This is a genomic window from Leifsonia sp. Soil_N53 (assembly GCF_057655165.1).
This window is the reverse complement of sequence record NZ_JBDGMM010000048.1, coordinates 1-99875: the sequence shown is the minus strand read 5'-3', so window position 1 is coordinate 99875 and position 99875 is coordinate 1. Positions and strand designations below refer to the sequence as shown.

95 protein-coding genes and 2 riboswitches are annotated in these 99875 nt (G+C 70.6%); of the genes, 66 read left to right on the top strand and 29 right to left on the bottom strand.

Going from position 1 to position 99875, the window contains the following annotated elements:
* A partial coding sequence (locus AC3A3H_RS06850; RefSeq protein ID WP_487613799.1) for a helix-turn-helix domain-containing protein occupies window positions 1-540 on the top strand: 540 nt, incomplete at its 5' end.
* Between the two features lie 44 nt (window positions 541-584).
* Here AC3A3H_RS06850 and AC3A3H_RS06845 read toward each other — a convergent pair.
* The 3 genes from AC3A3H_RS06845 to AC3A3H_RS06835 form a co-directional block, all read right to left on the bottom strand.
* Window positions 585-926: a cupin domain-containing protein gene (locus tag AC3A3H_RS06845; protein ID WP_487613798.1), complete on the bottom strand. Its 342-nt coding sequence runs from the start codon at window positions 924-926 to the stop codon at window positions 585-587.
* Complete coding sequence (locus AC3A3H_RS06840) at window positions 923-2329, bottom strand: NAD(P)/FAD-dependent oxidoreductase (protein WP_487613797.1); 1407 nt, start codon at window positions 2327-2329, stop codon at window positions 923-925. The genes AC3A3H_RS06845 and AC3A3H_RS06840 overlap by 4 nt, the downstream gene beginning before the upstream one ends.
* 117 nt (window positions 2330-2446) lie before the next feature.
* Window positions 2447-2899, bottom strand: coding sequence for a hypothetical protein (locus tag AC3A3H_RS06835; RefSeq protein ID WP_487613796.1), 453 nt, complete (start codon window positions 2897-2899; stop codon window positions 2447-2449).
* 134 nt (window positions 2900-3033) lie between these two features.
* On the opposite strand from AC3A3H_RS06835, the gene AC3A3H_RS06830 reads away from it, so the two are divergent.
* The 5 genes from AC3A3H_RS06830 (at window position 3034) to AC3A3H_RS06810 (ending at window position 9350) form a co-directional block, all read left to right on the top strand.
* Window positions 3034-4047, top strand: a complete 1014-nt coding sequence (locus tag AC3A3H_RS06830; protein WP_487613795.1) for a LacI family DNA-binding transcriptional regulator — start codon at window positions 3034-3036, stop codon at window positions 4045-4047.
* 152 nt (window positions 4048-4199) lie between these two features.
* Complete coding sequence (locus AC3A3H_RS06825) at window positions 4200-5504, top strand: ABC transporter substrate-binding protein (RefSeq protein WP_487613794.1); 1305 nt, start codon at window positions 4200-4202, stop codon at window positions 5502-5504.
* Between the two features lie 75 nt (window positions 5505-5579).
* Window positions 5580-6551 carry a carbohydrate ABC transporter permease gene (locus tag AC3A3H_RS06820; RefSeq protein WP_487613793.1) on the top strand — a complete coding sequence of 324 codons (972 nt, stop codon included), beginning with the start codon at window positions 5580-5582 and terminating at the stop codon, window positions 6549-6551.
* Window positions 6544-7383, top strand: a complete 840-nt coding sequence (locus AC3A3H_RS06815; protein ID WP_487613792.1) for a carbohydrate ABC transporter permease — start codon at window positions 6544-6546, stop codon at window positions 7381-7383. Before AC3A3H_RS06820 ends, AC3A3H_RS06815 begins: the two co-directional genes overlap by 8 nt.
* A 41-nt stretch (window positions 7384-7424) precedes the next feature.
* Window positions 7425-9350, top strand: coding sequence for a glycoside hydrolase 5 family protein (locus AC3A3H_RS06810; protein ID WP_487613791.1), 1926 nt, complete (start codon window positions 7425-7427; stop codon window positions 9348-9350).
* Between the two features lie 91 nt (window positions 9351-9441).
* On the opposite strand, the gene AC3A3H_RS06805 is transcribed toward AC3A3H_RS06810, so the two are convergent.
* Complete coding sequence (locus AC3A3H_RS06805) at window positions 9442-10908, bottom strand: helix-turn-helix domain-containing protein (protein WP_487613790.1); 1467 nt, start codon at window positions 10906-10908, stop codon at window positions 9442-9444.
* 132 nt (window positions 10909-11040) lie between these two features.
* Here AC3A3H_RS06805 and aceA point away from each other — a divergent pair, with 132 nt between their 5' ends.
* Window positions 11041-12348, top strand: coding sequence for an isocitrate lyase (gene aceA / locus AC3A3H_RS06800; protein WP_487613789.1), 1308 nt, complete (start codon window positions 11041-11043; stop codon window positions 12346-12348).
* Between the two features lie 115 nt (window positions 12349-12463).
* A complete protein-coding gene (aceB, locus tag AC3A3H_RS06795; RefSeq protein ID WP_487613788.1) occupies window positions 12464-14125 on the top strand; it encodes a malate synthase A in 1662 nt (553 codons plus the stop codon).
* Window positions 14126-14161: 36 nt separating this feature from the next.
* Here aceB and AC3A3H_RS06790 read toward each other — a convergent pair whose 3' ends face one another.
* Window positions 14162-14515, bottom strand: coding sequence for a DUF488 domain-containing protein (locus tag AC3A3H_RS06790; RefSeq protein ID WP_487613787.1), 354 nt, complete (start codon window positions 14513-14515; stop codon window positions 14162-14164).
* Window positions 14516-14715: 200 nt separating this feature from the next.
* Between AC3A3H_RS06790 and AC3A3H_RS06785 the strand changes: the two genes are divergently transcribed.
* Together AC3A3H_RS06785 and AC3A3H_RS06780 are read left to right on the top strand one after the other, a co-directional pair.
* Window positions 14716-15174 (top strand): hypothetical protein, encoded by a 459-nt coding sequence (locus AC3A3H_RS06785; RefSeq protein WP_487613786.1) that lies wholly within the window; start codon window positions 14716-14718, stop codon window positions 15172-15174.
* Window positions 15175-15224: 50 nt separating this feature from the next.
* Entirely contained in the window at window positions 15225-15698 is a 474-nt protein-coding gene (locus AC3A3H_RS06780; protein WP_487613785.1) for a hypothetical protein, read from the top strand.
* On the opposite strand, the gene AC3A3H_RS06775 is transcribed toward AC3A3H_RS06780, so the two are convergent.
* The 9 genes from AC3A3H_RS06775 to AC3A3H_RS06735 form a co-directional block, all read right to left on the bottom strand.
* Window positions 15695-16039, bottom strand: coding sequence for a cupin domain-containing protein (locus tag AC3A3H_RS06775; RefSeq protein WP_487613784.1), 345 nt, complete (start codon window positions 16037-16039; stop codon window positions 15695-15697). The two genes, AC3A3H_RS06780 and AC3A3H_RS06775, sit on opposite strands and share 4 nt — an antisense overlap.
* Complete coding sequence (locus tag AC3A3H_RS06770; RefSeq protein ID WP_487613783.1) at window positions 16036-16605, bottom strand: peroxidase-related enzyme; 570 nt, start codon at window positions 16603-16605, stop codon at window positions 16036-16038. Before AC3A3H_RS06770 ends, AC3A3H_RS06775 begins: the two co-directional genes overlap by 4 nt.
* Before the next feature lie 66 nt (window positions 16606-16671).
* Window positions 16672-17034 carry an iron chaperone gene (locus AC3A3H_RS06765; protein WP_487613782.1) on the bottom strand — a complete coding sequence of 121 codons (363 nt, stop codon included), beginning with the start codon at window positions 17032-17034 and terminating at the stop codon, window positions 16672-16674.
* 28 nt (window positions 17035-17062) lie between these two features.
* Window positions 17063-18541 carry an MDR family MFS transporter gene (locus AC3A3H_RS06760; protein WP_487613804.1) on the bottom strand — a complete coding sequence of 493 codons (1479 nt, stop codon included), beginning with the start codon at window positions 18539-18541 and terminating at the stop codon, window positions 17063-17065.
* 121 nt (window positions 18542-18662) lie between these two features.
* On the bottom strand, window positions 18663-19811 hold the full coding sequence (locus AC3A3H_RS06755) for a cysteine desulfurase family protein (RefSeq protein WP_487613781.1): 1149 nt from the start codon (window positions 19809-19811) through the stop codon (window positions 18663-18665).
* Complete coding sequence (nadC, locus tag AC3A3H_RS06750; protein WP_487613780.1) at window positions 19808-20668, bottom strand: carboxylating nicotinate-nucleotide diphosphorylase; 861 nt, start codon at window positions 20666-20668, stop codon at window positions 19808-19810. The genes AC3A3H_RS06755 and nadC overlap by 4 nt, the downstream gene beginning before the upstream one ends.
* Window positions 20662-22218: an L-aspartate oxidase gene (nadB, locus tag AC3A3H_RS06745; protein WP_487613779.1), complete on the bottom strand. Its 1557-nt coding sequence runs from the start codon at window positions 22216-22218 to the stop codon at window positions 20662-20664. The genes nadC and nadB overlap by 7 nt, the downstream gene beginning before the upstream one ends.
* A gap of 1 nt (window position 22219) precedes the next feature.
* Entirely contained in the window at window positions 22220-23515 is a 1296-nt protein-coding gene (gene nadA / locus AC3A3H_RS06740; RefSeq protein WP_487613778.1) for a quinolinate synthase NadA, read from the bottom strand.
* On the bottom strand, window positions 23512-24273 hold the full coding sequence (locus AC3A3H_RS06735; protein ID WP_487613777.1) for an NUDIX hydrolase: 762 nt from the start codon (window positions 24271-24273) through the stop codon (window positions 23512-23514). The genes nadA and AC3A3H_RS06735 overlap by 4 nt, the downstream gene beginning before the upstream one ends.
* A gap of 159 nt (window positions 24274-24432) precedes the next feature.
* Window positions 24433-24527: riboswitch (glycine riboswitch) on the top strand.
* A gap of 1 nt (window position 24528) precedes the next feature.
* A riboswitch (glycine riboswitch) is annotated at window positions 24529-24633 on the top strand.
* Between the two features lie 69 nt (window positions 24634-24702).
* Between AC3A3H_RS06735 and gcvT the strand changes: the two genes are divergently transcribed.
* The 8 genes from gcvT (at window position 24703) to AC3A3H_RS06695 (ending at window position 31996) form a co-directional block, all read left to right on the top strand.
* Entirely contained in the window at window positions 24703-25878 is a 1176-nt protein-coding gene (gene gcvT / locus AC3A3H_RS06730; protein ID WP_487613776.1) for a glycine cleavage system aminomethyltransferase GcvT, read from the top strand.
* 2 nt (window positions 25879-25880) lie between these two features.
* A complete protein-coding gene (gcvH, locus tag AC3A3H_RS06725) occupies window positions 25881-26255 on the top strand; it encodes a glycine cleavage system protein GcvH (RefSeq protein ID WP_487613775.1) in 375 nt (124 codons plus the stop codon).
* A gap of 14 nt (window positions 26256-26269) precedes the next feature.
* Window positions 26270-29194 (top strand): aminomethyl-transferring glycine dehydrogenase, encoded by a 2925-nt coding sequence (gene gcvP / locus AC3A3H_RS06720; RefSeq protein WP_487613774.1) that lies wholly within the window; start codon window positions 26270-26272, stop codon window positions 29192-29194.
* Between the two features lie 148 nt (window positions 29195-29342).
* Window positions 29343-29717 (top strand): hypothetical protein, encoded by a 375-nt coding sequence (locus AC3A3H_RS06715; protein WP_487613773.1) that lies wholly within the window; start codon window positions 29343-29345, stop codon window positions 29715-29717.
* Window positions 29718-29800: 83 nt separating this feature from the next.
* Window positions 29801-30091 carry a hypothetical protein gene (locus AC3A3H_RS06710; protein WP_487613772.1) on the top strand — a complete coding sequence of 97 codons (291 nt, stop codon included), beginning with the start codon at window positions 29801-29803 and terminating at the stop codon, window positions 30089-30091.
* Window positions 30088-31332, top strand: a complete 1245-nt coding sequence (locus AC3A3H_RS06705) for an alpha/beta hydrolase family protein (protein WP_487613771.1) — start codon at window positions 30088-30090, stop codon at window positions 31330-31332. Before AC3A3H_RS06710 ends, AC3A3H_RS06705 begins: the two co-directional genes overlap by 4 nt.
* A complete protein-coding gene (locus tag AC3A3H_RS06700) occupies window positions 31329-31667 on the top strand; it encodes a hypothetical protein (protein ID WP_487613770.1) in 339 nt (112 codons plus the stop codon). The genes AC3A3H_RS06705 and AC3A3H_RS06700 overlap by 4 nt, the downstream gene beginning before the upstream one ends.
* Window positions 31664-31996: a hypothetical protein gene (locus AC3A3H_RS06695; RefSeq protein WP_487613769.1), complete on the top strand. Its 333-nt coding sequence runs from the start codon at window positions 31664-31666 to the stop codon at window positions 31994-31996. The genes AC3A3H_RS06700 and AC3A3H_RS06695 overlap by 4 nt, the downstream gene beginning before the upstream one ends.
* Here AC3A3H_RS06695 and AC3A3H_RS06690 read toward each other — a convergent pair.
* The gene (locus AC3A3H_RS06690; RefSeq protein WP_487613768.1) at window positions 31993-32820 is read right to left on the bottom strand and encodes a CPBP family intramembrane glutamic endopeptidase; all 828 of its coding nucleotides are present in this window, start codon (window positions 32818-32820) and stop codon (window positions 31993-31995) included. The two genes, AC3A3H_RS06695 and AC3A3H_RS06690, sit on opposite strands and share 4 nt — an antisense overlap.
* 280 nt (window positions 32821-33100) lie before the next feature.
* On the opposite strand from AC3A3H_RS06690, the gene AC3A3H_RS06685 reads away from it, so the two are divergent.
* The 3 genes from AC3A3H_RS06685 to AC3A3H_RS06675 all read left to right on the top strand — a co-directional run bounded on the left by AC3A3H_RS06685 (window position 33101) and on the right by AC3A3H_RS06675 (window position 37625).
* Window positions 33101-34894 (top strand): ABC transporter family substrate-binding protein, encoded by a 1794-nt coding sequence (locus AC3A3H_RS06685; protein WP_487613767.1) that lies wholly within the window; start codon window positions 33101-33103, stop codon window positions 34892-34894.
* Between the two features lie 185 nt (window positions 34895-35079).
* The gene (locus tag AC3A3H_RS06680; RefSeq protein WP_487613766.1) at window positions 35080-36612 is read left to right on the top strand and encodes an ABC transporter permease; all 1533 of its coding nucleotides are present in this window, start codon (window positions 35080-35082) and stop codon (window positions 36610-36612) included.
* Entirely contained in the window at window positions 36612-37625 is a 1014-nt protein-coding gene (locus AC3A3H_RS06675) for an ABC transporter permease (RefSeq protein WP_487613765.1), read from the top strand. The genes AC3A3H_RS06680 and AC3A3H_RS06675 overlap by 1 nt, the downstream gene beginning before the upstream one ends.
* A 32-nt stretch (window positions 37626-37657) precedes the next feature.
* Here AC3A3H_RS06675 and AC3A3H_RS06670 read toward each other — a convergent pair whose 3' ends face one another.
* Window positions 37658-38284, bottom strand: coding sequence for a PH domain-containing protein (locus AC3A3H_RS06670; RefSeq protein WP_487613764.1), 627 nt, complete (start codon window positions 38282-38284; stop codon window positions 37658-37660).
* Window positions 38285-38352: 68 nt separating this feature from the next.
* Here AC3A3H_RS06670 and AC3A3H_RS06665 point away from each other — a divergent pair, with 68 nt between their 5' ends.
* The 7 genes from AC3A3H_RS06665 to AC3A3H_RS06635 all read left to right on the top strand — a co-directional run bounded on the left by AC3A3H_RS06665 (window position 38353) and on the right by AC3A3H_RS06635 (window position 47950).
* Window positions 38353-40209, top strand: a complete 1857-nt coding sequence (locus tag AC3A3H_RS06665; protein ID WP_487613763.1) for a dipeptide ABC transporter ATP-binding protein — start codon at window positions 38353-38355, stop codon at window positions 40207-40209.
* Between the two features lie 148 nt (window positions 40210-40357).
* Window positions 40358-41974 carry a peptide ABC transporter substrate-binding protein gene (locus tag AC3A3H_RS06660; protein WP_487613762.1) on the top strand — a complete coding sequence of 539 codons (1617 nt, stop codon included), beginning with the start codon at window positions 40358-40360 and terminating at the stop codon, window positions 41972-41974.
* Between the two features lie 5 nt (window positions 41975-41979).
* Window positions 41980-42909, top strand: a complete 930-nt coding sequence (locus tag AC3A3H_RS06655; protein ID WP_487613761.1) for an ABC transporter permease — start codon at window positions 41980-41982, stop codon at window positions 42907-42909.
* Window positions 42899-43798 carry an ABC transporter permease gene (locus AC3A3H_RS06650; RefSeq protein ID WP_487613760.1) on the top strand — a complete coding sequence of 300 codons (900 nt, stop codon included), beginning with the start codon at window positions 42899-42901 and terminating at the stop codon, window positions 43796-43798. The genes AC3A3H_RS06655 and AC3A3H_RS06650 overlap by 11 nt, the downstream gene beginning before the upstream one ends.
* Window positions 43795-45456 carry a dipeptide ABC transporter ATP-binding protein gene (locus AC3A3H_RS06645; protein ID WP_487613759.1) on the top strand — a complete coding sequence of 554 codons (1662 nt, stop codon included), beginning with the start codon at window positions 43795-43797 and terminating at the stop codon, window positions 45454-45456. Before AC3A3H_RS06650 ends, AC3A3H_RS06645 begins: the two co-directional genes overlap by 4 nt.
* Window positions 45457-45530: 74 nt before the next feature.
* Window positions 45531-47447, top strand: coding sequence for a translational GTPase TypA (gene typA, locus AC3A3H_RS06640; protein WP_487613758.1), 1917 nt, complete (start codon window positions 45531-45533; stop codon window positions 47445-47447).
* A 32-nt stretch (window positions 47448-47479) separates the two neighbouring features.
* Window positions 47480-47950 carry a hypothetical protein gene (locus AC3A3H_RS06635; RefSeq protein ID WP_487613757.1) on the top strand — a complete coding sequence of 157 codons (471 nt, stop codon included), beginning with the start codon at window positions 47480-47482 and terminating at the stop codon, window positions 47948-47950.
* Window positions 47951-47963: 13 nt separating this feature from the next.
* On the opposite strand, the gene efeB is transcribed toward AC3A3H_RS06635, so the two are convergent.
* From efeB to efeU, 3 genes are all read right to left on the bottom strand, one after another.
* Window positions 47964-49211 (bottom strand): iron uptake transporter deferrochelatase/peroxidase subunit, encoded by a 1248-nt coding sequence (gene efeB / locus AC3A3H_RS06630; protein WP_487613803.1) that lies wholly within the window; start codon window positions 49209-49211, stop codon window positions 47964-47966.
* A 118-nt stretch (window positions 49212-49329) separates the two neighbouring features.
* Window positions 49330-50511 (bottom strand): iron uptake system protein EfeO, encoded by a 1182-nt coding sequence (efeO, locus tag AC3A3H_RS06625; protein ID WP_487613756.1) that lies wholly within the window; start codon window positions 50509-50511, stop codon window positions 49330-49332.
* 52 nt (window positions 50512-50563) lie between these two features.
* Window positions 50564-51430, bottom strand: coding sequence for an iron uptake transporter permease EfeU (gene efeU / locus AC3A3H_RS06620; RefSeq protein ID WP_487613755.1), 867 nt, complete (start codon window positions 51428-51430; stop codon window positions 50564-50566).
* A gap of 99 nt (window positions 51431-51529) precedes the next feature.
* Here efeU and AC3A3H_RS06615 point away from each other — a divergent pair, with 99 nt between their 5' ends.
* The 4 genes from AC3A3H_RS06615 to AC3A3H_RS06600 all read left to right on the top strand — a co-directional run bounded on the left by AC3A3H_RS06615 (window position 51530) and on the right by AC3A3H_RS06600 (window position 54942).
* On the top strand, window positions 51530-51913 hold the full coding sequence (locus tag AC3A3H_RS06615; RefSeq protein ID WP_487613754.1) for a hypothetical protein: 384 nt from the start codon (window positions 51530-51532) through the stop codon (window positions 51911-51913).
* 46 nt (window positions 51914-51959) lie between these two features.
* Window positions 51960-52280: a ferredoxin gene (fdxA, locus tag AC3A3H_RS06610; protein ID WP_011186402.1), complete on the top strand. Its 321-nt coding sequence runs from the start codon at window positions 51960-51962 to the stop codon at window positions 52278-52280.
* 1 nt (window position 52281) lies between these two features.
* A complete protein-coding gene (gene dapC / locus AC3A3H_RS06605) occupies window positions 52282-53415 on the top strand; it encodes a succinyldiaminopimelate transaminase (protein ID WP_487613753.1) in 1134 nt (377 codons plus the stop codon).
* 264 nt (window positions 53416-53679) lie between these two features.
* Window positions 53680-54942 carry a citrate synthase gene (locus AC3A3H_RS06600; RefSeq protein WP_487613802.1) on the top strand — a complete coding sequence of 421 codons (1263 nt, stop codon included), beginning with the start codon at window positions 53680-53682 and terminating at the stop codon, window positions 54940-54942.
* A gap of 22 nt (window positions 54943-54964) precedes the next feature.
* On the opposite strand, the gene AC3A3H_RS06595 is transcribed toward AC3A3H_RS06600, so the two are convergent.
* Window positions 54965-57580, bottom strand: coding sequence for a penicillin acylase family protein (locus AC3A3H_RS06595; RefSeq protein WP_487613752.1), 2616 nt, complete (start codon window positions 57578-57580; stop codon window positions 54965-54967).
* 104 nt (window positions 57581-57684) lie between these two features.
* Window positions 57685-58311 (bottom strand): SACE_7040 family transcriptional regulator, encoded by a 627-nt coding sequence (locus AC3A3H_RS06590; RefSeq protein ID WP_487613751.1) that lies wholly within the window; start codon window positions 58309-58311, stop codon window positions 57685-57687.
* 124 nt (window positions 58312-58435) lie between these two features.
* Here AC3A3H_RS06590 and AC3A3H_RS06585 point away from each other — a divergent pair, with 124 nt between their 5' ends.
* The 8 genes from AC3A3H_RS06585 to AC3A3H_RS06550 all read left to right on the top strand — a co-directional run bounded on the left by AC3A3H_RS06585 (window position 58436) and on the right by AC3A3H_RS06550 (window position 67591).
* Window positions 58436-60037, top strand: coding sequence for a carboxyl transferase domain-containing protein (locus AC3A3H_RS06585; RefSeq protein WP_487613801.1), 1602 nt, complete (start codon window positions 58436-58438; stop codon window positions 60035-60037).
* A gap of 5 nt (window positions 60038-60042) precedes the next feature.
* Complete coding sequence (locus AC3A3H_RS06580) at window positions 60043-62202, top strand: acetyl/propionyl/methylcrotonyl-CoA carboxylase subunit alpha (protein WP_487613750.1); 2160 nt, start codon at window positions 60043-60045, stop codon at window positions 62200-62202.
* Window positions 62199-63404, top strand: coding sequence for an acyl-CoA dehydrogenase family protein (locus AC3A3H_RS06575; RefSeq protein WP_487613749.1), 1206 nt, complete (start codon window positions 62199-62201; stop codon window positions 63402-63404). The genes AC3A3H_RS06580 and AC3A3H_RS06575 overlap by 4 nt, the downstream gene beginning before the upstream one ends.
* A 90-nt stretch (window positions 63405-63494) precedes the next feature.
* Window positions 63495-64280: a CoA transferase subunit A gene (locus AC3A3H_RS06570; protein ID WP_487613748.1), complete on the top strand. Its 786-nt coding sequence runs from the start codon at window positions 63495-63497 to the stop codon at window positions 64278-64280.
* The gene (locus AC3A3H_RS06565) at window positions 64277-64936 is read left to right on the top strand and encodes a CoA transferase subunit B (protein WP_487613747.1); all 660 of its coding nucleotides are present in this window, start codon (window positions 64277-64279) and stop codon (window positions 64934-64936) included. The genes AC3A3H_RS06570 and AC3A3H_RS06565 overlap by 4 nt, the downstream gene beginning before the upstream one ends.
* Entirely contained in the window at window positions 64933-65421 is a 489-nt protein-coding gene (locus AC3A3H_RS06560; RefSeq protein WP_487613746.1) for a MaoC family dehydratase, read from the top strand. Before AC3A3H_RS06565 ends, AC3A3H_RS06560 begins: the two co-directional genes overlap by 4 nt.
* Window positions 65418-66236 (top strand): HpcH/HpaI aldolase/citrate lyase family protein, encoded by an 819-nt coding sequence (locus AC3A3H_RS06555; RefSeq protein WP_487613745.1) that lies wholly within the window; start codon window positions 65418-65420, stop codon window positions 66234-66236. Before AC3A3H_RS06560 ends, AC3A3H_RS06555 begins: the two co-directional genes overlap by 4 nt.
* Window positions 66237-66406: 170 nt before the next feature.
* Window positions 66407-67591: an aldo/keto reductase gene (locus AC3A3H_RS06550; RefSeq protein ID WP_487613744.1), complete on the top strand. Its 1185-nt coding sequence runs from the start codon at window positions 66407-66409 to the stop codon at window positions 67589-67591.
* Between the two features lie 205 nt (window positions 67592-67796).
* Here the strand turns inward: AC3A3H_RS06550 and AC3A3H_RS06545 are convergent, their stop codons facing one another.
* Window positions 67797-68381, bottom strand: coding sequence for a TetR/AcrR family transcriptional regulator (locus AC3A3H_RS06545; RefSeq protein WP_487613743.1), 585 nt, complete (start codon window positions 68379-68381; stop codon window positions 67797-67799).
* A 182-nt stretch (window positions 68382-68563) separates the two neighbouring features.
* Between AC3A3H_RS06545 and AC3A3H_RS06540 the strand changes: the two genes are divergently transcribed.
* On the top strand, window positions 68564-69913 hold the full coding sequence (locus AC3A3H_RS06540) for a M16 family metallopeptidase (protein ID WP_487613742.1): 1350 nt from the start codon (window positions 68564-68566) through the stop codon (window positions 69911-69913).
* A 37-nt stretch (window positions 69914-69950) separates the two neighbouring features.
* Window positions 69951-70553: a histidine phosphatase family protein gene (locus tag AC3A3H_RS06535; protein WP_487613741.1), complete on the top strand. Its 603-nt coding sequence runs from the start codon at window positions 69951-69953 to the stop codon at window positions 70551-70553.
* Here AC3A3H_RS06535 and AC3A3H_RS06530 read toward each other — a convergent pair.
* Window positions 70550-71041 carry a GNAT family N-acetyltransferase gene (locus tag AC3A3H_RS06530; RefSeq protein ID WP_487613740.1) on the bottom strand — a complete coding sequence of 164 codons (492 nt, stop codon included), beginning with the start codon at window positions 71039-71041 and terminating at the stop codon, window positions 70550-70552. The two genes, AC3A3H_RS06535 and AC3A3H_RS06530, sit on opposite strands and share 4 nt — an antisense overlap.
* A 43-nt stretch (window positions 71042-71084) precedes the next feature.
* Between AC3A3H_RS06530 and dapB the strand changes: the two genes are divergently transcribed.
* Window positions 71085-71864, top strand: coding sequence for a 4-hydroxy-tetrahydrodipicolinate reductase (dapB, locus tag AC3A3H_RS06525; RefSeq protein ID WP_487613739.1), 780 nt, complete (start codon window positions 71085-71087; stop codon window positions 71862-71864).
* An 8-nt stretch (window positions 71865-71872) separates the two neighbouring features.
* Window positions 71873-72337 (top strand): hypothetical protein, encoded by a 465-nt coding sequence (locus AC3A3H_RS06520; RefSeq protein ID WP_487613738.1) that lies wholly within the window; start codon window positions 71873-71875, stop codon window positions 72335-72337.
* On the opposite strand, the gene AC3A3H_RS06515 is transcribed toward AC3A3H_RS06520, so the two are convergent.
* From AC3A3H_RS06515 to AC3A3H_RS06500, 4 genes are all read right to left on the bottom strand, one after another.
* Window positions 72334-73218, bottom strand: a complete 885-nt coding sequence (locus tag AC3A3H_RS06515) for a TIGR01777 family oxidoreductase (protein WP_487613737.1) — start codon at window positions 73216-73218, stop codon at window positions 72334-72336. The two genes, AC3A3H_RS06520 and AC3A3H_RS06515, sit on opposite strands and share 4 nt — an antisense overlap.
* Window positions 73219-73222: 4 nt before the next feature.
* Window positions 73223-73648, bottom strand: coding sequence for an OsmC family peroxiredoxin (locus AC3A3H_RS06510; RefSeq protein WP_487613736.1), 426 nt, complete (start codon window positions 73646-73648; stop codon window positions 73223-73225).
* Window positions 73649-73753: 105 nt separating this feature from the next.
* The gene (locus AC3A3H_RS06505) at window positions 73754-74242 is read right to left on the bottom strand and encodes a DUF4395 domain-containing protein (RefSeq protein WP_487613735.1); all 489 of its coding nucleotides are present in this window, start codon (window positions 74240-74242) and stop codon (window positions 73754-73756) included.
* Window positions 74243-74244: 2 nt separating this feature from the next.
* Window positions 74245-74667, bottom strand: coding sequence for a thioredoxin family protein (locus tag AC3A3H_RS06500; RefSeq protein ID WP_487613734.1), 423 nt, complete (start codon window positions 74665-74667; stop codon window positions 74245-74247).
* Window positions 74668-74817: 150 nt separating this feature from the next.
* Between AC3A3H_RS06500 and dapA the strand changes: the two genes are divergently transcribed.
* From dapA to dapF, 13 genes are all read left to right on the top strand, one after another.
* Window positions 74818-75795 carry a 4-hydroxy-tetrahydrodipicolinate synthase gene (gene dapA / locus AC3A3H_RS06495; protein ID WP_487613733.1) on the top strand — a complete coding sequence of 326 codons (978 nt, stop codon included), beginning with the start codon at window positions 74818-74820 and terminating at the stop codon, window positions 75793-75795.
* A 73-nt stretch (window positions 75796-75868) separates the two neighbouring features.
* A complete protein-coding gene (locus tag AC3A3H_RS06490; protein ID WP_487613732.1) occupies window positions 75869-77545 on the top strand; it encodes a ribonuclease J in 1677 nt (558 codons plus the stop codon).
* A gap of 62 nt (window positions 77546-77607) precedes the next feature.
* Entirely contained in the window at window positions 77608-78099 is a 492-nt protein-coding gene (locus AC3A3H_RS06485) for an N-acetyltransferase family protein (RefSeq protein ID WP_487613731.1), read from the top strand.
* A gap of 96 nt (window positions 78100-78195) precedes the next feature.
* Window positions 78196-81006, top strand: coding sequence for an FtsK/SpoIIIE family DNA translocase (locus tag AC3A3H_RS06480; RefSeq protein ID WP_487613730.1), 2811 nt, complete (start codon window positions 78196-78198; stop codon window positions 81004-81006).
* Between the two features lie 4 nt (window positions 81007-81010).
* The gene (pgsA, locus tag AC3A3H_RS06475) at window positions 81011-81634 is read left to right on the top strand and encodes a CDP-diacylglycerol--glycerol-3-phosphate 3-phosphatidyltransferase (protein ID WP_487613729.1); all 624 of its coding nucleotides are present in this window, start codon (window positions 81011-81013) and stop codon (window positions 81632-81634) included.
* Entirely contained in the window at window positions 81621-82139 is a 519-nt protein-coding gene (locus AC3A3H_RS06470; RefSeq protein WP_487613728.1) for a CinA family protein, read from the top strand. The genes pgsA and AC3A3H_RS06470 overlap by 14 nt, the downstream gene beginning before the upstream one ends.
* Before the next feature lie 185 nt (window positions 82140-82324).
* Window positions 82325-82636 (top strand): helix-turn-helix domain-containing protein, encoded by a 312-nt coding sequence (locus AC3A3H_RS06465; RefSeq protein ID WP_345834619.1) that lies wholly within the window; start codon window positions 82325-82327, stop codon window positions 82634-82636.
* 64 nt (window positions 82637-82700) lie between these two features.
* Window positions 82701-82925, top strand: a complete 225-nt coding sequence (locus AC3A3H_RS06460; protein ID WP_487613727.1) for a DUF3046 domain-containing protein — start codon at window positions 82701-82703, stop codon at window positions 82923-82925.
* 188 nt (window positions 82926-83113) lie between these two features.
* Complete coding sequence (gene recA / locus AC3A3H_RS06455) at window positions 83114-84193, top strand: recombinase RecA (RefSeq protein ID WP_487613726.1); 1080 nt, start codon at window positions 83114-83116, stop codon at window positions 84191-84193.
* A 218-nt stretch (window positions 84194-84411) separates the two neighbouring features.
* Window positions 84412-85140 (top strand): regulatory protein RecX, encoded by a 729-nt coding sequence (locus AC3A3H_RS06450; protein ID WP_487613725.1) that lies wholly within the window; start codon window positions 84412-84414, stop codon window positions 85138-85140.
* A gap of 64 nt (window positions 85141-85204) precedes the next feature.
* Complete coding sequence (gene miaB / locus AC3A3H_RS06445; RefSeq protein WP_487613724.1) at window positions 85205-86866, top strand: tRNA (N6-isopentenyl adenosine(37)-C2)-methylthiotransferase MiaB; 1662 nt, start codon at window positions 85205-85207, stop codon at window positions 86864-86866.
* Window positions 86863-87834, top strand: a complete 972-nt coding sequence (gene miaA / locus AC3A3H_RS06440; protein WP_487613800.1) for a tRNA (adenosine(37)-N6)-dimethylallyltransferase MiaA — start codon at window positions 86863-86865, stop codon at window positions 87832-87834. Before miaB ends, miaA begins: the two co-directional genes overlap by 4 nt.
* 9 nt (window positions 87835-87843) lie before the next feature.
* On the top strand, window positions 87844-88722 hold the full coding sequence (gene dapF, locus AC3A3H_RS06435) for a diaminopimelate epimerase (RefSeq protein ID WP_487613723.1): 879 nt from the start codon (window positions 87844-87846) through the stop codon (window positions 88720-88722).
* An 85-nt stretch (window positions 88723-88807) separates the two neighbouring features.
* Here the strand turns inward: dapF and AC3A3H_RS06430 are convergent, their stop codons facing one another.
* Window positions 88808-89425 carry a class I SAM-dependent methyltransferase gene (locus tag AC3A3H_RS06430; RefSeq protein WP_487613722.1) on the bottom strand — a complete coding sequence of 206 codons (618 nt, stop codon included), beginning with the start codon at window positions 89423-89425 and terminating at the stop codon, window positions 88808-88810.
* Between the two features lie 89 nt (window positions 89426-89514).
* Here AC3A3H_RS06430 and hflX point away from each other — a divergent pair, with 89 nt between their 5' ends.
* From hflX to AC3A3H_RS06410, 4 genes are all read left to right on the top strand, one after another.
* Entirely contained in the window at window positions 89515-91050 is a 1536-nt protein-coding gene (gene hflX / locus AC3A3H_RS06425; protein ID WP_487613721.1) for a GTPase HflX, read from the top strand.
* A 227-nt stretch (window positions 91051-91277) separates the two neighbouring features.
* Window positions 91278-92309, top strand: coding sequence for a methylenetetrahydrofolate reductase (locus AC3A3H_RS06420; RefSeq protein ID WP_487613720.1), 1032 nt, complete (start codon window positions 91278-91280; stop codon window positions 92307-92309).
* The gene (metE, locus tag AC3A3H_RS06415; RefSeq protein WP_487613719.1) at window positions 92306-94660 is read left to right on the top strand and encodes a 5-methyltetrahydropteroyltriglutamate--homocysteine S-methyltransferase; all 2355 of its coding nucleotides are present in this window, start codon (window positions 92306-92308) and stop codon (window positions 94658-94660) included. Before AC3A3H_RS06420 ends, metE begins: the two co-directional genes overlap by 4 nt.
* A gap of 88 nt (window positions 94661-94748) precedes the next feature.
* Window positions 94749-95099, top strand: a complete 351-nt coding sequence (locus AC3A3H_RS06410; protein ID WP_487613718.1) for a metallopeptidase family protein — start codon at window positions 94749-94751, stop codon at window positions 95097-95099.
* A 6-nt stretch (window positions 95100-95105) separates the two neighbouring features.
* On the opposite strand, the gene lexA is transcribed toward AC3A3H_RS06410, so the two are convergent.
* Window positions 95106-95774, bottom strand: a complete 669-nt coding sequence (gene lexA, locus AC3A3H_RS06405; RefSeq protein ID WP_487613717.1) for a transcriptional repressor LexA — start codon at window positions 95772-95774, stop codon at window positions 95106-95108.
* A gap of 233 nt (window positions 95775-96007) precedes the next feature.
* Here lexA and AC3A3H_RS06400 point away from each other — a divergent pair, with 233 nt between their 5' ends.
* From AC3A3H_RS06400 to priA, 5 genes are all read left to right on the top strand, one after another.
* Window positions 96008-96406: a LysM peptidoglycan-binding domain-containing protein gene (locus tag AC3A3H_RS06400; RefSeq protein ID WP_487613716.1), complete on the top strand. Its 399-nt coding sequence runs from the start codon at window positions 96008-96010 to the stop codon at window positions 96404-96406.
* A 234-nt stretch (window positions 96407-96640) separates the two neighbouring features.
* The gene (locus tag AC3A3H_RS06395) at window positions 96641-97765 is read left to right on the top strand and encodes a histidinol-phosphate transaminase (protein WP_487613715.1); all 1125 of its coding nucleotides are present in this window, start codon (window positions 96641-96643) and stop codon (window positions 97763-97765) included.
* Window positions 97762-98364 carry an imidazoleglycerol-phosphate dehydratase HisB gene (hisB, locus tag AC3A3H_RS06390; protein WP_487613714.1) on the top strand — a complete coding sequence of 201 codons (603 nt, stop codon included), beginning with the start codon at window positions 97762-97764 and terminating at the stop codon, window positions 98362-98364. Before AC3A3H_RS06395 ends, hisB begins: the two co-directional genes overlap by 4 nt.
* Window positions 98361-98993, top strand: coding sequence for an imidazole glycerol phosphate synthase subunit HisH (hisH, locus tag AC3A3H_RS06385; RefSeq protein ID WP_487613713.1), 633 nt, complete (start codon window positions 98361-98363; stop codon window positions 98991-98993). Before hisB ends, hisH begins: the two co-directional genes overlap by 4 nt.
* Window positions 98994-99052: 59 nt before the next feature.
* Window positions 99053-99799: a bifunctional 1-(5-phosphoribosyl)-5-((5-phosphoribosylamino)methylideneamino)imidazole-4-carboxamide isomerase/phosphoribosylanthranilate isomerase PriA gene (priA, locus tag AC3A3H_RS06380; RefSeq protein ID WP_487613712.1), complete on the top strand. Its 747-nt coding sequence runs from the start codon at window positions 99053-99055 to the stop codon at window positions 99797-99799.
* Window positions 99800-99875: the final 76 nt, after the last annotated feature.

Sequence of the window (99875 nt, the reverse complement as noted above, 5' to 3'; positions counted from 1 at the left end):
CCGCATCCCGGGGCGCCCGGCCTCCTCGTGGTCGCCGTGTCGTCCCGGGCGGGACGGCCCGGCGCGGACGCCGTGGCGGATGCGCTCGCCGGCGGTGACGCCGCGGTCGTCGGCGTGGGTTCGGACGCGCACGGCATCCCCGGGCTGCTGTCGTCGGTCGAGGAGGCGGTGGAGCTCACCGGCCGCGGCGGAGGCGGGCGCGGCAGGCACGCGGTGGTGCAGCGTGCGGAGAGCCGGCCGCTGCTGCGCCTGGTGACGGCGTTCGGCGACGACCCCCGGCTGCAGGAGTACGCCGAACGCATGCTCCGGCCCCTGATCGAGCACGACCTCGCCAACGACGGCGACCTGATCGAGGTGCTGCGCGCCTACCTCAGCCATCCGGGCAACCGCACACGCGCGGCGGCGGCGAGCCACCTGTCCCGCTCGGTGTTCTACCAGCGGATCGCGCTCATCGAGGACCTGCTCGGCCTCGACCTGGACGACGGCGAGACGATCGGCGCGCTGCACGCCGCGGTGCTCGCGCGCCGCATCCGCGGCTGACTTTGCGAGGTTGACGCTCCGCGGCTGACGCTGCCGGCAGCTGGTCAGCCGGGCGGCGTCAGGTACACCTTCCGCAGCGTCTCGGTCACCGTCCACACCGTGCGGTCGCCGGAGGTCAGCCGTACGACGTCGCCGGCTGTGAGCTCCAGGCTCCGGCCGGTGTCGGGGAAGTCGACCCGCCCCCGCCCGGCGATGACGACGAACACCTCGTCGGCCTCCACATCGGTGGTCGTGCCCGGGGCCATCTCCCAGACGCCGAGCTCCAGACCGGCGAACGTCCCCAGCTCCGCGAGGGCGGTCAGCGGATCCTCCGGCGACGGCTCCAGCGGCAGCCCGAGGGCCGGGATGCGCGTGGTGCGTTCCAGCCCGTCGCCGCTCGCGCTCACGAGTCGAACCCCAGGCCGACGGCGTCGAGCGTGCGCAGGAACAGGTTGCGCCGCCCCTCGCGGTGATCCGCCCGGTCGAGGGACCAGCGGGTCAGGTTGATGCCGAGGGCGGCCGCCGGCTCGGGCGGGAACGGCAGCGGCCGGGTACGCACCATCTCCAGGCTGGTGCGCTCGGTCTCCCGGCCCTCCAGCAGGTCCAGCATCACCCTGGCGCCGAAGTGCGTCGCGGCGACACCCAACCCCGTGTACCCGGTGGCGTACGCGACCGTGCCGCCCCTGGCCGTGCCGAAGAACGCGCAGAACCGGCTGCAGGTGTCGATCGCGCCGGCCCAGCGGTGGCTGAAGGTGAGCCCCTCCAGCTGCGGGAAGGTCGTGAAGAAGTGCGAGGCCAGCCTCCGGAACGTCGCGGGCCGGTCCTCGTACCGCTCCCGGACGCGTCCGCCGTAGTGGTACACGGCGTCGTAGCCGCCGAACAGGATGCGGTTGTCGCGGGTGAGCCGGTAGTAGTGGAACTGGTTGGCCGAGTCGCCGAGGCCCTGACGGCCGGACCAGCCGATCGACGCGAGTTGCGCGGCGCTCAGGGGCTCCGTCATCAGCACGTAGTCGTAGACCGGCACCGTCGCGAGGCGATTGCGCTTGAGCAGGCTCGGGAACACGTTCGTCGCGAGTGCCGTGCGCTTCGACCGCACGACGCCCTCCGGCGTGTAGAGCGTCGTGCCCTCGCCGATGCCCTCCACCGGGGAGTGCTCGAACAGCTCGACACCGGCCGCCTCGCAGGCCCGGGCGAGCGCGCGCGCCAGCTTGGCGGGGTGGACGAGCGCCGAGTCGCGGGTGCGGAGCAGCCCGGCGAGGTAGGTGGGGGAGTGCACCTCGGCCTGGACCGCCTCCCGGTCGAGGAAGCGCGCCTCCTCGCCGTCGGCGGCCTCCCGCAGCCACTCGACCTGGTGCGCCTCGGTGGCGAGGTCGATCGCGCCGTTGCGCTCGAACTCGGCGTCGAGGCCGAGCTCGGCGATGGTGGCCTCGATCTCGTCGAGGTTCGCCATCCCGAGCCGCTGGAGCTCGTCGAACTCGTGGCCGAAGCGGGTGCGGCCGTTCTCGTCGCCGTGCGTGAGGCTCGCCTCGCAGAACCCGCCGTTGCGCCCGGAGGCCGCCCAGCCGATCCGCCGGCCCTCCAGCAGGACGACGCGCGCCGACGGGTCAGCGCGCTTGGCGAGCAGCGCGGTCCAGAGCCCGGTGTAGCCGCCGCCGACCACCGCCAGGTCGCACTCGATGTCGCCGCGGAACCGCGGGAACCGGTCGCCGGGGGCGTCCTCGATCCAGAACACGCTCTGCCGGGCCGGCGCGAGCGCGTGGCTCACCACGGCGGCGTCGGGTGCCTGTCGTTCGAACACGGTGGCCGTCACGGGATGCCCTTCCTGGTGCGGTCTGGTGGGTCCGCTCTGCGCCCATTCTGCCGCGCGGGGCTCCGGAGGTTCGTCGCGAATCCGCGCAGACTCCGGGCAGACCGTCCGGCGGTGCGCTCACATCTCAGGCCTGAGACGCAGCGTGTGCCTGTCGACCGTGACGGTCAGTGGTTGCGAGGTGGAGACGGATGCCGGAACGCGGATTTCGTACGTGCGGACGGCCAGGTCGGCTGTGCACGCGCCGAGAAAACCGCTGCGTGCGCGCGTTGTGATGGCGAGACGGTCCCGCGTGACCACCTCGACAGCATCCGGCTCGCTTGGGCAGGAGGAGCTTCCCCAGAGTGAGACGGCGATCATCCGCGATCGGTCGGCCCACTGCACTTTCGGCCCCAAGTCCGGCTCGGGCAGCTCGGATGCGCCCGGCGTTGGCGCGGCTGACGGTGGACCGGTGCCTTCGGGAAATCCGTCGTATGCACGCACCACCACGGATGGCTGGGCGCATCCGACGAGGAACGACAACGTCGCAGCCGCGCCGAAGAGAGCGACCAGTCTCGTGCTCGGTGTTCGCATGGCCCGCACTCTAGCTGCTCGTTCGGACGCGGCTCTGAAGAGTCGGAGGCGCCCCCGTGGGCTGAACCGCTTCAGTCCGGGGTACTCTTTCCCCGATCGGCCGCGCGGAGCGGTCGCACGAGAGGAGCGCCAACGTGGTGTCAGCGACCCGGGTGACGATCGGCGGGCTCGCCGATCGGCTGGGGCTGTCCAAGGCGTCGGTGTCGTACGCGCTCAACGGTCAGCCCGGCGTCAGCGACGAGACGCGGCGCCGCGTGCTCGACCTCGCGGCGGAGCTCGGCTGGCATCCCAGCTCGAGTGCGCGGGCGCTCTCCCGGGCGCGGTCGGACGCCATCGGCATCGTGCTGCGCCGCGATCCCGGCCTGCTCGGCACCGAGCCGTACTACATGAGCCTGCTGGCCGGTGTGGAGGCCGAGCTCGCCGAGGGCGGGCAGTCGCTGCTGCTGCGGATGGTCCCCGGCGCGGACGGGCACGACCTCGCCGCCTACCGTCGCTGGAGCGCCGAGCGGCGGGTCGACGGCGTCATGCTCTTCGACATCACGGTCGGCGATCCGCGCCCCGCGCTCCTCGACCAGCTCGGGCTGGCGTTCGTGCTGCACGGCAACGACGAGTCCGTCGCCCCCGGCCGGGTGCTGCTGTACGACGCGTCCGGCGACGCCCGCATGCTCGTCGAGCACCTGCACGCGCTCGGCCACCGGCGCATCCTGCACCTCCAGGGTCCGGCCGAGTTCGAGCACGAGCGCGACCGGGCCGACGCGGTCGCGCGGTTCGCCGCCGCGCTCGGCATGCGGGCGGACTCCGAACCGACCGACTACTCGATGGAGGCCGGCGAGCGCATCGCCGCGGCGCACGCGGGCGACCGGTCGCTGTCCGCGCTGATCACCTCGAACGACCTCCTCGCGCTCGGCGCCCAGTCCGCTCTGAGCCGCGCGGGCCGCGACGATGTGGCGCTGGTGAGCTGGGACGACTCGCTGATCTGCCGCCTCGGCGCGCGGCCGCTGACCGCGCTGGCGCGCTTCCCCGAGGAGCAGGGCAGGCGCGCCACCCGGATGCTGCTGGACGAGCTCGCCGGCGTCGAGACGCCGACGCACGCCGCGCGCGCCTCGGAACTGGTGGTGCGATCCACCAGCGTGCGCGCCTCCGCCTGAGCCGCCCGGAAACGTATCCGATATACCCCCCAATTCAGGGGTGTCAACGCTTGGAATCACTGAACCGGTTCAGTTATAGTCGCCGTGGCGCGAGGCCCGCTCCCCGGGGACGGGAGCGGCGGGGCGCCCATCAAGAGACGAAGGAGTCACTAATGAGGAAACGCGTTATCGCCGCCGCGGCGCTGGCGGCCACGATCTCGCTCGTGGCCGCGGGCTGCAGCAGCTCGGGCTCGGGGTCGTCGGCCAGCGGTTCGACCATCACGTACTGGGCGAGCAACCAGGGCACCAGCCTCGACAACGACAAGCAGGTCCTGACGCCGGTGCTCGACGACTTCACCAAGAAGACCGGGGTGAAGGTCAAGCTCGAGGTCATCGGCTGGAACGACCTGCAGACGCGCATCCAGACGGCCGTCACGTCCGGGCAGGGCCCCGACGTGCTGAACATCGGCAACACCTGGGCCGCCTCGCTGCAGGCGACCGGGGCGTTCCTCCCGTTCGGCGACAGCGAGATGAAGGCGATCGGAGGCAGCGACAAGTTCGTGAAGACCGCCCTCGACACCGGCGGCGCGGCGGGCAAGACGGTCACGAGCGTCCCGCTCTACGGTCTCGCCTACGGCCTGTACTACAACAAGAAGATGTTCTCCGACGCGGGGGTGCAGCCGCCGACCAACTGGGAGGACCTGGTCGCCGCCGCCAAGAAGCTGACCAACGGCACGCAGTACGGCTTCTCGCTCGCGGCGGGCAGTTACACCGAGAACGCGCACTTCGCCTTCATCAACTCGGCGCAGAACGGCGGCGCCTGGTTCGACAGCAAGGGCAACCCGACGTTCACCAGCAAGGCGAACATCGACGGCGTCAAGCGCTACCTCGACCTGATGCAGACCGACAAGGTGGTCAACACCTCCAACGCGCAGTACGACAACGGCGTGCAGGCGGTGAACGACTTCGCCACCGGCAAGGTCGCGATGATCCTCAGCCAGAACAACGCCGACTCGTCGATCAACGCCAACGGGATGAAGGCCGACCAGTACGGCGTCGTGCCGTTCCCGTCGCCGGACGGCGGCAAGCCGGTCGCCAGCCACGTCGCCGGCATCAACCTCTCGATCTTCAAGAACACCAAGAACAAGGACGCCGCCCTCGAGTTCGTCAAGTACATGACGAGCGAGTCGGTGCAGTCCACGCTCGGCAAGCCGTACGCCACGCTGCCGGTGCTGAACGGCGCCAAGCCGAACTTCACCGACAACGCCGACGAGGCCGCCACGTTCCAGAAGATCTACAACGAGATGTCCAAGCCGCTGCCGCTGGTTCCGGCGGAGGACCAGTTCGAGAACACCGTCGGCAAGGCCATGAACGACATGTTCGCCAAGATCGCCACCGGAGGCACGGTCTCCGACTCCGACATCAAGTCGGCGCTGAGCACGGCTCAGGACCAGGTGAAGCAGTCGATCGGCGGCTAGGTCCCCTGGCCCCATCGCGACGGCCGGGCGGGACTCGCCTCCCGCCCGGCCGCCGCACCCCACCGAAGGAGTTCCATGTCGACGACGACATCCGTCCGGACCAGCCCCGCCGAGGCGCCGGCCCCCGCGAAGACCCGACGCAAACGGCCCAAGGGCTGGTGGCTTCCGCTGGTGCTGCTGGCGCCGGCCATCGTCTTCGAGCTGCTCATCCACGTCATCCCGATGCTCACCGGCATCTGGATCAGCTTCCTGCAGCTCACCAAGTTCTTCATCGCCAACTGGAGCGAGGCGCCGTTCGTCGGCCTCAAGAACTACCAGGTCGCGCTGGACTTCAACACGTCCATCGGCGCCGGCCTGCTGGCCTCGTTCCTCATCACCTGCGGGTTCACCATCCTGGTGGTCGGGCTGTCCTGGGCCCTCGGGATGGCCGCCGCCGTCGCGCTGCAAGGGAGGTTCCGCGGGCGCGGGTTCTTCCGCACCCTGTTCCTGGTGCCGTACGCGCTGCCGCTCTACGCGGGCATCATCACATGGAAGTTCATGCTCCAGAAGGACACCGGAGCGGTCAACCACTTCCTGTTCGACAACCTCGGCCTCCCCGGGCAGAAGCCGTTCTGGCTGATCGGCGACAACGCGTTCTGGTCGATCGTGATCGTCGCGATCTGGCGGCTCTGGCCGTTCGCGTTCCTGATGCTGATGGCGGGCCTGCAGTCGATCCCGGACGAGGTCTACGAGGCGTCCGCCGTCGACGGCGCCAAGCCGTTCCGGCAGTGGAGGTCGATCACCCTGCCGATGCTGCGGCCGGTCAACGCGGTGCTGCTGCTCGTGATGTTCCTGTGGACCTTCAACGATTTCAACACCCCGTTCGTGCTGTTCGGCAACGCGCAACCCGCGGCGGGCGACCTGATCTCGTTCCACATCTACAACGCCTCGTTCCTGACCTGGAACTTCGGCTCCGGCGCCGCGATGAGCGTGCTGCTGCTGATCTTCCTGCTCATCGTGTCCGGCATCTACCTGATCGTGCTCAACCGGAGGAACCGCCATGCGTGAGACCGTCTCGTCCAAAGTCTTCCGCTGGGTCGTCGTCGTCTTCCTGACGCTGTTCACGGCGGTGCCGCTCTACGTGATGATCACCTCGTCAGTGAAGCCCCTGGCTGACGTCCAGGGCGCCTTCACCTGGTGGCCGACGAACATCACCTTCCAGCCGTTCATCGACATGTGGTCGACGGTGCCGCTGGCGTCGTACTTCGTCAACAGCGTGATCGTGGCCAGCGCGGCGACCATCCTCAGCCTGATCATCGCCGTGTTCGCCGCCTACGCGGTGTCGCGCTACCGGTTCAAGGGCCGCGGCGTGTTCACCACGACCGTCTTGTCCACGCAGATGTTCCCCGGCGTGCTGTTCCTGCTGCCGCTGTTCCTCATCTTCGTGAACATCAACCAGGCGGTCGGCATCCAGCTCGTCGGCACCCGCTGGGGGCTGGTGATCACCTACCTGACCTTCGCGCTGCCGTTCGCGATCTGGATGCTGGCCGGCTACTTCGACGGCATCCCGCGCGACCTCGACGAGGCCGCGATGGTCGACGGCTCCGGCCCGATGGGCGCGCTGTGGCACGTCGTGCTGCCCGCGGCCAAGCCCGGGCTCATCGCGGTGGCGATCTACTCGTTCATGACCAGCTGGGGCGAGGTGCTGTTCGCGTCCGTGATGACGACCGACGAGAATCGGACGCTCGCGGTCGGCCTGCAGCTGTACTCGACGCAGACGAACGTGTACTGGAACCAGATCATGGCAGCCTCGCTGGTCGTGTCGATCCCGATCGTGGTCGCGTTCCTCATCCTGCAGCGGAGCTTCGTCGCCGGGCTCACCGCTGGCGCCGTCAAGTAGCCCCCGCGGCAGCTCCCCACAAGCACGACCCGAAAGGAATCATGGACCGCCCTTCCCCCGTCCTCGCCGTCGACGGATCCCCCGTGGTCTGGCTCGGGGCGAACTTCTGGTCGCGCACCGGCGGCCCGCTCATGTGGAAGCGCCACGACCCCGCGGTCATCCGCGAGGAGCTGCGCGTGCTCGCCGACCACGGCCTGAACATGACGCGGTCGTTCTTCTACTGGCCCGACTTCCACCCGACGCCGGACACGCTCGACGAGCAGTGCCTGGCCAACTTCGCCGACTTCCTGGACGCGCACACGGAGACCGGGATGATGACCGTGCCGACCTTCCTCGTCGGGCACATGTCGGGCGAGAACTGGGACCCGGTCTGGCGGGAGGGACGCGACCTCTACCGCGACGTCTGGTTCGTCGGGCGGCAGGCCTGGTACGTGCGGGAGCTCACCGCGCGGTTCGCCGCGCACCCCGCCGTCGCGGGCTGGCTGCTGACCAACGAGGTGCCGATCTACGGCGGGGAGGCGCCGCGGCCGGTCGTGGACGCGTGGGCGTCCCTGCTCGTGAACGCGGTGCGCGCGGGCGGCGGGACGCAGCCGGTGGCGGTCGGCGACGGGGCGTGGGGCATCGAGACGACCGGCCACGACAACGGGTTCTCGGTGCGCGACCTCGCGCGGTTCACCGACTTCGTCGGCCCGCATGTCTATCGAATGGAGACCGATCAGACCCGCCAGCATCTCAAGGCGGCGTACATCGCCGAACTGTCCGGCGTGGGCCTCCCGGTGATCATGGAGGAGTTCGGGCTGACCAGCGACTTCGTCTCCGACGAGGGTGCGGCCGCCTACTACCGGCAGCTGCTGTACACGACCCTGCTCGCCGGCGCGACCGGTTGGATCGCCTGGAACAACACCGACTACGACGACCTCGCCGGCCAGCGGCCGTACTCGCACCACCCGTTCGAGATGCACTTCGGCATCACCGACCGGACCGGCGCACCGAAGCCGCCGTTGCGCGAGCTCGCCCGGTTCGCCGCCGACCTCGCGGCGATCGACCTCGCGAACGTGCGGCGAACCCCGGTGGATGCCGCGATCGTCGTGCCGTCGCACCTGGAGGCGGACTACCCGTTCACCAACGAGGCCGAGCGCGCCCACATCGTCAGGACCGGCGAGCAGGCGTACCTGGCGGCGCACGAGGCGCACATCCCGGTCGCGGTGGTCCGGGAGCGGGAGGACGGCGGCCTCCCGGTCGGCTACGGCCTCTACCTGCTGCCGTCCGTCAAGCAGCTCTGCGCGACCTCCTGGCTGCAGCTGGAGGAGCTGGCCCGGGACGGCGCGACCGTGTACGCCTCCTACTCGCACGGCGACAGCGGCGTGCAGCGCGGGCCGTGGTGGACGAACACGGAGGCGCTCTTCGGCGTGCGGATGCAGAGCTCCTACGGCCTCGCCGAGCCGGTGACCGACGAGGCGGCGACGATCCGGTTCGTGGCGGACTTCGGGTCGCTCCCGGCCGGCACGGTGCTGACCTTCCCCGCCGCCGGCAACGAGAACGGCCGGACCTTCCTGCCGGTGCGGGCGACCTCCGGAACCGTCGTCGCGGTGGACGCGCACGGCCGGCCGGCGATCGTGGTCACGGAGCACGGCGCGGGCCGGGCGGTGCTGTCGACCTACCCGCTGGAGTACTTCGCGTCCGTGCGGGCGCGCAGCAATCCGGAGGAGACCTGGCGGCTGTACGACGCGCTGGCCGCCGTGGCCGACGTGGAGCGCGACGTGCGCCTCGACGACCCGCGGGTCTTCGTGGACACGCTGGTGCACGACGATGGCCGGCGGTTCGCGGTGTTCGTGTCGCAGCACGCGACCGCGGTCACGGTGCGGCCGGAGGTGGCGGGAGAGCTGCGGACGCTCGCCGGCGAGCCGGCCGCCGAGCTGGCGCTCGCGCCGTACGGCGTCGCCGTCCGCGAACTCGTCCTCGACTGACGCCCACCCTCCCGACATCTCTCCCCGAGGGCCACGTTGTTGTCACTTTTGGACGCCAAAAGTGACAACAACGTGCCCTTCGGCGGGTGGGTCAAGCCGGCGCGTGCCGCTCCAGGAAGTCGTACACCTCCGTGGAGTCCACGCCGGGGAACGTCCCGGTCGGCAGCGCCGCCAGCAGCGAGGTGGGCGTCCGGGCCGCCGGCCATGCCATGCCCTCCCAGCGGTCCGCCAGCGCACCCGGTGGCCGGCGGCAGCACGACTCGTCCGGGCAGCGCGACACCGCCCGGTGGCCGGTCTCGCGGCCGCGGAACCACTTCACGTGCGCGAACGGCACGCCGACGCTCACCGAGTAGTCGCCCTCCTTGGCCTTCTCGATGCGGGAGGTGCACCAGAACGTCCCGCGCGTGGTGTCGGTGTACTGGTAGTACGGGCTGAACCGGTCGGCGACGTCGAAGACCGTGCGGGCCGTCCAGCTCCGGCAGACCGGGGTGCCCTCGATCGCGCCCAGCGCGTCGGACGGGAACGCCACCGAGTCGTTCTCGTACGCCTTGATGATGGTGCCCGACTCGTGCACCTTCATGAAGTGCACCGGGATGCCGAGCCGTGCGGTGGCCAGATTGGTGAACCGGTGGCAGGCGGTCTCGTACGACACCGCGAAGGCGTCGCGGAGGTCCTCCATCGAGATGCGGCGGAAGTTCTTGGCCTCGGTCAGGAACGCCACAGCGTCCTTCTCCGGCAGCAGCAGCGCAGCGGTCAGGTAGTTGGTCTCCACCCGCTGCCGCAGAAAGTCGGCGTAATTTCCCGGCTCGTCGTGGCCGAGCAGCTGGGAGGCGAACGCCTGCAGGATGGGGGAGCGGGAGTCGCGGGAGGCCGACTGCTCGGTCGGCAGGTAGATGCGGCCGTTGCGCTTGTCGGTCACCGAGCGGGTCGAGTGCGGGAGGTCGCCGACGTAGTGCAGCGAGAAGCCGAGCCGGTCGGCCATGTCCGCCACGGTCTGGTGCGAGACCGGGCCTCCGGTGTGCCCGACGGCGCCGAGCAGGTCGGCGGCGATGGCCTCCAGGTCGGCGAAGTAGTTGTCGCGGGCGCGCATCGTGGCGCGCAGCTCGGCGTTGGCGCGGCGCGCCTCCTCGGGGGTAGCGGCCCGCTCCTTGTGCAGCCGCGCCACCTCCTGGTGCAACGCCAGAATCGCCCGCAATGTCGCGTCGGGCACGGACTTGGACACCCGCACCGGGTCGATCCCGAGGGCGCTGAAGACGGGTCCGCGCTGGGCGCGCTCGACCGCGATCTCCAGGGCGGCGCGCTCGTCGGGTGCGTCGGGGGCGAGGAGGTCGTCCACCGTCACGCCCAGGGCCCCGGCGATCGCGCGCAGCTGGGCGAGCCGCGGTTCGCGGTTGCCGTTCTCGATCGCCGAGACCTGGGAGGGCGCCCGGTCGATCGCGGCGGCGAGAGCCTCCAGCGTCATCGCCCGTTCGAGGCGGAACGCGCGCACGCGCCGGCCGAGCGTGAGCGCGTCTGCTCCCGTCGGCTCGTCGTCGATTCGGACAGCGGTGTCGGTCATGCAGGCCATGCTGACACTCCCACGAAGTTCTAGCAAACAGAAGAACCCGGGAATTTCTGTCGACGGATCCTCTCCACACTTGCTGCGGGCCGGGCACGATCGTGTCAACCGATCCGACCGATGGAGGTCACCATGAACCCCGCAGCCCGTCCCGGCGACACCACGCAGACCGCCGCCGAGCTCCGCCTCGAGTGGGACGCCGACCCGCGCTGGTCCGGCATCCGCCGCGACTACACGGCGGAGGACGTGGTGGCGCTCCGCGGACCGGTGCGCGAGGAGCAGACCCTCGCCCGCCGCGGCGCCGAGAAGCTCTGGCAGCTCATCCAGCGCGACGGCGCGGGGGAGGACCCGAAGTGGGTCGCCGCCCTGGGCGCGCTCACCGGCAACCAGGCCGTCCAGCAGGTCCGAGCGGGCCTGGAGGCGATCTACCTCTCCGGCTGGCAGGTCGCCGCCGACGCCAACCTGTCCGGCCAGACCTACCCCGACCAGAGCCTGTACCCGGCCAACTCCGTCCCCGCGGTCGTCCGCCGGATCAACAACGCGCTGCTGCGGGCGGGACAGGTCGAGGGCACCGACGGCCTGGTGTCCGACTGGATGGCACCCATCGTCGCCGACGCGGAGGCCGGCTTCGGCGGCCCGCTCAACGCCTACGAGCTCATGCACGGGATGATCCAGGCCGGCGCCGCGGGCGTGCACTGGGAGGACCAGCTCGCCAGCGAGAAGAAGTGCGGCCACATGGGCGGCAAGGTGCTGATCCCGACCGGGCAGCACATCCGCACCCTGAACGCCGCGCGGCTCGCCGCCGACGTCGCCGGCGTCCCGACGATCGTGATCGCCCGCACCGACTCGCTCGCGGCGACCCTGCTGACCAGCGACCACGACGAGCGCGACCGTGCGTTCCTCACCGGGACCCGCACGGCGGAGGGTTTCTACGAGGTCCGCAGCGGCATCGACCCGGTCATCGCACGCGGCCTGGCCTACGCGCCGTACGCCGACCTGCTCTGGGTGGAGTCGGCCGAGCCCGACCTGGAGCTCGCCCGACGGTTCGCCGAGGCGGTGCACGCCGAGTTCCCCGGCAAGAAGCTCGCATACAACTGCTCGCCGTCGTTCAACTGGCGCTTGCACCTCGACGACGAGACCATCGCCCGGTTCCAGCGCGAGCTGGCGGCGATGGGCTATGCGTTCCAGTTCATCACCCTCGCGGGCTTCCACGCCCTCAACTACTCCATGTTCACGCTCGCCAAGGACTACGCCGACCGGCAGATGAGCGCGTACGTGGACCTCCAGGAGGCCGAATTCGCCTCCGAGAGCTCCGGCTACACCGCCACCCGCCATCAGCGGGAGGTCGGCACCGGCTACTTCGACCGCATCGCGACCGCGCTCAACCCCGACAGCGCCACCCTCGCCCTCGTCGGCTCCACCGAACAGCACCAGTTCTAACCCTCCCACCCACGCACCCCCACCATCTCTCCCGGAGTTACGTACGCCGACACGCCGTGCGAAGCGTGCACAACTCCGGAATCGATGGTGAGGGGATCAGCGAAAGGACACGACCATGATCGAGATCAACGGGCCCCGCGTCGCCGGGACCGACGACATCCTGACCCCGGAGGCGCTCGCCTTCGTCGACCACCTGCACCAGGCCTTCGCCGCCCGCCGGCAGGAGCTCCTGCAGGAGCGCCGGCGCCGTCGCGAGGATGCCGGCAACGGCCGCGACCCGCGCTTCCTCAGCGCGACGGCGGTGATCCGGGAGGACCCGCACTGGCGGGTCGCCGGCGCCGGTCCCGGCCTGGAGGACCGCCGCGTGGAGATCACCGGCCCTACCGACCCGAAGATGGCGATCAACGCCCTCAACTCGGGCGCCCGGGTCTGGCTCGCCGACCAGGAGGACGCCACCAGCCCCACCTGGGCGAACGTCGTCGGCGGCCAGCACACGCTGCGCGACGCCGTCCGCGGGCGGCTGGCCTTCACCAGCCCCGAGGGCAAGGACTACCGGGTCACCACGCCGCACGAGCACACCCCCACGATCGTCATGCGGCCGCGCGGCTGGCCCCTGGTCGAGAAGCACCTCGCCTTCACCGACCGGGCCGGCCGCACCTCCCCCGCCAGCGCCTCCCTCACCGACTTCGGGCTGTACTTCTGGCACAACGCCGAAGAGCTCGTCGCCTCGGGCCGCGGGCCGTACTTCTACCTGCCCAAGCTGGAGTCGCACCTGGAGGCGCGGCTCTGGAACGACATCTTCGTGTTCGCCCAGCAGCGCATCGGGATGCCGGTCGGCACCGTCCGCGCGACCGTGCTCATCGAGACCATCCCGGCCGCGTTCGAGATGGAGGAGATCCTGTACGAGCTGCGCGACCACTGCGCCGGCCTCAACGCCGGGCGCTGGGACTACATCTTCTCGATCATCAAGACGTTCCTCGGCCGTGGCAGGCGCTTCGGGTTCGGCGACCGCAGCGGCATCACGATGACCGTCCCGTTCATGCGGGCCTACACCGAGCTGCTGGTCGCGACGTGCCACAAGCGCGGCGCCCACGCCATCGGCGGGATGAGCGCCTTCATCCCGAGCCGCCGGGACGCCGAGGCCACCGCGCGCGCCCTGGGCCAGGTCGCCGACGACAAGCGCCGGGAGGCCGGCGACGGCTTCGACGGCACCTGGGTCGCGCATCCCGACCTCATCCCGACGGCGCTCGCCGAGTTCGACGCCGTGCTCGGCGACCGGCCGAACCAGGTCGACCGGCAGCGCGACGATGTGCACGTGACAGCCGCCGATCTGCTCGACGTCACTTCGGCGCGCGGCACGGTCACCGACGCGGGCGTCCGTTCGAACGTCTCGGTCGCCCTCCGCTACATCGAGGCCTGGCTGCGCGGCGCCGGCGCCGTCGCGATCGACGGCCTGATGGAGGACGCCGCGACCGCGGAGATCTCGCGCTCGCTGCTGCGGCAGTGGATCGAGAACCGGATCGTCACCGCGGAGGGGACGCCGGTCGACCGGGAGCTCGTCGCCGGGATCCTGGCCGAGGAGCACATCCGGCTGAGCTCCGCCGGGCGCAGCGCGGGCGTCGACGACCGCTTCGACGACGCGGCCGAGCTGCTCGCCGAGGTGTCGCTGGGGGAGGAGTTCGCGACCTTCCTGACCATCCCGGCGTACACCCGGTTCCTGGTGGACGAGGCGGAGTCGACCGAGGAGATCGAGCAGGAGCTGGCGCCGGCCGTCTGAACCGGGCACGTCCGGCGCCGACGGCTGTGGTGGCCGTCACCGGGGGTGGTGTTCGAGATACCTCTCGAGCACCACCCCCTGGTTCAGTTCCGGGTCGCGGGCGCCGACCAGCAGCGTCACGACCGGATGGGTGTCGCCGAGCTCGCGCAACTGCGCGACCGTGGGGTTCGCGTCGAGCTCTGCCGTGTAACGGGCTGTGAACTCGTCGAACAAGGGCGCCTCGTGGTGGAACCAGCGCCGCAGCTCGGTGGAGGGCGCGACATCCTTGAGCCAGATGTCCACCTTCGCCTTCTCCTTGGTGAGCCCGCGCGGCCAGAGCCGGTCGACGAGCACCCGCAGGCCGTCCTCGACGGCCGGCGTGTCGTAGACGCGCTTCACTCGGTACACCACTGCGGCCTCCTAGAAGGTTGTCGTGAGGCGGTGATGAGATCGCCGCCTCATACGCATGGTAGGCCGTGAGGGCAAAGTAGCGACTAGGAGGCAATGACGCAGGCCCCGTGCCGCAGAGTCGAGAGTTAGATTGTTAATGCTACGTTTTTCGTGGTGCCTGCGGCACTGACTCGCTCGCTGAAACATGGGGAGGCATCGACATGGACATCGACGTTCGGTTGGCGTCAGGTGGCGCCGTCGCACTTGACGTCGACCAGATCACGATCGACGGAACGGCGATGGCCTTCCTGAGGTCGGGAACGGTTGTATCGGAGCTTAGTTGTGCTGAGGTTGCCAAGATCAGCCTCGAGTTCGCGATCGATACGACCGATGAAGCGGGCGGCCCGAGCTATTCCGTCGAAGCGATTCGCGAGACCTACCCCAACGCTTACGCGCGTTGGACGGCGGACGAGGATTCGCGACTCCTCGAATCTCATGCACGAGAGGTTCCGATTGCGGAGATCGCGGCCGCGCACGGTCGCCAGACCAGCGCTATCAATTCGCGGCTCGTCAAGCTTCTCCCTCTGCTGTCCGACCACAAAGGCGGCTCTGTCGGCTCACTGCAGTTGAGCGCCGGCGAGAGTGGACACCGAGTCAGTTTCAGCGAGCACGCCGAATGAGCTGGCCAGCGTGGGCCGGAGACATCCCTACGTGGATCACGACGGTTGCCGTGGGCTTCGCCGGAGCGCAGCTTCTGGTGGACCGGAGGCGACGTGCGGCCGAGGAAGACCGTGAAGCCAAAGCGCAGGCATCGAAACTCTCGGCGTGGGCTGCCTCGGATCGGAGCGAGGACCCACTCATTTTCGGGGTGGTGGTGAGCAACCGATCAGTTTCGACCTTCCACGACGTGTCCATTCTCGCCAAGCTGCACAAGAAGGAGATCGTGCCCGCGATCCACTTCCAGGTTCTTCCTCCGGGCGAGTTCTTCGTCCAATACGTGGAGGACGAATGGAAGTTCGCAATTGAGGCGAGCGAGCATCGCCGAGCTCTTCGTCCATATACGCGGACCGAGGGCTACCGGGTTCTTTCCGTCAGCTTCACCGACAACCTTGACCAGCGTTGGTCTGCTGACGCGCACATGGTGCTCCACCGACTCGAACAGGAATTCCGGACGGCAGCCAAGCCTGAATCTGCGGCCTCCTAGAGCATCGTGAGGGTGGGCTCCTCGTGGGTGCCCACCGGGAAGTGGGCCAGGAAGACGACGCCGTCCGGGCCCGCGTCGAACCGGGCGATCCTGGCGCCCTCCTCCTCGTAGAAGGTGTCGCCGGCCTCCAGGGTGCGCGCCGGGCCGCCCTCGACCTGGTAGATCGCGGAGCCGCGCTCGATCGAGCCGACCACCGGGCCGTTGTGGAGGTGGAGGCCGCCTGCGACGTCCGGCTGCATCGTGATGCGCCGGGTCTGGATGCGGCCCACCGGCCGCGGGTTGGCGAGCGTCACGTCCTGCACGATCTCCCGCTCGACCGGCGGCGCTTCCTCGGCGCTCACAGCGGCGCCAGCAGGGCGTCGCGGAGGCTCTCGCTGATCCCGGGCGGGACCTCGACCGAGACGCCGAGCGCCTGGATGGCCCGGCTGAAGTAGTTGCGCGCCGCGGCGGCCAGAGTGATGTCGACGATCTCCCGGTCGGTGAAGCCCAGCTCGCGCAGCCGCAGGGAGTCGGCCTCGGTCATCGAGGACGCGTCGGTGCTGATCCGCCGCGCGTACTCCATCATCGCGACCTCCGCCTCGCTGAGGCCGGCGTCGTGGAAGTCGCGGGCGACGGCCTCCACCTCATCGGCGTCCATGACCGCGAGGGTCTTGCGGCCGTGGGCGAGCCGGCAGTGCTGGGAGTGCGTGCCCTCGGCCGCGGCGAGGGTCACGAGCTCGTATCTGCGCACGCCGAGCTGCGCCACGATGGCGCGGATGAGCTGCTCCCAGGCCTGGTAGGCCTCGGGGTTGGCGGCCATCACGCGCGTGTAGTCGGCCACGTAGCCGAGGTCGCGTTCGTCCTTCGCGTAGATCTCCGCAGTGGCCCCGGTCGCCTCGCCGGGGTCGACGGTCTCGATGATGGCCATGGCTCCTCCTCGAATGTCGCGGGACTCATCGTGCCACCACGCGACGGCGGATGCCAGAGGAACGCCCTAGCGGCCGAGCTCCCGCAAGCGGACGGCGAGCACGGCGCGCAGCGTGTCGTCGCCGAGCGGCGCGGACGGCGGGAAGTGCAGCGTCGCGCCGGTGATCGTCCCCTCGGACAGCGTGCCGGCCAGCTCGGCGGCGGCCGGGGGAGACATCAGCAGGAGGCTGCACTCCTTCGCCGTCGCCGACAGCCCGACCACGCTCCGCCCGTCGAGCCGGAACGTCGGGACGCGGTAGCTGATCACCTGCTCCGCGTCCGGGAGGATGGCGAGGATGCGGTCGCGCACCGTGCTCAGCGCGGAGCCGAACGGCTCGCCGATCCGGTCCAGGTACTCCTCGACGGTGTCCGCGTCGACTCCGCGCGCCATGGCATCCCCCTTGTTTCGGGCCAGGCCCTCAGTGCGCGAACGCCGCCTCCGACGGCGCGTCCGCCGGCTTGCTGATGAAGAACGAACCGACGACCCCGAAGAGCGAGATGATCGCCGCCGCGAAGAACGCCGTGCGGATGCCGCCCGCCGTCGCCGCGTCGAGGCTCGCGCCGCCCGCGGCCAGCGCCGCCGTCTGCGCCGACAGCACCGCCACGAGCAGGGCCGTGCCCGCCGCGCCTCCCACCTGCTGGATGGTGCCGAGGATCGCGCTGCCGTGCGAGTACAGGTGCGGCGGAACCGCGCCGAGGCCCGCCGTGAAGAGCGGCGTGAACATGAGCGCCAGGCCGAGGCTCATCGTGATGTGCGCGATCAGCACCAGGTACACCGGCGTCGTCTCGGTCACCATCGTGAGCGACCACATGACCAGGCTCACCAGGATCGCCCCCGGAATCACCAGCGGGCGCGGGCCGATCCGGTCGTAGAGCCGGCCGACGAACGGCGCCGCGAGGCCCATGACCAGTCCGCCGGGCAGGAGGAGCAGCCCGGTGCCCAGCACGTCGAGGTGCAGCACGTGCTGCAGGTAGAGCGGGAGCACGATGATCACGCCGAAGAGCGACGCCGTCGTGATCGCCATGAGCACGATCGCCACCGTGAAGATCGGGCTGCGGAAGGTGCGGAGGTCGAGCAGCGCGCGGTCCTTGCGCTGCAGCAGCAGCTGCCGGGTGACGAACGCCGCGAGCGACACGACGCCGACCGCCAGCGAAGTCCACAGGATCGGCTCGTTGGCCGCCGCGGCCGGTCCGGTCTCGCCGCTCAGCGTGAGGCCGTAGACGAGGCCGCCGAATCCGAACGCCGAGAGGATGACGGACAGCACGTCGATGCGGCTCTTGCGGGTCTCGGTCACGTTCTCGACGAACTTGATGCCGATCAGCAGCATCACGACGGCGATCGGCAGCACGATGAGGAAGATCCAGCGCCAGGCGAGGAAGTTGAGGATGACGCCCGAGATGGTCGGGCCGATCGCGGGTGCGACCGAGATGACGATCGAGACGTTGCCCATCGTGCGCCCGCGCAACGCAGGCGGCACCAGGGTCATCAGCGTGGTCATCAGCAGGGGCAGCATGATCGCCGTTCCACACGCCTGGATCACCCGCGCGACGACGAGGAGGCTGAAGCCCGGCGCGAGGGCGGCGACGAGCGTGCCGAGCGAGAACAGCGACATCGCCGCGATGAAGACCTGGCGGGTGGTGAACCGCTGCAGCAGGAAGCCGGTGATCGGGATGACGACGGCCATCGTCAGCATGAACGCGGTCGAGAGCCACTGGGCGGCGAGCGCGTCGATGTGGAGGTCGTCCATGAGCTTCGGGATGGCGACGCTCATGATCGTCTCGTTGAGGATCACGACGAACGTGGCCGCGAGCAGCAGCCAGATGACGCGCTGGTCGCGCGGGGCGATCCGCGGGTGCGCCGTCTCTCCCCGGGACCCTTCGAGCGCTCCGGTGTCGATGGCGTCGGCGGGCGCAGGTGAGGTCTTCTCAGTCACCGGTCAACCCTATCCACGACCTCCGACACCGTGGGTTTCGAACAGGTGAACTCGGGCCCGCGTTCACTCTCCGCTTAACTCGCGCTCAGGAGCCCAGCCCCGACACCTCGCGCACCGCCTCCGCGACGGCCGGCGCGACCGCCACGAGGTCGGTCTCCGTCACGTCGGGACCCCACGAGAAGCGCACCGCGGTGCGGGCGACGTCCTCGTCGAAGCCGAGGGCGAGCAGCACGTGCGAGGCGTCCTCGCTGCCGGCCGCGCAGGCCGAGCCGCTGGAGGAGACGATGCCACGGCGCTCCAGCTCCAGCAGCACCGTCTCGCCGTTGATCCCGGGGAAGACGAAGGAGGCCGTGCCCGGCAGGCGCGCGGACGCGTGCCCGGTCAGCTGCGCGCCAGGGGTCTGCGTGAGCACCGCCGTCGTGAAGGCGTCGCGCGCGGCGGTGGCCCGGGCGGCGTTGGCCTCCCGGTCGCGCATGGCCAGCCGGGCCGCCGTCGCCAGTGCGACCGCGCCCGCGACGTTCTCGGTCCCCGAGCGGCGCCCGCGCTCCTGGCCGCCGCCGTGCAGCACCGGCTCCAGCGGGATCCGGCCGCGGACGTAGAGCGCGCCGATCCCCTTGGGGGCGCCGATCTTGTGCCCGGAGACGCTGAGCGCGTCGACGCCCAGCTCGCGGACGTCGAGCGTGAGCCAGCCCGCGGCCTGCACCGCGTCGGTGTGGAAGGGGACGCCGTGCGCGTGCGCCAGCGCCGCGAGCTCCGCGACCGGCTCGACGGTGCCCACCTCGTTGTTGGCGAGCATCACGCTCGCCAGCGTCGTGTCCGGTCGCAGGGCCGCCGCGAAGTCGTCGGGGGAGACCAGCCCGTCAGGGCCGACCGGGACGAAGGTCGCCTCGAACCCGTGCACCCGCACCAGGTACTCCACGGAGGCCAGCACCGCCTCGTGCTCGATCGGCGTCGTCACGAGATGCCGGCCACGGGGTGCGCCCAGCGCGATCCCTTTGACCGCGAGGTTGTCCGCCTCGGTGCCTCCGGAGGTGAACACCACCTCCGACGCCCGGCAGCCCAGCCACTCCGCGACGGTCGCGCGCGCGGAGGCCAGCGCGCGCGCCGCAGACTCGCCGACCGCGTGGTGGCTCGACGGGTTGCCGAAGTCGCCCGTGAGGTACGGCCACATCGCCTCCAGCACCTCGCGGCGCACCGCGGAGGTCGCGGCGGCGTCGAGGTACAGGCCCTTCATGCGGCCTCCAGCACCACATCCAGCCCGAGGTCGAGCGACCGGACGCTGTGCGTGAGCGCGCCGGACGAGATCACGTCGACACCGGTCTCCGCGATGTCGCGGACCGTTGCGAGGCTGACGTTCCCGCTGGCCTCCACGATCGCGCGGCCGCCGACGATCGCGACGCCCTCGCGCAGCTGGTCGAGCGTGAAGTTGTCGAGCATGATCGTGTCCACCCCGGCGGCGAGCACGGGCTCGATCTGGTCGATGCGGTCGACCTCGACCTCCAAGTGCGTCGTGTGCGACAGCTCGGAGCGCACCCGCCGGAGGGCGTCGGTCACCGACAGCCCGGACTGCGCGGTGAGGACGGCGAGGTGGTTGTCCTTGGCCATCACCGCGTCCGACAGCGAGTACCGGTGGTTGTGGCCGCCGCCGCTGCGCACGGCGTGACGCTCGAACGCGCGCAGACCCGGCGTGGTCTTGCGGGTGTCGACGATGCGGGCCGAGGTGTGGGCGACCTCCGCCACGAAGGCCGCGGTGAGGGTGGCGATGCCGGACATCCGCTGCACGAAGTTCAGGGCGACGCGCTCGCCCTGCAGCACGGCGCGCGCCGGGCCGGTCACGGTCGCGAGGGTGTCGCCGGCCTCGAAGGCGTCGCCGTCCGCGACCGCCAGGTCGACCTCGATCGCCGGGTCGGTCAGGGTCATCGCCGCGGCGAAGACGGCGCCGCCCGAGAAGGTGCCGGGCTCCCGTGCGGACAGCCGCGCGGTGGCATATGCCGTCGCGGGAATGAGCAGCTCGCTGGTCAGGTCGCCCCACGGGGCGTCTTCGGCGAGAGCGGCTCGGACGACGTCGTGGATGGTCTGGCGGGTCAGCATGGAACGGTCACCTCGGTAGGAACGAGCAGGGGAGCGAGCACGGTGTGGCGGGGCGTCCCCGCGGCCGGCAGCGGGTGGTCGGAACGGAAGTGGGCGCCGCGCGACTCCTCGCGCGACAGCGCAGCGGCCACGACGAGGCGGCCGAGCAGGAGGAGGTTCGCGTCCTCGCCGGGCTCCGGCGCGCCCATCGCGGCCAATTCGCGCGCGGCGCGCTCGAGACCGGCACGGTCGCGGTGGAGGCCGGCGCCCGCCCACAGGATCGCCTGGAGCCGGGCACGGTCGAACGGCCGGTCGGCGTCGGGGAGGTCCGTCGCGAGCGGGGCGACACCCGTCGCGGCCGGCTCCGCGACCCACTCGGGAGTCTCGACCCACGGTTCCCCGATCGCCTCGGCCGCGCGGTGTGCGAACACCAGCCCTTCCAGCAGCGAGTTCGAGGCCAGCCGGTTCGCGCCGTGCGCGCCCGTGCAGGCGACCTCCCCGACCGCGAACAGCCCGGGGAGGCTCGTGCGGCCGTGGACGTCCGTGGCGACGCCGCCCATGGCGTAGTGCGCGGCGGGCGTCACCGGCACCGGCTCGCGGGACCAGTCGATCCCGGCGGCGCGGCAGGCGGCGTCGATGGTCGGGAAGCGGTGGGCGAGGAAGTCCGCGCCCAGCGCGGTGGCGTCGAGCACGACCGGGACGCCGTCCTGCGCCGCCATCTCGACCGCGATCCCGCGGGCCACGACATCGCGTGGCGCGAGTTCGGCGTCCGGGTGGACGTCGAGCATGAAGCGCTCGCCGCGCGCGTTGCGCAGCACCGCGCCCTCGCCGCGCACCGCCTCCGAGACCAGGAACGTGCGCGTGCCGCCGTCGACCGCGGGCAGGCGCAGAGCGGTCGGGTGGAACTGGGTGAACTCCAGGTCGGCCAGCAGCGCGCCGGCCCGGTAGGCCGCCGCGACGCCGTCGCCCGTGGCGATGGCCGGGTTCGTCGTGTGCGAGTAGAGCTGCCCCCAGCCGCCGGTGGCGAGCACCACGGCATCCGCGTCCAGCTCGGTCTCCGTGCCGTCGGCCAGCCGCAGCGCGACACTGGAGGCGGCGCCGTCCGTCACGAGCACGTCGCGCAGGAACGCCCCGGTCACCACGCGGATGCCGGCGGCGAGCACGGCCGCGTCGAGCGCCCGCTCGATCTCGGCGCCGGTGGCGTCGCCGCCCGCGTGCAGCACGCGGGCGCTGGAGTGGGCGGCCTCCAGCCCTCTGGCCAGTCCGCGTCCGTCGCGGTCGAACGCGACGCCGAGCGCGATCAGCTCGCGGACCCGGGCGGGCCCGTCACCGCAGAGCGCCTCGACGGCCTCGACCACGTTGAGCCCGGCGCCCGCACGCAGCGTGTCCGCCACATGGTCGGCCACGCTGTCGTCGGCGAACACGGCTGCGGCGATCCCGCCCTGGGCGTACCGGGTGCTGCCGTCGGCGATCCCGGCCTTGGTCACGATCGTGACCTCGTGCCGCTCGGCCGCGCGCAGGGCGGCGACGAGCCCGGCGATCCCGCTCCCGACCACGACGACGCGCGCCATGTCAGGCCGCCATCGTCGTGTCCGGCCGGGCGGCGAGCATGCGCTCGAGCGCCACCCGGGCGGGAGCCGCGACCTCGTCGGCCACGCGCACCTGGTTCACGATCTCGCCGCGCACCAGGCCCTCCAGCACCCAGGCGAGGTAGCCGGGGTGGATGCGGTACATCGTCGAGCACGGGCAGACCACCGAGTCGAGGCAGAAGATGGTGTGCTGCGGGTACTCCGCGGCGAGCCGCTGGACGAGGTTGATCTCGGTGCCTATCGCGAACGTGGAGCCCGCCGGCGCCGCCTGGATCGCCTTGACGATGTAGTCGGTCGAGCCGTACTCGTCGGCCGCGTCCACGACGTCCATGGGGCACTCGGGGTGCACGATCACGCGGACCCCGGGGAACTCGGCGCGGGCGTGCTCGATCTGGCCGACGGTGAAGCGCTTGTGCACCGAGCAGAAGCCGTGCCACAGGATGACCTGCGCGTCGCCGAGGATGGCCTCGTCGTTGCCGCCGAGCGGCTTGCGCGGGTTCCAGAGCGGCATGCGCTCCAGCGGGACCCCCATGGCCTTGGCGGTGTTGCGGCCGAGGTGCTGGTCCGGGAAGAACAGCACGCGCTGCCCGCGCTCGAACGCCCACTGCAGCACGGTCGCCGCGTTGGACGACGTGCAGACGATGCCGCCGTGCTCGCCGCAGAACGCCTTGAGCGCCGCCGACGAGTTCATGTAGGTGACCGGGATGACCGGGACGCGTCCGTCGGCGTCCGGCTCGGTGCCGTACAGCTCCTCCAGCGCCTCCCAGCACTCCTGGACGGAGTCGAGGTCGGCCATGTCAGCCATCGAGCAGCCGGCGGCGAGGTTGGGCAGGATGACGTTCTGCTCGGGCCGCGAGACGATGTCCGCCGTCTCGGCCATGAAGTGCACGCCGCAGAACACGATCGTCTCGGCCTCCGGTCGCGCCTTGGCGAAGTTGGCGAGCTGGAAGGAGTCGCCGACGAAGTCCGCGAACTGCACGACCTCGTCGCGCTGGTAGAAGTGGCCCATCACCGCGACCCGGTCGCCGAGGGTCGCCTTCGCGGCGCGGATGCGCTCGGCGAGCTCATCCTTCGACGCCGTGCGGTACTCCTCGGGCAGCTCGCCCTGCTTGGGCGCGAATGCGGGGATCGGGTCGTCCTGCGAGGCGCCGGGACCGTACGAGGGCGGGGCGGAGTCGAACAGCCAGGGTCCGTCGGCGAGCTCCGGGGCGCAGGTGGCGCCGTCGATGCTGCCGCTCGAGATGAGCTGGATGGTGGTGTCGACCGATGCGATGGTCATGACTGCTCGCTTTCCGGGGCGGGACGGGCGTGGCGCAGGCCGACGGGCGGCTGCTGCCGGGTGAGCGGCCCCGCGTCGGCGAGGTCGATCGAGTCGTTGTAGCGATAGAGCCGGGGCGGCCGGTGCCGCGTGCCGGTCAGGTAGTCGCCGGTGGCGACCACGGCGCCGGAGGACTCGATCGTCCGCCGGAAGTTCGCCGGGTCCAGCGGGCGGCCGAGCACCGCCTCGTGCACCTCGCGCAGCTGCGCGAGCGTGAAGCGCTCGCCGAGGAAGGCGTGCGCGATGCGGGAGTACTCCATCTTGGTGCGCAGCCGCCAGAGCGCGTACTCGACGATGACGTTGTGGTCGAAGGCCAGCTCGGGGAGGTCGTCGGCCGAGAACCAGCCCACGTTCTCGCCGGCCGTCGTGGCCTCGGCCTCCGCGCTGCCGACGAGCGCCCAATAGACGATGGAGACCACGCGCTCGTCGTGATCGTCACCGGGGGAGCGCACGGCGTCGCCGAACGTGTAAAGCTGCTCCAGGTAGCGCGGAGCCAGGCCGGTGGTGTCGTTGAGGGTCCGGGCGGCGGCGTAGGCCAGATCCTCGCCGACCCGCAGCGGCCCGCCCGGCAGCGCCCAGCGGCCTTCGAACGGCGCCCGGATGCGGCGGACCAGCGGCAGCCAGACCTGGGCGCGACCGTCCGTCGCCTCGTCGGAGCGCAGCGCGAAGATGACCGTCGAGACGGCGAGGATCGCACTCGCGCGTTCGTGCTCGGCCATCGCGGGCCTCCCATCCGACTAAAGGTCAACGTGACCCTAAGTTGAGACCATCTTAGTGTCATGGTGACCTGAACGCAAAATGGAGGCAGCGGAGGCCCGCGCACGCGCCGGCGTCGTCGACCCGTTATGCTGGCCCAGTCAACTGAATACCGGGCCATACAGGCCGATGCGGGAGAGTCGCGCGCGCGAGCGGGCGGCACCGAAGGAGCAATCCTCCCCGACAATCTCTCAGGTACGCGTACCGCATCGGACTGGCCACTCTGAAAAGCAGGGCAGCACACATGCCCTCGCCCACGGTGAAAGCCGTCGGCCGCAGCCGCGGTCGCCGGTGAAACTCTCAGGCCGGATGACAGAGGGGGAGTTCTTCACACGGAGCGCGCGCCGCGCTACCGTTCATCCCTCCGGCGACGGCCGGCGAACGGAGAACTCATGAGCTCGCAGGACAGCACCAACGCACCGGAGACCGCGACGGAGCGCACCTCCCCGCTGCACGACGCCCACACCGCTGCGGGCGCCTCGTTCACCGACTTCGCCGGCTGGCAGATGCCGGTGCGCTACTCCAGCGACCTCGCCGAGCACCACGCCGTCCGCACCGCGGCCGGGCTCTTCGACCTCTCCCACATGGGCGAGATCGTGCTCATCGGGCCGGAGGCCGCCGAGGCGCTCGACTACGCCCTCGCCGGCAAGCTCTCGTCGCTCGCACTCGACCAGGCGAAGTACAGCATGCTGCTCTCGCGCGCCGGCGGGATCATCGACGATCTGGTCGTCTACCGCACCGGCGACGACCGCTACATGGTGGTCGCCAACGCCTCCAACCGGGACGTCGTCGCCGAGGAGCTGCGCGACCGCACCGCCCCGTTCGACGTGGAGGTCTTCGACGAGAGCGACGACATCGCGCTCATCGCCGTCCAGGGGCCCGCCGCGCTCAGCATCGTGCTCGCCACCCCGGGCTTCCACATCGACGGCGACGCCTTCGCACAGCGGGTCACCGACCTCAAGTACTACTGGAGCGTCCCGGCCGAGTTCGAGACGCACCCGGTCCTGGTGGCCCGCACCGGCTACACCGGCGAGGACGGCTTCGAGCTCTACACCGCCCCGGACAACGCGCGCGCCCTCTGGGACGCCCTCCTGGAGGCCGGCAGCGCGCAGGGCCTGGTCCCCGCCGGGCTCGCCAGCCGCGACACGCTGCGCCTGGAGGCCGGGATGCCGCTCTACGGCCACGAGCTCGGTCGCGACACCATGCCTGCGCAGGCGGGTCTCGGCCGTGTCGTCAACCTCGCGAAGGACACCGACTTCGTCGGCCGCGCCGCGAGCGAGGACGGCCCGGACGCCGAGGCCCGCGTGCTGGTCGGCCTGATGGGCCAGGGCAAGCGCGCCGCCCGCTCCGGCTACCCGGTCGTCGCGACCGCCGCCGACGGCGCCGACGAGGAGGTCGGGATCGTGACCTCCGGCGCGCTGTCCCCGACCATCGGGGTCCCGATCGCCATGGCCTACGTCGCGCCCCGGTTCGCCCGCCCTGGCACCGAGCTGCACGTGGACGTGCGCGGCACCCGCCTCCCGTTCACCGTCACCGCCCTCCCCTTCTACAGCAGAAAGAAGCACTGACCATGGCCGCAGAGCAGGACCTCAAGTACACCGCCGAGCACGAGTGGCTCCTCGTCGAGGGCGACACCGCGACCGTCGGCATCACGAGCTACGCGGCCGAGAAGCTGGGCGACGTCGTGTTCGTCGAGCTCCCCGCGGAGGGCAGCGACGTCGCGGCCGGCCGGGTGGTCGGCGAGATCGAGTCGACCAAGTCGGTCGGCGAACTTTTCGCGCCGGTGGACGGCACCGTCGCCGAGGCCAACCAGGCCGTGGTCGACGCACCGGAGCTGGTCAACAGCGACCCGTTCGGCGAGGGCTGGCTCATCAAGGTGACCTTCAGCGCCCTCCCCGACGGTCTCCTCTCCTACGACGAGTACAAGGCCCTCACGGGCGAGTAAGGCAACCGCTAGACATGAGCGACCAGTTCCAGACGCGTCACATCGGCACCGACGGGGACGCGCAGCGATCCATGCTGTCCGCCCTCGGCTACGAATCGGTGGAGGCCCTCGTCTCCGCCGCCGTGCCGGACTCCATCCGCACCGCCCCCGGCCGCGTCTCCGCGCTGCCCGCCGCGATCAGCGAGCGCGCCGCCCTCCGCGAGCTGCGGGCCCTCGCCGCGCGCAACACGGTGAACCGCAGCCTGATCGGCCTCGGCTACTACGGCACGATCACCCCTGCGGTGATCAAGCGCAACGTCCTGGAGAACCCGGGCTGGTACACCGCGTACACGCCGTACCAGCCGGAGATCTCGCAGGGCCGCCTGGAGGCGCTGATCAACTTCCAGACCATGGTCTCCGACCTGACCGGGCTGGACACCGCCAACGCGTCGATGCTCGACGAGGGCACGGCCGTGGTGGAGGGCATGCTGCTGGCGCGCCGCGCCTCCAAGGCCGCCGGCGTGAAGTTCGTGGTGGACGCGGACACCTTCCCGCAGACCCTTGCGCTGCTGCGCAACCGCGCGGAGGCCGTCGGCATCGAGCTGGTCGTCCTCGACCTCGCCTCGACGCCCGCCGACGCCGCCGAGCTGCAGGAGGCCTTCGGCCTGTTCGTGCAGTATCCCGGCGCCTCCGGACGGGTCTGGGACCCGTCCGCGGTGATCGCCGCCGCCAAGGCCGCCGGTGCGGTCGTCGTGGCCGCCGCCGACCTCCTCGCGCTCACCCAGCTCACCTCGCCGGGCGAGCTCGGCGCCGACGTCGCCGTCGGCACCAGCCAGCGCTTCGGCGTCCCGATGGGCTTCGGCGGCCCGCACGCGGGCTACATGGCGGTCCGCAAGGGCCTGGAGCGCCAGCTCCCCGGCCGCCTGGTCGGCGTTTCGCAGGACGCCATCGGCAAGCCCGCCTACCGGCTCACGCTGCAGACCCGCGAGCAGCACATCCGCCGCGAGAAGGCGACCTCCAACATCTGCACCGCCCAGGTGCTGCTGGCCGTGATGGCCGCGATGTACGCGGTCTACCACGGCCCTGCCGGGCTGCGCGCGATCGGTCGCCACGTGCACCTCTCGGCCGTCGCCGTCGCGGACGCGCTGCGCGCCGCCGGGGTGGAGGTACCGTCCCGCTCGTACTTCGACACCCTCCTGGTGGAGGTGGACGACGCCGCGACGGTCGTCGCCCGCGCCCACGACCGCGGCCTCCTGCTGCACGCGGTCGACGCCGGGCTGGTCTCGCTGAGCCTGGACGAGGAGACCGCCGCCGACCTGCGCGACGGCGTCTTCCCGCTCGGCGACCTCATCGAGGTGCTGGGCGGCACGGTGGAGGGCGACGCGGTGGAGGGCGACGCGGCGCTCGAGTTCGGCTCCGAGCCGTCCTTCGACCAGGCGCTCGCCCGCACGTCCGACTTCCTGACGCACCCGGTGTTCTCCACCCACCACTCGGAGACGGCGATGATGCGCTACCTCCGCCAGCTCCAGGACCGCGACTACGCGCTCGACCGCGGCATGATCCCGCTCGGCTCGTGCACCATGAAGCTCAACGCGGCCACCGAGATGGAGGCCGTGACCTGGCCCGAGTTCGCCGCCCTGCACCCGTTCGCCCCTGCGGCGGACGTGGCCGGGTCGCTGGAGCTGATCGACCAGCTCGAGGCCTGGCTCGCCGACGTGACCGGGTACGACACCGTGTCGCTGCAGCCGAACGCGGGCAGCCAGGGCGAGCTCGCCGGCCTCCTCGCGATCCGCGGCTACCACCGCTCGCGCGGCGATGAGCAGCGCACGGTCTGCCTCATCCCGCAGTCCGCGCACGGCACCAACGCCGCGTCCGCTGTGCTCGCCGGGATGAGCGTCGTCGTAGTCGCGACCGACGAGTTCGGCAACGTCGACCTGGACGACCTCCGCGCCAAGATCGCCGCGAACGCCGACACCCTCGCCGCGCTGATGATCACCTACCCGTCGACGCACGGCGTCTACGAGCACGAGGTCGTCGCGATCACCTCCGCGGTGCACGAGGCCGGGGGACAGGTCTACGTCGACGGCGCCAACCTCAACGCGCTGCTGGGCTACGCCCGGTTCGGCGACTTCGGCGGCGACGTCAGCCACCTCAACCTGCACAAGACCTTCTGCATCCCGCACGGCGGCGGCGGCCCCGGCGTCGGCCCTGTCGCGGCGAAGGCCCACCTCGCGCCGTTCCTGCCCGGGCACCCGCTCGCCCAGGACGCGACGCACGTGCTCGTCGGGGCGGACGGACCGGACGGCCGGATCGAGCACGGCGGCGGCCCGGTCTCCGCGGCGCCCTACGGCAGCCCGAGCATCCTCCCGATCTCCTGGGCCTACGTCCGGATGATGGGCGCGCAGGGCCTCGCCGACGCCACCGGCGCCGCGGTGCTGTCGGCCAACTACGTCGCCGCGAAGCTGCGCGAGCACTTCCCGGTGCTCTACGCGGGGGACAACGGGCTCGTCGCGCACGAGTGCATCCTCGACGTCCGGCCGCTGACCGAGCGCACCGGCGTCACGGTGGACGACGTGGCCAAGCGCCTCATCGACTACGGCTTCCACGCGCCGACGATGTCGTTCCCGGTGGCGGGCACGCTCATGGTGGAGCCCACCGAGAGCGAGGACCTCGCGGAGCTCGACCGCTTCGTCACCGCGATGATCGCGATCAAGGCCGAGGCCGACGCGGTCGCCGCCGGCGACTGGCCGGCCGACGACAACCCGCTGCGCAACGCGCCGCACACCGCGGAGTCGGTCGCGACCTCCACCTGGGACCACGCGTACAGCCGCGAGCAGGCCGTGTACCCGGTGCCGACGCTGGTCCGGAACAAGTACTGGCCGCCGGTGCGGCGCATCGACCAGGCCTATGGAGACCGCAACCTGTTCTGCGCGTGCCCGCCGCCGGAGGCGTTCGCGTAATCGCGCCCCGGGCACACCACTCGAACCGCCGAGTCACGAATCGTTCGTGACTCGGCGGTTTCGCTTTGTGCGCGGAAATGCTTGCAAAGCGTCAGGTAAAAAATGCTAACTGGTGTGATTCCGTACTGACAGTGTTAGCCTGATGCTCATGACGGGGGCACTCGCGCGAAGCCGGATGGTCATGATCGCGGTCGCGCTCGTGCTGACCGTGAGCGGCTGCACTGCTGAACGCGATGAAGTTCGCATGGAGGCCAATCTCGCAAATCAGAGGAAGGCGGCCATCGCCTTTCTTGAGACGCAGGGTGGCGTGGAGACGATTCGATTTGTCCAGGAAGGTGAACCACCGGGCTTCGGAGCGACGTGGAGGGCCGACGCAGTCGTGACAGTTGAGGGAAACGATTATCGTGCGACCCTCAGCCCTCAGCTGATTTCGTCAGAGCCGCTGCCGGAAATCCCTCCTGAGGCCACGGCTGGTCCCGTGACGGTGATCTTCAGCGATGAGTCATCAGAGGTGATCGAGTGACGGCGGCGCGCACGCGGCCCCTGATTGCCGTCGGGGTCGCGGTCGCTCTGAGTTTGAGCGGCTGTGGGTTGGGAGGAAATGACGTGAACAAGGAAACGAATCTCGCGAATCAGAGAAAGGCGGCGATCGCCTTTGTCGGTGATAAGCGTGGCGTACAGAAGATCACCTTCACCAGAGAGGGCGCGCAGTCGGGGTTCGGTGCCCCGTGGGCAGTCAATGCGGTCATCACAATTGGCGGCCACGAGTATCAAGCCATACTCGGAGTCAAGTCGGGCTCCGGAGTGTCCGAACCGCTGCCAATCATTCCCGCAGAGGATGCGCCGACCTCAGTTTCAGTGACCTACAGCGACGGCAGTTCCGAGGTGATTGAATGACCACCGCAGAGGACTATGCGTCCATGGCCGCGACGGCATACCTGGTGGACTCGCTGGCACAGAATCCTCCGGTGGGAGAGAGGTACATCTTCCCGCCCGACGATGCTCAGAAGCCTCAGTTCCAGGTCTACGACACCGCCACCGACCCCACCACCGGCTTCCAGGGCATGGCCGTCGTCCCCATCATCGACGGGCTCCCCGACCACTCCCAGGTCTTCATCGCGTTCGCCGGCACCAACCCCGACGACCGCGCCGACGTCGTCGCGGACCTGGTCTCCGTGGTGGGGCGCCGGACGGGGGAGGGCACCCAGGTCGCCGAGGCCGAGAAGTTCGCGGAGCAGGCCCAGAAGAGACTCGCGGCGGAGGGGCATTCGGCGGCGCGGATCGAGACGGTGGGGCATTCCCTCGGCGGGTTCCTCGCCCTGTATGTCGCCGCGGAGAACCACTGGTCGTCGACCACCTTCAACGCTCCCGACCCGTGGGACGTGCTGTCCCCGCAGGCGAAGGAGTGGGTTCGGGCGGAGCGCAAGCATGGGCGGCCTCCGCTGACCAACTATGTGAACCGGTTCGATCTGATCGGGAACGTCCTCGGGCACGGGACGGGCGCAGGCGTGTTCGTCGATGACGAATTGTGGAAGGGCGTGATCGAGCATCACGACCTGGGCGACGCGTTCGACTTCGATCCCTTCGGCGCCATGCTCGGACTGGTCGGGGAGGGGCTGACCATCGAAGAGCTGGCCGACCTGGCGGACATCGCCAGTCCCGGTCAAGGACAGTCGCTTCGGGCTCTCCACGGGGTCGTGTCGGTCGTCAATGGGGTGAGTGCGGTCACCGCGGGCGCGGTGTTGTCCGGTCTCGTCGTCGCCGTGGACACGGCGGCGGCGCTGGGACTGGCATCCAGCGTCGCCGGTGTCGCATGGCACCTCGGGACGATCAAGGATGTGAACAACGGACTCGTTCCCGCGATGACCACGGCGTTGACGAACGTGAAGAGCGTGGCCGCCCTGCTCTACCCGTTGGTGACCGAGGCGGACATCGAGGAGTGCGTGAGAGCGCACGACCTCCAGGTGGAGAAGAACATCGACGAGGCGGCGGTCGCGGCCGTGAACGACCTCGTGGATGAACACATCGGCATCGTGGGGCGGATCTCGCACGGGATCGTGAACACGGTCAGGAACGCAGCGGCGCAGGATGCGCGGTGGGCGCAAGCCTTCGTATCGGGTCCGATAGGAGGTTCATGATGTCGTGGCTGGGCGACCTCATCGACGAGGCGGTCGGGGATGTGACGAACACGGTGGACGCGACGATCCACGCGGTCGACGACGCCGTCCATGAGGCGGCGAGGAGGATGCTCGACGCGGCCCTTCCGCCGATGGTTCACGCGCAGTACGCAATCGTGATGGGCGGCAACTGGGTGGCCATGGAGGGAGCCGTCACCGCGGTGAACGTCACCCTGCGCGGCGCGGACGTCGCTGCGGCCCTCTCCGGGGCGGTCGAGGAGAAGGTGACGGCGGGTCTCGCGCGCATCGCGGCGAACAACGACTACGCCCGTGGCGTGGAGAGCATCACACCATGACGCAGAACGAACACCGCACCCGGCGCGAGCTGGAGGAAGCGCAGCGCGAGGAGAGCGCGACCGCGCGCCGCCGCATCGAGCAGGCCGACGAGTACGTCTCCTACTACCGGTCGAGGATGCGGTCGCTGGAGGAGGGCTTCTTCGAGCTCGCCTCCCGATTCGGCGCGACGGACGACCCCTGCTTGAGAGCGGTGTACGCGGAGGTCTCGCACGAGGCCGACGAGAACGTGCGCGCGGCCGGAGCGGTGGTCGCCCGCCTCGATGAGGACTACCGAGAGCTGCAACTGCGACATGCGCGCGACGTCGAGGACTTCCGCGAGAAGAGCTAACCGAAGATGTGCGGGAACAGCGCGACGGCCAGCGGATAGCCGACGAACGAGACGATGTCGATGATGACGTGCGCGACCACCAGGGGCATGACCCGGCCCCAGCGGGTGTAGCACCAGCCGAAGACGACGCCCATGATGGCGTTGCCGACGAAGGGGCCGAAGCCCTGGTAGAGGTGGTAGCTGCCGCGGAGGAGTGCGGCGGCGACGATGATCGTCCATTTGCCCCAGCCCAGCTGGCGCAGGCGCGTGAACAGGTAGCCGACGATGATGACCTCCTCCTGGAGGCCCGCCCGCAGCGCCGCGAAGACCAGGATCGGCACGGTCCACCAGTACGTGTCGAGCGGCGAGGCCTGCACCTGCACGGTCAGGCCGAGCACCCGGCCGAGCGCGTAGAACAGGATGCCGGGCACACCGATCGCCAGGAAGAGCAGGAGGCCGCCGCCGAGGTCGCGGCCGGGCCTGCTCAGGTCGAAGCCGATGCGGCGGAACCCGCTGCGCTGCGGCTGCCAGAGCAGGAAGATCACCAGAGCCACCGCGAACAGCGGGAACGCGTTGTCGAGGAACTGGTAGAGGAAGTCGAAGACCTGCCTGCTCGACTGCGACGGGTTCACCTGCGCGGTCTGATCCGCGAGCGGCGTACTCTGAGTCGAGCGGTCGATGATGGTGACGATCGAGTAGACCGCCGACTGGCCGAGGGACAGGCCGAGGACGATCGCGACCTCCCACCACAGCCGGGCGCGCTGCCCGCGGGCGACCGGGACCTCCGCCGTCCAGGTGGGTAGACCGGGCGTGGTTCGACCCGTCGGGACCGCTTCTGTGCTCATATGTGCATCCTCCCAGGCCGGACCCGACTCTCCGCCGAGCACACGCTTTCACGAATTCCGCTCACGGATCGAGAGAAGCGCACGGATTCTTGCGTCTCACGGGCGAAGACAACCGAATCGGTGGCGTAGACGCAATAATCCGCCGACTGAGTTACCACTGTGTAACGTTTTCCAGCCCCATTTTGCTTTCCCAGTCAACCGTACTTAGGGTCATTCTTATCCCGCGGGGTACGGGGCTCTCGCATGCCCGTGCTGCCGCACACTTCGCACAGGAGGAACATTGCACATCAAGGGAAGAAAGGTCAGGTACGCGGTCAGCGCCGTCGCCGTCGCCGGCGTTGCAGCGCTCGCGCTGTCTGCCTGCACCACGACCGGCAGCACGGGGACCTCGTCCGCGGCCAAGGGCGGAACCGTGACGGTCGCCGTCGTGAACGACTTCACCTCGTTCAACTCGCAGACCCCGCAGGGCAACCTGGACACCAACGGCCAGGTCGGCTACCTGGACGGGTCGTACGGTACTGGCTTCCAGTACATCGACAACAACTACAAGATCGTCCACGACGACAAGTTCGGCACGTTCAAGAAGATCTCGGACGACCCGCTGACCGTCAAGTACACCCTGAACAAGAACGACAAGTGGTCGGACGGTCAGCCCGTCACCGCTGACGACATGATCCTCGCCTGGGCGATCGCCTCCGGCTACTACGACTCGGCGAAGTTCGACGACCAGGGCAACGTCACCAGCGGCACGCAGTACTTCTCCATCGCGGGTTCGACGGCGGGCATCGACTCGACCGCCTTCCCGACCGTGGGCGACAACAACACGTCGATCACCCTGAAGTACGCCACTCCGTACGTGGACTGGGAGCTCGTCAACCCGATCGCACAGCCGGCTCACATCGTGGCCAAGAAGGCGGGCCTCTCCTCGGCCGCCGACCTGACCAAGCTGCTGAAGACGCTGCCGAAGGGCAACCCGGACGCTCCGGTCGCCGCGAACGCGACCCTGAAGAAGGCCGCCGACTTCGTCAACACCGGTTACGACGTCACCGCGTTCCCGACCGACAAGGACCTGCTGGTCTCCTCCGGCCCGTTCGTCGTGTCGTCGTGGACCCCGGGCCAGTCGCTCACCATGACGCAGAACAAGTACTACGACGGCGGCCTCAAGCCGTCCGTGGACAAGATCGTGTTCCGCATCATCCCCGACGCGAACGCCCAGGTCACCGCTCTCCAGAACGGTGAGGTCGACGTCATCAACCCGCAGGCCTCGGCCGACACGCTGACCGCTCTCAAGCAGACCAGCGCGAAGGTCCTGACCGGCGACCAGGCGTCGTACGACCACCTCGACCTGAACTTCGGTTCGCAGGTCTTCGCCGACCCGAAGGTCCGTGAGGCGTTCCTGAAGACGATCCCGCGTCAGCAGATCCTCGACTCGATCGTCACCCCGGTGAACCCGAAGGCCAAGGTCCTCAACTCGCAGATCTGGCTGCCGAACCAGCAGCCCGAGTACGGCGACAGCGTGAAGAACAACGGCTCCTCCGCGTACGACAAGGTGGACATCGACGGCGCCAAGGCGCTGCTCGCCGGTGCGACCCCGACCGTCCGCATCCTGTACAACACGAACAACCCGAACCGTGTCGACGAGTTCCAGGCCATCTCGGCGTCCGCCGCGAAGGCCGGCTTCAAGGTCGTCGACGCCGGCTCGCCGGACTGGAGCAAGCTCCTCCCGGGCGGTAACTACGACGCGTCGCTCTTCGGCTGGATCAGCCCGGGTGCCGGCACGGCGCAGATCCCGCAGCTGTTCACCACCAACGGTGGCGGTAACTACAACCGCTTCTCCGCGGCGAACGACGACGCTCTGGCCACCCAGACCACGCTGGACAACAGCAAGCTGGTCTCGCTGGAGAAGAACATCGACAAGACCGCCTTCTCGCAGGGCTACGGTCTCCCGCTGTTCCAGCTCCCGGGTGTCTTCGGTGTCAACGCCCGCGTCGACGGTGTGAAGTACATGGGCAACCAGAACGGCCCGTTCTGGAACTTCTGGGAGTGGACCGTCAAGTCCTCGACCGCGAAGTAACGCTCGACAGTGAGAGTGCCCGGGTGACCCCCGGGCACTCCGCTGCGACGGGGCGTCGGCTTCCAGTCGGCGCCCCGTTATCATGTAGTCGGCGGTCGTGATCCGACCGTTCCCCGATCCGCGCCAGGCGAGCCCCCTCGCCGCTACCCGATATGGCGCGCCCTGTCAGTGAAGGTTTTGAACCTATGGCGAGTTTCATCCTGAGACGCCTCCTGGTCTCAGTGCTCATCATCATCGCCGCTTCGTTCCTGATGTACATGCTGGTCGCGTACAGCGCCGACCCGCTCCAGGATCTGCGAAGCAGCAACAGCCCCAATAAGACGCAGCTCATCAACGCGCGCATCCAGCTCCTCCAGCTCGACGTGGTCCCGCCCCTGCGGTGGCTGCTCTGGCTGGGAGGCGCGGCCAAGTGCCTCATCCCGTTCGCCAACTCGTGCGACCTGGGATCGACCATCTCGAACGCGAAGGTGGTGGACATCCTCCCGCAGGCCCTCACCTCGACGGTCCAGCTGGTCACGGTCGCCCTCATCCTCGCGATCCTCCTCGGTGTCACCATCGGCATCGTGACCGCCCTGCGCCAGTACAGCGGACTCGACAACGTCGTCACGTTCCTCAGCTTCTTCCTGTACTCGCTCCCGGCGTTCCTCGTGGCCGTCCTCCTCAAGGAGTTCGTCGCCATCGGCTTCAACAACTTCCTGGCGAACCCGACGATCCCCTGGTGGATCGCGGTGCTGATCGGAGTGGTGGCCGGACTCATCTGGCAGTCGCTGATCGGTGGCGACATGCGCAGGCGCGCGGTCACGTTCGGCGTCTCCGCCGTGGCGACCGCCGGTGTGCTGCTGCTGATGAGCGCCACCGACTGGTTCGTGCACCCGGGCCTCGGGCCGGTCGTGATGATCATCCTGATCGCCGGCACGGTCATCGGCGCGACCGCGCTGACCGCCGGCCTGCAGAGCCGCCGAGCGCTGATCGCCGCGAGCATCGCGGGCGCCATCGCGCTGGTCTGCTACTTCGGGCTGCAGTGGCTGTTCAACATCTCGACGCCGTCGACGATCGTCATCCTGGCGATCGTGGCGATCCTCGTCAGCCTGGGCATCGGCTGGCTGGTCGGAGGCTACGACCGCGGCCAGAACATGCGGGTCGCCGTGATCGTCACGATCGTCTCCGGCTTCCTGATCATCGTCGACCGCTTCATGCAGGCCTGGCCGACGTACTTCCAGGACACCAACGGCCGCCCGATCGCGACCGTCGGCTCCTCCACGCCGGGTCTGACCGGGGACATGTGGGTGACGGGTCTCGACACGTTCACGCACCTCGCCCTCCCGACGATCGCGCTGCTCCTGATCTCGTTCGCGTCGTACACCCGCTACTCGCGGGCCGGCATGCTCGAGGTGCTCAACCAGGACTTCATCCGCACCGCGCGGGCCAAGGGCCTGCCGGAGCGGACGGTCGTGGTCCGCCACGCGTTCCGCAACATGCTCATCCCGATCACCACGCTCGTCGCCTTCGACGTCGGCGCGCTGCTCGGTGGCGCGATCATCACCGAGAAGGTGTTCGCGATCCCGGGCATGGGCTCGCTGTTCAACGCCGGCCTCCAGCGCGGCGACCTGAACCCGGTGATGGCGTACTTCCTCGTCATCGCGATCATGGCGATCCTGTTCAACTTCCTCGCGGACCTGTCCTACGCCGCACTCGACCCGAGAGTGAGGGTCCGCTGATGTCGACCACTGAACCCATCGTCGCCGACGAGCTGCAGGAGCCGAGCTCTCCGCCCGTCAGCCAGGGCAAGCTGATCTGGAAGCGCTTCCTGTCCAACAAAGTCGCCGTCGCCAGCGCGATCCTGTTCATCCTGATCGTGCTGTTCTCCATCTCCGCGATCGGCATCGGGCCGATCCCCGGCTGGTGGAAGTACAACTACGTCGAGCTGAACGACCAGGTCCAGCAGGGCGCCCCCACCTGGGAGCACCCGTTCGGGCAGGACCGCATCGGCAAGGACTACTTCGCCCTCACGATGCGCGGCATCCAGAACTCGGTGCTGGTGATGGTCGTGCTCGGCCTCATCGCGAGCGTCGTCGGCGTCGTCGTCGGAGCCATCGCGGGCTACTTCCGCGGTGTCGTCGACGCGATCCTGATGCGCATCACCGACGTCTTCATCGTGATCCCGGCGCTGGTCATCGGCTCCGTCGTCGGCCACATGTTCGGCGGCCTCGGCGCATTCTTCCTCGCCCTGATGCTCGGCTTCTTCTCGTGGATGGGCATCGCGCGTCTGGTGCGCGGCGAGTTCCTGTCGCTCCGCGAGCGGGAGTTCGTGGAGGCGGCCCGCGTCGCCGGCGCGTCGGACACCCGGATCATCTTCAAGCACGTGCTGCCGAACGCCATCGGCGTCGTCATCGTGGCCTCGACGCTGATCATGGCCTCGGCCATCCTGCTCGAGACCGCGCTGTCGTTCCTCGGCTACGGTATCCGACCGCCGGACGTCTCGCTCGGCCTGCTGATCAGCTCGAACGAGTCGGCGTTCCAGACCCGTCCGTGGCTGTTCTGGTGGCCGGGATCGTTCATCGTGATCCTCGCCCTGCTGGTCAACTTCGTGGGCGACGGCCTGCGCGACGCGTTCGACCCGCGGCACCGCCGGTTCAACCTCCGCAAGATGCGCGAGCAGGAGCCGGAGGACGGCGAAGACGGCGGCTACGGTCCCCGCACGGGCGCGGCCCTCGCGGAGGACGTGCTGTGACATCCGCCCGCGCTGCGCTGCTGGTGGCCTCCTCAGGCCACCAGCAGGGCGGCGACCGTGCCGACCGCGAGAACGGTCAGCACGGCCAGCGACACGAAGTGCCAGCGGACCGTCACGGGCGTCTCGTCCGCGAGGCCGCTGTCGATCGCGCCGCTCTGCTGCAGCTGCGCCCAGCGCCGGCGCACCACTTCGGCCGCGGCGCCGGACTCGGTGGACAGCAGGTCGCCCGGACGGCGCACGCTGTCCGCGACGTTCGGCTTGCCGACGCGTCCGGTGGTCTCCCGGCGGGTGGCGCGCAGCGTGCGCGCCGTGCCGGGGGCGGGAGCGGACCACACCGGGAACTTGCGTCCCGGTGTGTAGAGGGTCAGCGCGTACTTGGTGTCCACGTGGATGAGCGCCTGCCACGGGATGTCGATGGTGCGGGTGACGTTGATCACCTCGATGCCCTCGTCGCCCACCGCCAGTCGCGGCCGCCACAGCAGCGCCCAGCCGATGAACGCGAACAGCGCGCACGGCACGACGTAGAGCAGGCGCACATCGTGCACGCTCACCAGCAGGCCGAGGATCAGGGCGGCAGCGGCCGCCCAGATCAGAACGGCAAGGACCCGGTTGAACCGGGACACGAAAACCTCGCGCTCGGCGGGGGAGACGTAGGGCATGGGTCCATGCTCTCATCCCGCACCGTCTCCGCCTCGACCGAGCGCGCCCCCGAAAGGAACCACGAATCATGACCGAGAACACCACCGGCGGGGCCGGGGTCGTCGTCGGCGCCCCCGTGCTCGAGGTCACCGACCTGTCCGTCGACTTCGGCGTGGACAGCGTCTGGGTGCCCGCGGCCAAGAAGCTGAGCTACTCGATCAAGGCGGGTGAGGTGCTCGCCATCGTCGGCGAGTCCGGCTCGGGCAAGAGCGCGAGCTCGATGGCGATCCTCGACCTCCTGCCCCAGAACTCCCGTGTCACCGGCTCGATCAAGCTGGAGGGGCGTGAGCTGACCGGCCTGACCCCGCAGCAGATGCGCCGCGTGCGCGGACGCCAGGTCGCCGTGATCTTCCAGGAGCCGATGACGGCGCTGAACCCGGTCTACACGGTCGGCTTCCAGATCATCGAGACGCTGCGCATCCACTTCGGGATGTCGCCGCACGAGGCCAAGGAGCGCGCTCTGGAGCTGCTCGCGATGGTCGAGCTGCCCGACCCCGTGAAGGCGTTCAACTCGTACCCGCACCAGCTCTCCGGCGGCCAGCGCCAGCGCGCCATGATCGCTCAGTCGATCTCGTGCGACCCGAAGCTGCTGATCGCCGATGAGCCGACCACCGCTCTCGACGTGACCGTGCAGGCGGAGATCCTGGAGCTCATCCGCAGCCTCCGCGACCGTCTCGACAGCGCGATCCTGCTGATCACGCACGACATGGGCGTCGTCGCCGACCTGGCGGACAACATCGTCGTCATGCGCAAGGGCGACATCGTCGAGTCCGGAACGGTCAAGCAGGTCTTCGACGCTCCGCAGCACCCGTACACGATCGCCCTGCTCGACGCCGTGCCGCACCTCGGCCAGCGCGAGGACGAGGAGATCGACACGACCGCCGCCCTCGCGGCCGGCACGGAGAACCCCGATGAGGAGTACGCCGAGCGCATCCGCGTGAACGAGCGCATCGCCGCCGCCGAGCACGAGAAGGCGGAGATGGACAAGCGGAAGATCGTCGTCGACTTCGAGAAGGTCGCCATCGAGTACCCGAAGCACGGCCGCGTGCCCGCGTTCCGGGCCGCGACGGACATCGACCTGACCATCCACGAGGGCGAGGTCGTCGGCCTGGTGGGCGAGTCGGGCTCCGGCAAGACCACGCTCGGCCGCGCCGCGATCGGCCTCCTGCCGATCCACTCCGGCAAGCTCGTGGTCGCGGGCCAGGACATCAGCAACGCCGGCCGCGACGAGATCCGCAAGCTGCACCGCAACGTCGGCATCGTCTTCCAGGACCCGTCGTCGTCGCTGAACCCGCGTCTCCAGATCGCCGACTCGATCGGCGAGCCGCTGCGCCTGGCGAAGGGCCTCAAGGGTTCCGGTCTGGCGAAGGAGGTCGACCGCCTCCTCGACAGCGTCGAGCTGCCGCGCGCCTACCGCAGCCGCTTCCCACACGAGCTCTCCGGCGGCCAGAAGCAGCGCGTCGGCATCGCCCGCGCCCTGTCGCTGAAGCCCACCGTCCTGATCGCCGACGAGCCGACCTCCGCGCTCGACGTGTCGGTGCAGGCGCGCGTTCTGGAGCTCATGCAGCAGCTCCAGAAGGAGATGAACTTCGCGTGCCTGTTCATCACTCACGACCTGGCGGTCATCGACGTCCTCGCCGACCGCATCGCCGTGATGCACCACGGCGCCCTGGTCGAGGTGGGCACCCGCGACGAGATCCTCCGCTACCCGAAGGAGGCCTACACGCAGCGCCTCCTCGCCGCGGTGCCGCTGCCCGACCCCGAGCAGCAGCGCGCCCGCCGCGCCTTGCGCCTGGAGCTGCTGGCCGCGGGCTCGGACGAGGTCGTGCCGGTCAACGAGGGGCTGCCGCAGGAGCCGGAGCCGCCGGTGGCGCAGGGGCTGTAAGCCGTACGAGCTGAGGGACCGCCTCCCTCCCGGGAGGCGGTCCTTTCTCTTTGCCCGCGAAGGTAAGAATGTCAATGTAACCAGAAGAACTTGCAACTCCAGCGTGGAGACCATATGGTCAGAAATCGACCCCGCACAGGAGGAAATCGTGTCCATCAGACTTCTCTGCCGATCCGCGGCCGCTCTGGCTGTCGCGGGAACGCTCGCGCTCACCGCCTGCAGCAGCCCCGACCCTGCGTCGAAGGCGGACACGACCGCCGTCGTCTTCGCGAACGGCAGTGAGCCGCAGAACCCCCTGATCCCCACCAACACCAACGAGGCCGGCGGCGGCAAGATCATCGACGCCATGTTCTCCGGGCTGCTGACCTACCAGGCCGACGGCAAGCCGGTCAACGATGTCGCGCGGTCGATCGAGACGAGCGACTCGCGGCACTTCATCATCACGATCAACGGCGACCGCACCTTCAGCAACGGCGAGAAGGTCACCTCCCGCTCCTTCGTGGACGCATGGAACTACGGGGCGAAGAAGAGCAACGCGCAGCTCCTCAACTCCTTCTTCGAGGACATCGAGGGCTTCTCCGCAGACACGGACAGCGAGCTCACGGGCCTCACCGTCGTCAGCGACACGGAGTTCACCGTCGACCTGAAGACCCCGGTGTCCGACTTCCCGCTCCGGCTCGGGTTCTCCGCGTTCTATCCGCTGCCGAGCGTCGCGTTCGACGACATGGCGGCCTTCGGCGCGCAGCCGATCGGGAACGGCCCGTACAAGCTCGCGAGCGCGAAGGCCTGGAAGCACGACGAGAGCATCGACCTCGTCGCGAATCCCGGCTACACCGGCCCGCGGAAGGCGAAGAACGGCGGCCTCCGCTTCGTGTTCTACTCCTCGCTGGACTCCGCGTACGCCGACTTGAGGTCGGGGACGCTCGACGTCCTCGACGCGATCCCGGACGCTGCCATCTCGACGTTCGAGAAGGACCTCGGCGGCCGGGCGGTCAACCAGCCCGCCGCGGTGTTCCAGAACTTCGCGATCCCGGAACGGATCGCGCACTTCGCGGGCGAGGAGGGCAGGCTGCGCCGCCAGGCCCTCTCGCTGGCGATCGACCGGCCGCAGATCACCAAGGTCATCTTCGACGGCACGCGGACTCCGGCCAAGGACTTCACCTCGCCGGCGATCCCCGGCTGGTCCGGTAGGCTCGACGGCTCCGGCGTGCTCGACCACGACGCGAAGAAGGCCAAGCAGCTTTGGGCGGAGGCCGACAAGCTCTCGCCGTGGACCGGGACGTTCACCATCGCCTACAACGCCGACGGCGGCCACCAGGGCTGGGTGGACGCGGTCGCGAACAACCTCAAGAACACCCTCGGGATCGACGCGAAGGGGGAGGCCTCCCCGACGTTCGCGCTGCTCCGCACAGCGATCACCGATCACACGATCGACTCGGCGTTCCGCGCGGGCTGGCAGGGCGACTATCCCGGGCTGCTCACCTTCCTCCAGCCGGTGTACGGGTCGGGCTCGCTGACCAACGACTCCGGTTACGCGAACCCGGAGTTCGACGCCCTGCTCGTGAAGGGACTCGCCGAGACCGACGTGGATGCCGCGAACGCCGACTTCCGCGCCGCGCAGGAGCTTCTGCTGCGTGACCTGCCGGCCATCCCGCTCTGGTACTCGAACGTCACCGGAGGCTACAGCGAGTCGGTCGATCACGTCACGTTCTCCTGGAACTCCGTGCCGCTCTACGAGCAGGTCACCAAGCGCTCGGCGTCCTAGCGCCGATGCTCCGCTTCCTCGGCTTCCGCCTCCTGCAGGCCGTCCCCGTCCTGCTGGGCACGACGCTGCTGATCTACTTCATGGTGTTCGCCATGCCGGGGGACCCCGTCGTCGCGCTGTTCGGTGACCGGACACCGAGCCCGGCGGTGCTCGCGGAGCTGCGCAGCCGCTACCTCCTCGACCAGCCTTTCCTCGTCCAGTACCTGAACTACCTCGGCGGCATCCTGCGCGGCGACTTCGGCACGTCGTTCTCCGGCGAGCCGGTGAGCGAGATCCTGGCGCGCACGTTCCCGGTCACGCTGCGGCTCGCACTGCTCGCGCTCGCGATCGAGATGGTCCTCGGCATCGCGGTCGGGCTCGTGAGCGGCCTGCGGAAGGGGCGGCTCTTCGACGCCGGCGCGCTCGTGGTGAGCCTGCTGCTCATCTCGGCCCCCATCTTCGTGATCGCATTCGTCCTCCAGTACGTGTTCGGGATCTGGCTCGGCTGGGCGCGGCCGACCGCGGGTCCAGCGGCACCCCTCCAGGACCTCGTCCTCCCGGCGGTGGCGATGGCGGCGATCAGCTTCGCCCAGATCGTGCGGCTGACCCGTTCGTCCGTCCTCGACACGAACGGGATGGACTTTGTGCGGGTCGCGGCGGCCAAGGGGCTGAGCCGCCGCCGGATCGTGCCGGTCCACGTGCTGCGCAACTCGCTCATCCCGGTGGTCACGTTCCTCGCGGCGGACTTCGGCGTGATGCTCGTCGGGGCGACGGTGACGGAGGGCATCTTCAACGTCCCCGGCGTCGGCCGGACGCTCTACCAGGCGATCATCCGCGGGGAGGGGCCGACCGTGGTCTCGTTCGTGACGGTCATGGTGCTGCTCTACCTCGTCGTCACCCTGCTGGTCGACCTCCTCTATGCCGTGCTCGACCCGAGGATCCGCCATGCGTCGTGACGAGCCGTCCGCCCGAGCCGCCACCCGGGCCGCCACCACGCTGTGGTGGGACGCCTGGGACGACCTACGCCGCCGCCCGATGTTCTGGTGCTCCGTCGTCCTGATCGCGCTGATCACGGCCATGGCCCTGTTCCCCGGCCTCTTCGCGCAGGCCGCGCCGAACAACGACTGCCTGCTGGGCAACAGCAACGGCGGCCCGGCGCCCGGCCACCCGCTCGGGTTCACCAAGCAGGGCTGCGACATCTACGCGCGCATCGTCCACGGCACGGGGACGTCGCTCTCGGTGGGCGTGCTCGCGACCGCGCTCATGGCGATCCTCGGCGTCGCGTTCGGTGCGCTGGCCGGCTTCTACGGCGGCTGGATCGACGCCGTGCTGTCGCGCGTCGGTGACATCTTCTTCTCGATCCCGTACATCCTGGCGGCCGTCGTGATCATGTCGGTGTTCGCGAAGTTCGCGAACGTCTGGGTCATCTCGCTCGCCATCGGGGTCTTCGCCTGGCCCGCGACCGCGCGTGTGCTCCGGGCGGAGGTGCTCCGCGTGAGGACGGCCGATCACGTGCTGGCCGCGACGGCGATCGGGCTGTCCCGGTTCCGCATCCTGCTGCGGCATGTGCTGCCGAACTCGATCGCGCCGGTCATCGTCGTGACCACGCTGTCGCTCGCGGGCTCGATCGTCGCGGAGGCGACGCTCTCGTTCCTCGGCGTCGGCCTGCCGAGCGACGTGATGTCGTGGGGCAACGACATCAGCCAGGCGCAGAACGACATCCGGACCGCGCCGCAGACGCTGGTCTACCCGTCCCTGGCGCTCTCGGTCACCGTCCTGAGCTTCATCATGCTCGGCGAGGTGGTCAGGGACGCGCTCGACCCGAAGGCGAGGGCACGCCGGTGAGCGCACCATCGGATCAGACCACGAGCCCGCTCCTCGTCGTCTCGGGACTCCGCGTGGGGTTCCCCGCGCGCGGCGGTGTCGCCACCGCGGTCGACGGCGTCGATCTCACCATCCATCGCGGGGAGACGGTCGCGATCGTGGGGGAGTCCGGCTCGGGCAAGTCCACCACCGCTCAGGCGATCATCGGGCTGCTGCCCGGCGCCGGCCGGGTGCTCGGCGGGTCGATCGTGCTCGACGGCGTGGAGCTCACGACGCTCGGCCGACGGGAGTCGGAGGCGGTCCGAGGGCGGCAGATCGGCTACGTGCCGCAGGACCCGATGTCGAGCCTCAACCCGGTCTGGAGCGTGGGCTTCCAGGTAGAGGAGGCCATCCGGGCGAACGGCGTCGCCACCGGTCGCCGTGCGGTCCGCGCCGCGGCGATCGACCTGCTGGAACGGGCCGGGCTCGCCGACGCGGAGACCCGGCTCCGGCAGTACCCGCACCAGTTCTCCGGCGGGATGCGCCAGCGCGCGCTGATCGGGATCGGCCTCTCCGGCGACCCGAAGCTCCTGATCGCCGACGAGCCCACCTCGGCCCTCGACGTGACGGTCCAGCGCGGCATCCTGGACCACCTCGGGACGCTCACCCGGGAGCTCGGCACCACCGTCCTCCTGATCACGCACGACCTCGGGCTCGCGGCCGAGCGCGCCCACCGGGTCGTCGTGATGCACCAGGGCCGGGTCGTGGAGGCCGGACCGAGCCGCGAGGTGCTCCAGCGTCCCGCGCACCCGTACACGCGGCGACTGGTGAAGGCCGCTCCGAGTGTCGCCGGGGCGCTGCGCACGACCGATCGGCGCATGGCGGCGGCGGCCGAGGCGACCCCGGCCATCGCGGTCAGCGGGCTCACGAAGGTCTATCCGGTGCGCGGCGGCGGCCTCCGATCGTCGTCCCTCACGGCCGTGGACGGCGTGAGCTTCGCGGTGCCGCGGGGCACCACCACCGCCCTCGTCGGCGAGTCGGGCTCCGGCAAGTCCACGGTCGCCAAGCTGATCCTGCGTCTGGAGGAGCCGACCAGCGGCGGCATCGCGATCGACGGCCAGGACACCGGCGGCCTCGGCGCGAGGGAGGTCTCCGCCCTCCGCCGCCGGATGCAGCCGGTGTTCCAGGATCCGTACGGCTCGCTCGACCCGCTCCGCAGCGTCGGCGCCAGCATCGCGGAGCCGCTCGCCGTGCACCGCGTCGGCGACCGGGCGTCCCGCCAGCGGCGCGTCGCGGAGCTGCTGGACCGCGTTGCGCTGCCCGGCGCCTTAGCCGCGCGCTACCCGAACGAGCTCTCCGGCGGCCAGCGGCAGCGCGTCGCCATCGCGAGGGCGCTGGCGCTGAACCCGGACATCGTGGTGCTCGACGAGGCGGTCTCGGCTCTCGACGTGCTGGTCCAGGCGCAGGTGCTCGAGCTGCTGACCGAGCTGCAGGACGACCTGGAGCTGACCTACCTGTTCATCACGCACGACCTCGGCGTGGTGCGCCGCATCGCGGACGACGTCTGCGTGATGCGGAAGGGCCGGCTGGTGGAGCAGGGGACGGCCGCGGAGGTGTTCGGCACGCCGCGCGAGGAGTACACGCGCGCCCTGCTCGACGCCGTGCCCGGTGCGGCCATCCCGCTCGGTCATCGGCCGTAAACGGAGGCGCCCGGCCGCTGGGATAGAATAGACCGTTCCCCTTTTTCTTCCTGACGAGAGTCGAGCCTTCACGCATGTCCGAGAACGCCGTCGCCCACCGCGACGATCTGCGCAATGTCGCGATCGTGGCCCACGTCGACCACGGCAAGACCACGCTGGTCGACGCCATGCTGCGGCAGACCAACTCGTTCGGCGACCACGAGCACGTCGAGGAGCGTGCCATGGACTCCAACGAACTGGAGCGTGAGAAGGGCATTACGATCCTCGCCAAGAACACGGCGATCTCCTACAAGGGCAAGCACGCCGCCAACGGGCCGATCACCATCAACGTGATCGACACCCCCGGCCACGCCGACTTCGGCGGCGAGGTCGAGCGCGGCCTGTCCATGGTCGACGGCGTCGTCCTCCTCGTCGACGCGTCCGAGGGCCCGCTGCCGCAGACCCGCTTCGTGCTCCGCAAGGCGCTGGAAGCCAAGCTCCCCGTCATCCTGCTCGTCAACAAGACCGACCGTCCGGACGCGCGCATCGACGAGGTCGTGCACGAGAGCCAGGACCTCCTGCTCGGTCTCGCGAGCGACCTCGCCGACGATGTGCCCGACCTCGACCTGGATGCGATCCTCGACGTCCCCGTCGTCTACGCCTCCGGGCGCAACGGCGCCGCGAGCCTCAACAAGCCCGAGAACGGCGAGCTGCCCGACAACGGCGACCTCGAGCCGCTCTTCGAGGCCATCCTCGAGCACATCCCGGCGCCGACCTACGACCCGGAGGCTCCGCTCCAGGCGCACGTCACCAACCTCGACGCGTCGCCGTTCCTCGGCCGCCTGGCCCTGCTCCGCATCTTCAACGGAACGCTGCGCAAGGGCCAGACCGTGGCCTGGGTGCGTCACGACGGCGACGTGCACAACGTGCGCGTGACCGAGCTGATGATCACCAAGGCCCTCGACCGCTACCCGGCCGAGAGCGCCGGCCCCGGCGACATCGTCGCAGTGGCCGGCTTCGCCGACATCATGATCGGCGACACGCTGGCCGACCCCGACGACATCCGCCCGCTGCCGCTCATCCACGTTGACGACCCCGCGATCTCGATGACGATCGGCACCAACACCTCCCCGCTGGTCGGCAAGGTGAAGGGCCACAAGCTGACCGCGCGCATGGTGAAGGACCGCCTCGACCGCGAGCTGATCGGAAACGTGTCGCTCCGCGTGCTCGACATCGGCCGCCCCGACGCCTGGGAGGTGCAGGGCCGCGGCGAGCTGGCGCTGGCCATCCTGGTCGAGCAGATGCGCCGCGAGGGCTACGAGCTGACGGTCGGCAAGCCGCAGGTGGTCACCAAGAAGGTGGACGGCAAGACGTTCGAGCCGTTCGAGCACCTGACCATCGACGTGCCGGAGGAGTACCTCGGCGCGATCACCCAGCTGCTCGCCGCGCGCAAGGGCCGCATGGAGAACATGTCGAACCACGGCACCGGCTGGGTGCGCATGGAGTTCATCGTCCCGTCGCGCGGCCTGATCGGCTTCCGCACCGAGTTCCTCACCATCAGCCGCGGCACCGGAATCGCGAACGCGATCTCGCACGGCTACGACGAGTGGGCCGGACAGATCATCACGCGCAGCAACGGCTCGATCGTGGCCGACCGCTCCGGCGTGGTCACGCCGTTCGCCATCATCGCCCTCCAGGAGCGGATGACGTTCTTCGTGAACCCCACCGAGGAGGTCTACGAGGGCATGGTCATCGGCGAGAACTCGCGCGCCGACGACATGGACGTGAACATCACCAAGGAGAAGAAGCTGACCAACATGCGTCAGTCGACGGCCGACAACTTCGAGTCGATGACGCCGTCCCGCCAGCTCACTCTGGAGGAGTGCCTGGAGTTCGCCCGCGAGGACGAGTGCGTGGAGGTCACCCCGGAGGCCGTGCGCATCCGCAAGGTGGAGCTCGACGCGACCGCCCGTGGCCGCGCCGCGTCCCGCCTGAAGCGCCAGGACGCGTAAGCGGTCGCTGCGTCGCGGCGCATAATCGACTCATGAGACGTTCCCGCCTCCTCGCGCTGCCGGTCGCCGCCCTCCTCGTGCTGGGGGTGGCGCCGGCGCTCGCGGGCTGCAGCTTCCAGACCGCGGTCAAGGACGTCACCGGCGGCAACGTCGACCTCGGCGGCAACAAGGTGCCGTCCGACTTCCCGACGTCCGTCCCGCTCCACGACGGAGCGGTCGTGTTCGGCGCGGGTGTCGGCTCCGGCCACGGCAAGGTCTGGAACGTGACCGTCAAGGTGAAGGACGCCTCGGCCTACCAGGACATCGCGAAGCAGCTCACCGACGCCGGATTCGACGGCGGGTTCGGCGCCCAGGGCCAGGACGGCGGCGGCACCGGGACGTTCTCGAACGGCGACTACGGCGTGCTCGTCGTGGTCAGCGAGGCGGGCGGCAACGGCTGGGTGGCCAACTACTCGGTGTCACGCGCGGCCGTGGAGACGCCCTCGCCGACCCCGTCCGCCTAGGCGCGCCGGAGCCTCAGGCGAACAGCCCTGACCCCACGTACGACCCCTCCCGCGCACCCGGCGGCACCGCGAACACCGCGGAGCCGACGTGCTTGAGGTACTCGTTCATCGCGTCGTTCTTGGCCAGCTGGCTCTGGATGGGGATGAACTGCTTCCTCGGATCGCGCTGGAACGCGATGAAGAACAGCCCCGCGTTCAGCCGGCCCAGCTCGTCGTTGCCGTCCACGAAGTTGTAACCGCGGCGCAGGAGCTTGGCGCCGTCGTTCATCGTGGGGTGCGCGAGGCGGACGTGCGAGTCCGGGTCGATCTTCGTGCCTCCGCTCGCCGAGAGCGCGAGGAAGTTCGGCTCGGTGAACTCGGTGCCGCCGGACAGCGGCGCCCCTTCGCCCTTGTCGCGGCCGATGATGCGCTCCTGCTCGCCGAGCTGCTGCCGGTCCCAGGTCTCGATGACCATGCGGATCTTGCGCGCCACGAGGTACGAGCCGCCGTGCATCCAGGCCGCGCCGTCGCCGCCGTCGGCCCAGACCTGCTGGTCGACGACCGTGGAGTCCTCGGCCTTGATGTTCGCGGTGCCGTCCTTGAAGCCGAAGAGGTTGCGCGGCGTGGTCTGGCTGCGCGAGGTGGAGGAGGTCCGGCCGAAGCCGAGCTGCGACCAGCGGATGGCGGCGCGGCCGAACGCGATGCGGGACAGGTTGCGGATCGCGTGCACCGCGACCTGGGGGTCCTCGCTGCACGCCTGCACGCACAGGTCGCCGCCGGTGAGGGAGTCGAGGAGCGCGTCGCCGGGGAAGTGCGGGAGGTCGACCAGCGCGGCGGGTCGCCGGTGCGCGATCCCGAACGGGTCGCTGCCGTCGGCGGCGGTGAACAGCGTCGGGCCGAAGCCGAACGTCAGCGTGAGGCCGCCGGGCGGCAGGTCGAGCGCCTCGCCGGTGTCGTCCGGGGGAGCATCCACTGGTCCGGAGGCCGGGCCGTACTTCCCGGCCGGCTTGCCCTGCGTCATCCGCGCGGCGGCGACGGTCCAGTCGCGCAGCAGCTCGATCAGGCCGTCGCGGTCGAGGCCGGGCGAGACGTCGAACGCGGCGAAGTGCAGGCGGTCCTGCGCCGGCGTGACGATCCCGGCCTGGTTCGCGCCGTAGAACGGGTAGGTCGCGCCGGCGGGGGAGGAGGCGATGGCGTGACCCACGGCCGCACCCGCGCCGAACCCGACGACGCCGGCGCCGACCGCCGCGCCCGCGAGTCCGAGCATCCCGCGCCGGGACAGGCCGGACCGGCCGGCGCTCTCGGGCGCGGCGCCGTTCTCGGGCGCGGCGCCGGTCTCGAACGCCGGGCCGGTCTGCTCGCTCCCGCCGTGGCCGGCCGGGTTCTGCTCCGCCACGGCCCTACTTGACCAGGATCGAGGTGAGCTGGCTGAGCGGCTCGCTCAGAGCGTTGACCGAGTCGGAGAGCTCCTTGACCTGCGTCGTCGTGAGCTCGGTGTAGCTCACGTAACCGTCGCCGCTCTTGTACTGCGCCAGCAGCTTGTCGATCACGGCGAATTCGCCGTCGAGCGTCTTGGCCATGCTCTTGCCGGTGGCGCCCTTCTGGAGGAGCACGCCGCGCACGTTGCCGTAGGCGACCTCCGCACCCTCCACATTGGCCTTGAAGTCCCACAGGTCGGTGTGCGAGAAGGTCTCCTCCTCGCCCGTGATCTTGCTGCGGGCGACCTCCTCCATCAGGCCGCTGGCGCCGTTGGAGATCTGGTCGAGGGTCAGGGTGAAGTCGTTCGCGTGGACCAGGTCGTAGAGCCGCTGGGTGTCCGCGACGAGCCGGGTGGCGAGGGCTGCGCGGCCGGCGGCGTCCGAGGGGGTGAAGCCGGCGGGCGCCCACAGGTCCTTCTCGATGCGGTGCCAGCCGGTCCACTCCTGGCCCTGCTCGAGGTCGGCCTCGCGAAGGTCGAGCGCAGGGTCGATGTCGCCGAACTGCTCGGCCGTCGGCTCGATCCGCTCGTAGAAGGCGCGCGCCGCGGGGTACTGCGTGCGCGCGGCCGCGTCGTCGCCGGCCGTGTAGGCCGCCGCGAACGTCTTGGTCGCGGTGAGCAACTGCCCGCTCTGGTCCCGCACGTAGCTGATGTAGTTGGTCACGGCCTGCGCGACCTGCTTGCTCTCGCTCGCGGACTTGGCGGCGCCGGAGCCCTGGGTCACGGTGAACGCCGCGAGGGAGGTCGGGCTGCCGACCATCCCCTTCTTGCACGCGGTGAAGTAGCTGCCCTCGGCGAGCTGCACGACGTAGTTGACGGTGGTGCCGGGGCCGATGTTCTCCTTCTCGCCGGCGATCCGCAGCTTGTCCGGAGCGAGCACCTCGAACTCGTTCACGTCGGAGCCCTTGTTGGTGACCTGGAAGGTGATCGGGCCTGCGGGCGCCGTCGCCGTCTTCACCGTGCAGGCGGTGTCGGTCAGCGTGACCTGGATGGCCTCCGCTTCGGCCACGGCCTTGTTGGGGACGCAGCCGGTGAGGGCGAGCGCGAGGGCGGCGGCGCCGGCCAGGGAGCCGGCGATCGGACCGAGGTGACGGAGTCGGGGCATGGGGGTGCTGTGCTTTCTGCTCGGGTGGACGCTGTGGTGCGCGAGGTCGGGGTCAGGAGTGGACGGGCGTCCGCGGGGCCGGTGCGGAGGCCGCCGCGGCGGGGTTCGGCCGGGCGTGCGACGCGCGCTGCTGGCGTGCGTAGCAGATGGCCACGACCACGAGGTAGCCGACCCAGGCGACGACCTGCAGCCAGGTCGGCGACGGGTTGAAGTTGAGGATGCCGGCGAGCGCGGTGCCGTACCAGCTCGACGCCGGGATGATGGCGCTGATGTCGTAGGCGTGGACGCCGGTGCCGGGGATGACGCCCGCCTCCTGGAGGTCGCCGATGCCGTAGGCGAGCACGCCGCCGGCGACGAGGATGAGGAAGGCGCCGGTCCAGCTGAAGAACGACCCCAGGTTGATCTTCACCATCCCGCGGTAGAGCAGGAAGCCCAGCACCGCGGCCGTGATGAGCCCGAGGACCGCGCCGATCACCGGCTCCCAGCCGCCGCCGATGCTGGCGACAGTGGCCCACACGAAGAGCGCCGTCTCGATGCCCTCGCGGCCCACGCTCAGCATCGCGAGGATGACGACGCCCCAGCCGGCTCCGACGAGCACCGAGTCCAGCCGGTTCTGGAGGGTGGACTTCATGGAGCGAGCGGTCTTGCCCATCCAGAAGATCATCCAGGTGACGAACCCGACGGCGATGAGCGAGAGCGTGCCGCCGACGATCTCCTGCGCTTCGAAGCTCAGGCCGTAGGGGCCCCAGGTGAGCAGCGCGCCGATGCCGAGCGGCACGATCAGCGCGATGCCGACGCCGGTCCACAGCTTCGAGAGGACGTCCGTCCGTCCGACCTTGACCACGTACGCGACGAGGATGGTGACGATGAGCGCCATTTCGAGGCCTTCGCGGAGGCCGATCAGGTAGTTCGCGAGCACAGAGGACCTTCGGTGGGAGGTGGGGGATGTTGGTAAGGCTAACCTTACCTTCTCGACTCTAGATCACGCCCGGCCGATGTGTCCAGCTAGGATTCGAGCATGCTCAGCCGGATCGTGAACGCCGTCCTCCTGGTCGTCGCGGGAGCGGTGATCGGCGGGATCGGGACGGTCGCGCACCAGATCACGGTGACGTGGGGCGTGACGATCCCGATCGGGCTGATCGGCTCGCTGCTCAGCTTCACGGCGCTCCTGGTCGGACTCCGTCTGCTCAGCGACTCGCGGTGGCCGGCGCTGTGCGCGGCGCTCGGGGCGATCGCCGTGATCCTGCTCTTCACGCAGCAGAGCGCGGGCGGCTCCGTGCTCATCCCGAACAACCTGAAGGGGCAGGTCTGGCTGGTCGGCCCGATCCTGATCGCCGCAGTCGTCGTCGCGTGGCCGGATCTGCGCGGCAGCCGGCTCGGCCGGGACCGCCGGACGGCCTAAGCTAGGGAGGTAGCCTCCCGCTGTCTCGAAGGGAACCGGAACCACCGTGACCTATGTCATCGCCCTCCCGTGCGTCGATGTGAAAGACCGAGCCTGCATCGACGAGTGTCCGGTCGACTGCATCTACGAGGGTGAGCGGTCGCTGTACATCCACCCCGACGAGTGCGTGGACTGCGGCGCCTGCGAGCCGGTCTGCCCGGTCGAGGCGATCTACTACGAGGACGACCTCCCCGAGGAGTGGGCGGACTACTACAAGGCCAATGTGGAGTTCTTCGACGACATCGGCTCGCCCGGCGGCGCCGCCAAGGTCGGTGTGATCGCCAAGGACCACCCGATCATCGCCGCCCTGCCTCCGCAGGCGCACTGACGTGGCGCTCGGAGAGCTGCCCGACTACCCCTGGGACCTGATGGCGCCGTACGCGGCGCGCGCCCGCGCCGCCGTGCCGTTCGGCGACGCCTCCGGGATCGTGGACCTCTCGATCGGCTCGCCGGTCGACCCGACGCCCGCGCTGATCCGCGAGGCGCTCGCCGAGGCGACCGACGCGCACGCCTACCCGCAGACGATCGGGACCCCCGCGCTGCGCGAGGCGATCGTCGAGTGGTTCGGGCGACGCCGTGGCGTCCCGGGCCTGGCCCCGGAGGAGGTGCTTCCGACGATCGGCTCCAAGGAGCTCGTCGCCTTCCTCCCGTTCTTCCTCGGCCTTGGTGCGGGGGATGCCGTCGTGCACCCCCGGGCCGCCTACCCGACCTATGCGATCGGCGCGGCCTTCGCGGGCGCCGAGGCCGTAGCGAGCGACGATCCGGCGGAGTGGCCGGACAACACGCGACTGGTCTGGCTGAACAGTCCCGGCAACCCCGACGGCCGTGTGCTGTCGGTGGAGGAGCTGCGCGCCGCGGTCGCGCGCGCCCGGGAGCTCGGCGCCGTCGTCGCGGGCGACGAGTGCTACGCCGAGCTCGGCTGGGAGGCGCCGTGGGACGCCGCGCCGACCCCCAGCGTGCTCGACCCGCGGGTGGTCGGCGACGACCGGAGTGGCGTGCTCGCGGTCTACTCGCTGAGCAAGCAGTCCAACCTCGCGGGCTACCGCGCCGCATTCATCGCCGGCGACCGCGCGCTGATCGCACGGCTCACCACGGTTCGCAAGCACGCGGGCCTCATGCTGCCGTCGCCGCTGCAGGCGGCGATGGTGGTCGCGCTCGGCGACGACCGGCACGTGGGCGAGCAGCGCGAGCGCTACCGCGGCCGCCGGGCGCAGCTGAAGCCGGCGCTGGAGGCCGCGGGCTTCCGCGTCGACCGCAGCGAGGCCGGGCTGTACCTCTGGGCGACCGAGGGACGGGACGCGTGGGAGAGCATCGGCCGGCTGGCCGACCTCGGCATCCTCGCCGGCCCCGGGATCTTCTACGGCGACCACTACCCGGAGCACGTGCGGCTGTCGCTCACCGCGTCGGACGACCGGATCGCCGTGGCGTCCTCCCGGCTCCGGGCCTTTGGCGGGACTCTCTAAGGGACTCCACCAGCCTTTGTCCGATGCGACAGTTGTCGTGCTGGTTGGCTAGGCTGTAACAGCACGGCTTCACTGCGTCGTCGACACGATCGGCACGCGAAGCATCCCAATCCCACACCAGGAGGCGTTGTGAGCGGACTCGGCACCGAGCAGGCCGGCACCGAGCAGGCTGCCGGCACCGAGCAGACCGGCACCGACCAGGCGAGCGCGGCTCAGCCGCGGGCCGAGCAGCGCGGTCCCGCCCAGGAGGCGGCCGTCGCGCAACTGAGCTATCCCGGCGGCGTCGCCGAGTTCCCGATCCTGCCGAGCACGCAGGGCGCGTCGAGCATCGACCTCTCCACCTTGACCAAGCAGACCGGGCTCACCAGCCTTGACTACGGTTTCGTCAACACGGCGGCCACGCGCTCCGCGATCACCTACATCGACGGCGACGCGGGCATCCTCCGCTACCGCGGCTACCCGATCGAACAGGTGGCCGAGAACTCGACCTTCCTCGAGGTCGCCTGGCTGCTCATCCACGGCGAGCTGCCGACGCCGGCCGAACTCGCCGACTTCGACGAGCGGATCCGTCGGCACACCCTGCTGCACGAGGACCTGCGCCGCTTCTTCAGCGCCCTCCCGCACGACGCGCACCCCATGTCGGTGCTGTCGAGCGCCGTCTCCGCGCTCTCCACCTTCTACCAGGACTCGCTCAGCGTCAGCGACCCCGAGCAGGTGGAGCTCTCGACCATCCGCCTCCTCGCCAAGCTCCCCGTGATCGCGGCCTACGCGCACAAGAAGAGCATCGGCCAGGCGTTCCTGTACCCGGACAACTCGCTCAGCTTCGTGGACAACTTCCTCCGGCTCAACTTCGGCACCATGGCCGAGCCGTACGAGGTGAACCCCGTGCTCTCGCGCGCGCTGGAGCGGCTGCTCATCCTGCACGAGGACCACGAGCAGAACGCCTCCACCTCGACGGTGCGGCTGGTCGGCTCCACCCAGGCGAACCTGTTCGCCTCCGTCTCGGCCGGCATCAACGCCCTCTACGGCCCGCTGCACGGCGGCGCCAACGAGGCCGTCCTGCAGATGCTCGCGGACATCCGTGACTCCGGCGAGAGCGTCCAGAAGTTCGTGGAGCGCGTGAAGAACAAGGAGTCCGGCGTCAAGCTGATGGGCTTCGGGCACCGCGTCTACAAGAACTTCGACCCGCGCGCCCGGCTCGTCAAGCAGTCGGCCGACGAGGTGCTCACCGCCCTCGGCGTGCACGACCCGCTGCTCGACATCGCCAAGGAGCTCGAGGAGGTCGCGCTCGCCGACCAGTACTTCGTCGACCGCCGGCTCTACCCGAACGTCGACTTCTACACCGGCGTGATCTACAAGGCGATGGGCTTCCCGACCCGGATGTTCACCGTGCTGTTCGCCATCGGCCGGCTCCCCGGCTGGATCGCGCACTGGCGCGAGATGACCCAGGACCCGAGCACCAAGATCGGCCGTCCGCAGCAGCTCTACGTGGGCGACGCCGAGCGCAACTGGCCCACCGCCCGCTGACCGACCCGGTCGTCCTCGGTCGTCACGGTTTCAGCGTGAGCGTCTGAGCCGCCGCTGCGCGCACCGCCTTCGGCGTGAACGGCCAGGGGCGGGTCTCGCCGACGGCCCACAGCCGGGCCTGGTCGTCGTAGTGCGCGTCGAACGCGTGCCCTGACGAGCCGGTGAGGTTGATCCAGGTGCTGCGGTCGAGATCGCCGAGGTCCACCACCATCCGCATCGACGGCACGCGGTCGACCTGGTAGCCGACCGAGGCGTCCCAGCCGGTCGCGTCCACGACGCTCGCGCCTCCGCCCAGCGGGTAGGGCCCGCGGTTGAACAGCCACTCGATCGGCGCGACGCCGGACGAGCCGAAGGACGCGTTGGTGAGCTCCAGGGTGTGCAGGCGGTCCCAGCGCCAGCTCTTCGGGTCCCCACCGAGCCTGCTCTGCGCCTCCTTCCACGCCTGGTTGGCCGCGTACTCGATCATGTCGTCGCGGTCGAGCGTGCCGAGATGGTCGTCGGCCCACCACGCGGAGTCCGGCTGATCGACCAGCGACTGCACGACCTGGAACCAGCGGTCGCCGCCGGTCGGCGGCGCCGAGGAGGGGAGCTTGCGCCCGAACGCGTCGGCCAGCAGGTCCTTCCAGAACACGGCGAAGTACGCCGCGGCCGCGCTGTCGCCGTCGTCGTGGTGGTTCCAGCCGCGCAGCAGCGCCGCACCCTTGGCGACGCCGGACGACTGGTCGGCATTGGTCCCGATCGCGACGATCAAGGGAGCGAGCGTCGCCGCGTTCGCGTCATAGGTGTCGGCCTGGATGGCGGACATGTCCTTCGCGGTCACCCGCTTGCCGGCGTCGAGCAGCTTCGTCAGCCGGAGCTCGATCTGGTTCGCGCGGTAGCCGGCGTCCCAGTCCCTCGTGATCATCGCCGGGAACTGCGGCCCGACCGCGGCGTTGTTGGCCGTCACGATGTAGCCGCTCGGCGGGTTGAGAACGCTCGGGAGCTGGTCGTACGGGATGGTGCCGACCCAGCCGTACTCGCTGGTCCAGCCGGGCACCGGCATGGTCCCGTCGCCCTTCGACCGCACCGGGATGAGTCCGGGCGCCTGGTAGCCGATGTTGCCGTCCACGTCGGCGTAGAGCAGGTTCTGCGACGGCACCTGGAAGGAGGCCGCTGCGGCGCGGAAGGCGGCCCAGTCGCGCGCGGTGTCGAAGGCGAAGATGGCGTTCGCGGTCGGGCCGGGGCTCAGCGCCGTCCACTCCATTGAGAGCTGGAACTGCTGGGCGGGCACTCCGAGCTTGCCGGCCTGGTCCTTCGCGATCGCGGCGTAGCCGTCGCTGAGGTCGGTGACGATGGGGCCGTGCCGGGTCGACCGCACCGTGATCCGAACGCTCGAGCCTCCCGCGACCCGGATCGTCTCGTGCCGGATGGTCAGCGGAACCTGCTTGCCGTCGTACTCGTAGCTGTCGCCGGTGACCTTCTCCACGTAGAGGTCGGCGACGTCCGGCCCGAGGTTGGTGAACCCCCAGGCGATGCGGTCGTTGTGGCCGATGATCACGCCGGGCAGTCCGGAGAAGCTGAAGCCGGCGACGTCGAACGGGCACGCTGGCCCGACGTTCTCGCAGTGCAGGCCGATCTGGTACCAGACGGACGGCATCACCGCGCCGAGGTGCGGATCGTTGGCGAGCAGCGGCTTCCCGGTCGCGGTGTGCGCGCCGGAGACCACCCAGGAGTTGGAGCCGATGTCGTCGCCGGCCGGCCCCATCATCGTCGGGAGGGAGTCCAGGCTCGCGGCGACCTGCTCCAGCCGGTCCTGGTACTGCGCGGTGGGCACGTCGGCCAGCTCGGCCGTCGCGGCGGCGTCGGCGTCGCCGGCCGAGGAGGACGCCGAGGCGCCGGGAGGGGAGTCCGGCGTCACGGTCGTTGTGGAGCCGCCGCCCAGTCCGGTGATCGTCGGGCGCGCGCCGTAGTCGTAGCCGGGGTGCAGTTCGGCGATCTGCTGAGCCGTCAGCTTCGTGGCCAGCAGCGCGCGGTCGATCTCGTCCTCCAGGTTGGAGCGGAGGTCCCACGCCATCGCCTTGAGCCAGGCGATCGAGTCGGCCGGGGTCCACTTCGCCGGGTGATAGCCGGGGTTCTGGATGCCGAGGATCGCGTACTCGAGCGACAGCTCGGCCCCGGAGTGCGCGGCCAGATACGCGTTCACGCCGTCCGCGTAGTCCTGGTAGTAGCGCAGCGAGGTCTTGTCGAGCTGCTTCACCTCCTGCTCCGCGACCTGACGCCAGCCGAGCGTGCGGATGAAGGTGTCGGTCGGCACCTGGCTCGCGCCGAACAGCTCCGAGAGCCGGCCGGAGGTGACGTGCCGGCGGAAGTCCATCTCCCAGAACCGGTCCTGCGCGTGCACGTAGCCCTGGGCGCGGAAGAGGTCGTCGGCGGTGCGCGCGGTGAGCTGCGGCACGCCGGCGGAGTCGCGTGCGACGGTCACCGGCGCGCTCAGCCCGCTGAGCTTCAGGGTGCCGGAGGTCTGCGGGAACGACCGCGTGATCGTCCAGACCGTGAGGCCGCCCGCGATGAGCACGAGCACGAGCAGCGCGGCGAGCACCATCCCGAGCGTCCGCAGCACGCGATGGTGCAGCCTCAGCCGGGGAGTGTCGTCGCCCACGTCGCTCCTCACGTCGAGTCCCTCGCGGCGTCGCGGCCGCGTCTTCGGACTCTAACCCACGCAGGTGTCGTGCCCGAAGAGCCTGTTGCGGCGGGGCGTGCGGGTCAGCGGGAGGTCAGCGCGGCCCAGGCCATCCGCTCCAGCACCGGGCGCACCGAGGCGTCCGTCGTGTGCGCGGCGCCGCCGCCGCGCGCAGAGTGCGGTGTGGAATTGATGAGCCCGAAGGTCGCCTGCACGCGCACGCGCAGCTCGTCGGCGGCGAGCGAGGGGTGCAGGTCGCCGAGCACGCGCATCCAGAGCTCGATGTAGCGGCGCTGCAGGGCGCGCACCTCCCGCCGCTCCTCCGGGGCGAGCGCGTCGAGGTCGCGGTCCTGGACGCGGATGGTGTCCGCTTCGGCGAGCGCGAAGTCGACATGGAAGGCGATCAGGCCGTGCAGCGCGTCGGCCGGGCTCGCCGCCGCCTGCTCGACCGCGTTGCCGCCGTCGAGGAGGTTCTGGCTCACGCCCACCAGGAGGGCGCCGAGCACGGCCTGCTTGGAGGAGAAGTGGCGGTAGACCGCGGGGCCACTGACGCCGGCGGCCGCGCCCAGGTCCTCGATCGAGACGCCGTTGAAGCCGCGTTCGGCGAACATGACGGCCGCGGCCTCCAGCAGTGCGGCGCGGCGGTCGGCCTTCGCCTGGCTGCGCTGGGTGGGGCGGGCGAGCGCGTCGGCCGGTACGGTTTCGGTCATTTCTCGGTGCACTCCGTGAAGTGGGCTGGACATTCGGGTTAATGAACACTAACCTAAATTCGAGTTAGTGACCACTAACTCATGTCGAGGAGGACACGGGAGCACGATGCCTGCCCTGAGCACGATGCCCGACCGGAGCACCGCCGCCGGCTCGACCGCGGCCGTGGCCAGCGACGCCGCCCAGCGCGCCTTGGTGGCCGACCTCCGCGAGCGGCTGGCCGTCGCCGCGGCCGGCGGTCCCGAGCGCGCCCGCGAGCGCCACGTCGCCCGCGGCAAGCTGCTGCCGCGCGACCGCATCGACGCGCTGCTCGATGAGGGCAGCCCCTTCCTCGAGATCGCCCCGCTCGCCGCGACCGGGATGTACGACGACGAGAGCCCGGCCGCCGGCGTCATCGCGGGCATCGGGATCGTCGAGGGCCGGCACGTGATGATCGTCTGCAACGACGCCACGGTGAAGGGCGGCACGTACTACCCGATGACCGTCAAGAAGCACCTGCGCGCGCAGGAGATCGCGCTGGAGAACCGCCTCCCGTGCGTCTACCTGGTCGACTCGGGAGGCGCGTTCCTGCCGATGCAGGACGAGGTCTTCCCCGATCGCGACCACTTCGGGCGCATCTTCTACAACCAGTCCCGGTTGTCGGCGGCCAAGATCCCGCAGATCGCCGCCGTGCTCGGCTCGTGCACCGCCGGCGGCGCCTACGTGCCGGCGATGAGCGACGAGACCGTGATCGTCCGCAACCAGGGCACGATCTTCCTCGGCGGCCCGCCTCTGGTGAAGGCCGCCATCGGCGAGATCGTCACGGCCGAGGAGCTCGGCGGCGGCGACCTGCACGCCCGCACCTCCGGCGTCGTCGACCACCTCGCGGAGGACGACGAGCACGCGCTCGGGATCGTGCGTGAGATCGTGGCGACCCTGCCGCTGCCCGCCGCGCCGGCCTGGGACGTACTGGAGTCGCGCGCGGCCATCGCCGACCAGGAGGAGCTCTACGGCGTCGTCCCCGTCGACGTGCAGGCCCCGTACGACGTGCACGAGGTCATCGCGCGCCTGGTGGACGCGGGAGAGTTCAGCGAGTTCAAGCCGGAGTACGGCACCACGCTGGTGACCGGCTTCGCGCGCCTGCACGGGCATCCCATCGGCATCGTCGCCAACAACGGCGTGCTGTTCAGCGAGTCGGCGCTCAAGGGCGCGCACTTCATCGAGCTCTGCGACCAGCGCGGCATCCCGCTGGTGTTCCTGCAGAACATCTCCGGCTTCATGGTCGGCCGCGACTACGAGGCCGGCGGCATCGCCAAGAACGGCGCCAAGATGGTCACCGCGGTCGCGACCACCCGGGTGCCCAAGCTCACCGTCGTGATCGGCGGCTCCTTCGGCGCGGGCAACTACTCGATGTGCGGCCGCGCGTACTCGCCGCGGTTCCTCTGGATGTGGCCGGCCTCCCGGATCTCGGTGATGGGCGGCCAGCAGGCGGCCAGCGTGCTCGCCACGGTCAAGCGCGACCAGCTCGACGCGCGCGGCGAGGAGTGGAGCGCGGAGGACGAGGCGGCCTTCCGGGCGCCGATCGCCGCGCAGTACGAGGATCAGGGCAACCCGTACTACTCCACCGCCCGGCTCTGGGACGACGGCGTGATCGACCCCGCTCAGACCCGCACGGTGTTGGGGCTGGCGCTGGACGTCTGCTCCCGCGCACCGCTCCCCGACACGGCCTTCGGCCTCTTCCGGATGTGATGACGATGACCGACTCCTCCCGCCTCCCGTTCGCGGCCGTCCTCGTGGCGAACCGCGGCGAGATCGCCTGCCGCGTCATCCGCACGCTGCGCCGCCTCGGCATCCGCTCGGTGGCCGTGTTCAGCGACGCCGACCGCGACGCGCCGCACGTCCGGCTCGCCGACACCGCCGTGCGGATCGGCCCGGCGCCCGCGCGCGACAGCTACCTCTCGGTGGAGGCGATCGTCGACGCCGCGCGCCGCACCGGGGCGGACGCCGTGCACCCCGGTTACGGCTTCCTCTCCGAGAACGCGGCGCTCGCCGAGGCGTGCGAGGCCGCAGGCATCGTCTTCGTCGGACCGGGCGTGCACGCGCTGGAGGTCATGGGCGACAAGATCTCGGCCAAGCAGGAGGTCGGCCGTTCCGGCGTGCCGACCATCCCCGGCATCGCGGAGCCCGGACTCGGCGACGAGCAGCTCGTGGCGGCGGCCGAGCGCATCGGCTACCCGGTACTGGTCAAGCCGTCGGCGGGCGGCGGCGGCAAGGGGATGCAGGCGGTGCACACCGCCGCCGACCTCCCCGAAGCGCTGCGGGCGGCCCGCCGCGTCGCGGCGGCGGCCTTCGGCGACGACACGCTGTTCCTGGAGCGGCTGGTGGCGTCGCCCCGGCACATCGAGGTGCAGATCGTCGCCGACCGGCACGGCTCGGTCGTCCACCTCGGCGAGCGCGAGTGCTCGCTCCAGCGCCGCCACCAGAAGGTGGTCGAGGAGGCGCCGTCGCCGCTGCTGGACGCCGAGACCCGCGCCAGGATCGGGGAGGCCGCCTGCCGGGTCGCCGCGAGCGTCGGCTACGTGGGCGCCGGGACCGTCGAGTTCCTCGTCTCGGCCGAGCGCCCCGGCGAGTTCTTCTTCATGGAGATGAACACCCGGCTGCAGGTCGAGCACCCGGTCACCGAGCTCGTGACCGGCGTCGACCTGGTGGAGTGGCAGCTGCGGGTGGCCGCAGGCGAGCCGCTGGGCTTCGTCCAGGACGACATCCGGCTCACCGGCCACGCGATCGAGGCGCGCGTCTACGCCGAGAACCCGGAGCGCGACTTCCTGCCCGGCGACGGCACGGTGCTCGCGCTGCGCGAGCCGGCCGGCGAAGGGGTGCGGGTCGACACCGGCCTGGCGGCGGGGACGCGCGTCGTCACCGATTACGACCCGATGCTCGCCAAGGTCATCGCCTGGGCGCCCGACCGGGCCGGTGCGCTGGCCCGGCTCGACCGCGCGCTCGCCGACACCGCGGTGCTGGGCGTCGTGACCAACGTCGCGTGGCTGCGCGACCTGCTGGCCGACGAGGAGGTCCGCGCGGGCGGCATGGACACCACGCTGATCGACCGGCGCTTCTCGGCGCTGGAGCCGGCGCCGGCCTCCACCGCCGAGCTCGTCACGGCGGCGCTGCTGGCGCAAGGGGAGCGCGAGCGGGAGACCCCGGCAGGAGTCGGAGCGCTGTGGGGAGCGCCTAGCGGATGGCGCCTCGGCGCACCCCGGGCGGTCCGCTACGACGTGGACGCCACCGGGGTGCAGGTTCTCGGCGACCGGGTGACCGTGGACGGAGCCGACGGGGTGCGGGAGCACACCGCCCGGATCGCGCTGCAGCCCGGAGCGGCCGGCAAGCCGGATAGCGTCGTCCTCGATCTCGACGGCGTCGTCAGCCGCTTCGACGCGGCCCGTGACGGCGCCACGGTGTGGCTGGCGCACGACGGCCGCTCCCGCTCGCTGCGGCTGCGCACGTCCGCCGAGCGGCTGGCCGCGGCGCTCGCCGCACGCGAGCGCGGCGAGGCCGCAGCGCATCCCGAGGTGCGGTCGCCCATGCCCGGCACCGTCGTGGCCGTGCCGGTCGCGTCCGGCGCGCAGGTCGAGGCCGGCGACACCGTGGCGGTCGTGGAGGCCATGAAGATGGAGCACCGCCTGGTCGCCCCGATCGCGGGCTCCGTGACCGTGAAGGTCGCGCCCGGCGACCTCGTGAAGCTCGACCAGCTCGTGGCCGTCGTCGACGCACCAGAGCCGGACGACGCCTCCACCACCCCGAACGTCCCGCCGACCCCGGCGGACACCCCCGAGCCGACACCATCGGCCGCCTCATCCCACGGCGAGCACGCCGCGGCAGGGACCGTCACCACAACAGACAGGAATCTCCGATGACCATGCAGATGCCACGCCCGGCCGACCTGGACGTCGCCGGCTTCGAGCTCACCGACGAGCAGCGCCGGCTCCGCGACGAGGTCCGCGACTTCGCCGACACCGTCGTCGCGCCCGCCGCGTACGAGTACGACACCAAGCGCAGCCTCCCGTACGACATCATCGCCGAGATGGGCCGGATGGGCCTGTTCGGTCTCCCGTTCCCCGTCGAGTACGGCGGCCAGGGCAAGGACTACCTCTCGCTCTGCCTCGCGGTCGAGCAGCTCGGCCGGGTGGACCAGTCCATCGGTGTGACGCTGGAGGCCGGTGTCGGCCTCGGCGCGATGCCGATCTTCCGCGGCGGCTCCGAGGAGCAGAAGCAGCAGTGGCTGCCGATGCTCGCCCGCGGCGAGGCGCTCGCCGGGTTCGGCCTGACCGAGGCCGACGCCGGCTCGGACGCCGGGGGCACGAAGACCACGGCGATCCTGCGCGACGGCGAGTGGGTCCTCAACGGCTCCAAGCAGTTCATCACCAACTCCGGCTCGGAGATCACCAAGCTCGTCACCATCACCGCCGTGACCGGCGAGGAGCAGCGAGCCGACGGCTCGATCAAGAAGGAGCTGTCGGCGATCATCGTCCCGACCGGCACGCCCGGCTTCGTCGCCGAGCCGGTCTACGACAAGGTCGGCTGGCACACCTCCGACACCCACCCGCTGACGCTCACCGACGTGCACGTGCCGGAGGGCAACCTCCTCGGCGAGCGCGGCCGCGGCTACGCCAACTTCCTCCAGACGCTCGACGAGGGCCGGGTCGCCTTCGCCGCCCTCTGCACGGGCGCCGCGCAGGGCTGCCTGGAGGAGGCGGTGCGCTACGCGCAGTCGCGCAACGTCTTCGGCCGGTCGATCGGCTCCAACCAGTACATCGCGTTCAAGATCGCTCGCATGCAGGCCAGGGTGCACGCCGCCCGGCTCGCGTACTACGACGCCGCGTTCAAGCTGATGGCAGGCGTCCCGTTCAAGATGGAGGCCTCCATCGCCAAGCTGATCGGCAGCGAGGCCGCGATGGACAACGCCCGCGACGCCACCCAGATCTTCGGCGGCTACGGCTTCATGAACGAGAACCCCGTAGCCCGCCACTACCGAGACTCCAAAATCCTGGAAATCGGCGAGGGAACCTCCGAAGTCCAACTCATGATCATCTCCCGCTCCCTGGGCTTCGAGTCCTAGCCCCCACCCGCCGAGACGGCGGACAATCTGACCACTCGACGGATTTCGCAGCACTTTCCGCCTTCTCGGCGGCGTGAGACAGGAGAACGGATGATCGACAAGACGGTGGGGAGTGCGGGGGAGGCCGTGGCCGACATCCCGAGTGGCGCGTCCCTGGCGGTCGGGGGGTTCGGGCTGTGCGGGATTCCCAGTGCGCTCATCCAGGCGCTGCTGGAGGCCGGGACGACCGACCTCGAGGTGGTCAGCAACAACTGCGGCGTCGATGACTGGGGGCTGGGGTTGCTGCTCGCGCAGCGGCGCATTCGCAAGATGATCAGCTCGTACGTCGGCGAGAACAAGGAGTTCGCGCGGCAGTTCCTCTCCGGCGAGCTGGAGGTGGAGCTGACCCCGCAGGGCACGCTCGCCGAGAAGCTGCGGGCGGGCGGCGCGGGCATCCCCGCGTTCTACACCCCGGCCGGGGTCGGCACGCAGATCGCCCTGGGCGGCCTCCCTCGGCGGTACAACGACGACGGCTCGGTCGCGGTCGCGAGCGAGCCGAAGGAGGTGCGCGAGTTCGACGGCGCCTCCTATGTGCTGGAGCGCTCGCTGCGCCCCGACTTCGCGCTCGTCCACGCGGCCAAGGGCGACCGGCACGGCAACCTGGTCTTCCACGCCGCCGCGATGAACTTCAACCCGCTTGCCGCGATGGCGGGCGGCATCACGATTGCCGAGGTGGAGGAGCTGGTCGAGCCGGGCGAGCTCGCGCCGGGGGAGGTGCACCTGCCCGGGATCTTCGTCCAGCGCGTACTGCACGCACCCGACGTGGAGAAGCGGATCGAGCGGCGCACGGTGGCGGCCCCGGCCGAAGCCGGCGCCCAGGAAGGGAGCGCCCGATGAGCCTCACCCGCACCGAGCTCGCCGCCCGCGTGGCGCAGGAGCTGGAGAACGGCCAGTACGTCAACCTCGGCATCGGCATGCCGACGCTCATCCCGAACTACATCCCGGAAGGCGTCGAGGTCATCCTGCACTCCGAGAACGGCGTTCTCGGGGTCGGCCCGTACCCCGCCGAGGCCGACGTGGATCCCGACCTGATCAACGCGGGCAAGGAGACCGTCACCGTCAAGTGCGGCGCCGCCTACTTCGACTCGTCGCTGTCGTTCGGGATGGTGCGCGGCGGTCACGTGGACATCGCGGTGCTCGGCGCGATGGAGGTCTCGGCGTCGGGCGACCTGGCCAACTGGATGATCCCCGGCAAGATGGTCAAAGGCATGGGCGGCGCGATGGACCTCGTCTTCGGCGCCAAGCGGCTGATCGTGATGATGGAGCACGTCGACAAGGAGGGCCGGCCCAAGATCCTCGCGGAGTGCAGCCTCCCGCTGACCGGCACCGGCTGCGTGGACCGGATCATCACCGACCTCGCGGTGATCGACGTGACACCGGACGGGCTCGTGCTGCGCGAGACGGCGCCGGGCGTGACCGTCGAGGAGGTCGTGGCCGCGACGGGCGCGCCGCTCGCGGTGGAGCTGGATGAGTCGGCGGAGGCGGCATCGTGAAGGACATCGAGCAGCGCGGCCTCTATTACGAGGAGTTCGAGCTGGAGACCCGCTACCTGCACCGGCCGGGGCGCACCGTGACGGAGGCCGACAACGTGCTCTTCACGACGCTGACGATGAACACGCAGGCGCTGCACCTGGACGCCGCGTGGTCGGCGCGGCAGCCGTTCGGCAAGCGGCTGATGAACTCGATGTGGACGCTCGCGACGATCGTCGGCGCGTCGGTCGCCCAGCTCACGCAGGGCACGATCGTCGCGAACCTCGGCTTCTCGGAGGTCTCCTTCCCGCATCCGCTGTACCACGGCGACACGCTCTACTCGGAGACAGCGGTGACGGCGAAGCGGCTGTCCGCCTCCCGGCCCGGGCAGGGGATCGTCACGCTCGAGCACACCGGCCGCAATCAGGACGGCGTCGTCGTCGCCACCGCGGTCCGCCAGGTGATGGTGTGGTGCCGCGACGCCCACCTCGGGACGGCCGACGTATGACGGCCTTCCCGTGGGGGCCGGCGCTGCTGTTCTGCCCGGCCGACCGGCCTGACCGTTTCGCCAAGGCGCTGGAGCGGGCCGACGCGGTCATCCTCGACCTGGAGGACGCCGTCGACCCGGTGCGCCGGCCGGCGGCGCGGGAGGCGATCGCGGCCTCCGACCTCGACCCGGAGCGGGTGATCGTGCGGATCAATCCGGCCGGCTCCGACGACCAGGCCGCCGACCTCGCGGCCCTGTCGCTGACGCCGTACTCGGCGGTGATGCTGCCGAAGGCGGAGCGGGCGGCCGACCTCGGCGCGCTCGCGGGGCTCCGGGTGATCGCCCTGTGCGAGACCGCGGCCGGGGTGCAGGCGGCGGCGGAGCTCGCTGCGGCCGAGGCGGTCGTCGCGCTGATGTGGGGGGCGGAGGACCTGGTCGCCTCGCTCGGCGGGACGTCGAGCCGGCACCCGGACGGCCGCTACCGCGACGTGGCGGCGCACGCGCGCTCGGCGGTGCTGCTGGCGGCCGGAGCCGCCGGGAAGCCCGCCATCGACACCGTGCACCTGGACATCGCGGACCTTGCCGGGCTGGCGGCCGAGGCCGAGGACGCGGTGGCCGTCGGGTTCGCCGCGACCGCGTGCATCCACCCGTCCCAGGTGGAGACCGTGCGCGCGGCGTACCGGCCGGACGACGCCCAGGTGGCGGAGGCCGTCGAGCTGCTGGAGGCGGCCAGGGCGGCGGGCGGGGGAGTGTTCCGGCACAACGGCCGAATGGTGGACGGACCGGTGCTTTTGCATGCTCGAACGGTGCTCCGGCGCGCGACCGGCAGGTCGTGATGAAACTGTGATGAACGATTTCTGCGCCGTTCACCGGTTTGGTCGTGCCGTGTCGGCGGCATGCCGTACTCTGCCCTTAACGTTCCAGAGCAGAGCACCCTCGAATCGATTCGAGCCGCGAATCGGTCGATAGCGTGAGCACCCGCTCGAACGGTCGGAAGGGGGGCGAGATGCCACAGCTGCTTCCCCTGCGCCTGCTCGAGAGCGTCGGCCTCCGCACCCCCGCAGCGCTGGTGGCGCCGGACGCTGAAGGGACCTCCGCGGAGGGTGCTGGTTCCTCCTCCGCCGCAGGCGCCGCGCGCGCTGCTCAGCCGGTCACCACGTCCTCCCGCCCGGCCGCACCGGCCCGCGCGGAGTTCACCCGCGAGCCCTCCACCGACACCGGCGGCCCCCTCGACATCGACCCGACGCTGGAGCGCACCGGACCGCTCTCGATCATCGCCCCGCGCCGCATCGGCGAGAGCGACCTCGCGGTCTACCCGCTGTCTCTCGGCGCCAGCGTCTTCGGCTGGACGGCCGACGGCGACACGTCGCTGGCGATCCTCGACCGGTTCGCCGCGCTCGGCGGCGACTTCATCGACACCGCCGACAGCTACGTCGGCGGCCGCAGCGAGGTCCTCATCGGCAAGTGGATGCGCGAGCGCGGCAACCGCGACGACATGGTGGTCGCGACCAAGGTCGGCCGCCACCACGAGAACCCCGGCCTCGGCTCGGTGAGCATCGTGCGCGCCGTGGAGGCCTCCCTCGAGCGCCTGCAGACCGATCACATCGACATGCTCTACTTCCACGACGACGATCCGGAGGTGCCGCTGGAGGACAGCCTGGCGACCGCGGAGTGGCTCGTCGAGACGGGCAAGGTCCGCTACCTCGGCGCGTCGAACTTCAGCGCGGACCGGCTGATCGAGGCGCGCGTGCTGGCGTCCGCCGGCCTGCCGAAGTTCGTCGCCATCCAGACGCAGTACAACCTCATGCACCGCGCCGAGTTCGAGAGCGCGCTGCGGATCGTCGCGGCCGCCCAGGGGCTCGCCGTGATGCCGTACTACGCGCTCGCCAACGGCTTCCTGACGGGCAAGTACCGGTCGAAGTCCGACCTCAGCGCCGACGCCCGCAGCGTCCGCGCCTCCGCGTACGTCAACCGCAAGGGCATGCGCGTCCTGGCGGTACTCGACCGCATCGCCGGCGAGCACGGCGTGTCCCCGGCGAGCGTCGCGATCGCGTGGCTGCTGGCCAAGCGCACCATCGTCGCCCCGGTGGCGAGCGCCAGCCGCCCCGAGCAGGTGGACGGCCTGATGGCCGCGGCCGGCATCCGCCTCACCCGCGCCCAGATGCTCGAACTCGACCGCATCTCCGAGTAGCGGTCCGCAACTCCGGAGCCCTGCCCCGACACGCCGAGGCCAACCCCGTCACTCCGGAGACCACGCGCCGACACGGCCGAATCTCCGGATCGGCCAACCGCTCGCCGGACGCCGGAACTCCGGAGTCTGGGCCCGAAACCGCGGCATTCTCCGGAGTTACGGAAGTGACACGCGGGACGCGCCCCGGATGTCCGGAGTTATCGACCTACGACTCGGCGAGGATGCGGTCGAGCGAGCGGTGCAGGGCAGCGCCCGCCGCGATCGGGTCGCCGACGTAGCCGCCGGCCAGGGCGCCATCGCGCGCGAGGATGAGGTCGTCCGCCGCGTCGCCCGGCCGCGGGTGCCCGATCCGGCGGAACAGCTCCTCGATGTGCTTGGCGTACCAGTCGCGGTGCGCCGTCACGGCGATGCGGACCGGGTGGTTCTCGTCGGCGAACTGCGCGGCGGCGTTGATGAAGGGGTCGCCGCGGAAGCCCGGGCGGACCGCCTCCGCGTTGATCGAGTCCACCAGCGCACGGGCGATCGCCGTCGGGTCGGACAGCTCGGCCTCCTTCTCGGCGAACCAGTCGCGCACCTGGCGGTCCCGGCCCTCGACGTAGGCGATGATCAGGAGGTCCTTCGAGCGGAAGTGCTTGTAGAAGGTCGCCTTCGTCACCCGGGCGCCCGCGATGATGCGGTCGACGCCGACCGTGTGGATGCCTTCCTCGTAGAAGAGCTCGTCGGCGGTCGCGAGGATCTTGATCTTCGATGGTGCGGGCGGCCGGATGGTGGCGCGGGCACTTACGACCATCTGGGTCGCTCCTCTCTTGGGGAGGCTGTCGCCTCCGCTCTTCTCTGAGATCCTCCCCGACCGGTCCAAGGGGGGACGACCGGTCGGGGTGGTCATTCCAGTATAAGGTAGACAGACCAGTCTGTTTGTCCTCAATTTCCCAGTCTCCGCGTTCGATCGGGCGCTGGCGTAGGGTGGAGGGGATGAACAGCGCAGTCGACCTCCCGCTCGGTCTGGCCGACCTCGCTTTCGCCGCCTCCGGCGACGCGCTGGTCCGCCGCACGATCCTGCCGAACGGCGTCCGCATCCTCAGCGAGCAGGTCCCCGGCGCCCGCAGCGCGACCCTCGGCTACTGGGTGGCGGTCGGTTCGCGGGACGAGACGGCCGACGTCGCAGGGAGCCTGGGCTCCACGCACTTCCTCGAGCACCTCCTCTTCAAGGGCACGCGCACGCGCACCTCCCTCGACATCGCGGTGGCCTTCGACTCGGTCGGCGGCGAGCACAACGCGATGACCGCCAAGGAGTACACCTGCTACTACGCCAAGGTGCAGGACCGCGACCTCCCGATGGCGGTGGAGGTGATCGGCGACATGCTCACCTCGTCCGTGCTCGACCCCACCGAGTTCGAGAACGAGCGCGGCGTCATCCTCGAAGAGCTGTCGATGGCCGAGGACGACCCGTCCGACGTGGCGAACGAGCGCCTGTTCTACGCCGTGCTGGGCGACCATCCGCTAGGGCGCCCGATCGGTGGCCGACCCGAGACGATCCGCGCCGCGACCCGCGACGCCGTGTGGAGCCACTACCGGGCCAACTACCGCCCGCGCGACCTGGTCGTGACGGCCGCGGGCGCGGTCGACCACGACCTCCTCGTCGCGGGCGTGCAACGGGCCCTCGACAGCGCGGGCTGGGATGCGAGCGAGCAGGCGGCTCCCGTCGACCGCCGTCCGACGGCGCCGGCGACGGTCGAGCGCGGCGCCGCGGTCGTGACCGTCTCGCGGCCGATCGAGCAGGCCAACCTCATCATCGGCGTGCCCGGCATCGTCGCGACGGACGAGCGCCGCACGACGATGAGCGTGCTCAACTCCATCCTGGGCGGCGGGATGTCGAGCCGGCTGTTCCAGGAGGTCCGCGAGAGGCGCGGACTCGCCTACGCCGTCTACTCGTTCTCCGGCTCCTACTCCGACGCCGGCGTCTTCGGGCTCTACTCCGGCTGCGCGCCGGCGAAGGCCAGGCAGGTCGCCGAGCTGATGCTCGCCGAGCTGCACCGCCTCGCCGACGGCGGTGTGACCGCCGACGAGCTCCGCCGTGCGGTCGGCCAGCTCTCCGGCGGGGCGGCGCTCGCGCTGGAGGACTCCGACACCCGGATGTCGCGTCTCGGCCGCGCCGAGATCAGCCTGGGGGAGTTCGCCGACCTCGACGAGAGCCTCCGGCGGCTGCACCTGGTCACGGCCGGCGACGTCCGGGAACTCGCACGGGACCTGGCCGACCGCCCGGTCTCGGTCTCCGCGGTGGGTGGCGTCGACGACGACGTCTTCGCGGGCCTGGTGGCCTGACCTCCGTCTCCATCCGATCCATCGAAAGGTCTTCCCGGTGCCTCATTACCTCTACCTCGTGCGTCACGGCGAGCAGCAGGACGCCGAGCACGGCCTGCCCGACGGCCCGCTCTCGCCGCGGGGCAAGCGCCAGGCCCAGCTGATCGCCGACCGGTTGAGCGGGCTGCCGCTGACGGGCATGTACCACTCGCCGCTCATCCGCGCCGAGGAGACCGCCTCGATCATCGCCGAGCGGATGCCCGCCGTGGTTCCCGAGCCGTCGAGCCTGCTGTTCGACTGCATCCCGTCGGGGCCGACGCCCGACATGCCCAAGGCGTTCGAGTCGTTCTTCGGACCCGTCACGGAGGCGGAGATCGACGCCGGGCGTGCGCAGATGGAGGACGCCATCCACGAGTTCCTGACGCCCGCGATGGGCGACCGGCACGACCTGCTCGTGACGCACAACTTCGTCATCGGCTGGTTCGTGCGGCACGTGTTCGACGCGCCGGCCTGGCGCTGGCTCGGCCTCAACCAGGCGAACTGCGGCCTCACCATCATCCGGGTGCGCTCGGCGAAGCCGCCCGTGCTGGTGGTTCACAACGACCTCGGCCACCTCCCGGTGGAACTGCGCACCGGGCTCCCGGAGCTGCAGCCGGTCTAGCTGAGCTTCTTGCGGAACCAGTCCGTCGCGTTCGGGTTCTCGTTGTAAGGCTGGATGCTCTCGTAGCCCTGCGAGCGGTAGAGCCGGCCCGCGGCCTCCAGGCTCGCGTTGGTGTCGAGGACGACCTCCGTCGCGCCGAAGCCGCGCGCCCGGTGCTCCAGCTCGCCGAGGATGGCACGGCCGAGGCCTGCCCCGCGGTGCGCGGGCGCCACCCAGAGGTGCTTGATCTCGTAGCGGACGATCTGCTCGCCGTCGTCCGTCTCCGACAGCGGGACGGCCAGCTCGCGGACGCCTCCGCAGCCCGCCTCCCCGTCGTCGTACGCCAGCAGGAAGACGCCGGCGGGCGGGACGAACTGGCTTGGGTCGGGGAACGTCGTGCGGTACGCGCCCTGGGACGCGGGGAAGGTCTCCGCCCGTTCGGCGAAGTAGTCCGCCAGCATGCGGTGGGCGGTCGCGTCGGTGACGGAGACATCGGCAAAGGACACCATCGTCCCAGGCTAGCGGCCGCCGCGCGGCAGGTAGGATGGACGGGTGACTATTCGCGTGGCCGTGGCCGGGGCGACCGGCAAGCTCGGATCCGTGGCGGTCCGCCTCATCGAGGCGGCCGACGACCTGGAGCTGGTGGCCGCTCTCGACTCGCGCACCCCGCTCGACGCGATGGTCGGAGCCGACGTGCTCGTGGACATGACGCTTCCCCAGGTCAGCCAGGGGATCGTCGCGTTCGCGGTCGACCACGGCCTCAACGTGCTCGTCGGCACCTCCGGGTGGTCGGCCGACCGCATCCTCGACCTCGAACGCCGGGTCGCCGAGCACGACGGCGCCGGCGCGGTCGTCATCCCGAACTTCTCGCTGGGCTCGGCGCTGGGCACCGCCTTCGCGACCGTCGCCGCGCGGTTCTTCGACTCGATCGAGATCGTCGAGACGCACGGAGCGGGCAAGGTCGACTCGCCGTCCGGGACCGCCGTGCGGACAGCGGAGCTGATCGGCGCCGCCCGGCTGCGGCGCGGCCCGGTGGACGCGCCGCACACGGATCAGCGGGCGCGCGGCCAGCAGGTCGCGAGCGTGCCGATCCACAGCCTCCGGATGCGCGGTGTGGCCGCGCAGCAGCAGGTGATCTTCGGCGGCGCGGGGGAGACGCTCACCATCCGGCACGACACGATCGGCTCGGACGCGTACGAGGCCGGCATCCTGCTCGCGCTGCGTGCCGCCGCGACGACCACGGGCGTCGTCGTCGGCCTCGACAAGCTGGTCGACCTCGGCATCGCGGAGCCGGACGGGGAGCCGCCACGGCCGACCGTCCGCGAGGTGTAGGCCTCCCGATGCGCAATCGCCTCGCGGCGCTGTTCATGGCGCTGCTGCTCCTGGTCTATCTGGTGCTGGTCGCGCAGCGCGCCGTGCTGCTCATGGCGTCCGGTGACGGTGTGGGCATCGCGATGGGCGTCGCGCTGATCGTCCTGCCGTTCATCGCCGCCTGGGCGATCGGCCGCGAGCTGCTGTTCGGCGCCCGCACCGAGAAGCTCGTCAGGCTGATGGCGGCGGAGGGCACCCTGCCGGTGGACGACCTCCCGCATCGGGCCAGCGGCCGGCCGTTGCGGGATGCCGCCGATGCGGATTTCCCGCAGTACAAGGCCGAGGTGGAGGCCGCGCCGGAGAGCTGGCGCGCCTGGTTCCGGCTCGGGCTCGCCTACGACGCGAGCGGCGACCGGCGCCGGGCGCGCGCCGCTCTGCGTCAGGCGATCGAGCTGTACCGGGCCGAGGAGCGCGCCGCGCGCGCAGCGCGCTAAGCCACGAGCTGCTTCATCGCGTCCCGCACGGTGGCGTCCCGGAACACGAACCCGTCGTCGAGCAGGCGCTGCGGGAGCACGCGCTGGTCGGCGAGCAGCAGCTCGCGCCCGGCCTCACCGAGCCCCAGGCTCACGACCGGTCGGGGCAGCGGGAGCCCGTACGGCCGGTGCACCGCCGCCGCGAGCGCACGTAGTACTTCGGCGGCGGTCGCGGGCTCCGGGCCGACGAGGTTGACGGGGCCGCGCAGGCCGGAGGTCAGCAGGTGGACGATCGCGGCCGCCTCGTCGCGCAGGCTCACCCAGGGCCAGTGCTGCCGGCCTCCCGCGATCGGGCCGACGAGTCCCAGCTTGGCGAGCGGCAGCAGCGGCGTCATCGCGCCGCCGTGCCCGACGACGACTCCCGTGCGGACGGTGACCACCCGCGTGGTGTCGGGGGCGAGCCGCGCCGCGGTCTCCCACGAGTCGACGACGTCGGAGAGGAACCCGGTGCCCTTGGCGGAGTCCTCGGTCAGCGTCTGGCCGGGCCGGTCGCCGTAGTATCCGACGGCCGAGCCGCTGACGAAGACGCCGGGCGGGTCGGCGGCCTGGCGCATCCCGTCCGCCAGCGTCCCGGTCGCGGCCAGGCGGGAGTCGAGGATCCGGCGCTTGTGCGCCGCCGTCCACGGCAGCCGGTTGAGGGAGGCGCCGGAGAGGTTCACCACGGCGTCCGCGCCGTCCAGCAGCCGCAGGTCGATGCTCCGCGCCGACGGAGCCCAGGCGCGCTCGTCCGCGGCGGCGGGCTCCCGCCGCACCAGACGGAGGGCGACGTGGCCCCCCGCCCGGAGCGCGCGGACGAGCTCGGTGCCGATCATGCCGGACGCGCCGGCCACGAGCACGCGCATGGTCTCAGGCCAGCGTTGCTTCGATCGTGATCGGGATGCCGACGAGCGCCCGCGAGACCGGGCAGGTGCGCTTCGCCTCGTCGGCCAGGCGCTGGAAGTCCTCCTCGCCGAGCCCCGGCACCGTGGCCTGGACCAGGAGGTGGCTGCCGGTGATGCCCTGCGCGGGGTCGAATGTCACCGCGGCAGTGGTGCGGATGCTCTCCGGCGGCGTGCCGAAGGTCGCGAGGACGTTCGAGAACGCCATCGAGAAGCACGCGGAGTGCGCCGCGCCGAGCAGTTCTTCGGGCGTGGCGGTCTCCGCGCCGCCCTCCGAGCGGGCCTTCCAGTCCACCGAGAGCGTGGCCGCTCCCGAGGAGTCGAGGGAGACCGTTCCGGAGCCGGACTTCAGATCGCCGGTCCAGACCGTGGTGGATTCGCTGGTGACTGCCATGAGACCTCCTGTGAGCCGCGCCGCGAGAATGCGCGCGGGCTCGACCAGAATACTGGCGGCCCCAGTGGGGTCGACCCCCGCTCGGGGGATTCCCGGTTTCGCCGTTCAGGCGGTGGTCGCGTCTCGCCGAATCACGCCGGCCCGCACGAGGAGGAGGTAGATCTGGCAGCCGAGGCAGTAGCCGAAGACGGCGTTCAGGAACGCGGCCAGGAAGGCGAGCGCGGCGGCGATCGGAAGCGCGGCCGGCACGCCGACCACGAACAGCAGCAGGCCGAGGCCGGTGACCACGAGGCCGACGCCCTGGGCGAAGGTCGGCGGCGCCGGGTCCTCCAGCTCGGCCGGCGGAGCGAGCCGCGGGCGGACGGCGACGCGGTACAGCAGGCCGTACGGATGCCGGCGGACACCGGCGAACGCGCCCCACGCGAACAGGGCGGCGATCACGATCAGCAGCACGGCCGCGGCGGCGGTGGCGCCGGTGAGGGCGAGGAAGAGGTCGATCAGCAGCAGGACGGCGGTGATGGCGGCGCCGAATCGCGGGGAGCGCGGGTCGATGCCGGCGGCGCCGGGGCGGGTGGTGCTCGGGTTCTCGGTCATGGTCACTCCGTCAGGATGCGGTCGAGGGCGCTGCGCACGTCGCCCGGCCGGGCGGCGCCGGCGATGCGGCCGCGGACGGTGCCGCGGGCGTCGAGCAGCAGCGTGGTGGGGGTCTGCAGCACGCCGAACCGGCGGGCGAGCTCGGGGCGCGCGGTGAGGTCGACGTCCACGTGCTCGACGCCGTCGCGCTCGCCCGCCACGCCGTGCAGCACCCGCGCCGTCGACGGGCACTGGGCGCAGAAGGCGGTGGAGAACTGGACGAGCGTGGCGCGCGGGCCGAGTCCGGCGGCGCCCACCTCGGACGCCGTGACGCGGTCGGCTCTGGTCGCGCGCACGCGGCCGGTCCGCGCGCGCCAGACGACGCCCGCGGCGGTCGCGACGGCGACCAGGGCGAGCAGGACGAGGAGGGCGGAGGCGGCGGACATGGTGAGCGCGACGATACGCCCCGGCAGGCTCCGCCGACGGGATGTGACCGAAGATGACGGGCTCCTGCACAGCCGGGGCCCGCCGCGGGCTCTCCACAGATCGGCCGCCGGGGAGGCGGTCGTCCTGCCCGACCCGATAGCCTTGATCCCATGGCTGCTCCCGCGAACCCGTTCGGCCAGGTGCTCGTCGCCCTGGTCACGCCCTTCACCGCCGACGGCGAGGTCGACTGGGCCGGCGTGGAGAAGCACATGGACGATGTCATCGTCGCGGGCGCGGACGGCATCGTCGTCACGGGCACCACCGGCGAGACCTCGACGCTCACCGACGCCGAGAAGCTGCGGCTGGTCGAGGTGGGCAAGGATGTCGCGGCCGGCCGGGCCAAGATCATCACGGGCGGCGGCTCCAACGAGACCGCGCACGCCATCCAGCTCTACAAGCAGAGCGAGAAGGCGGGCGCCGACGGAGTCATGATCGTCACGCCCTACTACAACAAGCCGACGCAGGCCGGCGTGCTCACGCACTTCCGGATGATCGCGGACTCCACCGACCTGCCGGTCATCCTCTACGACATCCCCGGCCGCACGGGCATCCCGATCAAGTACGAGACCATCCTCCGCATCGCCAAGCACCCCAATGTGCTGGCGATCAAAGACGCGAAGGGCGACTTCAGCGAGGTGAGCCGCGTGCTCAACCAGACGGATCTCCTGTACTTCTCGGGCGACGACGCCAACGTGCTCCCGCACCTGGCGATCGGGGCCACCGGCCTCATCGGCGTCACGGCCAACATCACCGCGACGCCCTACCGGCAGATCGTGGACGCGGTCAACGCCGGCGACCTGACCACCGCGACCGCAGCCCACAAGAAGCTCGAGCCGCTGGTCCGCGCCGTCATGACGCACGTGCCCGGCACGGTCGCAGCCAAGTACATCCTGCACGGGCTGGGGCGCATCTCCAGCCCGCGCGTCCGTCTCCCGCTGGTCGGCCCGGAGGAGTGGGAGGCCGCCCAGATCGAGGACGAACTCGACCTCGTCCGCGACATCCCCGGCGCCGACTTCTCCAACTTCCGTCCCGACCGCAACGCCGCCGCCGGCGGCGCGCTGCCCAAGATCGCCGGGGCCACACGCTAGGGCCGCTCAGCGGCCGGATCCACCCCGGGCCACGGCCCGGATCGCACGTAAACATCTCGATATTGGAGGGCACATGCCCAACGTCGTCTCCGACCCCCCGGCACTCGAACCGGGAACGCTTCGGATCATCCCCACCGGCGGTCTCGGCGAGATCGGCCGCAACATGACCGTGTTCGAATACGAGGGCAAGCTCCTCATCGTCGACTGCGGCGTCCTGTTCCCCGAGCAGGACCAGCCCGGCGTCGACCTGATCCTGCCCGACTTCGCGCCGGTCCGCGACCGCCTCGACGACGTCCTCGGCGTCGTGCTGACCCACGGTCACGAGGACCACATCGGCGCGGTGCCCTATCTCCTCAAGCTGCGCGCCGACATCCCGCTGATCGGCTCCGGCCTGACCCTGGCGCTGGTGGAGGCGAAGCTCAAGGAGCACCGCATCCAGCCGTACACGCTGACGGTCAAGGAGGGCCGCACCGAGCAGCTCGGCCCGTTCGACCTGGAGTTCGTCGCGGTCAACCACTCCATCCCGGACGCGCTCGCCGTCGCCATCACCACGCCGGCCGGCACCGTCCTGCACACCGGCGACTTCAAGATGGACCAGCTGCCGCTCGACGACCGGATCACCGACCTGCGCGCCTTCGCCCGACTGGGCGAGAGGGGCGTCGACCTGTTCATGGCCGACTCCACCAACGCCGACGTCCCCGGCTTCACGCCGCTGGAGCGCTCCATCGGCCCGGTGCTCGACAACGTGATCGCGCGAGCTCCGCGCCGGGTGATCGTCGCCAGCTTCTCCAGCCACGTCCACCGCGTGCAGCAGGTGCTCGACGCCGCCGCGGCCAACGGCCGGCGCGTCGCCCTGCTCGGCCGCTCGATGGTCCGCAACATGACGATCGCCGCCGAACTCGGCTACCTCAAGGTGCCCGAAGGCGTGCTCATCGACTACAAGAAGGCCGCCGACCTGCCGGACGACGAGATCGTCTACATGTCGACCGGATCCCAGGGCGAGCCGATGGCGGTGCTCGCGCGCATGGCGAACCTCGACCACCAGATCGAGGTCGGTCCCGGCGACACGGTCATCCTGGCCTCCAGCCTCATCCCGGGCAACGAGAACGCGGTCTACCGGGTCATCGACGGGCTCACCAAGCTCGGCGCGAACGTCGTGCACAAGGGCAACGCCAAGGTGCACGTGTCCGGTCACGCCGCCGCGGGCGAGCTGCTCTACTGCTACAACATCCTGAAGCCCCGCAACGTCATGCCCGTGCACGGCGAGTACCGGCACCTGGTCGCCAACGCGCGGCTCGCCATGGACACCGGCGTGCCGGAGAAGAACACGATCATCGCCGAGGACGGCACGGTCATCGACCTCCGCGACGGCGTCGCCCGCGTGGTCGGCCAGCTCGACCTCGGCTTCGTCTACGTCGACGGCTCGAGCGTGGGCGAGATCACCGACGCCGACCTCAAGGACCGCCGCATCCTGGGCGAGGAGGGCTTCATCTCGATCATCGTGGTCGTGGAGGCCGCCAGTGGCCGCATCGTCACCGGCCCCGAGATCCACGCCCGCGGCTTCGCCGAGGACGACGCGGTGTTCGACGCCGTCAAGCCGAAGATCGCGGCGGCGCTCGCCGACGCGGCCCACAACGGCGTCCGCGACTCGCACGCGCTCTCGCAGGTGGTGCGCCGCACCGTCGGCCGCTGGGTCAACACCAGCTACCGCCGCCGCCCGATGATCGTGCCGCTGGTCATCGAGGCGTGATCCCGGCCCGAACCCGGGTGCCTGTAACCCGCACGAAACATCCCGGCGAGTAGCGTTCAGCCATGACAGCGTTCCGGATCCGCCCGGCGAGCGGGCAGGATGCGCGCGTCCTCTCCGACATGCTGGTGGAGGCCGCGAACTGGAACGCGTCGCGGGCCCGGCCGCGCGTCGCCGTGCTGGAGGACCCGGCCGTCCTGCGGTACATCGCCGGATGGAAGCGGCCGGGGGACTTCGGCTGCGTCGCGGAGGACGCCCACGGCGCCGCCGTCGGAGCCTGCTGGGCACGCCTGTTCCCGGCCGATGCCCCCGGCAGCGGTTTCGTCGCGGTCGGCGTCCCGGAGCTGACCCTCGGCGTCAACACGCAGTGGCGCGCGCAAGGGGTCGGCCGCGCGCTCCTGCAGGAGATCGGGAGGCTCGCCGCGGGCACCGGCGCGAGCAGGCTGAGCCTGAGCGTCGAGCGTTCGAACTTCGCCCAGCGGCTCTACGTGAGCGAGGGCTACGTGACGGTGCGCTCGCGCGCGACGGCGGACACGATGGTGCGCGTGGTGCGCTGAGGGCGGTTCCCTCACAGCCGCGTCCTGCGGGCGATTTTCCCCATTCCAGGCGCGGGATCCGTCCCCCTGGCGGGGGTCCGAAGTACCGTTGAGCCTATGGCTACGAGCACCAAGTCGACATCGTCCGCCCGGGGGTCCGGTCGCGGCGGCTCGACGGCGCGCAAGACGGCGGCCAAGAGCCCGGCCAAGACCGCAACGCAGAAGACCGTCGCCTACCCGGCGGCGGACGGCGCGCCGAGCCCGCTCGCGCGCGCGTGGATGGGGCTCGCCCATCTCACCGGCGGCGCGTTCCGTGCGCTCGGTCCGGAGAAGCTCAGCAAGGAGGAGCGCCGCGACGGCTTCCCGTTCTTCCTCGTGCTGCTCGCCATCGCCGGGGTCGTCATCGAGTGGTTCCTGATCAACGACCAGGTCGCCCGCACGCTCGACTCCTGGACGTTCGGCCTACTCTTCGGCCGGGTCGCGTTCGCGCTGCCGGTCGTCATGGTGATCTTCGCCGCCTGGCTGTTCCGGCATCCCAGCTCCGTGCACGACAACACCCGCATCGGGATCGGTCTCGGCATCCTCCTGCTCACGATCTCCGGGCTGTGCCACCTGTTCAGCCATCACCCGTCGCCCACCGACGGGGTGGCCGCGCTGGCCCAGGCGGGCGGGATGCTCGGCTGGCTGATCGCCGCGCCGCTCTCCTGGCTGATCACGCCGTACGGCGCAGGCGCCGTCATCATCCTCCTGCTGATCCTGAGCCTCTTCATCATCACCAAGACACCGCCCAACAAGCTGCCGCAGCGTATCCGCGAGCTGTACGCGTATCTGTTCGGCGCGCAACTGCCGACGGAGGAGGAGCGCCAGGAGGCCAAGGACGAGCGCAAGAGCCAGCGCACGGCGCAGGTCGAGCTCGACGGCGTCGACGACGAGCAGGAGGGCGAGACCGCCCTGCCCTGGTGGCGGCGCAACAAGTCCCAGCGCGAGGAGGACCCGGACTACGAGGCCCCGGCCGACCTCACCGAGGTGTTCGGCGCACCGACGCGCGGCAAGGGCGAGTTCGCGTCCGCGATCGAGCCCGACCCGTCGAGCGCCCACTACAACACCGAGGTGCTCGGCGAGCTCGCCAACGCCGAGAACGTCCTGCAGCGCTTCACGGGCGAACTGCCGCCGACCGCCGCCGCGGCGCCCATCGTGCCGACGGCCTCCGCCGTGCTCCCCGGCTTCCAGGCGGGCGCCGACGACTTCGACGAGACCGTCGCGGTCGACGACGGCGGCGCGGCGCAGCCGACCGCGCCGTACAACCTGCCGTCGGCCTCGATGCTGTCGGCGGGCACGCCCGCCAAGATCCGCTCCAACGCGAACGAGGAGATCGTCGCCGCGATCACGGAGGTGCTGACCCAGTTCGGCGTCGACGCCAAGGTGACCGGGTACTCGCGCGGCCCGACGGTCACGCAGTACGAGATCGAACTGGGCCCCGGCGTCAAGGTCGAGCGCGTCACGGCGCTCAGCAAGAACCTCTCGTACGCCGTCGCGAGCAACGAGGTCCGCATCCTCTCGCCGATCCCGGGCAAGAGCGCGATCGGCGTCGAGATCCCGAACAGCGACCGCGAGATCGTCTCGCTCGGCGACATCCTGCGCTCTCCGGCCTCCGTCAAGAGCACCCATCCGATGACGATCGGCGTCGGCAAGGACGTCGGCGGCGGGTTCGTGGTCGCCAACCTGGCGAAGATGCCCCACCTCCTGGTGGCCGGCTCCACGGGCTCCGGCAAGTCGAGCTTCGTCAACTCGATGATCACCAGCCTCCTGATGCGGGCGAAGCCGTCCGAGGTCCGCATGGTGCTCATCGACCCGAAGCGCGTCGAGCTCACCATCTACGGCGGCGTCCCGCACCTCATCACGCCCATCATCACGAACCCCAAGAAGGCCGCCGAGGCGCTGCAGTGGGTCGTCAAAGAGATGGACATGCGCTACGACGACCTGGCGAGCTTCGGCTTCCGGCACATCGACGACTTCAACAAGGCCGTCGTCAACAACGAGATCGTGCTGCCGGAGGGCAGCGAGCGGAAGCTCAAGCCCTACCCCTATCTGCTCGTCGTCGTGGACGAGCTCGCGGACCTGATGATGGTCGCCCCGCGCGACGTCGAGGACTCGATCGTCCGCATCACCCAGCTCGCGCGCGCGTCCGGCATCCACCTGGTGCTCGCCACGCAGCGTCCGTCCGTCGACGTCGTCACCGGCCTGATCAAGGCGAACGTCCCCTCCCGGCTCGCGTTCGCCGTGACCAGCGTCACGGACTCGCGCGTCATCCTCGACCAGCCGGGCGCCGACAAGCTGATCGGCCAGGGCGACGGCCTGTTCCTCCCGATGGGCGCGTCCAAGGCCGTGCGCGTGCAGGGCGCGTGGGTGAACGAGGACGAGATCCAGAAGGTCGTCGACCACGTGACCCGGCAGGCCAGGCCGGACTATCGCCAGGACGTCACCGTGGGCGCGGAGAAGAAGCAGATCGACTCCGACATCGGGGACGACCTGGAGCTGCTGCTCGCGGCGGCCGAGCTCGTCGTCTCGTCGCAGTTCGGCTCCACCTCGATGCTGCAGCGCAAGCTGCGCGTCGGCTTCGCGAAGGCCGGGCGGCTCATGGACCTGCTCGAGTCCCGCGAGATCGTCGGGCCGTCCGAAGGGTCGAAGGCGCGCGACGTGCTCGTGACCACGGAGCAGCTCGCGCAGGTGCTTGGCCGTCTGCGCGGGGAGGAGCCGCCGTCTCGGCCGGCGAGCGCTCCGGCGCCGGCGGAGCAGCCCGCGGGTGGCGTTGCGGGCGGCGACGGCGACCGTTATGGCGCCGACCCTGTCGCGGCGATGACCGAGGGCTATCCTGAGGTGGACGGCGACTCGGACGAGGACGCCTGGAAGCTGACCGGCAGGGAGTAGAGCGATGTCGGTGCCCGACACGCCCCCGCCTGCCGCGGCGGGCGGCAGCGCGAACCGTGCGAGCAACTGGAACGTGCCCAACCTCATCACGGTGGTACGGATCCTGCTCGCGCCGCTGTTCATCTGGATGCTGCTCGCCGACGGCGGCGCGGACGGCCCGCTGCGCTGGACGGCCGCCGTCCTGTTCGTGCTCGCCATCGCCACCGACGGCGTGGACGGCGCCATCGCGCGGCGCAACAACCTGGTCACCGATCTCGGCAAGCTGCTCGACCCGATCGCCGACAAGGTGCTGACCGGGGGAGCGCTGGTCTCGCTGTCGATCCTCGGCGAGCTGCCGTGGTGGGTCACGATCGTCATCCTGGTGCGGGAGATCGGCATCACCGTCTACCGGTTCGTCGTCATCCGCCAGGGCGTCATCGCGGCGTCCCGCGGCGGCAAGATCAAGACCGTCGTGCAGTCGGTGGCCATCTCGTTCGCGCTGTTCCCGCTCTGGACGATCTTCGGCGACTGGATCTACTGGGTGAACGGCATCCTGATGACCGCCGCGGTGATCCTGACCGTCGTGACCGGCTTCGACTACCTGTGGCAGGCGTACCGCGGCCGGAAGGCCAAGCGTGCCGGGGCCTGACGACGTCGCCGCCGCCGACCTCACGTTCCAGGTGGTGCGCACGCTCGCCGAACGCGGGCTGACGATCGCCGTCGCGGAGTCGCTGACCGGGGGAGGCCTCGCGGCCGAGCTGACCCGCGTCCCCGGAGCGTCCGCGGTCGTGCTCGGCGCGGCCGTCGTGTACGCGACCGAGCTCAAGCACACACTGCTCGGCGTCGACGCGGCGCTCCTGGACCGCGAAGGACCGGTGGATCCGGAGGTCGCCCGCCAGCTGGCCTCTGGTGTCCGGGAGCGGCTCGCCGTCGACGGGAGGCCCGCCGACCTCGGCGTCTCGACGACCGGGGTGGCCGGTCCCGACCCGCAGGGCGGACGTGAGGTCGGCACGGTCTACCTGGGCGTGTCGTCGGCCGCCGGCACCCGCTCCGTCGAGCTGGTCCTCGCCGGCGACCGGCAGTCCATCCGCGCCCAGACGGTCGCGCGAGCGGTCGGTGAACTGGCCGCGGAGCTCGGCATCGAGAGGCACTGACACCCCTTCGCGGGGTCCGCTCGGACCGGCCGCGGAGCCCAGGGAATACCTACTGTTTCAGTCTCGTTACAGGTCGTTGCATTCACAACAAAAGCCCAGTCGTCGCGGATATCGTGACTGACATGGATGCGGTACAGTTGGCATCCATTCGATACGTCGGCAGGGTAGAAGAAGGAGGCTCCGAAATGATTCTTGTACGTCAGGAAATCGGCGACGTGCTCAGGGACTTCCGCCTGCAGAAGGGCCGCACCCTCCGCCAGGTCGCGAGCAAGGCGAGTGTCGCCCTCGGCTACCTCAGCGAGGTCGAGCGCGGTCAGAAAGAGGCCTCGAGCGAGATCCTCGCCTCGGTGGCCGACGCGCTGGAGACCCCGGTGTCCGTCATCATGCGCGAGGTCGGCGACCGCATCGCGGTGCTCGAAGGTCTCGAGCCCGTCATCCCCGACACCATCCCCGACGACTTCGTCTCCGCGATGGACGCGAACCTCGTCTCCCGCTGATCATCCACGACATTCCCGAGGGCGCCCCGCACGAAGCGGGGCGCCACTCGTTTAAGGTGAACCCATGAAGTTGAGCGAGTTCCAGCGCGCCGTCACCGACGAGTTCGGCTCGGGATACGGACAGGCGCTGCTGACCGACCTCGTGCTCGGGGAGCTCGGCGGACGCACCGCGCAGGAGGCGCTGAACGCCGGCATCCCGGCGCGCGAGGTGTGGCTCGCGCTGTGCCGCGAGACCGGCGTGCCGCAGTCGCACTGGTACGGCGCGGGCAAGCCGGCGCCCCAGCGGTAATCCTTTCCGTGCGCTTTCGCGCGACACGCCGGTTCGAACCGCTCGAAGATATGTTCGGATCTGAGTAGACTCCTGCACAGGCGGCAATCGAAAACGAGTTGTCCACGAATCGATCGGTCGACGCCTGGAGTGTCGGCGGTCGGCCATACAGTCGAACTCGTCAGCGAAGTCCACGAAGGAGAACCGCAATGCCATCACCCGCAGACCGCGAGAAGGCGCTCGAGACCGCACTCGCCCAGATCGACCGTCAGTTCGGCAAGGGCTCGGTCATGCGACTGGGCAGCGACGAGCGCGCCCCCGTCGAGGTCGTCCCCACCGGGTCGATCGCACTCGACGTCGCCCTCGGAATCGGGGGTCTGCCCCGCGGCCGCATCGTCGAGATCTACGGTCCGGAGTCCTCCGGCAAGACCACGCTGACGCTGCACGCGATCGCCAACGCCCAGCGGGCCGGCGGCATCGCGGCCTTCATCGACGCCGAGCACGCGCTCGACCCGGAGTACGCCCGCAAGCTCGGCGTCGACATCGACGCCCTCCTCGTTTCCCAGCCCGACACCGGTGAGCAGGCGCTCGAGATCGCCGACATGCTCGTCCGTTCCGGCTCCATCGACCTGATCGTGATCGACTCCGTCGCCGCGCTCGTGCCGCGGGCCGAGATCGAGGGCGAGATGGGCGACTCCCACGTCGGTCTCCAGGCGCGCCTCATGTCGCAGGCGCTCCGAAAGCTGACCGGTGGGCTCAACCAGACGAACACCACGATGATCTTCATCAACCAGCTGCGCGAGAAGATCGGCGTCTTCTTCGGAAGCCCCGAGACCACCGCCGGTGGTAAGGCGCTCAAGTTCTACGCGTCGGTGCGACTCGACATCCGTCGCATCGAGACGCTGAAGGACGGCACCGAGGCGGTCGGCAACCGCACCCGCGTCAAGGTCGTGAAGAACAAGATGGCGCCGCCCTTCAAGCAGGCCGAGTTCGACATCCTCTACGGTGTCGGCATCTCACGCGAGGGCAGCTTGATCGACTTCGGTGTGGAGCACGCCATCGTCAAGAAGTCCGGCGCCTGGTACACGTACGAGGGCGACCAGCTCGGTCAGGGCAAGGAGAACTCGCGCAACTTCCTCATCGCGAACCCCGACATCGCCGCCGAGATCGAGAACAAGATCCTGATCAAGCTCGGGGTCATCGCCGATCCGAACGCGGTCGCGGCGCCCGCGGAGGCGGACAACGTGGACTCGCTGGAGAAGAAGCTGCAGGCTCGTAAGGGGGCCTGATCACGCGACGGCGCTGACATCGGCGGCACCGGCAACAGCGGGACGGGCATCAGCGGGAGACGAATGAGGAGGGGGCTGTCGTGGTCGTGAGATTTCCTTCCGAATCCTCGGGTGCTGGGGGCGAGGGGGCTGACCATGTGGCTCCGGTGACGCCGTTGCGTCGGGCGTCGGCGTCCGCGAAGCGAGAGCGTTCGGGTGAGCCGCGCGTGGTGCGACCGGTGGCGGAGCTTCCGGGGGCGCAGGACTCGCGGGCTGCGGGTTCGGGTGATGCGGCTGAGCAGTCGAGCAAGTCGGAGCACTGGAACAAGCCCGGGCAGGGGAGCACGTCAGGACAGTGGAACAACACGTGGGCGGCTGAGCCTGCGCAGGGTTCCGGCACGGTCGACGCGACCGCTTCGTCCGACACCGGCACCGTGTCCGACGCCGGCACCGCCTCCGCAGACGACCAGGAGACCGAACGGCTGGCGCGCAAGGCGTCGGGGCTCACCATCCGCCAGCTCGCGCGGCGGGGGATGTCGCGCTGGGAGTTGGAGCAGCTGCTCACCAAGCGTGAGATCGATCCCGAGGTGTTCGCGCCCGAACTCGATCGGCTCCAGGCGATGGGCGTGATCGACGACGCGTCGCTCGCCGCGACGCTGGCGTTCACCCAGCACAGCCGCAAGGGGCTCGGGCGGTCGGCGATCGAGCTCGACCTCAAGCGGCGGCACATCGACCCCGAGCTGATCGAGGAGGCAGTGGCCGATATCGCGGACGAGGACGAGCTGGAGCGGGCGACCGAGCTGGCCGTCAAGCGGATCCGGCAGCTCTCGTCGTACGACGACGAGACCGCGCGGCGGCGGCTGCACGGGTTCCTGGCGCGCAAGGGCTACGACTCCTCGGTGGTCCGGCAGGCGATGGACGCGGCGTTCGCCACGCGTGGGCGTCGCGGCGGAGTGCGATTCCAGTAGGCGCGAACGGGGGCCGGGCGGTCGTTCGATTCCGGTCCCGGTCGAACGTAGAATCGTACGCATTATGAGCACCATCGAGTCGAGCACCGTCAAGCGTCGCGTCGAGCTGAGTAGCGCCGAGCCGAGCACCGCCGAGCAGGGCCACGTCTTCGAGCCGTCGCCGGCCGCCCTGACGGAGGACGGCCGTCCCCGGACCTACGAGGTGCGCACCTTCGGCTGCCAGATGAACGTGCACGACTCCGAACGACTCAGCGGCTCGCTCGAGGCCGCCGGCTACGTCCCGGCCGACGGCGCCGAGGCGGACATCGTCGTGATCAACACCTGCGCGGTCCGCGAGAACGCTGACAACAAGCTCTACGGCAACCTCGGTCACCTCGCCGGCGTGAAGCGTCGCCACGCGGGCATGCAGATCGCGGTCGGCGGCTGCCTGGCCCAGAAGGACAAGAACGTCATTCTCGAGAAGGCGCCGTGGGTCGACGTGGTGTTCGGCACGCACAACATGGGCTCGCTGCCCGGTCTGCTCGAACGCGCGCGGCACAACGACGCCGCGGAGATCGAGATCCTGGAGTCGCTCGAGACCTTCCCGTCCACCCTGCCGACGAAGCGCGACTCGTCCTACTCGGGCTGGGTGTCCATCTCGGTCGGCTGCAACAACACCTGCACCTTCTGCATCGTCCCGTCGCTGCGCGGCAAGGAGAAGGACCGCCGCCCGGGGGACATCCTCGCGGAGATCGGCACCCTGGTCGAAGACGGCGCCATCGAGGTCACCCTGCTCGGCCAGAACGTCAACTCCTACGGCGTCGAGTTCGGCGACCGGCAGGCGTTCAGCAAGCTGCTGCGCGCGGCCGGTCAGATCGAGGGCCTGGAGCGCATCCGCTTCACCAGCCCGCACCCGGCGGCCTTCACCGACGATGTGATCGACGCGATGGCCGAGACGCCGAACGTCATGCCGCAATTGCACATGCCGCTGCAGTCCGGCTCCGACCGCATCCTGCGCTCCATGCGCCGGTCCTACCGCTCGGAGAAGTTCCTCGGCATCCTCGACCGCGTGCGCGCGAAGCTGCCGGACGCGGCGATCAGCACGGACATCATCGTCGGATTCCCCGGCGAGACCGAGGAGGACTTCCTGGAGACGATGCGCGTCGTCGAGCAGGCGCGGTTCGCCTCGGCGTTCACGTTCCAGTACTCGATCCGCCCCGGCACGCCCGCGGCCGACATGGCCGACCAGGTGCCGAAGGAGGTCGTGCAGGACCGGTACGACCGCCTGATCGCCCTCCAGGAGCGCATCTCGCTGGAAGAGAACGAACGCCTGATCGGCCGTGAGGTCGAGCTGCTGGTGGCCAACGGGGAGGGCCGCAAGGACGCCGACACCCACCGGCTGAGCGGCCGCGCCCGCGACAGCCGTCTGGTGCACTTCGAGCTGCCGGCCGGCTCGGACGTCCCGCGCCCGGGCGATGTCGTCACGGTGCGGATCACGCAGGCGGCCCCGCACTACCTGATCGCGGACAGCGCCGACGGCGCACCACTCGGCATCCGCCGCACGCGCGCGGGCGACGCCTGGGACCGCGCAGAGGCCGAGTCGTGCGCGATCCCGGCGCACGGCGACACCGCGCAGTCGGCCGGCCCCGTGTCGCTCGGCCTGCCCACGCTGCGCCCCCGCGCCCCGTTGACCTCCCCGGGCGTCGGGACGATGCCCATCTACGACCCGTCGGACGGCCAGCGCTGAGCGCGATCGGCGGAGCCGGCGCGAACGACGCCACCACCCCCGTCATCGCGATCGTCGGCGCCACCGGCACCGGCAAGACCGAGCTCTCCCTCGCCCTCGCCGAAGCCCTCCGGGACGAGGGCCGTGCCGCCGAGATCGTGAACGCGGACGCGATGCAGCTCTACCGGGGGATGGACATCGGCACGGCCAAGCTGCCTCCGGCCGAGTGGCGGGGTGTGCCGCACCACCTGTTCGACGTGCTCGACGTCACCGATGAGGCGACCGTCGCGCGGTATCAGCCCGAGGCGCGGCGCATCGTCGACGACATCCTCGGGCGCGGGGCGACGCCCATCCTCGTCGGCGGGTCGGGGCTCTACGTGTCCAGCGTCATCTTCGACTTCCGGTTCCCGGGGACCGACCCGGAGCTCCGGTCGCGGCTGGAGGCCGAGCTCGCCGCGCAGGGGCCGGGGATGCTGTTCCGCCGCCTCGCTGCGCTCGACCCGGAGGCCGCGCAGCGGATCGGGCCGTCGAACGGGCGGCGGATCGTCCGCGCGCTCGAAGTCGCCGAACTGACCGGGGAGTCGGTGAGCGGCGCCCTCCCGGCCGAGCAGCAGCACTGGCGGCCGACCGTCGTGCTCGGTCTTGCCGCGCCGCGCGACGAGCTCGTCCGACGTCTCGACCAGCGGGTCGAGCGGATGTGGCGGGACGGCCTCCCCGACGAGGTGCGCGGCCTGATCCCGCTCGGCCTGGAGGACGGGGTGACCGCGCGCCGGGCGATCGGCTACGCGCAGGCGCTCGCCGAGGTGAAGGGCGAGCTGACCCGCGACGAGGCGATCGCGGCCACGCAGCAGCTCACCCGGCGGTACGCGCGCCGGCAGGTGAGCTGGTTCAAGCGCTACGCCGGCATCCACTGGCTCGACTACGACGACCCGGAGCTCACCGCGACCGCCCTGAGCAGCGTCGCACGCGATGCTGCGGGCGGCCGATAGGCTGGGGCGATGGCGACGCTCCACTTCACCAAGGGTCAGGGGACCGGCAACGACTTCGTGCTCTATTCCGACCCCGACGGTCGCTTGCCGCTCACCCCGCAGCAGATCGCGGCGATCTGCGACCGGCACTTCGGGATCGGCGCCGATGGTGTGATCCGCGCCGTCCGCTCGACGCACCTGCCGGAGGGCGCCGAGGCGCTCGCGGAGGACAACGGCGCCGAGTGGTTCATGGACTACTACAACGCGGACGGCTCGGTCGCCGAGATGTGCGGCAACGGCATCCGCGTGTACGTGCGCTACCTGCTGGAGTCCGGTCTCGCCGAGCTCGCGGACGGCGACACCCTCCCGATCGGCACCCGGTCGGGAGTGCGCGACGTCCAGCGCAACCTCACCGGGTTCCAGGTCGACCTCGGCCGCTGGAGCCTCGACGGCGGCGAGCCGCTGGTCCGCGCCAAGGAGCTGCCGGTCGCGCGCCCGGGCCTCGGCATCGACATGGGCAACCCGCACGTGGTCGTCGCGGTCGCCGACGAGTCCGAGCTGGAGGCCGCCGATCTCACCTACATCCCGCACATCGAGCCGGAGCCCGAGGACGGCGCGAACGTCGAGTTCGTCGTGCCGGGGGACCCGCTGGTGCGCGACGGCGTCGGCCGGATCCGGATGCGCGTGCACGAGCGCGGGAGCGGCGAGACCCTCTCGTGCGGCACCGGCGCCGCGGCCGCAGCGCTCGCGGTGCGGCACTGGGCCGGCTCCGGTGCGCCCGACCAGTGGCGGGTGGAGGTGCCGGGCGGCACGGTGGGCGTGCGGATGTTCCCGACGGAGGACGGCGAGCACGTCGCACTCTCCGGCCCGGCTGAGCTCGTCTACACGGGCACGCTCGAGCTCGCCTGACCAGACGAGCACGCTCGACCGACCGAACTCGACCGACCGAACTCGACCGACCGAACTCGACCGAACGAACTCGTCAGTCCGCCGCTCAGTCCTCGGCAGCCCGCCGCGTGCGCAGCACCCGGTACCCCTTGGAGATCGCGGCCCGCGTCGTGGTCAGCTCCGGCATCGTCGCCTGGATCCAGCGCTGCAGCGAGTCGCTGCCGAGGTTGCGCTGCACGACGAGCCAGGCGTCGGAACCCGGCTCCAGTCGGGGCAGCCAGCGCTGCAGGATGTCGTGCAGCTCGTTCTTGCCGACGCGGATGGGCGGATTGGACCAGATCGTGGTGAATTCCACCGACTCGGGAACATCATCGGGCGTCACGGGGTTAACATTTGTGAGACCGAGCTTCTGCGCATTCCGGCGCACCACGTCCAAGGCTCGGGTGTTGACGTCGACCGCCCAGACGGTCGCATGAGGGGATTCGAGAGCAAGTGTGAGAGCCAGAGGCCCCCAGCCGCAGCCGAGGTCGAGGAACTGACCGCCGGGCGGCGCGGAGGGGACATGGTCGAGGAGCACTCGCGTACCCATATCGATGCGCTCGGGGCTGAAGATCCCGTTCGCCGTCACCAGTTCGTACGTCTGGCCCGCCAGGCGTGCGGTGAACGGCCGCAGGTTCAATTCGCTCTCGGGAGCGGGTGAGAAGTAGTGATCTCCGCTGGCCATATAGAGGACCGTACAGGACGCGGACCCGCAGACAAACACAGCAGAACAGACAGACTAGGGTGTACCCCACCTGGATCAGGGGACAGTGAATGACCGAACGAACAGATTTCGAAGAACAGACCGCCGAAGCCACCATCGACCGCACCGCCGACGACGTGGTCGCGCGCGTGCTCGCCACCCAGCAGAACCGCGCCACCGTGACGCTGTTCGGCTCCGGAGCGCAGGCGCTGCAGTCCGACGACACCGACGGCGACGGCCACGACGGCGAGCAGTTCGAGCGCGAGGAGCGCGCGGCTCTCCGCCGCGTCTCCGGGCTCTCCACCGAGCTCGAGGATGTCACGGAGGTCGAGTACCGGCAGCTCCGCCTGGAGAACGTCGTGCTCATCGGCGTCTACTCGCAGGGCACGCTGCAGGACGCGGAGAACTCGCTGCGCGAGCTCGCCGCCCTCGCCGAGACCGCGGGCGCCGCGGTGCTCGACGGCCTCCTGCAGCGGCGGCCGCATCCCGACCCCAGCACCTACCTCGGCCGCGGCAAGGCCGAGGAGCTGGCGGGGGTCGTCCGGGCGCTCGGTGCGGACACCGTCATCGCCGACACCGAGCTCGCGCCCAGCCAGCGGCGCGCGCTGGAGGACGTGGTGAAGGTGAAGGTGATCGACCGCACGGCCGTCATCCTCGACATCTTCAGCCAGCACGCCAAGAGCCGTGAGGGCAAGGCGCAGGTCGAGCTCGCGCAGCTCGAGTACCTGCTGCCGCGCCTGCGCGGCTGGGGCGAGTCGATGTCCCGCCAGGCCGGTGGCCAGGTGGGCGGCGCGGGAGCCGGCATGGGCTCGCGTGGACCGGGTGAGACGAAGATCGAACTCGATCGCCGTCGCATCCACTCGCGGATGGCGAAGCTGCGCAAGCAGATCGCGGGCTTCAAGCCCGCGCGCGAGGCGAAGCGGGCGAACCGCAACCGCAACTCCGTGCCGTCGGTGGCGATCGCCGGGTACACGAACGCGGGCAAGTCCAGCCTCCTGAACCGGGTGACCAAGGCGGGCGTGCTCGTCGAGAACGCCCTGTTCGCGACGCTGGACGCGACCGTGCGCCGATCGGTGACCGCCGACGGCCGCCTGTATACGCTCGCCGACACCGTCGGGTTCGTGCGCAACCTGCCGCACCAGCTCGTGGAGGCCTTCCGCTCGACGCTGGAGGAGGTCGCCGACTCCGACGTCATCCTGCACGTCGTCGACGGCTCGCACCCGGACCCGGCGTCGCAGCTCGCGACGGTCCGCGACGTGATCGGGGAGGTCGGCGCCAGGGACATCCCGGAGATCGTGGTGTTCAACAAGGCCGACCTCATCCCTGCCGACGACCGGCTCGTCCTGCGCGGGCTGGAGCCCGGTGCGATCTTCGCGTCGGCGCGCACCGGGGAGGGCATCGACGAGGTGCTCGCCGCCATCGCGCGCCTGCTGCCGGACCCATCGGTGGAGGTGGAGCTGGTCGTGCCGTACGACCGCGGCGACCTCGTCTCCGCTCTGCACGAGCGCGGCCGGGTGCTGTCGACCGAGTACGTGGAGGACGGGACGCGTGTGCGCGCGCGGATCATGCCCGAGTATCAGTCCGTGTTCGAGCCGTTCGCGGTGTAGCAGCGCACGGCGCCCTCCGGAGGCCGGGCGGAGCCCTCTGTGTCACAAGATGACGCAGTGGGTTCCGCTCGGCCTCCGTCGTTGTTACTGTGCCTACACAACCGAAGCGGGCGACCGCTGACGTGGTGCGACAGCCGAGCCCGGCACCCGCCCGCCCCCTCCCGTTCGACAGCTGCGGCCGTCGGCGAGCGAGGGCGCCCGTGACGCTGATCGACACCCGAGGGACCATGGACTGTACCGACGCGCGGTTCTCGTTCGAGCTCTACCCGCCGCGCAACGAACGTGCCGCCGCCGCATTGCCGGCGACGATCGACCGCCTGGCCGCCGCCGGCCCCGAGTTCATCTCGGTGACCTACGGCGCGAACGGCTCGTCGCGCTCGTCGTCCCTCGACGTGCTGCGCTACATCCTCGAGCACACCGACGTAAGCCCGATGGCGCACCTCACCTGCGTCGGCTCGACGCACTCCGAGGCCAACCGCCTGATCCGGGAGTTCCTGGACGCCGGGATCCGGCGCTTCCTGGCGATCCGCGGCGACCCGCCCGCGGGGCTGGAGCCGGGGGACGAAGGACTCGGCGACATCAAGAGCTCGTCCGAGCTCGTGCAGCTCATCCACCGGGTGCAGGCCGAGCGCGTCCCGTACGACGCGCTCCCCGTGCCCGGGCTGCGCGCGGAGGCGGTGCTCTCGCACCGCGAGCACGTCCAGATCGCGGTCGCGGCCTTCCCGCACGGCCACCCGTCCCGCACGGTGTCGCAGGACATCGACGCGCTGCTGGCGAAGCAGGCGGCCGGAGCCAACCTCGGGATCACCCAGCTCTTCTTCCACGCCGAGGACTACCTGTCGTTCGCGCAGAAGGCCAGGGAGGCCGGCGTGACGTTCCCGATCCTGCCCGGGATCATGCCGGTCACCTCGCCCGCGCGGCTCGCCCGGATGCTGGAGCTCAGCGGCGAGGATCTCCCGAGCGACCTCGCCATCCAGCTCGAGGTCGAGCCGGACGACGAAGGCCGGCGCGAGATCGGCATCGAATGGACGGCGCGGCTGGCTCAGCGCCTGCTCGACGGCGGCGCCCCCGGCATCCACCTCTACACGTTCAACCAGCACACGGCCGTGCTCCAGGTGCTCGAACGGGTGGGGCTGGTGGAGGCCGCACCGACCGCCGCCGACACCCCTGAGACCTCCGCGACCTTCGCTACTCCACTGACCGCACTGTCCACACTGACCACCTCCGCCACCTCGCAGAAAGCAGGCGACCCCGCATGACCGACACCACCTCCGCACGCTCCGCCTTCCCGGTGGGTACCATCATCGGCTACCCCCGCATCGGCCGGCGCCGCGAGCTCAAGAAGGCCGTCGAGGCGTTCTGGGCCGGCGCCAGCACCGCCGACGAGCTGGAGGCCACCGCCGCCCAGCTGCGCGCCACCACCCGCGAGCGGCTCGCCGCGCTCGGCCTCGGCCGCGCCGACGCCGCCATCCCGGAGAGCTTCAGCTTCTACGACCAGGTCCTCGACGCCGCCGTGACCGTCGGCGCGATCCCGTCGCGGTTCGCCGGGCTCGCCTCGGCCGACGGGTCGGTCGACCTCGCGGGCTACTTCACCATCGCACGCGGCGAGGGCGACAAGGCCCCGCTGGAGATGACCAAGTGGTTCGACTCCAACTACCACTACCTGGTGCCGGAGATCGGCCCGGAGACCGCGTTCCGGCTCGCCTCCGACCGCATCGTGCGCGAGTTCGAGGAGGCGAAGGCCGCCGGCTTCGTCACCCGCCCGGCGATCGTCGGCCCGGTGACCTTCCTCCTGCTGAGCAAGGCGAGCGACGAGGCGCCGGAGGGCTTCCGCCCGCTGTCGCGGCTCGGCGACCTGCTCCCGGTCTACCGCGAGCTGCTCGCCCGCCTCGCCGCCGCAGGCGCGCCGTGGGTGCAGCTCGACGAGCCCGCGCTCGTCTCCGAGAGCATCGAGGAGCCCCGCACCGAGGTGCTGGAGGCCACCCGCGCCGCCTACGCGGAGCTGGCCGGAGCCGCCGAGCGGCCGGCGATCTTCGTCGCCGCCCCGTACGGCAGCCTCGGCGACGCCCTCCCCGTGCTCGCCCTGTCGCCCGTGGAGGCGATCTCGCTCGACCTGGTGCGGGGCGGGATCCCGGCCGGGCTCGACGCCGCGACGCGCAGCGCGCTGGGCGGCAAGACCCTCGTCGGCGGCGTGATCGACGGCCACAACATCTGGCGCGGCGACCTGGAGGCCGCCTTCGGCATGCTCACCGAGCTGCTGTCGCTGAGCGCCGACGTCGCCGTGTCGACCTCCACCTCGCTGCAGCACGTCCCGCACGACGTCGAGGACGAGCCGGACCTCGACGCCCGCCTGAAGACCTGGCTCGCGTTCGCCGACCAGAAGGTCGGCCAGGTCGCCGTGCTCGCGCGCGGCATCGTCGACGGACACGAGGCCATCCAGGACGAGCTCACCGCGGCGACCGCGGCGCTCGCCGACCGCGCCGCCGCTCCTGGCGTGCGCGTGGACGCCGTGCGGGCCCGCGAGGCCGCGCTCACCCGGGCGGACTTCCGCCGCGGCGAGTACAGCGCGCGCCAGGCCGCCCAGGATGAGGCGCTGCACCTGCCGTTCCTGCCGACGACCACCATCGGCTCCTTCCCGCAGACCGCCGACATCCGCCGCTCCCGCGCCCAGCTCGCCAAGGGCGTCATCGACGAGGCCGAGTACCTCGGGCGCATGCAGGCCGAGATCAAGCGCGTGGTCGACCTCCAGGAGGAGATCGGCATCGACGTCATCGTGCACGGCGAGCCCGAGCGCAACGACATGGTGCAGTACTTCGCCGAGAACCTGGACGGCTTCGCGGTCACCCAGAACGGCTGGGTGCAGTCGTACGGCTCGCGCTGCACGCGCCCGTCCATCCTGTGGGGCGACGTGTCCCGCCCGAAGCCGATCACCGTCGACTGGTCGACCTACACCCAGACGCTTACCGAGAAGCCGGTCAAGGGCATGCTGACCGGACCGGTCACCATCCTCGCCTGGTCGTTCGTGCGCGACGACCAGCCGCTCGGCGAGACCGCGCGCCAGGTCGCCCTGGCCCTGCGCGACGAGATCGCCGACCTGGAGGCCGCGGGCATCCGCGTCGTGCAGGTGGACGAGCCGGCGCTGCGCGAGCTGCTGCCGCTGAAGCGGGCGGACCAGTCGGACTACCTGGAGTGGTCGGTGGGCTCGTTCCGGCTCGCGACCTCCGGGGTGGAGGACGCGACGCAGATCCACACCCACCTCTGCTACTCGGAGTTCGGCGTGGTCATCGACGCGATCCGCAACCTCGACGCGGACGTGACCAGCATCGAGGCCGCCCGCAGCCGGATGGAGGTCGTCCACGACATCCAGCGCTCCGGCTTCGAGCACGGCATCGGCCCGGGCGTCTACGACATCCACTCGCCGCGCGTGCCCTCGGTCGCCGAGGTGACCGAGCTGCTGGAGACGGCGCTCAGCGCCATCCCGGGCCGTCAGCTCTGGGTGAACCCGGACTGCGGGCTCAAGACCCGCGGCTACGACGAGACGGTCGCGTCGCTGCGCAACATCATCGCGGCGACCCGCGACGTGCGGGAGCGGGCGGGCGTCACGGCCTGACCCGTCGATACGGCCGAGGCCGGGCGCCCGGTTCCGCTCTCCGCGGATCCGGGCACCCGGCCTCGCGTGCGTCCTGCATGATGGGCGCATGGTGCGCATCCCGGACGACGACTTCGAGACCCTGGTCGACGAGGTGTTCGACGGTCTGCCGGACGACATGGTGCGGCCGCTGGAGAACGTGGCGATCATCATCCAGGACCAGCCGCCCGGCGCACGACCGCGCCTGTACGGCCTCTACACCGGGCATCCGCTGACGCGCCGCGGCGTCTACGGGTTCGGCGAGCTGCCGGACCGGATCACGCTGTTCCGCAACAACCTCGAGGCGTCGTGCGAGACGGTCGAGCAGCTCCGCGAGCGCGTGCGTGTCACGCTCGTCCACGAGATCGGCCATTACTTCGGCCTCGACGACGCCCGCCTCCAGGAGCTCGGCTGGGCTTGACCGCCCTCAGACGGCGCGGAGGACCGCGACGACCTTGCCGAGGATGGTGGAGTAGTCGCCGAGGATCGGCTCGAAGTTCGAGTTGCGGGGGAGCAGCCAGGTGTGGCCGTCGCGCTGGCGGAACACCTTGACGGTGGCCTCCTCGTCGAGCATGGCCGCCACGATGTCGCCGTTCTCCGCCGTGTTCTGCGTGCGGACGACGACCCAGTCGCCGTCGCAGATCGCGGCGTCGATCATCGACTCGCCGACCACCTTGAGCATGAAGAGCTCGCCGTTGCCCACCAGCTGGCGGGGGAGCGGGAAGACCTCCTCCACCTGCTGCTCAGCGGTGATCGGGACGCCCGCGGCGATGCGGCCGACGAGCGGGACCATGGCGGCGTCGCCGACCGGGGTCTGGCTCTCGAAGTCGGGGGTGGCCGAAGGGACGTCGATGAGGATCTCGAGCGCGCGCGGCCGGTTCGGGTCGCGGCGCAGGTAGCCGCTCAGCTCCAGCTGGTTGAGCTGGTGGGTGACGGACGAGAGGCTGGAGAGGCCGACGGCGTCGCCGATCTCGCGCATGCTCGGCGGATAGCCCCGCTGGCTCACCGACCGCTGGATGACGTCGAGGATGGCGAGCTGTTTCTCGCTGAGGTTCTTGCGGCGCCGCGTGCGCGGAGCCTGATTCTCGTTCGACACGCTCGTCCCTTCGTGGCCGTCGCCGTCACCCGGAGGAACCGAATGTCGGTGGTGCCTGGTTGTCTTTCCTCCAGACAATCGAAACTGTATCCACAGTACGGCTGCCCGACAAACATGTGTTCGAGTGTGTCTCGAAATTCATGCGGGTTTTTTCACCCGGACGAGGATTGCGGTCTCGAACATTCGAAGATATATTCGGAACATGGCTTCGACCGAAGCCGTTGGAGGTCACGATGAGCACAGCAGTGATGAGCACAGCAGTGATGCACCACGTTGGGATGAACAACGTCGAGGTGAGTGGCGCACAGGCCGCTGGGCGTGTGCGGCTTCGGCTGACCCGGCGCGGGCGGTTCGTGCTGACGATGCTCGCGGCACTGCCGATCGTGATCGGGGCGTTCGTGTTCGCGCTCAACGGCGGCGGCGCGGCTGCGACCGGTGAGCAGACGCACGCGACGTTCCATTACGTGACCGTGCAGTCGGGTGACTCGCTGTGGTCGGTCGCCTCGCGACTGGCGCCCAAGGCCGATCCGCGTGACGTGATCGCCGACCTGGTGAACCTCAACGGTCTGTCGTCCGCCGTGGTCACGCCCGGCCAGCAGCTGGCGATCCCGGCACAGTACGACGCGAAGTAGGGGGGCGGGCGCCGTTGGTGCTTCGCCGCCAGGACCACCCCGCGGCGACGGCGCCGCCACCTCCTCGATGCACTCGCCTTCAGGAGAAACGGCACGACATGCCCCACGATCTCCTGCGGTTGGGGGTTCGGCAGGAGATTTGGGTGGGTTCTCCTTTCTGCGGGAGGGGGCGCGGCGGGTGCAGCGGGGCGTCATACGGCGGGAGCGTTCAGCGGCGCTGGTTAGCATTGAGAGGTGACCTCTCTCTCCGATCTTCCGATCCGTGATGACTTGCGCGGTCGCACCCCGTACGGGGCGCCGCAGAAGGTCGTGCCCGTCGCGTTGAACGTGAACGAGAACACACATCCCGTTCCGGAGGACGTCGCCGCCGACATCGTTGCTCGGGTCGCCGTCGCGGTGACAGGGGTGAACCGCTACCCGGATCGCGAATTCACCGAGCTGCGGGAGGCGTTCGCCCGCTACCTCGGGCACGGGCTGACGGCCGAGCAGCTCTGGGCCGCCAACGGGTCCAACGAGGTGCTGCAGCACATCCTGCAGGCGTTCGGCGGACCGGGACGCAGCCTGCTCGGGTTCGCGCCCACCTACTCCATGTACCCGCTGCTCGCCTCCGGAACCGGCACGAGCTGGATCGCGGCCGGTCGGGATGCGGACTTCGAGCTGTCGCCGGAGACCGCGGCGGCCGCGGTGCGCGAGCACGATCCGGACATCGTGATCCTGTGCTCACCGAACAACCCGACCGGGACTCCGCTCTCGCTCGAGACGATCGAGGCCGTCTACGCTGCCGCGCGCGGCATCGTGATCGTGGACGAGGCGTACGCGGAGTTCATGCCGGAGGGGGAGCGGTCGGCGCTCACGCTGCTCCCGGGCCGCGAGCGGCTGCTGATCTCCCGGACCATGAGCAAGGCGTTCGCGTTCGCGGGGGCCCGCGTCGGCTACCTGGCCGCCGACCCCGCCGTGGTCGACGCGCTGCGCCTGGTGCGGTTGCCGTACCACCTGTCCGCGCTGACCCAGGCCGCCGCGCTCGGCGCGCTCGCGCACGCGGACGAGATGCTCGCGATGGTCGGCGAGATCCGCGCGCAGCGCGACCGCCTGGTGGTGGAGCTCGCCGAGCTCGGCTACCTGCCGCACCGCAGCGGCAGCAACTTCGTCCTGTTCGGCGGCGTCGACGACCCGCATGCGGTCTTCGAGGCACTGCTGGAGCGCGGGGTGCTCATCCGCGACGTCGGCATCCCGCACCACCTGCGTGTCACCGCCGGCACCGAGACCGAGACGACCGCGTTCCTGGAGGCCCTGCGCGCGCTCGGCCGGCCGGCCGGAGCCGTGGCGGCCGGCGCGCAGTCGGTAAGCTCGCAGTCATGACGAATCGGACCGCCCAGCTTCAGCGCGCGACCAGCGAGTCGAGCATCGAGCTCAGCCTCGACCTCGACGGCACCGCTGCGTCCGACATCCACACCTCGGTGCCTTTCTACGACCACCTGCTGACCGCGTTCGCCAAGCACTCGCTCACCGACCTGACGGTGCGAGCGAGCGGCGACACCGACATCGACGTGCACCACACGGTGGAGGACGTCGCGATCGTCCTCGGCCAGGCCATCAAGAAGGCGCTCGGCGACAAGGCCGGCATCTCCCGCTACGGCGACGCGCTGGTCCCGCTCGACGAGGCGCTCGTGCAGGCCGTGGTAGACATCTCCGGCCGTCCGTACCTCGTGCACGGCGGCGAGCCGGCCGGGTTCGAGTTCCACCTGATCGGCGGGCACTTCACCGGGTCGATGGTGCGGCACGTCTTCGAGGCGATCGCGTTCAACGCCGGGCTCACCGTGCACGTCACGGTGGTGGGCGGCCGCGACCCGCACCACATCGCGGAGGCCGAGTTCAAGGCGTTCGCGCGCGCGTTCCGGCAGGCGAAGGCGCTCGATCCGCTGGTGTCCGGCATCCCGTCGACCAAGGGCGCGCTGTGACCGCACCCGACGTCGTCGTCTTCGACTACGGAACCGGCAACGTGCACTCCGCGGTCAAAGCGCTGGAGGCCGCCGGCGCGAACGTCGAGCTGACGGGCAACCGCCGGCGCGCGCAGGAGGCCGACGGCCTCCTGGTGCCCGGCGTCGGCGCGTTCGCCGCGGTGATCGACGCGCTGCGCCGCTCGCACGGCGACGAGGTCATCGACCGGCGGCTGGCGGGCGGGCGCCCGGTGCTCGGGATCTGCGTCGGCATGCAGGTGCTGTTCGAGCGCGGCGTCGAGCACGGCATCGAGAGCGAGGGGCTCGGCGAATGGCCGGGCACGGTCGACCTGCTGCACGCCGACGTCGTCCCGCACATGGGCTGGAACACCGTCGAGGCGCCGCAGGACTCCGTGCTGTTCGACGGCATCCACGACGAGCGCTTCTACTTCGTCCACTCGTACGCGGCACAGGACTGGACGCTCGAGGCCACCGGGCCGTTCCCGCGTCCGCGGGTGACCTGGGCCGAGCACGGCTCGCGCTTCGTCGCGGCGGCGGAGAACGGGCCGCTCAGCGCCACCCAGTTCCACCCCGAGAAGTCCGGCGAGGCCGGGCTGAAGCTGCTGCGCAACTGGATCGGCTCGCTCTAGCGGCCACCCCACCGTCCGCCCTGCGGACCCGAACGACCCCGATCGAGGAACACACACCGATGACCGAATTCACCACCACGCCCAGACTCGTCCTGCTGCCCGCGGTCGACGTCGCCGACGGCAAGGCCGTGCGGCTGACGCAGGGCGAGGCCGGCAGCGAGACCAGCTACGGCGACCCCGTCGACGCCGCCGCCGAATGGGTGGACGCCGGCGCCGAGTGGATCCACCTGGTCGACCTCGACGCCGCGTTCGGCCGGGGCGACAACCGCGACCTTCTCAAGAAGGTCATCCGCCAGACCAAGGGCGTCAACATCGAGCTCTCCGGCGGCATCCGCGACGACGCGTCCCTGGAGCACGCCCTGGAGATCGGCGCGACCCGTGTCAACCTCGGCACTGCGGCGCTCGAGAACCCGGAGTGGGCGGCGAACGTCATCGGCCGCTACGGCGAGGCGATCGCGGTCGGCCTCGACGTGCGCGGCACGACGCTCGCGGCGCGCGGCTGGACGCGCGACGGCGGCGACCTCTGGCAGGTGCTGGAGCGGCTCGAGGAGGCCGGCTGCGCACGTTACGTGGTCACGGACGTGACCAAGGACGGCACGCTCAGGGGCCCGAACCTGGACCTGCTGCGCCAGGTGATGGCGAAGACCGAGCGCCCGGTGGTGGCCTCCGGCGGCATCTCGAGCCTCGACGACATCGCCGCGCTGCGCGAGCTGGTGCCGCTGGGGCTGGAGGGCGCGATCGTCGGCAAGGCGCTTTACTCCGGCGCGTTCACCCTGCCCGAGGCGCTGGATGTCGCCGGCGACTGAGCCCGAGGACGGCGGCCCGGGCGGCGCCGAGCAGGCCGGCGCCGAGCAGGCCGGCGCCGAGCAGGCCGGCGCCGAG

Bases quoted from the DNA above. Each gene is read 5' to 3' on its own strand.
- AC3A3H_RS06735 (WP_487613777.1), bottom strand. From the start codon at position 24,273: ATGGCCGAGCACGAACGCGCGAGTGCGATCCTCGCCGTCTCGACGGTC.
- AC3A3H_RS06820 (WP_487613793.1), top strand. From the start codon at position 5,580: ATGTCGACGACGACATCCGTCCGGACCAGCCCCGCCGAGGCGCCGGCC.
- AC3A3H_RS06545 (WP_487613743.1), bottom strand. From the start codon at position 68,381: ATGGTCGTAAGTGCCCGCGCCACCATCCGGCCGCCCGCACCATCGAAG.
- priA (WP_487613712.1), top strand. From the start codon at position 99,053: ATGACCGAATTCACCACCACGCCCAGACTCGTCCTGCTGCCCGCGGTC.
- AC3A3H_RS06765 (WP_487613782.1), bottom strand. From the start codon at position 17,034: ATGGCGCGCGGAGTCGACGCGGACACCGTCGAGGAGTACCTGGACCGG.
- AC3A3H_RS06490 (WP_487613732.1), top strand. From the start codon at position 75,869: ATGCCCAACGTCGTCTCCGACCCCCCGGCACTCGAACCGGGAACGCTT.
- AC3A3H_RS06825 (WP_487613794.1), top strand. From the start codon at position 4,200: ATGAGGAAACGCGTTATCGCCGCCGCGGCGCTGGCGGCCACGATCTCG.
- AC3A3H_RS06835 (WP_487613796.1), bottom strand. From the start codon at position 2,899: ATGCGAACACCGAGCACGAGACTGGTCGCTCTCTTCGGCGCGGCTGCG.
- AC3A3H_RS06815 (WP_487613792.1), top strand. From the start codon at position 6,544: ATGCGTGAGACCGTCTCGTCCAAAGTCTTCCGCTGGGTCGTCGTCGTC.
- metE (WP_487613719.1), top strand. From the start codon at position 92,306: ATGACCGACACCACCTCCGCACGCTCCGCCTTCCCGGTGGGTACCATC.
- miaB (WP_487613724.1), top strand. From the start codon at position 85,205: ATGAGCACCATCGAGTCGAGCACCGTCAAGCGTCGCGTCGAGCTGAGT.
- AC3A3H_RS06715 (WP_487613773.1), top strand. From the start codon at position 29,343: ATGACGGGGGCACTCGCGCGAAGCCGGATGGTCATGATCGCGGTCGCG.
- AC3A3H_RS06770 (WP_487613783.1), bottom strand. From the start codon at position 16,605: ATGGCCATCATCGAGACCGTCGACCCCGGCGAGGCGACCGGGGCCACT.
- recA (WP_487613726.1), top strand. From the start codon at position 83,114: ATGCCATCACCCGCAGACCGCGAGAAGGCGCTCGAGACCGCACTCGCC.
- AC3A3H_RS06665 (WP_487613763.1), top strand. From the start codon at position 38,353: ATGACCGAGAACACCACCGGCGGGGCCGGGGTCGTCGTCGGCGCCCCC.
- AC3A3H_RS06520 (WP_487613738.1), top strand. From the start codon at position 71,873: ATGCGCAATCGCCTCGCGGCGCTGTTCATGGCGCTGCTGCTCCTGGTC.
- nadA (WP_487613778.1), bottom strand. From the start codon at position 23,515: ATGACCATCGCATCGGTCGACACCACCATCCAGCTCATCTCGAGCGGC.
- dapF (WP_487613723.1), top strand. From the start codon at position 87,844: ATGGCGACGCTCCACTTCACCAAGGGTCAGGGGACCGGCAACGACTTC.
- AC3A3H_RS06410 (WP_487613718.1), top strand. From the start codon at position 94,749: ATGGTGCGCATCCCGGACGACGACTTCGAGACCCTGGTCGACGAGGTG.
- AC3A3H_RS06505 (WP_487613735.1), bottom strand. From the start codon at position 74,242: ATGACCGAGAACCCGAGCACCACCCGCCCCGGCGCCGCCGGCATCGAC.
- AC3A3H_RS06515 (WP_487613737.1), bottom strand. From the start codon at position 73,218: ATGCGCGTGCTCGTGGCCGGCGCGTCCGGCATGATCGGCACCGAGCTC.
- AC3A3H_RS06675 (WP_487613765.1), top strand. From the start codon at position 36,612: ATGTCGACCACTGAACCCATCGTCGCCGACGAGCTGCAGGAGCCGAGC.
- AC3A3H_RS06655 (WP_487613761.1), top strand. From the start codon at position 41,980: ATGCTCCGCTTCCTCGGCTTCCGCCTCCTGCAGGCCGTCCCCGTCCTG.
- AC3A3H_RS06485 (WP_487613731.1), top strand. From the start codon at position 77,608: ATGACAGCGTTCCGGATCCGCCCGGCGAGCGGGCAGGATGCGCGCGTC.
- AC3A3H_RS06465 (WP_345834619.1), top strand. From the start codon at position 82,325: ATGATTCTTGTACGTCAGGAAATCGGCGACGTGCTCAGGGACTTCCGC.
- aceA (WP_487613789.1), top strand. From the start codon at position 11,041: ATGAACCCCGCAGCCCGTCCCGGCGACACCACGCAGACCGCCGCCGAG.
- AC3A3H_RS06785 (WP_487613786.1), top strand. From the start codon at position 14,716: ATGGACATCGACGTTCGGTTGGCGTCAGGTGGCGCCGTCGCACTTGAC.
- AC3A3H_RS06540 (WP_487613742.1), top strand. From the start codon at position 68,564: ATGAACAGCGCAGTCGACCTCCCGCTCGGTCTGGCCGACCTCGCTTTC.
- dapA (WP_487613733.1), top strand. From the start codon at position 74,818: ATGGCTGCTCCCGCGAACCCGTTCGGCCAGGTGCTCGTCGCCCTGGTC.
- AC3A3H_RS06460 (WP_487613727.1), top strand. From the start codon at position 82,701: ATGAAGTTGAGCGAGTTCCAGCGCGCCGTCACCGACGAGTTCGGCTCG.
- AC3A3H_RS06690 (WP_487613768.1), bottom strand. From the start codon at position 32,820: ATGAGCACAGAAGCGGTCCCGACGGGTCGAACCACGCCCGGTCTACCC.
- aceB (WP_487613788.1), top strand. From the start codon at position 12,464: ATGATCGAGATCAACGGGCCCCGCGTCGCCGGGACCGACGACATCCTG.
- gcvH (WP_487613775.1), top strand. From the start codon at position 25,881: ATGGCCGCAGAGCAGGACCTCAAGTACACCGCCGAGCACGAGTGGCTC.
- AC3A3H_RS06565 (WP_487613747.1), top strand. From the start codon at position 64,277: ATGAGCCTCACCCGCACCGAGCTCGCCGCCCGCGTGGCGCAGGAGCTG.
- AC3A3H_RS06550 (WP_487613744.1), top strand. From the start codon at position 66,407: ATGCCACAGCTGCTTCCCCTGCGCCTGCTCGAGAGCGTCGGCCTCCGC.
- pgsA (WP_487613729.1), top strand. From the start codon at position 81,011: ATGTCGGTGCCCGACACGCCCCCGCCTGCCGCGGCGGGCGGCAGCGCG.
- AC3A3H_RS06700 (WP_487613770.1), top strand. From the start codon at position 31,329: ATGATGTCGTGGCTGGGCGACCTCATCGACGAGGCGGTCGGGGATGTG.
- AC3A3H_RS06810 (WP_487613791.1), top strand. From the start codon at position 7,425: ATGGACCGCCCTTCCCCCGTCCTCGCCGTCGACGGATCCCCCGTGGTC.
- AC3A3H_RS06680 (WP_487613766.1), top strand. From the start codon at position 35,080: ATGGCGAGTTTCATCCTGAGACGCCTCCTGGTCTCAGTGCTCATCATC.
- AC3A3H_RS06670 (WP_487613764.1), bottom strand. From the start codon at position 38,284: ATGCCCTACGTCTCCCCCGCCGAGCGCGAGGTTTTCGTGTCCCGGTTC.
- efeO (WP_487613756.1), bottom strand. From the start codon at position 50,511: ATGCCCCGACTCCGTCACCTCGGTCCGATCGCCGGCTCCCTGGCCGGC.
- hflX (WP_487613721.1), top strand. From the start codon at position 89,515: ATGACCGAACGAACAGATTTCGAAGAACAGACCGCCGAAGCCACCATC.
- AC3A3H_RS06500 (WP_487613734.1), bottom strand. From the start codon at position 74,667: ATGTCCGCCGCCTCCGCCCTCCTCGTCCTGCTCGCCCTGGTCGCCGTC.
- AC3A3H_RS06585 (WP_487613801.1), top strand. From the start codon at position 58,436: ATGCCCGACCGGAGCACCGCCGCCGGCTCGACCGCGGCCGTGGCCAGC.
- AC3A3H_RS06430 (WP_487613722.1), bottom strand. From the start codon at position 89,425: ATGGCCAGCGGAGATCACTACTTCTCACCCGCTCCCGAGAGCGAATTG.
- AC3A3H_RS06555 (WP_487613745.1), top strand. From the start codon at position 65,418: ATGACGGCCTTCCCGTGGGGGCCGGCGCTGCTGTTCTGCCCGGCCGAC.
- gcvT (WP_487613776.1), top strand. From the start codon at position 24,703: ATGAGCTCGCAGGACAGCACCAACGCACCGGAGACCGCGACGGAGCGC.
- hisB (WP_487613714.1), top strand. From the start codon at position 97,762: ATGACGAATCGGACCGCCCAGCTTCAGCGCGCGACCAGCGAGTCGAGC.
- AC3A3H_RS06705 (WP_487613771.1), top strand. From the start codon at position 30,088: ATGACCACCGCAGAGGACTATGCGTCCATGGCCGCGACGGCATACCTG.
- typA (WP_487613758.1), top strand. From the start codon at position 45,531: ATGTCCGAGAACGCCGTCGCCCACCGCGACGATCTGCGCAATGTCGCG.
- AC3A3H_RS06570 (WP_487613748.1), top strand. From the start codon at position 63,495: ATGATCGACAAGACGGTGGGGAGTGCGGGGGAGGCCGTGGCCGACATC.
- AC3A3H_RS06420 (WP_487613720.1), top strand. From the start codon at position 91,278: ATGGACTGTACCGACGCGCGGTTCTCGTTCGAGCTCTACCCGCCGCGC.
- AC3A3H_RS06510 (WP_487613736.1), bottom strand. From the start codon at position 73,648: ATGGCAGTCACCAGCGAATCCACCACGGTCTGGACCGGCGATCTGAAG.
- AC3A3H_RS06805 (WP_487613790.1), bottom strand. From the start codon at position 10,908: ATGACCGACACCGCTGTCCGAATCGACGACGAGCCGACGGGAGCAGAC.
- AC3A3H_RS06530 (WP_487613740.1), bottom strand. From the start codon at position 71,041: ATGGTGTCCTTTGCCGATGTCTCCGTCACCGACGCGACCGCCCACCGC.
- AC3A3H_RS06615 (WP_487613754.1), top strand. From the start codon at position 51,530: ATGCTCAGCCGGATCGTGAACGCCGTCCTCCTGGTCGTCGCGGGAGCG.
- AC3A3H_RS06480 (WP_487613730.1), top strand. From the start codon at position 78,196: ATGGCTACGAGCACCAAGTCGACATCGTCCGCCCGGGGGTCCGGTCGC.
- nadC (WP_487613780.1), bottom strand. From the start codon at position 20,668: ATGCTGACCCGCCAGACCATCCACGACGTCGTCCGAGCCGCTCTCGCC.
- AC3A3H_RS06635 (WP_487613757.1), top strand. From the start codon at position 47,480: ATGAGACGTTCCCGCCTCCTCGCGCTGCCGGTCGCCGCCCTCCTCGTG.
- AC3A3H_RS06650 (WP_487613760.1), top strand. From the start codon at position 42,899: ATGCGTCGTGACGAGCCGTCCGCCCGAGCCGCCACCCGGGCCGCCACC.
- AC3A3H_RS06755 (WP_487613781.1), bottom strand. From the start codon at position 19,811: ATGAAGGGCCTGTACCTCGACGCCGCCGCGACCTCCGCGGTGCGCCGC.
- gcvP (WP_487613774.1), top strand. From the start codon at position 26,270: ATGAGCGACCAGTTCCAGACGCGTCACATCGGCACCGACGGGGACGCG.
- AC3A3H_RS06580 (WP_487613750.1), top strand. From the start codon at position 60,043: ATGACCGACTCCTCCCGCCTCCCGTTCGCGGCCGTCCTCGTGGCGAAC.
- AC3A3H_RS06575 (WP_487613749.1), top strand. From the start codon at position 62,199: ATGACCATGCAGATGCCACGCCCGGCCGACCTGGACGTCGCCGGCTTC.
- nadB (WP_487613779.1), bottom strand. From the start codon at position 22,218: ATGGCGCGCGTCGTCGTGGTCGGGAGCGGGATCGCCGGGCTCGTCGCC.
- AC3A3H_RS06590 (WP_487613751.1), bottom strand. From the start codon at position 58,311: ATGACCGAAACCGTACCGGCCGACGCGCTCGCCCGCCCCACCCAGCGC.
- AC3A3H_RS06400 (WP_487613716.1), top strand. From the start codon at position 96,008: ATGAGCACAGCAGTGATGAGCACAGCAGTGATGCACCACGTTGGGATG.
- AC3A3H_RS06695 (WP_487613769.1), top strand. From the start codon at position 31,664: ATGACGCAGAACGAACACCGCACCCGGCGCGAGCTGGAGGAAGCGCAG.